Origin of the sequence: Pseudoalteromonas sp. McH1-42 (assembly GCF_022347845.1) — a bacterium.
GTDB lineage: Bacteria > Pseudomonadota > Gammaproteobacteria > Enterobacterales > Alteromonadaceae > Pseudoalteromonas > Pseudoalteromonas rubra_D.
In genome coordinates this window covers 403,700-519,042 of record NZ_JAKRFU010000001.1, presented here as the reverse complement: position 1 = coordinate 519,042, position 115,343 = coordinate 403,700, and the positions used below count along the sequence as shown (strand labels likewise).

Annotated in this window: 104 protein-coding genes (1 of these 104 cut by a window edge); 59 read left to right on the top strand and 45 right to left on the bottom strand. The window is 46.3% G+C overall.

Features of this window, described 5'->3' with window-relative positions; all coding sequences use genetic code 11:
• Nucleotides 1-37: 37 nt before the first annotated feature.
• The gene (locus MHN31_RS01960) at nt 38-532 is read left to right on the top strand and encodes a GAF domain-containing protein (protein ID WP_239443324.1); all 495 of its coding nucleotides are present in this window, start codon (nt 38-40) and stop codon (nt 530-532) included.
• 22 nt (nt 533-554) lie between these two features.
• Here MHN31_RS01960 and MHN31_RS01955 read toward each other — a convergent pair whose 3' ends face one another.
• The 6 genes from MHN31_RS01955 to MHN31_RS01930 form a co-directional block, all read right to left on the bottom strand.
• A complete protein-coding gene (locus MHN31_RS01955; protein ID WP_239443323.1) occupies nt 555-1,277 on the bottom strand; it encodes a transporter substrate-binding domain-containing protein in 723 nt (240 codons plus the stop codon).
• Nucleotides 1,278-1,355: 78 nt separating this feature from the next.
• A complete protein-coding gene (locus tag MHN31_RS01950; RefSeq protein ID WP_125557559.1) occupies nt 1,356-2,093 on the bottom strand; it encodes a transporter substrate-binding domain-containing protein in 738 nt (245 codons plus the stop codon).
• 142 nt (nt 2,094-2,235) lie between these two features.
• Nucleotides 2,236-2,862, bottom strand: a complete 627-nt coding sequence (locus MHN31_RS01945) for a hypothetical protein (protein ID WP_239443322.1) — start codon at nt 2,860-2,862, stop codon at nt 2,236-2,238.
• 170 nt (nt 2,863-3,032) lie between these two features.
• Entirely contained in the window at nt 3,033-5,468 is a 2,436-nt protein-coding gene (locus MHN31_RS01940; RefSeq protein WP_239443321.1) for a TonB-dependent receptor, read from the bottom strand.
• Nucleotides 5,469-5,727: 259 nt separating this feature from the next.
• Nucleotides 5,728-6,438, bottom strand: a complete 711-nt coding sequence (locus tag MHN31_RS01935) for a YafY family protein (RefSeq protein ID WP_239443320.1) — start codon at nt 6,436-6,438, stop codon at nt 5,728-5,730.
• 57 nt (nt 6,439-6,495) lie between these two features.
• Nucleotides 6,496-6,813 (bottom strand): hypothetical protein, encoded by a 318-nt coding sequence (locus tag MHN31_RS01930; protein ID WP_138539075.1) that lies wholly within the window; start codon nt 6,811-6,813, stop codon nt 6,496-6,498.
• Nucleotides 6,814-7,899: 1,086 nt separating this feature from the next.
• On the opposite strand from MHN31_RS01930, the gene MHN31_RS01925 reads away from it, so the two are divergent.
• From MHN31_RS01925 to MHN31_RS01870, 13 genes are all read left to right on the top strand, one after another.
• Nucleotides 7,900-8,226, top strand: coding sequence for a hypothetical protein (locus tag MHN31_RS01925; protein WP_239443319.1), 327 nt, complete (start codon nt 7,900-7,902; stop codon nt 8,224-8,226).
• Between the two features lie 118 nt (nt 8,227-8,344).
• Nucleotides 8,345-8,827 carry a hypothetical protein gene (locus MHN31_RS01920; protein ID WP_125557547.1) on the top strand — a complete coding sequence of 161 codons (483 nt, stop codon included), beginning with the start codon at nt 8,345-8,347 and terminating at the stop codon, nt 8,825-8,827.
• Between the two features lie 158 nt (nt 8,828-8,985).
• Nucleotides 8,986-9,213 carry a hypothetical protein gene (locus tag MHN31_RS01915; protein WP_239443318.1) on the top strand — a complete coding sequence of 76 codons (228 nt, stop codon included), beginning with the start codon at nt 8,986-8,988 and terminating at the stop codon, nt 9,211-9,213.
• Nucleotides 9,210-9,536 carry a phosphotyrosine protein phosphatase gene (locus MHN31_RS01910; protein WP_239443317.1) on the top strand — a complete coding sequence of 109 codons (327 nt, stop codon included), beginning with the start codon at nt 9,210-9,212 and terminating at the stop codon, nt 9,534-9,536. The genes MHN31_RS01915 and MHN31_RS01910 overlap by 4 nt, the downstream gene beginning before the upstream one ends.
• A gap of 115 nt (nt 9,537-9,651) precedes the next feature.
• Complete coding sequence (locus MHN31_RS01905; protein ID WP_239443316.1) at nt 9,652-9,903, top strand: hypothetical protein; 252 nt, start codon at nt 9,652-9,654, stop codon at nt 9,901-9,903.
• A 101-nt stretch (nt 9,904-10,004) separates the two neighbouring features.
• Nucleotides 10,005-10,475: a hypothetical protein gene (locus MHN31_RS01900; protein WP_239443315.1), complete on the top strand. Its 471-nt coding sequence runs from the start codon at nt 10,005-10,007 to the stop codon at nt 10,473-10,475.
• A gap of 268 nt (nt 10,476-10,743) precedes the next feature.
• On the top strand, nt 10,744-11,046 hold the full coding sequence (locus tag MHN31_RS01895) for a hypothetical protein (RefSeq protein ID WP_239443314.1): 303 nt from the start codon (nt 10,744-10,746) through the stop codon (nt 11,044-11,046).
• 95 nt (nt 11,047-11,141) lie between these two features.
• Nucleotides 11,142-11,582 carry an SUKH-3 domain-containing protein gene (locus tag MHN31_RS01890; RefSeq protein ID WP_125557539.1) on the top strand — a complete coding sequence of 147 codons (441 nt, stop codon included), beginning with the start codon at nt 11,142-11,144 and terminating at the stop codon, nt 11,580-11,582.
• On the top strand, nt 11,569-12,459 hold the full coding sequence (locus MHN31_RS01885; RefSeq protein WP_239443313.1) for a hypothetical protein: 891 nt from the start codon (nt 11,569-11,571) through the stop codon (nt 12,457-12,459). Before MHN31_RS01890 ends, MHN31_RS01885 begins: the two co-directional genes overlap by 14 nt.
• 92 nt (nt 12,460-12,551) lie before the next feature.
• Entirely contained in the window at nt 12,552-12,833 is a 282-nt protein-coding gene (locus MHN31_RS01880) for a hypothetical protein (RefSeq protein WP_239443312.1), read from the top strand.
• Nucleotides 12,834-12,946: 113 nt separating this feature from the next.
• Nucleotides 12,947-13,402 carry a hypothetical protein gene (locus MHN31_RS01875; RefSeq protein WP_239443311.1) on the top strand — a complete coding sequence of 152 codons (456 nt, stop codon included), beginning with the start codon at nt 12,947-12,949 and terminating at the stop codon, nt 13,400-13,402.
• Nucleotides 13,403-13,659: 257 nt separating this feature from the next.
• Nucleotides 13,660-13,791 carry a hypothetical protein gene (locus tag MHN31_RS24145; protein WP_267251319.1) on the top strand — a complete coding sequence of 44 codons (132 nt, stop codon included), beginning with the start codon at nt 13,660-13,662 and terminating at the stop codon, nt 13,789-13,791.
• Nucleotides 13,792-13,923: 132 nt separating this feature from the next.
• Nucleotides 13,924-14,544, top strand: coding sequence for a LysE family translocator (locus MHN31_RS01870; protein WP_125557534.1), 621 nt, complete (start codon nt 13,924-13,926; stop codon nt 14,542-14,544).
• Nucleotides 14,545-14,547: 3 nt separating this feature from the next.
• Here MHN31_RS01870 and MHN31_RS01865 read toward each other — a convergent pair whose 3' ends face one another.
• Together MHN31_RS01865 and MHN31_RS01860 are read right to left on the bottom strand one after the other, a co-directional pair.
• Nucleotides 14,548-15,201: a hypothetical protein gene (locus tag MHN31_RS01865; RefSeq protein ID WP_239443310.1), complete on the bottom strand. Its 654-nt coding sequence runs from the start codon at nt 15,199-15,201 to the stop codon at nt 14,548-14,550.
• Nucleotides 15,202-15,235: 34 nt separating this feature from the next.
• Nucleotides 15,236-16,666 carry a PLP-dependent aminotransferase family protein gene (locus tag MHN31_RS01860; protein WP_239443309.1) on the bottom strand — a complete coding sequence of 477 codons (1,431 nt, stop codon included), beginning with the start codon at nt 16,664-16,666 and terminating at the stop codon, nt 15,236-15,238.
• Nucleotides 16,667-16,752: 86 nt separating this feature from the next.
• Between MHN31_RS01860 and MHN31_RS01855 the strand changes: the two genes are divergently transcribed.
• A complete protein-coding gene (locus tag MHN31_RS01855) occupies nt 16,753-18,132 on the top strand; it encodes an aminotransferase class I/II-fold pyridoxal phosphate-dependent enzyme (protein WP_239443308.1) in 1,380 nt (459 codons plus the stop codon).
• 50 nt (nt 18,133-18,182) lie between these two features.
• Here the strand turns inward: MHN31_RS01855 and MHN31_RS01850 are convergent, their stop codons facing one another.
• Nucleotides 18,183-21,671, bottom strand: coding sequence for a cadherin-like domain-containing protein (locus MHN31_RS01850; protein ID WP_239443307.1), 3,489 nt, complete (start codon nt 21,669-21,671; stop codon nt 18,183-18,185).
• A gap of 399 nt (nt 21,672-22,070) precedes the next feature.
• On the opposite strand from MHN31_RS01850, the gene MHN31_RS01845 reads away from it, so the two are divergent.
• Complete coding sequence (locus MHN31_RS01845) at nt 22,071-24,119, top strand: winged helix-turn-helix domain-containing protein (protein WP_239443306.1); 2,049 nt, start codon at nt 22,071-22,073, stop codon at nt 24,117-24,119.
• A 49-nt stretch (nt 24,120-24,168) separates the two neighbouring features.
• Here the strand turns inward: MHN31_RS01845 and MHN31_RS01840 are convergent, their stop codons facing one another.
• Nucleotides 24,169-26,355: a DUF5916 domain-containing protein gene (locus tag MHN31_RS01840; protein WP_239443305.1), complete on the bottom strand. Its 2,187-nt coding sequence runs from the start codon at nt 26,353-26,355 to the stop codon at nt 24,169-24,171.
• A 169-nt stretch (nt 26,356-26,524) separates the two neighbouring features.
• Here MHN31_RS01840 and MHN31_RS01835 point away from each other — a divergent pair, with 169 nt between their 5' ends.
• Entirely contained in the window at nt 26,525-27,565 is a 1,041-nt protein-coding gene (locus MHN31_RS01835) for a S66 peptidase family protein (protein WP_239443304.1), read from the top strand.
• 155 nt (nt 27,566-27,720) lie between these two features.
• On the top strand, nt 27,721-28,935 hold the full coding sequence (locus MHN31_RS01830) for an ectonucleotide pyrophosphatase/phosphodiesterase (RefSeq protein WP_239443303.1): 1,215 nt from the start codon (nt 27,721-27,723) through the stop codon (nt 28,933-28,935).
• A 130-nt stretch (nt 28,936-29,065) separates the two neighbouring features.
• On the opposite strand, the gene MHN31_RS01825 is transcribed toward MHN31_RS01830, so the two are convergent.
• Entirely contained in the window at nt 29,066-29,707 is a 642-nt protein-coding gene (locus MHN31_RS01825; protein WP_239443302.1) for an outer membrane beta-barrel protein, read from the bottom strand.
• Nucleotides 29,708-29,811: 104 nt separating this feature from the next.
• On the opposite strand from MHN31_RS01825, the gene MHN31_RS01820 reads away from it, so the two are divergent.
• Nucleotides 29,812-30,690: a LytTR family DNA-binding domain-containing protein gene (locus MHN31_RS01820; RefSeq protein ID WP_239443301.1), complete on the top strand. Its 879-nt coding sequence runs from the start codon at nt 29,812-29,814 to the stop codon at nt 30,688-30,690.
• A gap of 409 nt (nt 30,691-31,099) precedes the next feature.
• Here MHN31_RS01820 and MHN31_RS01815 read toward each other — a convergent pair whose 3' ends face one another.
• The 3 genes from MHN31_RS01815 to hutH all read right to left on the bottom strand — a co-directional run bounded on the left by MHN31_RS01815 (nt 31,100) and on the right by hutH (nt 35,193).
• The gene (locus tag MHN31_RS01815) at nt 31,100-31,360 is read right to left on the bottom strand and encodes a hypothetical protein (RefSeq protein WP_138539086.1); all 261 of its coding nucleotides are present in this window, start codon (nt 31,358-31,360) and stop codon (nt 31,100-31,102) included.
• A 313-nt stretch (nt 31,361-31,673) separates the two neighbouring features.
• On the bottom strand, nt 31,674-33,686 hold the full coding sequence (locus tag MHN31_RS01810) for a urocanate hydratase (RefSeq protein ID WP_138539087.1): 2,013 nt from the start codon (nt 33,684-33,686) through the stop codon (nt 31,674-31,676).
• Nucleotides 33,687-33,699: 13 nt separating this feature from the next.
• A complete protein-coding gene (gene hutH, locus MHN31_RS01805; protein WP_239443300.1) occupies nt 33,700-35,193 on the bottom strand; it encodes a histidine ammonia-lyase in 1,494 nt (497 codons plus the stop codon).
• A 153-nt stretch (nt 35,194-35,346) separates the two neighbouring features.
• Between hutH and MHN31_RS01800 the strand changes: the two genes are divergently transcribed.
• On the top strand, nt 35,347-36,273 hold the full coding sequence (locus MHN31_RS01800) for a LysR family transcriptional regulator (RefSeq protein WP_239443299.1): 927 nt from the start codon (nt 35,347-35,349) through the stop codon (nt 36,271-36,273).
• 71 nt (nt 36,274-36,344) lie between these two features.
• Here MHN31_RS01800 and MHN31_RS01795 read toward each other — a convergent pair whose 3' ends face one another.
• Genes MHN31_RS01795 through MHN31_RS01785 form a run of 3 tightly spaced genes read right to left on the bottom strand, consistent with a single transcriptional unit; the run spans nt 36,345 to nt 37,867 of the window.
• On the bottom strand, nt 36,345-36,944 hold the full coding sequence (locus MHN31_RS01795; RefSeq protein ID WP_239443298.1) for a hypothetical protein: 600 nt from the start codon (nt 36,942-36,944) through the stop codon (nt 36,345-36,347).
• A 3-nt stretch (nt 36,945-36,947) separates the two neighbouring features.
• Entirely contained in the window at nt 36,948-37,613 is a 666-nt protein-coding gene (locus tag MHN31_RS01790) for a hypothetical protein (protein ID WP_239443297.1), read from the bottom strand.
• On the bottom strand, nt 37,610-37,867 hold the full coding sequence (locus tag MHN31_RS01785; protein ID WP_138539091.1) for a helix-turn-helix transcriptional regulator: 258 nt from the start codon (nt 37,865-37,867) through the stop codon (nt 37,610-37,612). The genes MHN31_RS01790 and MHN31_RS01785 overlap by 4 nt, the downstream gene beginning before the upstream one ends.
• Nucleotides 37,868-38,218: 351 nt before the next feature.
• On the opposite strand from MHN31_RS01785, the gene MHN31_RS01780 reads away from it, so the two are divergent.
• Nucleotides 38,219-38,512 (top strand): helix-turn-helix transcriptional regulator, encoded by a 294-nt coding sequence (locus tag MHN31_RS01780; RefSeq protein ID WP_125557506.1) that lies wholly within the window; start codon nt 38,219-38,221, stop codon nt 38,510-38,512.
• 111 nt (nt 38,513-38,623) lie between these two features.
• Here MHN31_RS01780 and opgC read toward each other — a convergent pair whose 3' ends face one another.
• From opgC to MHN31_RS01765, 3 genes are all read right to left on the bottom strand, one after another.
• Nucleotides 38,624-39,730, bottom strand: coding sequence for an OpgC domain-containing protein (gene opgC, locus MHN31_RS01775; protein WP_239443296.1), 1,107 nt, complete (start codon nt 39,728-39,730; stop codon nt 38,624-38,626).
• A gap of 741 nt (nt 39,731-40,471) precedes the next feature.
• Nucleotides 40,472-41,047, bottom strand: a complete 576-nt coding sequence (locus MHN31_RS01770) for a hypothetical protein (protein ID WP_239443295.1) — start codon at nt 41,045-41,047, stop codon at nt 40,472-40,474.
• Between the two features lie 625 nt (nt 41,048-41,672).
• On the bottom strand, nt 41,673-43,184 hold the full coding sequence (locus MHN31_RS01765; protein WP_275446707.1) for a coniferyl aldehyde dehydrogenase: 1,512 nt from the start codon (nt 43,182-43,184) through the stop codon (nt 41,673-41,675).
• A gap of 146 nt (nt 43,185-43,330) precedes the next feature.
• On the opposite strand from MHN31_RS01765, the gene MHN31_RS01760 reads away from it, so the two are divergent.
• The 6 genes from MHN31_RS01760 (at nt 43,331) to MHN31_RS01735 (ending at nt 52,090) form a co-directional block, all read left to right on the top strand.
• On the top strand, nt 43,331-43,711 hold the full coding sequence (locus tag MHN31_RS01760; RefSeq protein WP_125557498.1) for a VOC family protein: 381 nt from the start codon (nt 43,331-43,333) through the stop codon (nt 43,709-43,711).
• Nucleotides 43,712-43,897: 186 nt separating this feature from the next.
• Nucleotides 43,898-45,118, top strand: a complete 1,221-nt coding sequence (locus tag MHN31_RS01755) for an AarF/ABC1/UbiB kinase family protein (RefSeq protein ID WP_239443339.1) — start codon at nt 43,898-43,900, stop codon at nt 45,116-45,118.
• 103 nt (nt 45,119-45,221) lie between these two features.
• Nucleotides 45,222-45,557: a hypothetical protein gene (locus MHN31_RS01750; protein WP_239443293.1), complete on the top strand. Its 336-nt coding sequence runs from the start codon at nt 45,222-45,224 to the stop codon at nt 45,555-45,557.
• A 520-nt stretch (nt 45,558-46,077) separates the two neighbouring features.
• Nucleotides 46,078-46,740, top strand: coding sequence for an ABC transporter ATP-binding protein (locus MHN31_RS01745; protein WP_239443292.1), 663 nt, complete (start codon nt 46,078-46,080; stop codon nt 46,738-46,740).
• Nucleotides 46,731-49,259 (top strand): FtsX-like permease family protein, encoded by a 2,529-nt coding sequence (locus MHN31_RS01740; RefSeq protein ID WP_239443291.1) that lies wholly within the window; start codon nt 46,731-46,733, stop codon nt 49,257-49,259. Before MHN31_RS01745 ends, MHN31_RS01740 begins: the two co-directional genes overlap by 10 nt.
• A 224-nt stretch (nt 49,260-49,483) precedes the next feature.
• Nucleotides 49,484-52,090: a serine hydrolase gene (locus MHN31_RS01735; RefSeq protein ID WP_239443290.1), complete on the top strand. Its 2,607-nt coding sequence runs from the start codon at nt 49,484-49,486 to the stop codon at nt 52,088-52,090.
• Nucleotides 52,091-52,172: 82 nt separating this feature from the next.
• Here the strand turns inward: MHN31_RS01735 and MHN31_RS01730 are convergent, their stop codons facing one another.
• From MHN31_RS01730 to MHN31_RS01720, 3 genes are read right to left on the bottom strand one after another with little or no spacing between them, the layout of a single operon-like run.
• Nucleotides 52,173-52,577 (bottom strand): hypothetical protein, encoded by a 405-nt coding sequence (locus MHN31_RS01730; RefSeq protein WP_125557486.1) that lies wholly within the window; start codon nt 52,575-52,577, stop codon nt 52,173-52,175.
• A complete protein-coding gene (locus tag MHN31_RS01725) occupies nt 52,574-53,098 on the bottom strand; it encodes a GNAT family N-acetyltransferase (RefSeq protein WP_239443289.1) in 525 nt (174 codons plus the stop codon). The genes MHN31_RS01730 and MHN31_RS01725 overlap by 4 nt, the downstream gene beginning before the upstream one ends.
• Entirely contained in the window at nt 53,098-53,502 is a 405-nt protein-coding gene (locus tag MHN31_RS01720; protein ID WP_239443288.1) for a DoxX-like family protein, read from the bottom strand. The genes MHN31_RS01725 and MHN31_RS01720 overlap by 1 nt, the downstream gene beginning before the upstream one ends.
• A gap of 82 nt (nt 53,503-53,584) precedes the next feature.
• Here MHN31_RS01720 and MHN31_RS01715 point away from each other — a divergent pair, with 82 nt between their 5' ends.
• Entirely contained in the window at nt 53,585-54,802 is a 1,218-nt protein-coding gene (locus tag MHN31_RS01715) for a serine hydrolase domain-containing protein (protein ID WP_239443287.1), read from the top strand.
• On the opposite strand, the gene MHN31_RS01710 is transcribed toward MHN31_RS01715, so the two are convergent.
• Together MHN31_RS01710 and MHN31_RS01705 are read right to left on the bottom strand one after the other, a co-directional pair.
• The gene (locus MHN31_RS01710) at nt 54,786-55,361 is read right to left on the bottom strand and encodes an FMN-binding negative transcriptional regulator (protein WP_125557479.1); all 576 of its coding nucleotides are present in this window, start codon (nt 55,359-55,361) and stop codon (nt 54,786-54,788) included. The genes MHN31_RS01715 and MHN31_RS01710 overlap by 17 nt on opposite strands.
• Complete coding sequence (locus tag MHN31_RS01705) at nt 55,358-55,933, bottom strand: GNAT family protein (protein WP_194868582.1); 576 nt, start codon at nt 55,931-55,933, stop codon at nt 55,358-55,360. The genes MHN31_RS01710 and MHN31_RS01705 overlap by 4 nt, the downstream gene beginning before the upstream one ends.
• Before the next feature lie 129 nt (nt 55,934-56,062).
• Between MHN31_RS01705 and MHN31_RS01700 the strand changes: the two genes are divergently transcribed.
• From MHN31_RS01700 to MHN31_RS01680, 5 genes are all read left to right on the top strand, one after another.
• Nucleotides 56,063-57,502: a PLP-dependent aminotransferase family protein gene (locus MHN31_RS01700; protein WP_239443286.1), complete on the top strand. Its 1,440-nt coding sequence runs from the start codon at nt 56,063-56,065 to the stop codon at nt 57,500-57,502.
• Nucleotides 57,503-57,830: 328 nt separating this feature from the next.
• Nucleotides 57,831-58,202, top strand: coding sequence for a hypothetical protein (locus MHN31_RS01695; protein ID WP_239443285.1), 372 nt, complete (start codon nt 57,831-57,833; stop codon nt 58,200-58,202).
• Between the two features lie 181 nt (nt 58,203-58,383).
• Entirely contained in the window at nt 58,384-58,755 is a 372-nt protein-coding gene (locus MHN31_RS01690) for a hypothetical protein (protein WP_239443284.1), read from the top strand.
• A 376-nt stretch (nt 58,756-59,131) separates the two neighbouring features.
• Nucleotides 59,132-60,259, top strand: a complete 1,128-nt coding sequence (locus tag MHN31_RS01685; protein WP_239443283.1) for a hypothetical protein — start codon at nt 59,132-59,134, stop codon at nt 60,257-60,259.
• A gap of 89 nt (nt 60,260-60,348) precedes the next feature.
• Nucleotides 60,349-61,455 (top strand): hypothetical protein, encoded by a 1,107-nt coding sequence (locus tag MHN31_RS01680; protein ID WP_239443282.1) that lies wholly within the window; start codon nt 60,349-60,351, stop codon nt 61,453-61,455.
• 576 nt (nt 61,456-62,031) lie between these two features.
• On the opposite strand, the gene MHN31_RS01675 is transcribed toward MHN31_RS01680, so the two are convergent.
• Nucleotides 62,032-62,508 carry a phosphoglycerate mutase family protein gene (locus tag MHN31_RS01675; RefSeq protein WP_239443281.1) on the bottom strand — a complete coding sequence of 159 codons (477 nt, stop codon included), beginning with the start codon at nt 62,506-62,508 and terminating at the stop codon, nt 62,032-62,034.
• 336 nt (nt 62,509-62,844) lie between these two features.
• Between MHN31_RS01675 and MHN31_RS01670 the strand changes: the two genes are divergently transcribed.
• The 6 genes from MHN31_RS01670 to MHN31_RS01645 all read left to right on the top strand — a co-directional run bounded on the left by MHN31_RS01670 (nt 62,845) and on the right by MHN31_RS01645 (nt 70,214).
• Nucleotides 62,845-64,101 (top strand): HlyD family efflux transporter periplasmic adaptor subunit, encoded by a 1,257-nt coding sequence (locus tag MHN31_RS01670; RefSeq protein ID WP_125557467.1) that lies wholly within the window; start codon nt 62,845-62,847, stop codon nt 64,099-64,101.
• Between the two features lie 15 nt (nt 64,102-64,116).
• A complete protein-coding gene (locus tag MHN31_RS01665) occupies nt 64,117-64,830 on the top strand; it encodes an ABC transporter ATP-binding protein (RefSeq protein ID WP_125557465.1) in 714 nt (237 codons plus the stop codon).
• A gap of 1 nt (nt 64,831) precedes the next feature.
• The gene (locus MHN31_RS01660; protein WP_239443280.1) at nt 64,832-66,145 is read left to right on the top strand and encodes an ABC transporter permease; all 1,314 of its coding nucleotides are present in this window, start codon (nt 64,832-64,834) and stop codon (nt 66,143-66,145) included.
• Between the two features lie 11 nt (nt 66,146-66,156).
• On the top strand, nt 66,157-67,362 hold the full coding sequence (locus tag MHN31_RS01655; protein ID WP_125557461.1) for an FtsX-like permease family protein: 1,206 nt from the start codon (nt 66,157-66,159) through the stop codon (nt 67,360-67,362).
• A 197-nt stretch (nt 67,363-67,559) separates the two neighbouring features.
• The gene (locus tag MHN31_RS01650; protein WP_125557903.1) at nt 67,560-68,897 is read left to right on the top strand and encodes a sigma-54 dependent transcriptional regulator; all 1,338 of its coding nucleotides are present in this window, start codon (nt 67,560-67,562) and stop codon (nt 68,895-68,897) included.
• The gene (locus MHN31_RS01645) at nt 68,898-70,214 is read left to right on the top strand and encodes an ATP-binding protein (protein ID WP_239443279.1); all 1,317 of its coding nucleotides are present in this window, start codon (nt 68,898-68,900) and stop codon (nt 70,212-70,214) included.
• Here the strand turns inward: MHN31_RS01645 and MHN31_RS01640 are convergent.
• Nucleotides 70,152-70,526 (bottom strand): hypothetical protein, encoded by a 375-nt coding sequence (locus tag MHN31_RS01640; protein WP_239443278.1) that lies wholly within the window; start codon nt 70,524-70,526, stop codon nt 70,152-70,154. The genes MHN31_RS01645 and MHN31_RS01640 overlap by 63 nt on opposite strands.
• Before the next feature lie 122 nt (nt 70,527-70,648).
• On the opposite strand from MHN31_RS01640, the gene MHN31_RS01635 reads away from it, so the two are divergent.
• Entirely contained in the window at nt 70,649-72,457 is a 1,809-nt protein-coding gene (locus tag MHN31_RS01635; protein WP_239443277.1) for an ATP-binding protein, read from the top strand.
• Between the two features lie 53 nt (nt 72,458-72,510).
• On the opposite strand, the gene MHN31_RS01630 is transcribed toward MHN31_RS01635, so the two are convergent.
• From MHN31_RS01630 to MHN31_RS01610, 5 genes are all read right to left on the bottom strand, one after another.
• Nucleotides 72,511-74,103 (bottom strand): hypothetical protein, encoded by a 1,593-nt coding sequence (locus MHN31_RS01630; RefSeq protein ID WP_239443276.1) that lies wholly within the window; start codon nt 74,101-74,103, stop codon nt 72,511-72,513.
• 246 nt (nt 74,104-74,349) lie between these two features.
• A complete protein-coding gene (locus tag MHN31_RS01625) occupies nt 74,350-74,838 on the bottom strand; it encodes a low molecular weight protein-tyrosine-phosphatase (RefSeq protein ID WP_239443275.1) in 489 nt (162 codons plus the stop codon).
• A gap of 96 nt (nt 74,839-74,934) precedes the next feature.
• Nucleotides 74,935-76,113 carry an NO-inducible flavohemoprotein gene (gene hmpA / locus MHN31_RS01620; protein ID WP_239443274.1) on the bottom strand — a complete coding sequence of 393 codons (1,179 nt, stop codon included), beginning with the start codon at nt 76,111-76,113 and terminating at the stop codon, nt 74,935-74,937.
• 60 nt (nt 76,114-76,173) lie between these two features.
• Entirely contained in the window at nt 76,174-77,391 is a 1,218-nt protein-coding gene (locus MHN31_RS01615; RefSeq protein ID WP_239443273.1) for an NnrS family protein, read from the bottom strand.
• Nucleotides 77,391-77,615 (bottom strand): hypothetical protein, encoded by a 225-nt coding sequence (locus MHN31_RS01610; RefSeq protein WP_125557445.1) that lies wholly within the window; start codon nt 77,613-77,615, stop codon nt 77,391-77,393. The genes MHN31_RS01615 and MHN31_RS01610 overlap by 1 nt, the downstream gene beginning before the upstream one ends.
• 168 nt (nt 77,616-77,783) lie before the next feature.
• On the opposite strand from MHN31_RS01610, the gene norR reads away from it, so the two are divergent.
• From norR to MHN31_RS01560, 10 genes are all read left to right on the top strand, one after another.
• The gene (gene norR, locus MHN31_RS01605) at nt 77,784-79,364 is read left to right on the top strand and encodes a nitric oxide reductase transcriptional regulator NorR (RefSeq protein WP_239443272.1); all 1,581 of its coding nucleotides are present in this window, start codon (nt 77,784-77,786) and stop codon (nt 79,362-79,364) included.
• Between the two features lie 198 nt (nt 79,365-79,562).
• Complete coding sequence (bfr, locus tag MHN31_RS01600; protein ID WP_010380638.1) at nt 79,563-80,033, top strand: bacterioferritin; 471 nt, start codon at nt 79,563-79,565, stop codon at nt 80,031-80,033.
• A 3-nt stretch (nt 80,034-80,036) separates the two neighbouring features.
• The gene (gene bfr, locus MHN31_RS01595) at nt 80,037-80,522 is read left to right on the top strand and encodes a bacterioferritin (RefSeq protein ID WP_010380639.1); all 486 of its coding nucleotides are present in this window, start codon (nt 80,037-80,039) and stop codon (nt 80,520-80,522) included.
• A 152-nt stretch (nt 80,523-80,674) separates the two neighbouring features.
• Nucleotides 80,675-81,511, top strand: coding sequence for an ATP-grasp domain-containing protein (locus MHN31_RS01590; RefSeq protein ID WP_125557443.1), 837 nt, complete (start codon nt 80,675-80,677; stop codon nt 81,509-81,511).
• A 42-nt stretch (nt 81,512-81,553) separates the two neighbouring features.
• Complete coding sequence (locus MHN31_RS01585; protein ID WP_138539116.1) at nt 81,554-82,810, top strand: adenylate/guanylate cyclase domain-containing protein; 1,257 nt, start codon at nt 81,554-81,556, stop codon at nt 82,808-82,810.
• An 83-nt stretch (nt 82,811-82,893) separates the two neighbouring features.
• The gene (locus MHN31_RS01580) at nt 82,894-84,108 is read left to right on the top strand and encodes an ABC transporter substrate-binding protein (RefSeq protein WP_275446706.1); all 1,215 of its coding nucleotides are present in this window, start codon (nt 82,894-82,896) and stop codon (nt 84,106-84,108) included.
• Nucleotides 84,105-87,428: a PAS domain-containing hybrid sensor histidine kinase/response regulator gene (locus MHN31_RS01575; RefSeq protein WP_194868594.1), complete on the top strand. Its 3,324-nt coding sequence runs from the start codon at nt 84,105-84,107 to the stop codon at nt 87,426-87,428. The genes MHN31_RS01580 and MHN31_RS01575 overlap by 4 nt, the downstream gene beginning before the upstream one ends.
• A gap of 148 nt (nt 87,429-87,576) precedes the next feature.
• Nucleotides 87,577-88,269: a hypothetical protein gene (locus MHN31_RS01570; RefSeq protein ID WP_239443271.1), complete on the top strand. Its 693-nt coding sequence runs from the start codon at nt 87,577-87,579 to the stop codon at nt 88,267-88,269.
• A gap of 75 nt (nt 88,270-88,344) precedes the next feature.
• Nucleotides 88,345-90,525 (top strand): exonuclease domain-containing protein, encoded by a 2,181-nt coding sequence (locus MHN31_RS01565; protein ID WP_239443270.1) that lies wholly within the window; start codon nt 88,345-88,347, stop codon nt 90,523-90,525.
• A 78-nt stretch (nt 90,526-90,603) separates the two neighbouring features.
• Complete coding sequence (locus MHN31_RS01560) at nt 90,604-90,984, top strand: DUF1294 domain-containing protein (protein WP_239443269.1); 381 nt, start codon at nt 90,604-90,606, stop codon at nt 90,982-90,984.
• 230 nt (nt 90,985-91,214) lie between these two features.
• Here the strand turns inward: MHN31_RS01560 and MHN31_RS01555 are convergent, their stop codons facing one another.
• The 3 genes from MHN31_RS01555 to MHN31_RS01545 form a co-directional block, all read right to left on the bottom strand.
• Complete coding sequence (locus MHN31_RS01555) at nt 91,215-93,389, bottom strand: cation:dicarboxylase symporter family transporter (RefSeq protein WP_239443268.1); 2,175 nt, start codon at nt 93,387-93,389, stop codon at nt 91,215-91,217.
• Nucleotides 93,386-93,604, bottom strand: coding sequence for a hypothetical protein (locus MHN31_RS01550; RefSeq protein WP_239443267.1), 219 nt, complete (start codon nt 93,602-93,604; stop codon nt 93,386-93,388). Before MHN31_RS01550 ends, MHN31_RS01555 begins: the two co-directional genes overlap by 4 nt.
• A gap of 222 nt (nt 93,605-93,826) precedes the next feature.
• Nucleotides 93,827-94,318, bottom strand: a complete 492-nt coding sequence (locus tag MHN31_RS01545) for a malate synthase (protein ID WP_239443266.1) — start codon at nt 94,316-94,318, stop codon at nt 93,827-93,829.
• 308 nt (nt 94,319-94,626) lie between these two features.
• Here MHN31_RS01545 and MHN31_RS01540 point away from each other — a divergent pair, with 308 nt between their 5' ends.
• Complete coding sequence (locus MHN31_RS01540; RefSeq protein ID WP_239443265.1) at nt 94,627-96,120, top strand: DUF3612 domain-containing protein; 1,494 nt, start codon at nt 94,627-94,629, stop codon at nt 96,118-96,120.
• On the opposite strand, the gene MHN31_RS01535 is transcribed toward MHN31_RS01540, so the two are convergent.
• The 4 genes from MHN31_RS01535 to soxR form a co-directional block, all read right to left on the bottom strand.
• A complete protein-coding gene (locus MHN31_RS01535) occupies nt 96,117-96,578 on the bottom strand; it encodes a GyrI-like domain-containing protein (protein ID WP_194868599.1) in 462 nt (153 codons plus the stop codon). The two genes, MHN31_RS01540 and MHN31_RS01535, sit on opposite strands and share 4 nt — an antisense overlap.
• Nucleotides 96,579-97,037: 459 nt before the next feature.
• Complete coding sequence (locus tag MHN31_RS01530) at nt 97,038-98,012, bottom strand: hypothetical protein (RefSeq protein ID WP_239443264.1); 975 nt, start codon at nt 98,010-98,012, stop codon at nt 97,038-97,040.
• 172 nt (nt 98,013-98,184) lie between these two features.
• The gene (locus MHN31_RS01525; RefSeq protein ID WP_239443263.1) at nt 98,185-99,972 is read right to left on the bottom strand and encodes a DUF885 domain-containing protein; all 1,788 of its coding nucleotides are present in this window, start codon (nt 99,970-99,972) and stop codon (nt 98,185-98,187) included.
• Nucleotides 99,969-100,496 (bottom strand): redox-sensitive transcriptional activator SoxR, encoded by a 528-nt coding sequence (gene soxR, locus MHN31_RS01520; protein ID WP_010380658.1) that lies wholly within the window; start codon nt 100,494-100,496, stop codon nt 99,969-99,971. The genes MHN31_RS01525 and soxR overlap by 4 nt, the downstream gene beginning before the upstream one ends.
• Nucleotides 100,497-100,564: 68 nt before the next feature.
• Between soxR and MHN31_RS01515 the strand changes: the two genes are divergently transcribed.
• Nucleotides 100,565-101,026 (top strand): flavodoxin family protein, encoded by a 462-nt coding sequence (locus MHN31_RS01515; protein WP_239443262.1) that lies wholly within the window; start codon nt 100,565-100,567, stop codon nt 101,024-101,026.
• 134 nt (nt 101,027-101,160) lie between these two features.
• Nucleotides 101,161-103,131: a hypothetical protein gene (locus MHN31_RS01510; protein ID WP_239443261.1), complete on the top strand. Its 1,971-nt coding sequence runs from the start codon at nt 101,161-101,163 to the stop codon at nt 103,129-103,131.
• 298 nt (nt 103,132-103,429) lie between these two features.
• Here the strand turns inward: MHN31_RS01510 and MHN31_RS01505 are convergent, their stop codons facing one another.
• Nucleotides 103,430-103,948, bottom strand: coding sequence for a hypothetical protein (locus tag MHN31_RS01505; RefSeq protein WP_138539698.1), 519 nt, complete (start codon nt 103,946-103,948; stop codon nt 103,430-103,432).
• A 226-nt stretch (nt 103,949-104,174) separates the two neighbouring features.
• Here MHN31_RS01505 and MHN31_RS01500 point away from each other — a divergent pair, with 226 nt between their 5' ends.
• The 5 genes from MHN31_RS01500 to MHN31_RS01480 all read left to right on the top strand — a co-directional run bounded on the left by MHN31_RS01500 (nt 104,175) and on the right by MHN31_RS01480 (nt 108,566).
• Nucleotides 104,175-104,633, top strand: coding sequence for a DUF4920 domain-containing protein (locus MHN31_RS01500; protein ID WP_239443260.1), 459 nt, complete (start codon nt 104,175-104,177; stop codon nt 104,631-104,633).
• A gap of 85 nt (nt 104,634-104,718) precedes the next feature.
• Nucleotides 104,719-105,930 carry a cytosine permease gene (gene codB, locus MHN31_RS01495; RefSeq protein WP_125557894.1) on the top strand — a complete coding sequence of 404 codons (1,212 nt, stop codon included), beginning with the start codon at nt 104,719-104,721 and terminating at the stop codon, nt 105,928-105,930.
• An 89-nt stretch (nt 105,931-106,019) separates the two neighbouring features.
• Nucleotides 106,020-107,228 carry a Bcr/CflA family efflux MFS transporter gene (locus tag MHN31_RS01490; protein WP_239443259.1) on the top strand — a complete coding sequence of 403 codons (1,209 nt, stop codon included), beginning with the start codon at nt 106,020-106,022 and terminating at the stop codon, nt 107,226-107,228.
• Between the two features lie 115 nt (nt 107,229-107,343).
• Nucleotides 107,344-108,312 (top strand): sterol desaturase family protein, encoded by a 969-nt coding sequence (locus MHN31_RS01485; RefSeq protein WP_239443258.1) that lies wholly within the window; start codon nt 107,344-107,346, stop codon nt 108,310-108,312.
• The gene (locus MHN31_RS01480; RefSeq protein WP_125557407.1) at nt 108,309-108,566 is read left to right on the top strand and encodes a hypothetical protein; all 258 of its coding nucleotides are present in this window, start codon (nt 108,309-108,311) and stop codon (nt 108,564-108,566) included. The genes MHN31_RS01485 and MHN31_RS01480 overlap by 4 nt, the downstream gene beginning before the upstream one ends.
• Nucleotides 108,567-108,669: 103 nt before the next feature.
• On the opposite strand, the gene MHN31_RS01475 is transcribed toward MHN31_RS01480, so the two are convergent.
• Together MHN31_RS01475 and MHN31_RS01470 are read right to left on the bottom strand one after the other, a co-directional pair.
• Nucleotides 108,670-109,356: a LipL32 family surface lipoprotein gene (locus MHN31_RS01475; RefSeq protein WP_049866543.1), complete on the bottom strand. Its 687-nt coding sequence runs from the start codon at nt 109,354-109,356 to the stop codon at nt 108,670-108,672.
• A gap of 290 nt (nt 109,357-109,646) precedes the next feature.
• Nucleotides 109,647-111,710, bottom strand: a complete 2,064-nt coding sequence (locus tag MHN31_RS01470) for a S9 family peptidase (protein WP_239443257.1) — start codon at nt 111,708-111,710, stop codon at nt 109,647-109,649.
• A gap of 184 nt (nt 111,711-111,894) precedes the next feature.
• Between MHN31_RS01470 and MHN31_RS01465 the strand changes: the two genes are divergently transcribed.
• Entirely contained in the window at nt 111,895-112,371 is a 477-nt protein-coding gene (locus tag MHN31_RS01465) for an isoprenylcysteine carboxylmethyltransferase family protein (protein ID WP_239443256.1), read from the top strand.
• 99 nt (nt 112,372-112,470) lie between these two features.
• Here MHN31_RS01465 and MHN31_RS01460 read toward each other — a convergent pair whose 3' ends face one another.
• The 3 genes from MHN31_RS01460 to MHN31_RS01450 form a co-directional block, all read right to left on the bottom strand.
• The gene (locus MHN31_RS01460) at nt 112,471-113,103 is read right to left on the bottom strand and encodes a hypothetical protein (protein WP_239443255.1); all 633 of its coding nucleotides are present in this window, start codon (nt 113,101-113,103) and stop codon (nt 112,471-112,473) included.
• 143 nt (nt 113,104-113,246) lie between these two features.
• On the bottom strand, nt 113,247-114,473 hold the full coding sequence (locus MHN31_RS01455; RefSeq protein ID WP_125557397.1) for a threonine/serine exporter family protein: 1,227 nt from the start codon (nt 114,471-114,473) through the stop codon (nt 113,247-113,249).
• 135 nt (nt 114,474-114,608) lie between these two features.
• A protein-coding gene (locus MHN31_RS01450; RefSeq protein ID WP_239443254.1) for a glycosyltransferase crosses the window boundary here: on the bottom strand, nt 114,609-115,343 show its 3' portion. 501 nt of this gene lie beyond the right edge of the window; only the last 735 of its 1,236 coding nucleotides appear in the window; its start codon lies off the right edge, out of view; its stop codon occupies nt 114,609-114,611.

Genomic DNA, 115,343 nt, shown 5'->3' with positions numbered 1-115,343 from the left:
CTATAGTTTAGAAACCACATGTAAATTGGTTAATTGGATGAAAAGTCCACCACTTCCGGAAAACGAAACACTGCGACTGCAAACCCTACATGACTTAAAGGCGCTTGATACCCTCCCAGATTCAGAGCTGGACAGACTCACCGAATTTGTTGCCCACGTATTTAATGTACCAATTGCTTTGATCAGTCTGGTTGATAGCAACAGGCAGTGGTTCAAATCCAAAGTTGGGCTGGACGCTGAGCAAACACACCGGGATATCTCATTTTGTGGCCACGCAATCTGTCAGGAAGGTGTATTTGTGGTCGATAATGCACTACAGGACGAGCGATTTTTTGATAACCCTTTGGTAACAGGGGAATTGAGTATCCGCTTTTATGCGGGTTGTCCGCTCAAACATCCCAATGGCGCTCAGATCGGGACTTTGTGTCTGATTGATTTTGAGCCCAGGGAGTTTAACGAGCATGATGCCTCAATTTTGGAGCAGATTGCTGCTGATGTGGTTGAGCGACTGATCAAATTAAGCCGCGAATAGAGTATACAAGGATTCGTTTTTGTTAATATTGATATTGCCCCTTAATAGACTGGATAAGGGTATCGGGCAACGCTGCTATGGCTGCTTCAAGCTGGCTGGCAAGACGAGCATTACTATGCCGGTATCCAATGTACTGGGGCTCTGAATGAAAGTCCTGCACCAGTATCAATACTGGTAAGTTAAACTTTTTAATCATATGCAGCGCCCATTGCTTGTCGACCAATATGGCGTCGACGCGTGCTGTTGCCAGTATGCTAAAAAAGGTTTTTGCATGTTCGTCGTTTTCTTCATAATAAGAGCGTCTGACTAACCGGGCATTTAACGCTTCTAACTTTCGATACACAGCTTTGGGATAAGGGTATTCGGTTGCCAGCATGATCCTGGGCGTATCAATGCGATTGAAATCATCTGAACTTTTTAATCTGTCAGCAAAGACTGCCAGGCTCAGTTGCCATGATGTTGCGGAGTCCGAAAAAGTTTCCAGCCCGTCAGTCTTGTCGACATGCAGCGAAAAGTCTGTACTGCCATATTTTACATTGGCAATACAGCGTTTGAAGGGAAGCTCAGTGAACTCGACACGACGATTTATGGACTTAGCCGCAGCTTTGATCAGATCAACTTCCATACCACGGGCAACCCCACTTTGATCGATAAAGCTAAAGGGACGCCAGCGTTCAAAGCAGACTCTAATTGGTATTGGGTGGGTATCACGCTCAGGTTGCAATGTCCTGGCGGTGTTACTCATTGATGCCCCAAATAGCGTAAAGATAATTGATGTAATCAGTATTGATTTAAAGCGTGTCATTGGCTCCTCTGAAAAGCGCTAATAGGATTGTGGCAAAAACAGTGAAGGTGCATCTCGACGTAAGCGTCGCAGTGCCTGATTCATACTGTGAACCCACTGAGCATTTACTTGCTTGTTGCAGGCAAACCCCAGGTAGGAGCGAGCTAATGGGAGGACGACCCTGTAGTGTGACGGATCAATACCTGCCCGTTTAAACTGAAAGCGGGCGATAATATCGCCATAGGCAATTAAGTCAATACGTTTCAGTTTGAGCATTTGAACCAGCTCAAATCCAGAGGCCAGAAAAACAAGATTGTCATTATTGACACCAGACTGGCGTAGTAGCTGGTGGCCAATATCGTTTTTTACGACACCAATTTTATAGTTTTTTAGATCTGAGAGATTTGACACCTCGTAGTTGTTTTCTTTGTGCCCGATCATGGCCACCTGATTGTCGATCGATGGGCCGATAAACTGGAATAGTTTGGCCCGCTCCTGAGTGTAAGTAATAGAAAAAATACAGGTTTTAGGGGAGGTCATGGTCATTCGGTAGGCTCTGGGCCAGGGCACCAACATGATGTCTCTTTTGTCCAGAGTCCAACCAAGCTCCCGGTATATGCCATCCAGAATGCGGATTGATAAGCCTTCTATTTCACCGTTGATATGATAATTAAAAGGCGGGTAATCTTCAGTTACCCAGTCCAGATCGGGCGTATTATAGGTCGCACCGAAGCTTAACAGTGGAAATAGAGCCAGTAAACGTACTAACTGATGCATTGCAACTCACCTCATAGTCAGGCTGGTGCTGAATTTCAGCAGAGATCTGCAAATTCACATGATTTCAGTATAGTACGTTGAGCGTAATTGCACGGCTTGTTGGCCTCGTGTTGTACCAATTGACTGCAATATCACGCTTGATTTAAGTTGGTTGATATAACGAAAATACATCATCGGCCGTGCGGTTTGAGTTTGTTTCTAATGGTGCATCCTCGCTGTCGCCCAGCAGGGTGTCGATAGCCTCTTTCAGCCTGGCTTTGAGTTCATCCACTTTGTCTTTTAATTTGTCTTTTTCATAGTCAGGAAGTGCTTTGTCGTTATGTATTTCTTGCTCTGTGAGGTCAAGCATCTCTACTCTAATTTTTAACGCTTTATAGGCGAAAAAATCTATCCCCAGGTTGTTGAACAGTAAGGCTTCATTAACCTCGTGAGGTTCAACGTTCACCTCGATTGGCATTGCCATGATTTCACTCATGGTTTCCTGATAAAGCTGGATTTGCTGGTCTTTCTCTGGCTGGCCTAAATCGACGCGTTTGTAAGCGTTGTCTCTGGCGACCTGGTAATAATTCCTGGCCTGATCAGAAATACCTTGATAATCAACCCCAATGGACGCCGTAATATCTTTGTCCGGTTGTGTTCGCTCGGTTGCATCCAGGGCACTGTTTAGTTGCTGTGTGAAGTGCATCTGTTTATCCAGCTGTGCTTTATTGTGTGCAGTATACTGGTTAGCAGAAAAAGTGGTTTGAGGGGGAATCGTGTTGATTTTCATTCGGTAATTCCTTTGCAGAGTCGGGAATAACTAAGCAAAGATTGTACCTAAACTTATTCTTAGGCGGGGTTATCAAAATAGTAATAAAAAAGCGAAATAGGCAGGCCCACTTCGCTTTTGTGTGTTGCTAATGCGTTGGCAATCGGTAACCAGATACCGGAACCTTTGCTTTAGAACTGATAGTTTACAGACAACTTAACGTTACGCTCGTTACCCGGTAAGCCACCCAGGAACAGGGCTTTGCTGTAGTAGCGCTCGTCCGTCAGGTTCTCAATATTCAGCTGGATCTGATACTTGTCACCCTGATAGCGCGCCGCAGCATCCCAGCGTGTATAGCTGTCAATGATAGCGGTTGGCAGACCAAATGATGCTGAGTTTACAGTGCGCTCACCCATATAGCTGACACCCAGGCTGACAGTTAGGTTGTCTATCACAGTTGCAGGCAGCTGATAGTTTACCCACGCACTGGCCATTTTCTCAGGTACGCCTTTTTTCTGCTCAGAGCGTTCCTGTGCACGGATCTCGATAGCATCCTGCCAGGTGGCATTCAGGTTTAAGTCAACTGATTCTGCTAGTGCCAGATTCAAGTCGACTTCTACGCCTTTTGATTCATCTTCATCATCGTAGAAGTATTGCGTAACACTGACGTTATACTCAGGATCTTTCGGATCATCGTTATACAACGGGTTGGTGTAACGCAGGTTAGTACGACTGGTTTCAAACCACACAATTGAACCCAGCAGGTCTTCGTCCAGCGCGGTGAAACGGATACCTAAATCCAGCGATTCTGACTCAGAATCCGGGCGATTTGGTGAGGTCGTGTCATCAGACAAAGAGCCCAGAATGCTGAAGGCTGTGCGGCCTTTAGCAATATTTACAAATGCTGATAGTTGAGGATGAACCTGATAGTTCACGCCAAAGTTATAGGTCATGCCTGAGTCATCTGAGTCCAGCTCTTTGCTGGCCTCTGGTGCACGATCGCTGCCCTTGTGCTGATACGCCTGTTCAATTGCTGAATAGGCAAGACCCGCACGTACGGTTAGTTGCTCGTTAAGATAAAGTACTTCCTGGAAGCTTATCCCGTAAGCATCCAAGGACTTGTCATAGTTGCTGCGTAGTGATGGGTCGTAGTCCATGATATCGCCGGTCGCCCAGTTTGGGTTACGAATATCCAAAATATACGGGATAGCATTATCGCCTTTGGCGCTGTCGGCATCATAAATCGACCAGCTCTTCAGGGCCATTTCACGGTTTTCATAGTTTACGCTGAGCAGGTGTTCACCCATAATGCCACCCAGGCTCCAGCCCAGTTGTAAATCGGCAAAGTATTGCCAGGTTTTTTCCTCAGCAACTTGGCGGCGATATTCTTGTCGACGCGCGGCAAAAGGGTGCAGTTCGTCATCAATGACTAAAGGTGCACGAGGGTCGGCGTTAATGACACCACGACGGTCCCAGTAAACATAGTTATATGCGCCTGTCTGACGGGCAAACTCTGAATCATAGCTGCGCCACAAGACTTGTTGCGTTAGGGTTGAGTCGTTATTGATATGCCAGTCGTGACGAAGCTTGATTCTCAGCTCTTCACCTTCATTAGGTTTAGAAAGCGGAGAGATCAAGTTACCATCGCCCAGGTTGTAAGGCTTAAGGCCGTCTGTGGCAAGGATTGAAGTTGCAAGCTGCTCGCGTTGCTGTGCAGTCAGCTGAACGCCCAGGTAGTTTTTGCCTTCTTCATCCATTTGGGGATCGTTTGGCAAGTTTGCTGCGCTGAGCATACCCGGTGTGCCAGAGGTGCTGTCCCAGTTCATGATGCGAACAGGGTCACCAATTGAATCAATTTGTAATGCGTCATCAATATAAGCGGTTGAAAGTAGTAGCTTGTGACTGGCGTTTACGTCAAAGCTCAGGCTGGCATAAATTTCGTCTCTGTCTGATTGCAGGTCACGATAGCCATCACTGCGTTCATGGTTAGTGACAAGACGATATGCCCATTGATCGTTCAGGCCTCCAGTGGCGTCAAATCCAATACCATAGCTATTCCAGCTGCCTGCTTTGGCACTGACCTCGAAAGCATCCTGTTGTTGCGGCTTTTTCTCAACCAGATTGATTACACCACCTGCTGCGCCGATGCCGTATAAGCCAGTTGCCGGGCCCTTTAATACTTCAATACTTTCAACATTAGTCATTGAACGTGTAGGGTTAAAGCTGTTACCCAAATCAGCACCACCGTACATGCCATCATAAGTGTAATTCACACCCAGGCCACGTATGGTCAGGTTGTCGCCGATCCCATAGTTATTACCTGCCTGCCCCAGACCACTGACGTTACGTAAAGCTTCCTGTAAGGTGGTCGCATTTTGCGCTTTGAGCAACTCTTTATCAACAACCACAATGGCCGCCGGCGTTTGCATTAAGGCCATGTTGGACTTAGTGGCTGTGCCTGATTCTAGAATTAGTTTGTTGTGTTTACCGTACACACTAATTTTTTCGATATTCTCGTCAGCGCTTTGAGCGACAACGATCGTGCTGTTAACAGCGGCACCTAACAGGGCGACTTTAACGGCATTGGCCAATAGATTTGGTGAATTCTTTGAGCGAGAGAATTGCATTTTACACTCCATACAACTAAGGAACCCGGCTTCGGGACTGCAGAGGGAGCGCATACTAACAGTGATTTTAAATGATAACAACTCTCATTTGCGTTTAATAAATGTTGCTTGTGTGGCGAATTATTTGATCTGGTTGATTGACTGAGAATGAATTATTGATAATTTATTAAATAAAAACAATCGTATAAAAAAAGCACACAGATCAGATGAGTATTTACACTCAGTCGATAATTAGCAGTAACTGGGAGCACATCTGCAGTTAAGGGTTCGTCTGAGTGGTGTCTTCGGCGTATTTTGCTTTGACCAGGGCGATATAGTGCTGCAGGTTCTTTTCTTTAGTGAGTTCAAAGCGGTGCGTCAGCAAGGAGATGTCACAGACCCGGTCGAGTCGAAATTCGCGGTAATCGTTGCGCAGAAGGCAGTGGCCGATAATGGTCCATTTACCACCCCAGTAGACAAGTCCGAGCGGCTCTATATCTCGCTCGCTATATGCCTCTTTGGCATCTTTATAGTGTAACCTGACCTGGCGTTTCTGAACCACAGCTTCGCGCAATGTACTACTAAACCTTTGATGATCTTCGGTGTGGCCAAAGCTGGCGGCAACATAAGGAAAGTCATCAAGCTGTTGTTTAAGATGCTCAGGAAGCGCTGCCTCAATTTTAGCCATCGCGCTGCTGGCATGTTCTGATAAGACTGGATCAGTCCAGGCGCTGGCCATGCGGGTGCCCAACAATAAAGACTGTAACTCCGCAACGGTAAACATCATGGGAGGTAAGTCACACTGGGCTATCAGGTAACCAATGCCAGCTTCGCCCTCAATAGGCACGCCAGAGCTTTGAAGATGTTGGATGTCGCGGTATATAGTGCGCTCAGACACGTTCAGCCGTTCGGCAAGTTGCTTGGCCGTAATGGCCAGGCGTCGTCCTTTGAGCAGGTTAACCAGCTGAAATAAACGCTCAGATTTGTGCACTACATTACTCCGGGGAAAAGCCGGGGAATTATCCCGGCATTGATATGCTGAGTCAGGTTACTCACTGCAAGGGGTTTGCGCAACTACCTCAGTTAAGGTGAGTGACAGGCTCTCTTTGTCAATCACCGCCGCAAACTGCTGACATACTTGCTCATGCTCAAATGCCTGTTGAACGCGTTGGGCATCTTCCAATGTATTCCAGTATACAATGTCAGTGTAGACACCGGTTTCAGCATGCTTTGATACGGAGCGGTATAGCAGGCCCGGTTGTGTTTTAACGTAAGCCATAAAGTGTTCATTTTGAATCAGAAAGTCTGCTTCAGTGACACCGTTAGCCAGTTTGAAGGTGGCGATTTCTACGATATTTGTGCTCATGTTTTTATCTCCTTGTTTAAGTTGGTGACAGTAAAACACGCGGCTTTGTCAGGGAGTGTCAGTAGGTTTTTTTAGGCTAACTATTTTGCTATCGATCTTGTTGATTTAGCATGGGGAGTCCCGCAATTGGCTAGAAAAACGCGAAACTATATTATTAAAATTGTATATAAATCAGAATACTAAAGAACTATCCCTTCAAACATTGCACTGAATAATGTGGCGGATTTTTTGGATTGTTCTTATGGTTATGTTGAGGTGGCTGCCCTTAATGTGTCGTAGCCCATATTTGCTCTTACAGCTGAGCAGGAAAGGTTTAGACTTGACGGCCCGTGATGAGCGATCAACAGAAGGTCACGCTCTTACTAATCTGGGTAGTGCTTTTCTGATTCCCGCCAAAATATTGATCCACTCAATGCGCTCTTTCCTAGGTTTGCCATCGAAAAACTTTGTAGCTATCACTTCGATCAGTTTTATACAGTTCAAGCTTATGAGTAATGGGCTGTCCATTATCGTAATCAGTAATTTCGATCATTCTTCTAAAATTAGGTATATCCTGAGTTTCTACATAGTTTTCAGATTGTTGAAATCTAACATCATTTTTAATTAGCATATGATTTACGATAATTTTTGAAGTTTTATTGGTTTGTCTATACATTGGTTACCACTTACCTTCCAAGGCCTTACTAATTATCTGTTATAAGCCAAGGGTAGCATCATTAATAAACTCCTAAGAAGCTTGCTAATTCCACTTGTTGGAGTTTTGCTATTAGTCTGTTTTGTACTATTTCTTTCTTTAGATAAGGTTGGTTTGACTATTGTCACGGCATCGGTGTTTGTACTTTTCAGTGCTGAGCATGTTTTCAATTTTGTTGGTCGTTCTGATGTTTCGTTTTTAAAGAATATTGTTGGTTCAATAATTCAAAAAGTACTAGCGTTTTTGCTACCGGTGATGGTTTTGTTTGCTATTTTCGGTGTATTTGGCATATAACAAGTTAATAAATAAGAACATAAAATCATAGGCTTGCCGCGGGGCGGCAGTGTAGCCTATAATTTTTCTCTATTATCAAAGCGTTAAATTTTAGGTACATGCAGAAAGAGCTTACAGGTCGAGAAAACGACTTCCTTATCCTGCTCGAAGAGGAGTATGGCTATAAACATTGGTTTTGGTATCCAGAAATGGAGCCAAGAATTCTCATCCAATGGTGGAAAGCTCTTAAAACAGTAGAACCGTATTTCATGACACCAGAGCCACTTCCTGGAAGTGTGATCTTCGCAGAAGACATGGATCACTGGTACTCTCTGGAAATGACAGGACAATATTACGAAGCCCATATCCATTGTGATGATGACAGCTGGATAAAAATACCAAATCAAGGCTATATCTACCATGCTGGGTATATTGGCGAAAAGTGAATTTAACAATCCAACGAAGCTGACCCAGTAAGCGCCGCTGGGTTGGCACGAGGCCGCCACCAAGTATAGCTGCGCTCACTGGGCAGTTTATTGGGGCGTTAAGCAACAAGGAGAAGTCATGAAGTATTTAATTTACATAATGTTCTTGTTTTTTTGTTCTGGGTGCGCCAGTCCCTACATTCCGAAAACAGAAAAGGAATTACGTGAAAATCCCTATCAAATTATGGAAGTGTGTAGTCAACTTCCTCTGAAAAAAGCATTTAATATTATTGTCGTAAATACAATTAGATGTCATGCCGGGCAAGAAGAAGATGGAATATTAATGCCCGCAGGTGGTGTGTTTTTACCAATAACGACATCATCGGAAACAAATGTATATCACGAAATTTCTGATGATCTGGAAGATGCAAAAGTTTCCATTGAGTTTAAATCATCGACCAACGGGGGCTTTTTACAATTAATTGAAATAAGAAAGACAGGTGCATGCCCGGCATCTATTTCAATCTATAAACTAAATGAATCTAAAAAGTGGAAAACTGCTTCAGAAGCCGTTTTTAAGTGGCTTGAAGGTGACACTGAAACCTGCTTTGAGTCGTTTTGATGCCTAACAATACAAGTAAACACGAACACCGCATCGCAGGCTCTTTCGGTTTAGCCTGTTCTTCATTGTCAGTTATTTAAGAAGTTAGGGACCACAGGCTCAGAAAATATCCTCCATATTATCGCGGCTGCTGAACCCGATAATCTAAAGAGGAATGAATGATGAATATCTTAAGAAATAAAGCCTGGAGAAGGTTTAAGGCAAAGGTGAAGTCGAGAAAAAACAACGAGACTACTGAAAAGCAATGGATCGCTGAAAAAAATTGGAAGCTTATGTATACGCGCAGTGAAAAACTTCGTAGAGCAAAGCAGCTTGGTATCGAGTACCCAAAGAAGACTGTTCGGCAAACTTTGGATAGTGAACAGCCTTTGGATGACGATAAATGAAAAATTTACTATTTATATGCAGCCGTAATCAATGGCGTAGCCCTACGGCTGAAGCTATATGGCGAAAGCATGCCGATTTTAATGCCAAATCGGCTGGAACAAGTCCAAAAGCAAGGAAAACTGTCAGCTCAACGGATATCTGCTGGGCTGATGTGATTTTTGCTATGGAGTCTAAACATAAAAATCGGCTTAAAGCTGAGTTCGCTCGCTTGCTTGATCACAAGCCCATATATGTATTAGATATTCGAGACAATTATAAATATATGGACCCCGAACTGGTTCAGGAGCTAGAGAGTTTAGTGTCTGCGCATTTGGAGGAGTAAGCGCTTAAAAGGCTATCGACCTGACCTCCACTGCGTGGTTCAATTTTGTGCTTTAATAGCACAAAACCAATCCACTAAGTTTCGTCAGGTTATGGCAGCGTAAGCCAAGGTAAATATGAGTATATCGAAGGAACAATTTGCTAAAGTTAGAACTCCATTCAGAGTGCTGTCAGGCTTTATTTTTGTATTATCATTTTTGCTAGTTCCAATGATAATTTTTGTTGGTTTCACAGAGCCATATGACCATTTTATTTGGGTTGTCACGGCAGTGGTTTTTTTAATGGGTTATATATCTGGTCATGTAACAATCACAGGATATGCCCCAAAATTTTTACTGTTTGCACACGGTTCTAAAGATGGCTCATAGCGAGCCATGGCAAAGGGCAGCTAACAGCTTGCTTGGTTCCGCTGCGCTGCATAATTTTATCAGGCTATTGATCGGCCTCTCAATGGGGGGTAGAGAGCACAATGAAATCATTTTTAATTTTACTATTGAGTATTCCCGGGTGGGCTATAGGGAATCAGCTCCTCACAAACGAGGATATCTTAGAAGCTGAGCAGCCAATCTATTGGCATGTTAAAAAGTTGGTAACAGTCAACGAAGCGGTAACTCATCCTCTTTTATTCGAATTTACTTCAAAAGGAAACGGAAGTGTTAAAGTTAAACACGGACAATGGATCAAAATATATGACTGTCATGACAATGGTTATTTATATTCTCCGTGCTTAATGAATCAGGTGGTTAAAGATGTAAACTCTGATGGTTATAACGACGTTGTTTTTGAAAGTGAACTAATTTATACAGGCGAAAAAGAGTCTGACCCTAGGATAAAAATGGGAAGAGTTTTTGTTGAATTAGTTTACTCAAAAAAAGAAAACGGTTTTACGCTTGGGAATTATAGCACTTCAATTAAACCTTATGAGTATTACGAGGAATAGCTCCCTAACAAATTTTTAAATCGGAACAGAATTTATAGGGGTATGTGCCTGAGGTGATATGAACAAATCTATTACCACTTTATTTTTTCTATGTTGGCCGCGTTGCAAGGGCATCCGCTTCAATCCAGAACATAGGCACAACCGATTTTTGAATTTACCGGCGGGTATCACTTGAAAAAGGTCGACTGCTAAAAAGGTCATTTTTTAGCAAAAACCGCAGAAAAAGCGCCCATTTTGTTAGCAGCTGCAGTAGGTGTTATGTGTGATTATGAAAAAGTATGCGTTTATTTTAATGGCTTGGTACTTTTTGTTTATTAGCTTTTACATCTCATATTTTATCGGTGTTGAACAGCCATTCTTGACTAACTCACTTTTCTATTTTTTTGTAATACCATACTATGGCTTCGGTGCAATGGTTTGGTCTGTATTTTCTGGTGTAGGTATTTTTATTTTTCTTGCAAGTGTTGTATCCAGTGTCTTATGGCTTAAAAAGGGTAAATTAGTTTACTTATATTTGTTACCGATTATAGGCTTGATAAGCGGTGGTATCTTCCGTTACATTGCCACATAATAATCGTTTTATGGCGGAGCCAAAAGCTTGGCTTGGTTCGTGCCTCTCCAATTCTGCCAAGCATTTTGCTGCCATATGTGGGGCGCTGGGCTTCTATGAACTCTGAACAATATGTAGAAAATTTATTCATCAATGCTGGATGGCATAAAGGCCGAAAGATTAAGGTAAAGAAGCAAGTCTTGAACTCTTTCAAATCAGCTTATCAAAACGCAATTAAAGTCATTACTGAATTCGGCGGTCTCAATGTAGGCAAGGTGGGCGCAGGTCGTGAATGTTCGGCAAGTGATATTTGCTTCAGAACAGAAACCTTTGACTTTGGAGGCGAGTTTCACAACTACTGGGTAAATCTAAATACCTCATTGTTTTCTATCGCATCGGCACATCATGATCATATGATGTTATTAGTAGACGATAACAATGAATTTTACATTTTTACTGATCCAGATGAACAGCTATACAAAGTAGGTAGCTTCGACGAAACAGTAAAAAGAGTGTTGTTGGGTATAAATTATGGGAAGGCACTTGAAAAAGCCTAACAAACGCTTAAACCTTGGACACAAAACCGCTGGCTTGTGTTCCTTCTTCGCCAAGTTTCGCACATTATTTTTTGCCGTTTATGGCAAGCGTCAGGGGTCAAGTATGCTCATGAAATATTTTCTAATTTTGCTGTTGTTACCAGTTACTGTTTTAGCAGAGGACTGCTCTGGAATTAATAGTTGTAATTACACTTCTATGTGGTCACAGTACTCAAAATTTGAAGTGACGTATTCAAACTCTGAAAAAGAAAAAGGAACCACTTTCGAGTATTTTATTGACAATAATGAATCTTTAATGACCTTTGAGACAAAAAATGGACGTGCCTATGTCTATACAATTCCTAAAGTAGCAACGCTATGGAAAGGTGTTGGTGAAACAGGTATAAAAAGTGCAAAGGAATGTCGGGCTGTAGTAAAAGATACGTATGCAATTATTCAAAGTTACGCTGTTAGGCCTTTATTTTTTCTGGGCTATGGGACTAAGCTAAGCCCGGAACAGCTTGGAAAAGAAAACATAATTGAAATATCAAACAACGAGGATACAAGAGTTCAAATAAATCCAGGTGATCACATGGTCATCGGTGGACCATGGAAGCTGGAAGGGACCATATTAAAAGATAAGTATGTTAAATACAGTATTTCTCATGAATACAAAGGTAAAAATGGCAAAAATTCGAGCTTACATCTAAAAGGTGAATGGGTTAGTCAGCCACACTCTATACCAATAGATGCTAAAGAATCACTAGATGAATGGCTTGTGTGTATTTGGGGGAGTTACTCCTACAAAGATGGTAAAAGTATTTTTACTCCCAATTTCAGTGAAACGTCAAAATTAACGACGATTTCAGATATAAAAACCTTAGCAAGCGCATTGTGAGCGGAGTCAGGAAGCTTGCCTTGGTTCGTACCTCACCAATTTTAGCCAAGTATTTTTTCTGTATATGCGGACGTTATGTGCTTGGGTGAATTATGGATTTTATTGTTAAAGTTATTTGGGCTGCTACTCCTTTTGCTCTAATCGTTCCATTTCTATTAAAGCTTCAAATTTTGCAATGGGTTTCGCAAAAGTGGTTACTTGTATTTAGCTTTGTTCTAAGCTCACTTGGTGTAGTATTGTCGCCAGAAATGTTGTGTGCAGGTACGTGCAGTGTAATCACTGGAAGCATAATTACATCAGTGTCAATTAATGCTGTTTTCCTCTCAGCTTTTCTACTTTTCAGCTACAAAAAACATAAAGTAAAAAGCACTTAACAAAACAAATTAAATTGCGGACAAAAAACAGTTGGCTTTGCTCGTGCCTTACAAGTTATAGCCAACTGTTTTTAGTCGTTTATTTGCGGCGCTTAGAGGCAAAGATGGTTCGAATGATAATTTATATTTTCACCGTTTTTTATAGCAACATGAGTGTAGCAGAACGCTTGCTGTCGGCTGAGACAGATGCAAGCAAATTCTATGAAGGGTTTCGGGAGCTTGTGTTAGCCAACGAGCGAAACAAAGTGTCAGAGCTATTTGCCTATCCGCTCTCTAATCAAGTCAAAACTAAAGCAGATCTCCTCGAACAATACGAAACTGTTTTTACTGAGCATCTGGTTTCAATAATTAAGTGTACATACACTTTAGAACATGTTGGGTGGCGCGGTTATATGCTTGCGGCAGGAGCGCTTTGGATTGACGGCAAGTACTTCGGTGACATAGATCCGATTAAGGGATCACCATCCTATGTCGATGACATAAAGGCCAAGATGGCAGACACTCAAAACTGGTACATGCGAATTCAAGGAGTTAACCAAGGTGTTGGTAAGTGCGAAAATGCCTCTTAATAATTTAATTATGAGGGAGTTACACTATCAAGCTCTGGCACAAAGTGTGCGGTTCACTTTTCTTTGCCAGTTTCAATTTGACAAAATGAACAGGTAAATTTAGACCGCTACACAGTGGCTGGCAGTTACTGTGTTCATGGACTTTTATTTCTCTGCATAAAATGATTGGTACGAACTCTCGGTCACATTCTTGGGGTGGATTTAGGGAATGTCATGTCGCTAAAGTACTGAAATATATTCAGTCAAGGAGAGAGGACATGAAAACTGAAAAGAACAATAACCTCGTAGATGTGCTGGTAAAGTGGGTCGCTATTGCAGTTGCTACACTATTTTCCTTCAGTGGCATCATTTGGTTGGTTTATATTCTGGTTACAGGCCGCGATGACTGACTCAGGGCTGGATATAAGCGCTGCACAAAAGAGTGGGTAAGTGTAGAGCCTTGCTATTTAGGCGCATTAAAATATTGGCCCGCACTTTTAGCTCGGTTAGAATGAGCACTTTTTGTAATGCGGGAAAATGTGATGGAATTAACGGCTTGGTTGAGTTTGGCGTTTATATGTTGTGTGGGAGCTATGTCTCCGGGGCCAAGTTTGGCAGTTGTGTTGCGTTACAGCCTGTATCATAGCGCTCAACATGGTATTGTCGCGAGTTTGTCTCACGGTTTGGGGGTGGGGATCTACGCGAGCTTATCTTTACTGGGTTTAGCGAGTTTGATTGAGCAATTCCCGTTGGTCTATCAGGGCCTGGTATATGCCGGCGCCGCCTATCTTGCCTATATGGGTTACAAGATCCTTACCAGTAAAAGTAGCGGTATTGAGGTCGCCACTGAGCATGATGCTAAGAGCTATGTTGCAGCGGCAAAAGATGGCTTTGCTATTGCCTTTTTGAACCCAAAACTGGCTATTTTTTTCCTCGCATTATTCTCTCAGTTTATCGACCCTGAAGCGTTAACACTTCAAACGGCGGTGATTATGTGCATGACGGTGCTGGTGATTGACGCGCTGTGGTATTTCTTTGTGTCCGTCGTGACAGCATCAGCCCGGGACAGATTCGACCTGACAGCAAAGCAGGCCGTTATCGACAAGATACTTGGCTGCACGTTTTTACTACTGGCAGCCCGGGTTGTTTATCAGACTATCTAGCGCTTAGTGCCAGCCATGCAATCGGACATAATTGCTGACTACAAAGACTTTTAATGTTGGGCTTGCCACGGTGTAATGATCGAATTTCAATGCCAGTCGATGTGAACCCCGGCTGGCCACTGATGCGATATCTACATGAATACATTGTCCGTTTGGTAGCACCAGGCTGGCACCACGCACGGTAAACATGTCTTCATACTGCGAAGCGTTGAGCGGGAAAGTACAGATGCGGGCACCAGTGAGTGACAAAGAATCGACATGAAAGGACGCCCGGGGGAAGTTCAGCAATAACCGTACAGACGGGTAAGGGGTGAATCGCCAGCTGCGTGGCATGCCATGCCCTTCGACAATATGCGGCAGGTCATCAATAATGGAAAGCAGCGTCTGGTGATCTGGATGCCACTGACTGTTATTTTGGCTAAACGCAGGGCTCATTGGCTGAGCAGGGAAGTCAACAATATTGGCTGTACGCAGATGTGAATCGAGCATACGCTCAGTTTGGGCGTAACTGGCCTCATGCTGGGCCAGTTCTTCAAGCAGATCACTGGTAAACGCCTTTAACTCGTTGCACAAATTGGCGTGCGCTTGAAATAAATCGAGCTGAGAGGTTTCCACCACCAGGTGAATGTAGTCCAGCTCATCCTGTGTCAGATCCATGATAGTCATTACCGCATAATTCGTAGTTTAAAAATTAAGCATGTTTTGTACCAGTTTTAGTTTCATCTTCGACTGATTTTTGACACCTATTTTGGATAACAAGCTGAGCAAAACGGATAAGCTGTGACTCAATTTCTAAACTTAAGCATTGACCAAAGTTCAGCCGAACATAGTTATGATAGAGTTCAGTCGTCGAAAACGCATCGCCACAGAGTATATAAATCCGCTCATCACGCAGTTGTGCCTGAAGTTGCTGAGTATCGACCTGTGGTAACTCAAACCACAATACCAGCCCACCCTGCGGACGGTTGAGTTTGATGTTAGCTGGCAGCAATTGTGTCAAAATCTGGATGTATCGGTTGCATTGTAAGGCTAGCGTCTGATTGAGTTTTCTCAGATAACGGGCGTAGTGTCCCCGGTTGATGTAATCTGCCAGTGCCAGTTGGAGTGGCCGATTACATCCTAAAGAGCGAACTCGGATCAGATCGTTATAGGTTTGGTGAAAACGTCCAGGTGCACACCAGCCAAGCCGGAACCCCGGTGCCAGTGTCTTGGAAATACTGCTGCACCATATTACCCAGCCGTCTTCATCAAAATGCTTTACAGGCAAAGGCGTCGTGCCTGTGTGGCTGAGTTCTCGATATACATCGTCTTCGATCACTGGAATTTGATATTGCTTTGCCATGCGGGCGAGCATCTGTTTTTGCTGCGTGCTCAGGCTATGTCCCGTTGGGTTCTGAAAGTTAGCGCTGATCAGACAGGCCGCAATTTCTTGCCTGGCCATGGCACTTTCTAACTGGGCCAGATCTATACCATCCTGATTACTTGGGATTTCCAGCACTTGTCTGCCCATTACGCTCAGTGTATCCAGTAAGCCGGTATAGCATGGCGAAGGGATTGCTATCACATCCTGTTCTTTGGTTGTGATCTCCAGCGCTGTTTTGACCGCATCCAGACAGCCCTGTGTGATGATCAACGCCTGTTCCTGCAACACAAAGCCTTGCGCTTGGAGGTGCTCTGACAGGGCTCGCCTCAGTGTTGGCTCACCGAGTGGATCGCCATAATTAAACATGCTGAGGTTGCCTCGCATCGTCCGGTTCAGTGAGGCACGTAGTTGTTGCGTATCTATCAGGTTGGCGTCGAGTTGTGCGGTGGCAAACCCCGACCTGAGTCGCCGTGGTGGGCTTTTTGGTAACGTACTGATCTGGGCATTAAATTGTGCGTGTTCAGTGAGTGGGACTGGATTATGTTCTGAGCAGGGAAAAAAGCCGCGTTTGGGATCTGCGCGAATGTAGCCGAGAGACTCAAGATATCTATAACAGGCCAGTGCCGTGGTCATACTGACCTGATGCAGGGCGCTGAGTTGACGTAATGATGGTAAAGGCTGATCTTGTGGATATTCCCCGCCGTCCATGGCACAGATAAACTGCTCTGCTAATACTTTATACTTTGCCTGTTTACCCATCTGTTATCTAAAAAATTATATTTTTTGTATCTGTTACCTTTTTTCTATCACGTTACAGTGAGAGCGTAAAGTCAAAAGGAGCCATCATGCATTCATTATTATCTCAGTCGTTACCAACCTACGCTCAGCTACTGGCTGCACTGGAGCTAGCCTGCAATGAGTTTCGGGACTCGCTCGATACCCGCAGGGTCAGCAATTCGAACGTTAGTCTGGAAGCAAGAACGCTCGGCGACCAGCCTGCGGGATTTGAGGCATTCAGCCAGATCTTTAACGATGAAATTGCACCACAACTTTCAGCCAGTAACGGCGGGCGTTACTGGGGCTTTGTCACTGGTGGTGCCAATCCCGTGGCTACTTATGCCGACTGGCTGGTGACCTTGTACAACCAAAATGTATCGAAAGGCGGAGATTCGGTTGCCAGTCAGGTAGAACGTCAGGCTATCAAATGGTTAACTGAGCTATTTGAGCTTCCCGCGGTGTTTGAGGGGGTGATGACTACAGGTGCCACAGCCGCCAATGTGTTGGGCGCAATGACCGCCAGGCAGAACGCCGGACTGAGTCAGGGGATAGACGTTGCAAAAGTCGGGAGCAAAGGTTTGGACTGCACTGTGTTTGCTGCGACGCCTCATGCCAGTATGGTTAAAGCACTCGGATTGGCAGGCTTAGGTCAGGAAACCTGGATCCAGATTGCCCGAGAGCCGGGCACCGAAGCCATGGATATTCACGATCTGGCCCGCAAGCTAAGTGAGTGTGATAGCCGGGGAAAAATCGTGATTGCCAGTGCAGCAACGGTGACCGGAACAGATTATGACGACCTTATTCGGATAGCGCAGTTATGTCGCCGACATAAGGCCTGGTTACATGTGGATGGCGCATTTGGTATTTTCGAGCGATTGCTGAATGGTCCAAATGGCAAAACTCAGGGGATTGAACTGGCAGACAGTATCACCCTGGATTGTCACAAGTGGCTCAATGTACCCTATGACTGTGGCGTATTTCTGACTCGTCATCCGCATACTTTGTTTGCAACCTGCAATGTGGATGCACCTTATTTGGCAAATAGTGAAGAGGCGTTTCCTTTTATGTCTTTAGGGATTGAAAACTCGCGACGTTTCAGAGCGCTGCCTGTCTGGGCAACCTTGCTCGCTTATGGTAAACAAGGTATTAAAGTGGAGATCCAGCGTAATGTGGCGCAGGCGGCAACTTTGGCTAACTGGATCAACGCCTCACCAGCGTATGAATTGGTGAAAGCCTGTGAGCTGAATGTGGTTGTGTTCTCGGCCAGCGCTGCCAATACGTATGATACGGAGGTGCTGTTAGCCCAGTTAAATGAAGCTGGTCAGGTGTTTATGACGCCGGGTAGGTGGCAGGGGAGCCCTGTAATAAGGTGCGCTTTTAGCAACTGGCGTACTGAACAACGGGATGTCGAACTGGCCATTGCGGAACTATCCAGGCTAGCAAATTAAGGGGAAATGGCGATCCCTTCAGGGAAGAAGGGATCGCGCATGGCTACTACTTATCGGCGCATATCTGCATCAAATCGCATATATGAGCTGGTTGGGTCGTTTTCAGTGGCTGGATCTGGCTCCATCATTTTCAGCACAGACACTTTCCAGCCATCATCGAGCATAGAGCTTGGTGAAATGACATAACCTTCAGCACCAAGCCCGGAAGCTGGGGTGTTTGCCATCAGCATCAATTGTCCCTGATTAACTGACCAGGTAAAGGCGCGTGTTTTACCCTCTGTGACCATCTCCGCTAAGTTCCCGCTGTGGAACTCCACATACATAGTCTGATCGCCATTGATAAGTGCATAGCGTTCATACATCAGAGTGTGGCTATCAAACAGGGGCTGACCAGACATAGGTTTAACACGCTGTACTATGCCCAGGTCATTGCCGTCTTTCCACTGGATCACATCACCGTTCAGGAACATGGCGAATCGCGTGCCGCTGTCTGCGAGCTGGTTCAGTTCAAACGTTAACTCAGTTTGGCCTGTGCTGGCATCATAGCTAAAACTACCGTAGTTGATACCGGCCATGGCAGAGTCGGCGCTTTCATAGTCTGCTTCAAAAAACTTATTACCGGGCATAAATGCTGTTACCCAGATCCGGCCGCTATCCAGTGGATACTCCACATAAGCACCCACCAAGGGGTTATTTGCGTCTACCAGTCGGGTGAAGGTGAACGAGGGCTCACCCTCAACATCAACGGTTAGGGTATTACCATCGATCATCATGGTGTGTTTGAGCGCAGAATCAAAGCCATACGAGCCATTGGCGTCAAAAACCTTATCGACCATAAATTCGCCAGTGCTGTCATTCCAGCTGGCATAACCGACCTCCAGTCCTGCCATCGCATCAGGTGTATCATCCGATTTAAGTTCCATATGCACCCATTTACCGTCGCGGATCACCACCACAAAGTCGGGCTCGTTGGGGTCATACCAGGCGCCGTTAAGTGGGTCGGTTGAGTAAACTGGCACAGGGGGGGTGACCATATTTGCTTTACTCGCTGCCTGACCATTAAGGTAGTAGGTCATTTCCTCACCCTGATCGCAGTTGGTATCCAACGGATAATTACAGACCTTAATGTAGTCCCGATCAAAGCCTTTCAGGTCACTCACTGTGACCGACCCAGACTCGTCCGAATGCAGCTTGCCTGACTTAACAGAGTAAGTGCCAATTTCGCTAAAGTTACTGTCACGAATTACCCGGGTAAAGGTGTCATCGTCGCTGTAATTCAGGAAGTAGTATTTTAACTCGGCCTGAAAACCGCCGTTTAGGATGTGGAAAATACGGTTATCCATCCACATATAGTCGAATTGGGTAAAGGTCGTACCGGTTTTCATGTACTTGAGCATGTAGCTGGAACCCGGGCCCGGGTCAAATGAGTTAGTAAAGCTATGGCGTACGTACCAGCTAGTGTTATCCATAGAGATAACCTCATAGTGATTGCTGGCATTGACTGAGCAGCTCTCAGGCGTTGCGCCCTCAGGGCACTGATGTACATTACGTTGATTCATGCTGTCATAGTAGGTATTGAGCGACAAGGTACGGCCATCAATTTCCCAAACCTGAGTGTACTTGTTTAGTTGTGTATAGCTGACACCATTGACAAAATTGTCGAAGAAATAGTTTTGCGGCAGGTTTGCCCCATAGTAAGGAGCAAAGCGCCCTTGAGCCATCGCATTGTTCAGGGTGACATTTTGTTCAGGCATCATGATGCCAGTGCGGTGACGGTGCGTCATTGACGCCATTTTGTCTGGTTCAGTGGCCACGGCATCATTGGTGATTGCCCAGAACTGAAAACCACTTTGCAGTGATTTTAATAACCAGTAGGTGAGCGTTTGTGCTTCCATAGTGTCAGTTTTGGCAAGCATAACAACCAGATTATTCGCACTAACTTCCCAGCTGAAATCACGCTCGGTGCCATCTGGTAAGGTCGATTTACCGGTGCCATCCTGGTTGAACATCATTTTACTGGTTTGCGGAAGATAGTACTCGTTGCCGGTTTCACCCGCCATCAGGTAGTACATTTGGTCAAAGTGCCACACTCCCTGCATTTGCGCCGCAGTGGGAGTAATGGTGTTGCCACGCACAACCATAGTAAAGTCTTCCGTGTCAGATACATCCGCATTTAAAACAGTATCATCATCGGCTTTGATCTCATCTCGCACGCCAGTCAGGCTGATTGCTTTGGCAAAGTCATTGTCATCGTAAATGCTAAAAGTGGCGGTTTTGTACCGTGAGTAGCAGGTATAATTCATGCCTTCGGCATTTTTACAACTGTGCCTGGGTGAGAAAATACCGTCACCAAAAACGATACTCACTGCTCCGTCAGTCGCCTGTGTCCAGGTGATGGTACCGCTGGTGTGGTCGGTGAAGGTACCAGTTCCGTCTTCATTTAATGTCATTTCCGTAAAGTGACTGCGGAACCAACGTGTTGAACCAATCAGATATGAGCCAACAATGGAACCTTCACCATTATCAACGAGTTTGTCGTCGTTTTTGATGGATTCTTTGGTGGTATCAATCAAAGTCGGATCCGTGTCGTTGATTGTATTCGTGAGTTCATCAATGGCGCTTTGGTTTGAAACCAGTTCAAAGGTGTTGTTTACACCCGCAGGTAAAGAGAATTTGGTATCGCCGCTGCCATCGACAACCAGTTTTATTAGTGCCGATAAAGTCAGTTTCTCATTGGCATCAACACCGACCAACGCGTTGTTCAGCTCATCCGTTGTTTGCGGCACACCACCCACAGAGCGTGTGACTAGCGCATACTCCGCAGTGGTGACATTGGTGATGTTTACCCCAAAGTTCTCGCTGCTATTGACTATGCCGTCATCACCAGCCTGAGTGGCGACCGTTTCAAAGCTTTCTAGCTGCGAATAGAACTCGACATTCTCCTGGTTAGTTCCACCATTAGCCTGGATACGAATGAGCCGGTTTACGGCTGAATCATCTACATCAAGTTGAATCGTGTAAATACCATCGTTATCGGCGGTCGCCGGGAAGGACTCATCGCCTACATATGCCATTAAAGAGGCATTTGCGACTGGCGCATCGGTCACTATACCGTTAAGTGTAACTGACCTTACCAAACGTTTAACTGTGAAGTTTTTCGTGGCTGTGCTGGTTGCGCCGTCGTCATCGGTCACGGTTACTGCGATGGTCATAACAGTGTCCGTGGTTACCTCGGGCGTTGTGAAGCTGACATCACTGGTTGTACTGTTGTTTAATGTGGTAGCAGGGCCTGATGTCACACTCCAGCTGTAGCTGGCGATTTCGCCATCGCTGTCTGTCGCATTGGCTTTAAGCGACACAGCGGTTTTCTCCTGCGCTTCGTTATCACCAGTAATACTGACTGAGGGCGCTTGGTTTTCTACGCCAGGGTCAGGATTTGGATTTGGGTTGGGTGACGGTCCACTATCGGATGACCCGCCGCATCCAGCCAGTATGGCTGTCAGGCCAGAGGCTGCCAATAATAATTTGAGACTTTTCATAAACACACCTGTTCTATTTAGCGAAATAAAATCGCCCTTCCTTTGGTTATTTAGTGAGCAGGGTAAGCATAGTTTATAAGTCGAAAAAGTGAATTTTAAATAGCCGGAAATCTCAGCAGCACTAGGGATACAGACTATTGTATGCAATTCCTTTCGATAGGATTGAGTTTTGACTGTATTTTGTTCGGGTATGGTGGGTTTTTGCAATGATTCTTCACTGGCGGGTTGCAAAGCAATGAGATGATCATAGACTAAACCCTAACGTGTTTCGTCACGGTTTCCCTCGCTGCCTGCGAGCACAAAGACGTAATAGCAAAAGAATAATAATGAGCCTAAATTTGCCAGCTTTAAGCTACTTGTCGGGTAGTAATAACATGGCTGAGGGTTGACGAGAAATCCATGGATTTTATACAAATTGGCGAGTTTCGCCTCTATCAACAAACCAATGAGCTGATTAACGGTGAGCACAGCATCACACTGGATCCACGGCAGCTCTCATTACTGACATTTTTTATCAACAACCCCAACCGTATTATCGGGCGGGATGAATTGCAAAGCGCAATCTGGCAAGGCGCTATCGTGACGGATAATGCCATAAACAAGCTGGTGGCCAATCTGAGAAAGGTGTTTTGTGATGACCCTAAGGCGCCTCAATATATCCAAACCGTGCCTAAACAAGGTTATCGCTTTATTGCGCCGATCAACTCAGGAGTGGAAGAAATCTCAGCTTCGTCAGTTCAATCGGCAAAACAAAAGCCTGCCTTCTCGCGCTATCTGTTGTTGGGCGTGCTGATTCTGGCCGGCTTGCTGAGCAGTCTCGTATGGCACTATAGTCGCGCACCTTCATTACAATATGGGGAGAGTCAGGCGCTGAGTCGGGTGAGTGGCGGCAAGATGTTTCCTATTGTGCTGGCATCCCAGTCTCATGTTGCTTTTTTAAATGTGACCGCGGACCAAGGGCGTAGTTTGTGGATGGCTGACTATGATAGTGATAATCGTGCTTTACCACGGTCCGTTGACGCACCTGGTTATCATTTACAACAATTGCTCGGTAGTCAGGGCGAGTATTTGGTTTTTAAAGGCTACTATCAGCAGCGATGTGGCTGGTTTAAAGCCAGGCTGGACCTGGCAGCGCAGCAACTTGCACCGCCCTCAGAAGCATTGTATAACTGTGATCTGATTTATCATGACAGCATTTACGTTGCAGGCGAAGACCGCATATATTCATTGGCACATGAACGCCGTTTCGAACATAAAAACGACTTATATACTTTTGATTTTTCTGGCGATATCAGGAAATTACCAACTGAGCTTGAATCCTCATGGCGGTTGGCTTATTTGGATGCACATCCAGGCACTCGCGAGCTGCTGCTGACGGCACACACAATTGACGGAAACAGCAGTGTGATCACCTATGAGCCTGAGTCTGCACAGCAAGCATTACAGATTTCCCGAACCGGTCTGATCCACGGCGCGATTTGGGACCACGACCATAAGGGCATTGTATTTTCCTCTTCCAGCCCGCGAACTCAGATGTATCATCAGTCTTTTACCGATAGCCAGCCGACTTTGCTCAGTAGCCTGAGTGATAAAATTTGCTGCAATATTGCTCGCCATAGCAATGGTAAGGACTACATCTTCACAACTTATGACAAAGACATTGAGCTGCAGTGGCTGGAAACGGGCTTTGTGCTGGATAACAGCAATGGACTGGACCGCTCCCCTCGATTAGCGCATACCGACACCGGGGTGTATTTTATTTCTGACCGTTCCGGTAGCTCACAGGTGTATTATCAGCAGCCAGAAGAGCAGGCCAGGCCGCTTCCCAGATTGCCGGATCATGCACGTCTGAGGGATATGGCTTTGTCACCTGATGATGAGTTTTTGCTGATCAATCACGATAATCATGCCATGTGGCTGATCCCCACCAATGAGGCACAGCAAGGTAATACCTTATTTTTTGATGGCTATATTTATCAGCAAAGCTGGCTGAGTAATAGCTTGTTTACGTTGTCTGTGAAGCAAAATGAGCTAAAACGAGTGCAAATTTACAATCGTCAGATGCAGCAGGTTGCGCAGCTGCCTGAAGGCTGGATAACCGCATTATCGGATCCTGCAACGCCCGAGTATGTGTATCTGACAGACATGGAACATGTGCTTTATCGCTTTCCTTTTGCCAGTATTTTGAATGGCATAGATCGGACGCAGGGAGAAAAAATAGGGGCGCTGGAGCCATTCTCCAATCTGGAGATAGAGAATGGCATAGTGTATCTGATGACCAAAGAGTGGCACGAACTGGCCCGCTATAAACTGAGCGATGAAGGGTTACACCCTTTGTCTCGCCAGGACATAGGTTCCTATATGGGGTTTGATGTTCGTGATGGGCAAGTGATCTATGGTCGTAAAGCGGCTTTTAGAAGCGATGTATACAAGACGATAGCACGTTAACAAGAAAGCGCGTTGCCAGAAGTTGTGCAACGCGCTTTGCGACCAAAGTTTACCATCTATAGGTGTAGTTAAGTTTCACGGCGGTTTCAGAAAATACGGCCTTTTTATCGTGCCAGCCATCCTCTAAGTCATAGCCTTTGTTAATACTCAACTGGTACAATTCATCTGGCGCTGGTTCATAGCGTAGTCGGCTAAAGAGTGAGAAACTGTCTGACTGGGTATTATGCTGTAATAGTGAATTCCAGGACCACTCGCTGTTAAAGGCTATATTCACTTTTAGCCGAGTATTGTACATGTTGCTCTTCTCGCCAGCCCGTTCGTAGTAGTACATATGACGGCCAAGTTGCACATATAAGTGTTTATTGGGGCGCGCGTTCAGTGTCATGCTATAGCGTGTCAGATCCGCATCAAAAAAGTCGCCTTTGACAATTCGGCCACTGGCAAAGATAGGCCGATCGCTGGCTGTTTCATAAAACACCGTCCATTGATTGTAATCATACTCACCCTCTGCAAACTGAATGTTGTCACGAAACTTGAACGGGTCTTTGAGCACTTTATTGTACATATCGTAGCTGATGTGAAAATAGTCATGAGATTTGGTTTGTATTATCAAAGGCTGTAAGAACAACTGCTGACCTTTCTTTTCACCATCAGTGTTTTCCCAGCGCTTATAATAGGTTCTGAACTGATAAAGGTTGAGGTTGTCACCCAGCCAGCCTGTTTGTGGGCGTACCCGGTAGTGACTGGTAAGGTGATAGTATTTCAGGTCTGTGCGATTCACAAACCCCATTGCCGGGTTAAAGTCCTTGCCGATATAGCGATACTTGGTGTCCAGATAAAATCGATCATTCGGCATTTTGAACGCCAAGCCATACGCTTTACTGTCACTGTCAGACAGGTCACCTGGCAGGTCGATAGACTGGTAAAAGGCGTTGGCAATCAATTGTTCTTCACCAAATACAATATCGTCAAAGCGGTAATCTATCCCACTGAGTGTTTGACTGGCACTGTCATCGGCAGTGCCATGGGTGAAGATTGCACCCAATTGATGGCGCTCGCCAATGTGTTGTTTGGCTCTGGCGACACTGAGTTGAGTGGTTTCAGCTATGTTTCCGTCGCGTTCCTGGTTGACGCTCAATACACCCAGATCGGTATTGCCAATTCGGCCTGTGAGTTTCGTGCCCCAGTTAACATCCAGCACGCCCGACTGTGGGCCCTGACCAATACGGCGCGAATAAAATGGCATGCCGTTAAAATCGTTGTCGTCCATTCCACCAAAACGAAATATCTGACTGTCCTGTAAAAAGAAGTCGCGCTTTTCACTGTAGTACTGACCAAAGCGGGTCATGTTCATTTCTATTTCGTCGACATCTGTGCCGGAAAAGTCGGTATTGAGCGTCAACTGACCGGTCAGGCTGGGGGTAAACCGGTAAGTGGCATCCAGCGAAGGCTCAAAGCTGCTCTCCTCCAGTGAGTCTTTGTATGCCAGACCGGGTTTCACTTCAATGCCTTTGCCCTGATTTAACTCGCGTAGTCCGGAAATTGGCGCGGTTTGTGACGCATGCCAGCCTGATGAGTTGGGGTTATTAAGGTTCCAGTATGATTGCACATAGGGACTGGAGAGTTTATGGCGCAATTGTAACCCCCAGTTTGCAGCGTCCGGGTCGAAGGACAACGACTGCATGGGAATGGCAATTTCTACCGTCCAGCCATCGTTCTGTTGTTGGGTTTTGGCGTACCACAGTGTTTTCCATTCTGCGATATATTCAGTGCCATTTACCAGGCCATCTTCTCTTACGCCCGAAGGGGTAACGTGAAACAAGTAGCCATCGGATTTGTCATGGTTAGTATCAAGGATCAGGCCAAAATAGTCTTCGTTCCAGACTCGTTCCCCCTGGGTGAGTACTCTGTCCGTGATCGTGTCGAAGGGCTGCGTAATTTTAGCTGCAACGTAAAAGAAGTGTTCATCATAGGCAACATACGCCGTGATCGGGTACCTTGGGGTGTCACCCACTGTGGGTCGGAATTCAACAAAATCTGTGACCACTCGCGCATTTTGCCATTCTGTAGGAGTCAGTTCACCGTCTATATCAGGTGCCACACTGAGACGTGGGATTGTGGTGTCGTTTTGCGTAAATTGCTGCCAGGGACGAATGGTCTCCGATGATTGTTGTGCGTTACCGCAAGCTGCGTATAGAGAGCAAAGGGCTAAGCTTAGTGCGTTCAACTTGTTCATTGTTTTATCCGTTTCGTAAAAAGCTGGCTCCATTGTTGTTGAGGCGAAAACAAAAAGCGTGAGAAAGGCGCGAAATAAGGTGACAAAGTGAGGAAATTGTGTGACAAATACCTGCCTAACGTTATGAATTAAATGGTTTTAAATTTTCAGTAAGTAAAAAGGACAGCTTATGCACTATCCAGCCCCTCTTATCTCAGGAAGTGCCATTGCGGTTACCGCATTTTCCAGCGGCGTTGCGGCACCTTTGCATCCCCGACTTGACCTTGTCTTGGGTGATCTGGCGCTGCGTGGCTTCAAGGTACTCGAAGGGTGCTGCTTACGTGAGGATAAGTTACATGTGAGCGCATCGGTGGACAGGCGCGTGGATGAGCTGATGCGGTTTTTACTGGACGACCAGGTGGATGCAGTTATGGCGCCCTGGGGTGGAGAGATTGCGATGGATCTCTTGCCCTTGCTGGACTGGCAGGCTCTGAAGCAGGCACGACCAAAGTGGTTGATGGGGTTTTCAGATATCAGCACCGTACTCAGCGCGTTTTCCAGCAAACTGGGCTGGGCAACCTGTCATTGTACTAACCTGATGCAGTTGTCTTTGGCACAAACCGATGCACTGACGGCCGATACTTTCACCCATTTAAAAACGCCAACGGGTAAGGCGTTCACGCAGTACAGCGCGCCTTTGTATGAACAAGGTTATAGCAATTATGCGCAAGACAGTCAGGCTGTTTTTAATCTGACCGAGCCAAGTCGCTGGGAAGTATTGAATGGCGATGTACAGCATACTAAGCCGGTATCGTTTCAGGGACGCTTGATAGGAGGCTGTCTGGACACACATATGCTGATGTTTGGCTCAGAGTACTTTGATCCTCAGGCGCTGCTTGACAGACATCCGCAAGATAAACTGATCTTTTATTTTGAAAATGCGGAACAGTCTCCGACTGCTTACTATCGCGCTTTGCAGAGTCTGAGGTTACGTGGGGCGTTCGAAAATGCAGCCGGTATTCTCATTGGTCGTAACGCGGTATCTGGCAATGCCGGTAAGGCATTTGATGGGGATACTGCGGTGAAAATGGCGCTAGGTGATCTGGCGGTACCTGTTATTACTGGTGTTGATGTCTCTCATATTGCGCCTAACATGGTGCTGATCAATGGGGCACTGGCAGAGGTACGCCAGGATGATGAACACTGGACTCTGATGCAGCATCTGCGTTAAGTATTGAGTATTAGTTTGGGACGAGTGTGGCTCGTCCCGAAAATCTGTTGCTGGTCGAAAATACTGCGGTTTTCGGTAAAAGGTCCTTCATTTCATTCATATTTTAGTTTTATGGTGCCCACGCTGATTTATTGTTTCAGGAACAAAAGGGCATTATGATCAAACATGCGTTACCGGTATTACTCCTCTTTATTACGCTGATTTCTATACAGGCCTCGGCAAAAGAGCAGAGCTCTGAACAAAGTGTGGTGATGATTTCATTGGATGGGTTCCGCTGGGATTACATTGAAAAACACAAAGCAAAGAACCTGGCGGCGATTGCTGCACAAGGCGTCAGAGCCGAGTATCTTGAGCCTGTTTATCCAACCAAGACCTTCCCCAATCACCTTTCTATTATTACTGGCTTGCTGCCATCTAACCATGGCATTGTCGGCAATCATTTTTGCGATAAAAATCGTAACCAGTGTTATAAAATGGGCTATGGTCAGGATGACAGTTCCTGGCTAAAAGGGATCCCGCTTTGGAACCTGGCTGAAATGCAAGGGCTAAAAGCTGCTACCTATTTCTGGCCTGAATCAGATGCCCGCATCAATGGCATGACGCCCAGTTACTTTTACCATTACTCACAGCACAGTGATTACCAGCAGCGTATTGATCAGATAGTGCAATGGCTTAAGTTGCCAGCGCAGAAACGCCCACGCTTTGTTGCAGGTTATTTCTCGCTGGTGGATACCATGGGACATGATTTTGGTCCGGATGCGCAACAAACTTATCAGGCTGTCCAGAAGGTTGATAAGCTGGTTGGCCAGCTTGCAAGGCGCATTCAGCGCGAGGTTGAACAAGATGTAAACCTGATCATTGTATCGGATCATGGTATGGCACAGCTGGATCCGGACATGAGTTTGCAACTGTCGGATTTAGGTGTAGAACTGAGTGACTTTATCGTTAAAAACAGTGGCACTCAGGTGTGGTTATATAAAAAGCCCGAAGCCAGTGTAAACCTGGATGAGGTACGCGCTCAGCTGATGCGCAATGCTTGCGGTCGTTATGACATTATCACTGAAGAGACACTCACGAGCCGTGGTGTGACAATCAATGCAACGACTGCCGATATTGTGGTTGAAACTCAGGCTCCGCGCTATTTTGCTTATGATGAAAAAGATAAACACTATGGTACTCATGGTTTTGCCATCACCGAGGATATGCACGCAACCTTTGTTGCTGTGGGTCCCGCGTTCAAGCAGGGTACAAAGGTAGGCCCGGTGAAAAACCTTGATATCTATCCTGTCGTGGCGCAGATCCTGGGTCTTGAATTATTGTCTGATATAGATGGGACAGGTGCGTCTTTACTCCCCGCATTGCGTCATTAAAAACACCCTTCAAATAAGGTGTATACGCCAAGCGAATGTAGGTTGCTAGAAATGAGAGCTACCTTAATAAGGTACTGAATAACAGATGACTTTTCATGCTCTCACCCTGCCAAACTATTCTTTCGTTTACTTAAAACTCATAGCGCAGTCCAACTTGCACAGTAGTTGTTGTATAATCAAGGTCCATAAGCGTTCCTGGCACACCCTCACCATCTAAGTCGATACCTGAGACTCTTCCATACCGTAACTCTGCCTGAAAAGACAAATTTTCAGCAATGTCTTTTTCAGTACCTAAAAAAAGCTGCCAGGCAACACTACCGTCGCCTGAATAGGACTGTTCGACACCACCGCGCTCTAGATCTATGTCCACTTCTTGCACCCAACCTAGTCCAGCTCCCAGATAAGTTTTCCAGTTGGATTCGGGCGTCAAAATGTAATGGGTATTAATATAAAATATATTGGAAGCATAGTTACCGTCATTAAAGTTAGATTGTCCGGCCAAATCTACCGTAGAGTCATTTGTGCGGTATTCCCAATAGAATTCAGATGCCCAGTTTTTGTTATATCGATAGCCAATCCCTAATCCTGCGTTGAATCCGGTGTTAAGATCAACATCGACGCTTCCTGTGACGCTATCCACATTCAGAGAAGTACCTGAAGTATCAGACATGAAGCTTGTCCCAATAACAGGCCTTACAAACCAGCCATCGGCGTATACATTTGAGCAAAAAAATGCTGCACACGTTAGCAAACCTAAGCGATATTTATTCATAGCTATGTTCCAAATGATTGTTGAATTCGTCTATAACTTACTCAGAAACTTTTGCTATAGTTCTGCCAATACACGAGTTTTGTAGCAATGGGCAGAATATATTCATGAATGGGCGTTTGGTATCGGGTGATGTCAATTCATTGATCTATTACTTTGGAATTGCATCTTGTCTAGGGTTGCTATTTGCACTTATTTTGCCTGATTCAGACACTCCATTTTTAGTCGTTCTCCTTCAATGGCAGTTGCAGACAAATATTCCTATGGCCTTGATGTTAGCGTTCCTGGTTTTTATGAATCGTTTTGCGCTGCTAGGGAATGACAAAGGGTGGCATAAGATTTTGATATCGGGGCTTGTTGGTGCCACTTTGTTTGTTCCTATCGCCTTCACTATCGATATTTTGCTCGGGGAACGATTTGATGGGCCATTCTGGTCTGAGTTAGCCGACGAATGGACCGGCGTGGTTCCACCTGTAGTGATATGCTGGGTTGCAATGAATGTACCTTGGGTGGTGGGACTATCGTTAAACAAAACTACAGACATAAAATCAATTACGAATACTGAGGAAGCCCAAAGCAGCGATTTCAATACACCGCATCATAAAGAACAAAAAGCAACAGAAAATGGTGTTAATAAATTATTGTTGAAGTCCCGCAAAGGTAACGTGCTTTATATTAAAGCCGAGCTGCACTATGTTTCGATTGTTCGAGAGGAGGGTCAAGATTTGGTGCTTTATAGCTTAAAAGATATTTCTGAAGAAATACCCGGTAGTATAGGTATGCAAGTTCACCGCTCTTATTGGGTGATGCTTAGAGGTATTGATTTTTATCAATCAAAAGGACGGCAAGCGGAATTGCATATGTTAAACGGCGATATCATCCCTGTAAGCCGCACTTATAAGGCGCAAGTAGAATCCACATGGATTACACTATCATCAAGAAAACAAGAGGCTTCAGTGTCGGGCAGCGATGCTCAACAACCTTAGTGAGTAAAGAGCCTCATGGAGCCTATGACCGATTCCATAGCTCTATGACCTCAACTGGATTTTGCTAATGGACAAAAGATATGCCCAAAGACTCCATCACTGGCCCTGCTGTACGAACTAGCGTAATTAGGTAGTCAGAGTGATTCGAGAGTTGCTCTGCTATGCTGTGCTTGTTAAGCGTTGACTAAACTGTTTAAAGCGCACCGTTTAGCAGACAACATTTATTCACAGGTTGTGCACTCGGATATCCAACGATTCTGTTAATAAACCCAGCTAGGTAGGCCTGAGTCGTTTGTACACGGTACACTTACATAGCCTGCACGTGCTCTAACTCTCACACAGCATGCTACTATTTACTCAATCCTAAAAATCCATAGTATTTATCATGCACTGGTTTTCGACAGGTATGCTAGTCAATGTTAGCTAAATCAAAAGGATAATAGCCTTCAGTTGGTGTGTTCAGGTCGCTTCTTGGCGCTAGTCTTATCTCGCCTGAAGGAGATACGGAGATCACTTGCTGCTCAGTCATCAGGTCTATTACGGCTTGAAGGGTTACATTGTCTGTTTTGATCCCCTGGAGTCTGAGCGCCGATACGGGCAAAGGAGCTGGATGGCAGCTTAACAGGTCTGCGAGGATTAAGCGGTACAAAAGCTTTTCTGCGCGAGTCATAGCGAATAGCCCATCAATATCATAACACAGCTATGTTAGTTCATACTGTCAGGTTCTACCATCTGGATTGTATGAAAAAGAGCCAGAACCTGGCTCATGGTCTGATAATACATGACATAATTGGATAATGTCGTTGTACATATTGCTTGTGCGATGTGGCAGTAAGATGCGTAAACCGTGACAGTTAAAAGTCGTTATAAGGCAAGCTCTACGCTGAGTGTTGATTGAAACGCATGTACAGTGCTGGTTAAGTGCAGCGGATATGAAAATGGCCACCCCAGGGTAGCCATTTTTTCTTGCTGATTGTCAGCAGTTAAAGCGACAGATTATTTAAAATTTCATCGTCTACGCCATTTGGCAGTGTCACTTTAAGCTTAGGCGTGCGCGCCATTTCGCGTTTAATGGCGAAGTTGGCTTCTTCGTTACGAGCCCAGCTACGACGTGCAATACCATTGTTCACATCGAACAGTAGCATAGACTTAAGGCGACGCTCAGCATCGCTGCTGCCGTCCAGCACCATGCCAAACCCACCGTTGATCACTTCACCCCAGCCTACGCCACCGCCGTTGTGGATAGAGACCCAGGTCGCACCACGGAAACTGTCACCAATGACATTGTGAATGGCCATGTCTGCTGTGAAGCGACTTCCGTCATAAATGTTCGAGGTTTCGCGGAATGGTGAATCAGTGCCACTCACATCGTGGTGGTCACGACCCAATACAACTGGACCAATTTCGCCGCGCTCGATGGCATCGTTAAAGGCTTTGGCAATTTCCATACGACCTTGTGCGTCAGCGTACAGAATACGCGCTTGAGAGCCAACAACCAGTTTGTTTTGCTTAGCATCTTGGATCCAGGTGATGTTGTCCTGCATCTGCTGTTGGATCTCTTCAGGCGATTCCGCCATGATCTTGTTCAGCACTTCAGCTGCGATGGCATCGGTTTTATCAAGATCTGCCGGATTGCCAGAGGCACAAACCCAACGGAATGGACCGAAGCCGTAGTCAAAACACATTGGGCCAAGAATGTCCTGTACATAAGACGGATATTTGAAGTCGATGCCGTTTTCGGCCATCACGTCGCCACCGGCACGAGATGATTCGAGTAAGAAGGCATTGCCGTAGTCAAAGAAATACGTACCACGGGCAGTATGCTTGTTTACCGCATCAGCATGACGCTTAAGCGTTGCCTGTACTTTTTCTTTAAAGACTTCAGGCTCTTCACGGATCAGTCTGTTTGACTCTTCAAAGCTGATGTCTGCCGGGTAGTAGCCGCCTGACCAGGGGTTATGCAGCGACGTCTGATCTGAACCCAGGTGAATGAAAATATCCTGCTCATAGAAGGTTTCCCAGACATCGACAATGTTGCCGATGTAGGCAATTGACACCACTTCTTCGTTTGCCTGTGCTGTTTTAACACGGGCAACCAGCTCATCCATGTTGTCGATGAGTTCATCTACCCAGCCTTGCTGATGACGTTTAGTCGCAGCAGCCGGGTTCACTTCGGCACATACTGTAATACAGTTTGCAATGTTACCCGCTTTTGGCTGTGCGCCACTCATGCCGCCAAGACCAGCTGTCAGGAAGATCTTACCTTTCGGGCTGTCGCCTTTTTCAAGGACTTTACGGAACGCGTTCATCACCGTGATGGTGGTGCCATGAACAATACCCTGTGGGCCAATGTACATGAATGAACCTGCCGTCATCTGGCCATACTGAGTGACACCCAGTGCATTGAACTTTTCCCAGTCATCAGGCTTTGAATAGTTCGGGATCATCATACCATTGGTAACGACCACGCGTGGTGCGTCTTCGCTTGACGGGAACAAGCCCATAGGGTGACCAGAGTAAATGTGCAGTGTCTGGTCGCTTTCCATCTCGCTCAGGTATTTCATGGCTAGCAGGTATTGAGCCCAGTTTTGGAATACCGCGCCGTTACCACCGTATGTGATCAGCTCTTCCGGGTGCTGAGCAACTGCCGGATCTAGGTTATTGTCGATCATCAGCATGATGGCAGCGGCTTGCTGACACTTGGCCGGGTAATCGCTTACCGAGCGCGCTTTAAGATCATAGTTAGGCTTAAAGCGGTACATGTAGATACGGCCAAAGCTTTTCAGTTCTTCGGCAAACTCAGCCGCCAGTTCCTGATGCCACTCTTTCGGGAAGTAGCGTAGCGCATTGCGCAGCGCCAGTTGCTTTTCGTCGGCTGATAAAATGTCTTTACGCTTCGGGGCGCGGTTGGCGTCAGCCGGGTAAGGCTTAGGCGCAGGTAGCTCGCTGGGGATCCCTTGCTTAATTTGGTCCTGAAAACTCAGTGTGGTGGTCATTGTTATTTTCCCCTTAGTTAACCGTAAATGCTTGTGACTTAACCAATATTACCATGTGATCAATGTCTGGCTTAAGCAGTCTGTCTTCTTCAAGTTTGGCGACTTTGCTGCGGATCAACGCAAAGTTTTCTTCGATCAGGTCTGAGCAGGTGTTAGGGCGTCTGAACTCAATGGCCTGGGCTGCATACATTAGCTCAATGGCAAAGATTTTATCCAGGTTACCCAGGATCTGGTTCAGTTTACGACCTGAAATACTACCCATAGATACGTGGTCTTCCTGGCCCATAGAGGTCGGTACACTGTCTGCCGATGGTGGGAAGCACAGTGATTTGTTCTCGGTAACCAGGGCTGCGGTGGTGTACTGCGGGATCATCATGCCCGAGTTGAGGCCGCCAGAGGTTGTTAATAAGCGCGGCAGACCGTGCAAGCCTTCAAGTAGCAAATAACAACGACGATCTGAGATGTTGCCCAGTTCCGCAGCGGCGATTGATGCGTAATCCAGTACCATGGCCAGAGGTTGACCGTGGAAGCTACCACCTGAGATAGCTTCTTCGCTGCTGATCACAATGGGGTTGTCCGTGACTGAGTTCATTTCAATTTCAGCCAGCTCTTTCAGGTGGTTGTAGGCGTTACGAGACGCACCATGTACCTGTGGAATACAGCGCAGTGAGTACGGGTCTTGTACGCGGTCACATTCTTCGTGGTCAGCCATATTTTGAGAATCTTTAAAGAAACGGCGCATGCGCTTGGCCACTTCCAGGTTACCGGCGAAAGCACGGATCTGGTGCAGCTCTTCACGAAATGGTGATTGGCTGCCCTGCATGCCTTCAATACTCATGGCTCCGGCCAGATCCGCCAGGTCCAGCAGGTAGCGCATTTTCGTAAGCGCGGTAATGGCGTGAGACAGGATAAACTGAGTACCATTGATCAGGGCCAGACCTTCTTTCGCGTGCAGCTCCATTGGTTCAAGGCCGTGTTCTTTTAGCGCTTCGGCAGCCGGTACGATTTTGTCTCCCTGCCAGAATTCACCTTCGCCCAGTAAAGGCAGGAATAAGTGAGACAGAGGCGCGAGGTCGCCTGATGCGCCTACGGAGCCTTGCTCTGGTACGACTGGGATCAGGTCCAGCTCAATGAACTTTAGCATCCGCTCAACGGTTTCCAGGCGGATACCTGAGAAACCCTGACTCAGCGCATGGACCTTGGTGATCAGCATGAGTTTAGAGATAGGCTTAGCAATTGGCTCGCCAACCCCAACGGCATGGGTGATAAGCAGGTTTTTTTGCAGCAGATTGGTCTCTTCTGGTGAGATTTGCGTGTCGCACAGTGGGCCAAAGCCTGTGTTAATACCGTACACAGCCTCGTCGGATGCGGCCATCACGTCAACATTGCTACGGCTGGTGTTGATTTTATCCAGCGCTTCCTGACACAGCTCGGCTTTAATGCTGCCATCGGCAATGCCGTTGACTGTGTCCAGGTCCAGACGATCGATACCATATCTAAACGTCATTTTATTCTCCTAAATATCATCTTGTTACATGCAGATGTTGTTTTTATCCCGCAATCCTATCTTGCTGTGGTAGTTTTATAAATGCATAATTATCGTAATTCATTCCGGTATTATCGAACTAAAAAGTATCGAACTCAATGAGGTGGGTATTTAATGCAGGTACAAGACGTTGATTTAAGGTTGCTGCGGATCTTTGTCGCCATTGTGGAATGCGGTGGCTTGTCGGCTGCGGAGTCGCGTCTGAACATCGGCCGTTCAACCATTAGCTCGCACCTGTCGGACCTGGAAGTACGGCTGGGTCTGAAATTATGTAAACGCGGGCGCAGTGGATTTGAGCTGACCGAACCGGGCAGGGTAACCTATCAGGCATCTTTAGAGCTATTACAGCAATGCGAAGCGTTTGCCAGTACCGTGGCCAGCTCTAAAAACGAACTCTCTGGGCGGGTAACCATTGCCACCATAGATACTATGGTCAGCGATCCCCGTTGCGGTGTGGCAAGGGCCATTTCGGCACTCAAAGCGCGCGGTGGCAATATTCAGTTTGATATCCATGTGTGTGAAGCTCGCGAAGTCGAAACATCGGTGGTGAACGGCCGCTCTCTGGTGGGGCTGGGCGTGAGCCGCCATCAACTACGTGGTTTAGACTATTACCCGCTGCACAATGAGTACAACTATTTATATTGTGCGCAGGGGCATCCCTTGTTTCATTTGGTGGAAAGTGAGCAGAGTAAATCCGGGAGGAATAACGCCGAGTTGGAAGCATTACTTGCCGAAGCTGAGGTGATCACCAGTAACTATCTGCGCGATAAAGAAGTGCGTAATGACGGCCTTAACTACCAAAACAGCGCCATAGCCTATCATGACGAAGGCATTGCCCACCTAATTCTCTCCGGCGAGTTTATCGGTTACCTGCCCGAGCACTACGCCAGCTACTGGGTTGATAAAGGCATGTTCAGAGCTATACAACCAGAAAAATACGCCTATCAGATCCCGGTGATGCTGATCACGTCAAAAAGCAATACGGCATCGCCGTTAGCCGAGGCGCTAATTGAAGAGATAAAGCGGGTGCATGCAAATTAGCATGCTGCATAAAAAATAATGCCAGTCAGTTTTGCTGACTGGCATCTGATTATTGAATGTTTTAGTTTGATTTAAGATGCGCGGGAAGCCTGAGTGCCATCCTCTCTTGCGGACAGGATCATCATGGTCAGCAGTGCGCCACAGCAGATTGCATATGCAATATAAATGAACACTTCGAAATTATCATAAATGACTGTCCAAGATTTCATTTCAAAATAGGACCAGGCAATGTTCTCAAGTAATGCAAGCAAGTTAATCAAGCACATATAGAGAAAGATCCAATGAAAAATACCGTCAAAGTGGGTTAACTCTATTTGCTTGGATTTTGAAAGTACTCGAGAAATCTGCACTCTAAAAATTAAGGCTGTTGCCGTTAATAAATTAAGTAAAAATTGGACACCGTAAACAATAGTGCCCTGTAGTAACTTGTTTTCTGAAGGGGTAATTACGTCTACTACACCCGCTTCAAAAATAACATAGCTGATACCCGTTCCAGCTAAAATAAAACCGGAAATATGAGTTACATTGACTTCCTGTTTAAGGACGCCATACATTGTGCTTAGTAATAATAAGGTCACATACAATGTGGTTGCAATGCTGATGTCCCATATATAAATGTATAAAAAAGCCAGTGAAGCAATGCTTAGTAAGATCAAATTTGAGAGTTTCATTTCCTAACCTTGATTAATCTTTTTTGGAGGGGTAGGTTCATCATCAATTTCATATCGAGCTGCTCTTGGCGGTTTATAGCCTGTTGTGCCTCCGCATATGTAAGTGCAAATACCAGTCTCTATTCTATTTGAACTTAGGTCTTTTTTTGAAAAGCAGGGCTTGTTATCGCTCAACAGGTTTGTACTTTCGAATCTGGGGGGCTTATATGCACCTGTTCCAGCACTTATCATATGGTATTTACTAGGCTCGATTAACTGGACCTTTTTTGTGTTGAGTTTATGTAAAGGCTGCTTTTCTGTTTTATTGAGTCTCGGGGGCTTGTAAGGCGTATTACCTCCTGAGACTAGTACGCTGTTATCATTATTTAGCTCTCTTCGCCTTCTCTGTCCTAGTGTTGTTTTTATAAATGGGTTAGCTGGCCTGATAGGTTTGAATGCGGTACCACCACCGCATATCGAGCTACTGTTCTCATTATTAATACAGGGCTGACCATTTACTTTTGTTAAAGTTGGTTTGTGAGAATTCCATGGTCCGCAGCCCGTGACCAACAGTCCTTGCCCACCAGATAAACTCTTATCATTACTCAGGTCTCGACTCATTTTCCGGTCAGTTAGTTTTACCAGAGAAGCCAATTTAGTTAGAAGTGTGAGTGGGCGTATCTTTTTCATTTTTCGTCATCCTGTAACTTTGACGCATCGTGACGGTTTAAACTGTCACTAATTTGCCTGATTTCATTGAGTAAAGAGCGTGTATCTATTTTGCACAGCATCAGCCAGCGAAACAGCTGCTTGGATTTGATGTCACTGACACCCTGCTCATAGTTACTGATTGTCTTACGGTCGCACTCTAACTTTTTGGCCATCAGCTCCTGGGATATGCCGGCGTTTTTCCTCATTGCCTTTAAATCATCGCCATCAATCACGTCCTTTTTTCCTTTTTTATTGTAATGCGGAGACTTTTCCACATTCGAACGAACATAATCTTAACAAGAAGGTCGCAATGTTAATACAAAAAGGGAACATGTCAAACTGACGCAAGTTAGAGATATCAAGTTATCTCGTTGCAATAGCAACACTAACAGCCGTGCGGGACTGTGAGTTACACGATATTTCTTAACGTTAAAAAGGTCAACAGGGCGTTTACATTAGTTGCGATTTTTCTGACAGTTGAAACCAAGGATACATCTGAAACGGTATTTTTCAGGTGTACTCTTTTAATAAATCAGGTCAGCACTTGGGCAAGCTGACCCTAAAGCGTATAAAAGGATTCGGCGATGAAAAATGATGCGTTTGCCAGAAAACAGCGGATTGATAAATTGATGGGGCGATTGCAATGTAACCTGCGACAATTAAGGTATAAAAATAAGCTCTCACAGGCACAGCTGGCTGCCAAACTGAATGTTGACCAATCCACCATCAGCAATTTTGAATCGGGCCGCTCTGTCATGACTATAGAGCAGGTATACGAGCTATATCTGATGTTTGGAGAAGATTTTTCCTGTCCGGATATGCTGTTCGCACAAGCCAAACCGGCAGAAAAAAATGAGGCGGAGTGGCTTCAGGATTAGAGGTGATACCAGAGCTCCTCTTTAAGCGAGTCATCTCAGCCTTGCTTTTATATGCCTTATATTGGGTGTGTTAAGTATTGGGCTATGTAAACGTCAACGATGTGCGCGATATTACCCGGTTTTCACACTTCGCCTTGCTTCTGGCTTGGTACTCTTACTGCGTGCTCGCCAAAGCTGATCAAGTTTAGCCGGAAGTGCGAGCAAGGCTACAAAGCTGGCGCATACCAACAGATCCCAGTACCAATGTGCAGTGGTGTATTCATGGCTCCATGGCAACAGAAAGTAAATGACTACGCAGTGAAAGGCGAATACGGGCAGGGCGTGCTGCCCGATAAATACCGGGTATTTTAGTGTAAAGAGCCAGGAAAAACGACGCATTAAGTGCATTATCAGATAGACGCTCAACAGTAGATTGAACTGATAGAGTAAGGAGGCGCTGCCGTGGCCACCATAATAGGGCCGCATTAATTGTGGATAGCCATGCTTCAGCAGTAAAAAAAAGCCTATACCGCTCAACAGCAACACCCGTACTGCAGGTGTAAACGTAAAGGTGTGGCCTTTATCAAACTTCAGATAGCTCAGCACAACCCCCATAAAAAAGTAAATCTGCCAGGCGAAAGGATCAAAGTGACTGACGTTTAGCTTGATATCGCTAAACACCAGGCTAAATGGTGTCGTTAAAAATTCTGCCGTGACGAACTGGGCCAGCAACCAGACCAACAAGGAAGCCGTCACGACATACATCAGTTTACCTCGCTTTAGGGCCTCAATCGTAAAAGGCAGAAATATCATGGGCACCAGATAGAGGATCAGGATATCGTGAAAGCCCGGGTGTTCGAGCAGTAACATGGCGGATAAGGCGCTGTGTATTGGATTACTAAACCAGTTAGCTGCATTAAAAAAACCCGACCAGTGCGTGACATACAAAGGAAATAAGAGGACCAGTGAAAAGCAAATCAGGATAGCACTCAAATGAAATCCATAAATCACCAGACAACGCCGCCACACTTTACGTCGCAACTCGGTGCGATTGTTTGCCAGCCGACCATACACCAGATAAGCAACAAACCCGGATAAAAACACAAACCCCTCGGCCGCCGAGACAAATCCCAGCGGAGTGCGGGTAAATTGCGTGACAAAACTGCCAAACAAGTGGTTGCAGGCAATGATGATAAGCAACCAGCCTCTCAGGCCATCATAGCTTAAATCTCGGCTCATGTTCTCTCCTTAAACCTCAATGACGCCATAGGTAAATGGGGAGCTTAATTTGCCGATTTACAGGTTGGATATCATTGGCTAGCGATATATTTATTTTTAGGTACAAAACTTATCGTATGGGCCAGCAAAGCACAATTGAGATTCTTTAATATGCCTGCCAGTATTGGGTGAAAATGCGTTGCTATGCTGCAAACATAATCTCGATACACAATTTGAGAACCTATGTTTTACATTGCAGTGATTTGCCTGGGTAGGCATGATCTCCAATTCAAAGAATAGCTATTTGAGGTGTCCTCAATAGCCTATACCAATTTCACTTAATACCTGTTTAATTTGAAGGAGCAAATATGACGCTAACGGTGTTAGAAATTTCTCATTTAGAACCTAATACCTTAGCCATAGGCTCACAAATTTTTGCCGTGCCTACATATATGTAGGTGCCTCAGCGAGAGCGGTGTTATCGACGATATTTTCTCGCCTTAAAATGGAACACTTAATTAAGCAATTTGGTATTAGGTTTACTGCATTGAGCCGAAAATGGAAAGTATGTATGCAATATAGTGTTGCTCGTCACTGAGTGGCTATTTATTGGATTGGTGGATGGTAATTAGCCTGTTTTTCCAACAGCCAGGGCAACAGTCGTAAGCCAGTCTTGGTTATCAATAAATGATTTAGTGGAATACAGGCGTGGAAGCACTTCAAAGCAGGGAAGCCACAAATTGTAGCTCCCGTTGTTGTTGATTAGTTTTTACATGGCTTTGTTGTTAGTTCGTAGTTTTCATTTTCTGTTTTTACGTACTCGCCATTTTCCTGCTTGATATCGTAAAGTGTGATTGTACATTGTTTTTTGCCATCTATTTTGTCCACATAATATTGTGCTTCATAGTTATGGCCAGCAAGTGGCGTAAAGCTGACTTCTTTCACACAGTATCTGTAGCCATCGATACGTGTATTCGCACCAGTAACCCAGACGCCCGCAAAATAAAATGAAATAGGTACATTTGCTTCAACTTTTAACTCGGTTTGTTGCTTTTCGTGAACCTCTGAGCGGTACATCGGCATGCCAATCACACGGCCAGCCTGGCGGTCTGCTAGTAAGTTGGCCTTTACTCCCAGAACGGCTATCTCCCCACCATAGATAAAGTTGTGATTAATACACCCCTCCGTTTCATCAATCCATACCGACACGTTGCCGCTATCAAGAGAAACTACGCGAAGTGATGCGGTTTCTTTGTCTGGGGCAACTGTATATCCGACTGTTGTGCAGCCTGATAATGCTGCAGCAATTAGCATACTGGCGGCTATTTTTCTTTTCATTTGTTTATTCCTGTAGCTTTAAAGGGACGTTCATCGAGTGAATAATTTTTGTTAACGGAGCCTGCGAAGTATATATTAATTATTGCAATTAAGCATAGTTATCCAGTACTGAGTTCTATCAGTGTGCTGCTACACTGTTTGGCTAATATCTTTGCTATCCTCAACGTTTTTTTCTGCAGGCAGTGGGTGAGTTGAGGAGGCTGATAGTGGTTGGGTGTAAGTCTGTAATGCCTTCCAGACCATCTATAGAGCCAATATCATAAGTCGCGCAGCTGAGATTTTTGATGCGATTAATATCGCAGACCGTACCGCCGGGTGAATAGAGGTAAGTCAGTGAGATCCAAGTGTGTAAATTAGAATCGCTCTAGCTCGAGGCGTGTACATCTGGTGTAGCGTGAGCCGTGAAGTTAGCGCGAAAACCACTAATAGATCTGGTCGCATTTCTTAGCTGAGCCGTTTTCACCGCAGCCAACATCGACTATATCCAGGTCTGAAAACATAGCAACAGAGAGTGTTTCGTCGCGCCGACTCCAGTATCGCAAGTAGCTCCTTACCAAAATGGTACCGAATTCAACACTATCGAATACTTGGTCTTTTTCTGAGTCACCGACGGACGTCAGGGAGATTATCTCAATAAGTACTTACGGAGCACTTTTAACACCCAGTCCCGATGCTTGAGTACAAAGCGGTTTTTAGGTAACCAGCTGCTAGAATACAGAACCGTTTTGGCTTTTGAAAAGGTTAAAAAGCCTTCGTAACCATGGTAATGGCCCATACCCGAGTGGCCTATGCCACCAAAGGGGGCATCGTCGGCAACTACATGCATTGTGGTATCATTAATACTCACTCCGCCACTGTGGGTGTGGGTGATCAGGCGCTCAATCAGTGCTGAATTATTTGACATAATGTACAGTGCCAGCGGACGATGCCGTGCCGTGATGTAGGATATTACCTCATCCAATGTGTCATAGATCATAACAGGTAACAAGGAGCCGAAAATCTCTTCTTTTAAAACTGCCATGTCGTCAGAAAGGTTGGTCAGCAGATGAGGGTAAACGCGTTTGCCATCCCCCGGCTCGGGCTGTTTAACGGCGTGCACTACGGCCCCTTTGGCTTTAGCGTCATCCAGCAGTTGTAATAAGCGAGTATGTTGGCGCTGTGAAATGATATGACTTTGCTGATTCTTGTTAGCGCTTTGCAGGTGGTACTCGGTATAGCGGGCGATAAAAGTATCAATGAATGAATCGAGGCGTGAGGTGGGTACAAAAACGTAATCCGGGGCCACGCAGATCTGTCCGGAGTTTATTGACTTGCCCATAATCACCGCATCTACGGCGACTTTCATATCTATGTCCTGATCGATAATGGTTGGCGACTTTCCGCCAAGCTCGAGCGTGATCGGGGTCAGGTTGTCTGCGGCAGCTTTAGCGACCAACTTGCCCACCGAGGTTGAACCGGTAAAGATCAGGTGATCGAATGGCAGGGCGGTGAAAGCAGCGCCAATGTCTGCGTCGCCTTCCACCAGGTGAACGTGATCGCTAATGTCGTCCAGTACAGTGCGCAGCACCTGATTTGCAGCGGGCGTAAACTCACTCATTTTGATCATCACACGGTTCCCTGCGGCCAGAGCTTGAACTGTGGGGCCCAGCGCAAGGTAAAATGGGAAGTTCCAGGGGGTGACAACCCCCACCACGCCCAAAGGCTGATAATGCACTTTCACTTTGGAAGGAGCAAGCATGAGCCCGGCATGACGCTTTGCTGGTTGCATCCATTTTTTCAGATGTTTAATGGCATAATTAATGGTTGCTATGGTTGGCATTATGTCAGCAAAAAACGTATCGAACTCACTGCGATAGCCATAATCCTCGGATAAAGCCTGGTAAATCTGTTGTTCATGATTGACGAGTGCTCGTTTGAGCTTTTTGAGCACAGCAATGCGCTGCGCATAGTCGGGTGCCGGATCACGGCTGTAAGCCGACCGCATTGCCTGAAAATTCATCTCCAGTAATGTGTGCTCAGATACTGTGCTCATATTCGTCATGGTTGTAGGCCTTGTTTTGGCGATTTTTGCAAAGTGATTTACATGATAATAACGCTGATACGAAGATGTGGGAATAAAAGTGCTAAAATGGGCCAAAATAAATCATTCCGGTTTTTAGGGTAACTGTATTCCTAAAGAGACAAGCCAGCTCGCGCCTTGGTGGGTTTAATATAGCGCTCACGAATTGGTGCTAGTTTATGTGTGACAGGCACGTCTGCAAACCATGCACTGAGTGAGGGAAAATGATTATAAATCGACTATTTACTAACGTTTGTACAACCAACCTGACTGAATCCCGTGATTTTTACACGTCGTTGTTCGCGTTTGATATCAGGTATGATAGTGATTGGTTTATTCATCTGGTATCACAGGAATCGGGCCTTGAACTCGGGATCATTTTAAAGTCTCACCCCATCGTGCCGGAGCAAGCACAACAAAGCTCGTCTGGCATGTACCTGACTTTTGTCGTGGACAAGGTTAACTCCATCTATGATAGAGCAAAAGTGCTTGGTTATGAGGTAGTTCAGACTCCTGAGGCAACAGAGTATGGGCAAATGCGGTTGTTACTTTTAGCTCCTGAAGGAACGCTCTGTGATATCTCATCGCCAATTGAAGCGTACTAGGTATGTCAACAAATAGGCCGATTTTGTCTGCTACCCTGAACGAAATGGTTAAACAGTGCGTATTGTAGGGGTGAATACAAATACAGGAGTAGAGTGTTGAACAACAAATCGCGACGAGTTCCATCCAGTCGCCTGAGCAGGCTGGCACACTTTGGCGGGCTGGCAGGAAAAGTGGCATCCAATGTCATGATTGCCGGTGCCAAACAAGCCTTGAGTGGGCAAAAAACAAGCCGTTCGGAATTATTACTCCAGCCAGGCAACATACAGGCCGTTGCTGACAAATTGTCCCACTTGCGCGGTGCGGCAATGAAGCTGGGTCAACTGCTATCTATGGACGCTGGTGAATTGTTACCTGCCGAGTTATCTGCGTTACTTGAGCGACTGAGAGCGGATGCCGCGCCTATGCCCCATAAACAATTGGTTGCGACGTTTGAAAAAGAACTCGGCCCTGATTGGTTGGATAAATTCAGCCATGTAGACCTGAACAGTTTTGCCCGTGCGTCAATAGGGCAGGTACACAAGGCGACCTCTGAGCAGGGTCAGGCACTGGCCATCAAAGTGCAGTATCCAGGTGTTGCCGACAGCATTCACAGTGATGTAGATAATGTTGTGAGCCTGATTAAACTGTCTGGTTTGTTGCCAAAAACCCTAAACATAGCGCCTCTCGTTGAAGAAGCTAAAATACAACTACTGGCTGAGACTGACTATCTGCAAGAAGCCAAGTCACTCGCAGCGTTTGCAAAGGCGCTGGCACATAATCCACACTTTAAAGTACCAAACAACTATCCCGCCCTGAGTACTCAGCATTTACTGACCATGGAGTTTGTTGAGGGGCAACCTCTGGAAGACATGGCATCTTTGCCGCAGAAAAGCCGGGATGAACTGGCTTTTCGCTTAATTGAGTTGTTTTTCACTGAGATGTTTGAGCTGGGTATGATCCAGACTGATCCGAATCTGGCAAATTATCAATACAATCCAGGCACAGGGCAGATTATTCTGCTCGATTTCGGTGCAACCAGAGCTATTTCGCCGGCACTGAGTCAGGGTTATAAAGCATTGCTTTTGGCTGGTGCTGAAGGCGACTTCCAGGCCTTAAAAGAGGCGGCCTGTGATATCGGATATTTTTCTCAGGATATAGACCCGAATTATCAACAAGCGGTGTTGTCATTGTTTGATCTGGCAATTTCGCCGTTGCGCGCCGAAGCGCCGTTTGATTTTGCCGCCAGTGGGCTCGCAAAGCAGATCAGTGAACAGGGCAGACAATTGAGTATGCAGTCAAGACAGTGGCACACGCCACCGGTGGATGCCCTGTTTATCCATAGGAAATTGGCTGGATTGTATCTGATTGCTGCCAGGCTGAAGGCTCGGGTTGATCTTCGACCTTTGCTGAGCGAGTTGAACCGCTAACTCAGTTAGGCTTATTGTTTGCAGGTTGTTTTTAATAAAGAAACAATTGAGTCTGCTGTATGGATATTTTATAGTGCGCACTTTTACAATATAGAGAACTATTATGATCAAACGGATGATGGGAGCGACCCTGTTGGTGGCCTCTTTTGCTTCTTCGGCGATAACAGATATTGGGCTTGGCACGCTGAAAGGCGTTAAAGTATACGACTTTACCAGTAATAAAGAGATTCGATTGTATTTTGGCAATGATGTACAGTATGAGATGACGGGTTGTAACAAAACAGCAACCATAACGTATAGCAAACACAGCGCTGACAAAATAAACCACTTTTTGAGTATGGCATTAGCTGCGTATATGTCTGGTAAAAAAGTACGTCTGACATCTGCTTCAGATACCTGCGAAGTGAGCCTGATGTCACTTCAGGAAACGCGTTTCTAGTTTTTTGTTTAAAATGACAAGTGTGCAGTTTTTCGTAAATAGGAGTTTGACAGATGAGAATAATGAATATAGGCGCTGCGGTTGCAGGTATGCTGGCGTTTTTGTCTCTGGGGCTCAGGCTACAGTGACAAGTGGTGGCTATTATAAAATTGATAAGCTTTACACGTGGGCGGATTACACTGACAACGTTTTTTTAATCACACTAGAGTCGCAAAGTGCCTCTGCACAAGAGAATTGCCCGTTTGGGTACTGGCTGGACAAATCGTCCACGACCAATGGTAATATTTTCAGCGCTGCACTTTCGGCTTATCACGCAAATACAAAAGTACTTATTTATGCGGATGAAACCGCTGACTGGAGCGGATTGCGTTCTAAGGAGTGTAAAATAAAGTCCATTGTCAGCGAGTAGACGGGGTTCATAGCAGCATGGGTGCAAAACAAAGTGCTGTTACTATTTCACGTTCCTTTCACACCGATGAGTTCAAGCTGGATCCCATGTTAAATCATCAGGGATCCAGATATGGCTCTGTCACTCGAGGTTAGTGACCTTAATCACACTATAAATCTTCACAATGGCACATCGTTGGCATTATTAGATGGTCTGTCGTTGCGCATTGAAGCCGGTGAGCACATTGCAATTGTGGGGGCTTCAGGGTGTGGCAAGTCAACCTTGCTATCCTTATTAGCTGGCCTGACACCCGTTCAGTCCGGACAAGTATCTTACCACGCTAAAAATCAGGCGCTGAATACCACCGAAATACTCGCGCACAGCGGCTTTGTATTTCAACAGTTTCATCTATTACCAGAGCTCAATGCCCTTGAGAATGTGGCACTGCCTTTGCAGCTCAGAGGTCATCGTGATGCTGCTCAGCAAGCAACACACTGGCTGACGCAAATGGGGCTGGAGCAGCGGCTTACGCATAACGTGACTCAGTTAAGTGGCGGTGAGCAACAAAGAGTGGCCATTGCCCGTGCCTTGTGTGTCAGACCACAGGTGCTGTTTGCGGATGAACCCACCGGCAATCTGGATGAAACCACCGCAGAGCAAGTGATTGATTTGATGCTGAGCGGCGCCAGGCAAAGCGGCACCTCTTTGCTGCTGGTAACGCACGATATGGCTCTAGCAAAGCGGGTAGATAAGGCATTTCGCCTCAGTCACGGGAGGCTGGTGTTATGTCATTAGAGCGGGCAGCAGCAAGTTACTCAGCAGGTCAGCAAAAAGTCGCGCCCGGATATGCTGTGTTTACATTTGCCCTGGTGCTTTGGCGGCAGGTTATGCAAGGCAAATACTGGCTCACGTTAGGGGCCCTGAGTATTTTGTTTTTCTATTTGTTGCTCAGCAGTTTATTGGGTCAAGGGGTAGAGCGGTTTTTGGCTCACAATCTTCAGGCTACCTTAGGTGCTGATACACAAGTGACGGTACGACGAGCCTGGCAGGAGTCAGAGTTGGCCTGGGTGCGGGCTCATAGTGAAGCTTACAGTTTACAGTCTCAATACCGCGTTACTCTGAGTCATCAGTCGCATCATCAGCCTGTGCTCCTTAAAGCCGTTGATAGCCATTATCCGCCTCAGGGCGACATTCATATTAGTCTGAGCAAAGGGCTCAATGCACAGCGTGTTCAGCAGGGGCCATCACATGGAGAAATCTGGCTGGAACCCAGGCTGGCAGTGGCACTGGCGGTTGAATTGGGTGATACCATCATGCTGGGTGGCAGGCAATTACGTGTCTCTGCACTGTTGCAGCTTGAGCCAGACCGAATATTGGAAGGTTTTGGTAGCGATATGCGCGCCATGGTATCTGACGCCAGTTTACAGATTGAACAACTCACTCCATATTTAAGCAGAGCATTGATGTTGCACTCTCGCTTGCCTGAAGCGGAAATTGTCCGATTTCAATCAGGCTCTCCTACCGCGCAGATAATTAGCAAGTCTCTCAATAACTACCCACTCGCAAAGGTCTGGGAGCGGGTGCAGAATTTTCTCGGGCTACTGAGTTTGATCATCGTATTATTGAGTGTATTGATCCTGTGGTTGTGTAGCCAGGTACAAATTCAGCCACTTAAGAGAAGCGTATCTGTTTTACTGGCCTGCGGCATGTCACGGCGCATGTTACCAGTGCTGGCAGTTATGGCGGGCGCGATGATCTTAATGCTGAGTTTGTTACCAGCGCTCATCTTGTCGTTACTGGCAAGCTATGGGGTCAGCCATATCGCGCAGGCATATATTGACGGGTTTAGCCTGCAATGGCAGTGGCAAGATTTACTGGCTGCCTGCGCCTTGGCCACGGTTGTGTATGTTTTCATCGCGTTACCTGTGTGGCTGTCTTTGCTGCAGGGGGACATTCGTTTGCTTCTGGAGCAACGTACCGAGCCTAAGCGCTGGCGTTGGCTGGCCATGCTAAGTCCTGTGGGTCTGCTGGCGGCCCTGGTGGTTAATTATACCGACAACTGGTTGCTTAGTGGCATGTTGCTAAGTGGACTAGGAGTGTGTGTTTTGCTGGTGCTTTTCGTCACCTGGCTGGTGCTCAGGTTTGGTGGTTATTTGTTGCCAAATTCCTGGGTGTTGTCCAGGTTTAGTCTGTTGCTGTTACGCAAGCGCATGTCGGTTAAGCTAGTACAGATCACTGCACTGGGTCTGAGCGTCACCTTATTGCTGTTGTGCATCAACATGGGGAGAGATGTGACCAACATGCTGTCACAGTATCTCTATCAGAATCAGGGTAATGTGTTTGTCAGCCGCGCAAATGATGAGCAAAAAGCGGCGCTAGAATCTTTTGTAGGTCGTTATCAGGGCCACATTAAAGAGATGAAGCCCTTTCAGTTGGCGCAAGTAACGCATATCAACGGTATAGCAATATTAAATCGGGATGTTCAGCCTAGTGACACGCTGCGTCGTTTGGAGCAGCCTGTAAACCTACACTGGCAAGCGCAAACGCCCGACAATGTTCGGATCACACAGGGAGGATGGCCCGCTGTATCTGCCCAGACTGGCGTATCTGTCGACCAGGAGGTATTTGAAGATTTAGCGCTCTCAATGGGTGATACGGTTCAGCTCGTCGTTGGTAGTGAACCTGTTGAAGTCACTGTCGCTGCCGTTCATCGGCATAAACCAGGTAGCAGCTCAGTGACATTCTGGTTTGTGTTACAGCAAAGCAGCCCCCCCAGTTCCGCAGAGCCCGTTTATCATATGGGCAGTATTGAGCTGAATGCGCAGGGCGTAGCGGCAATCGGCGAGTTGTGGCGTGCACACCCTCAATTGCGCCTCGTCACTGTGGATGCGTTGTTAGAGAAAATCCGTGCACAGGTACAGGCATTAATCACACTGGTGATGAGTTACGCTGCTTTTATTGTGTTGCTCAGCAATTTGCTGATGGTAGCAGCTATCCAGACCCATATGAAAAAAGACCAGATCCGCAATGGACTGCTGCTGAGCTTTGGGTTGTCACCAATACAAGGTCTGAAGATCCTCTTGTTTGAGTGGCTAACGGTGACCTTGATCCCCGCTTTATGCGCCGTTGGTGCAATCTACAGCTTTATAGATGCATTTTATAAACAGAATTTGGCCATGTCTTACCAGGGCAGCCTGATACTAATGCTTGCCGAGGCGCTCGCTATTGCGCTGGTGGTCGCAATCAGTGGTATTTTACTCAGTCGTAAACAATTGCGCAGCAGCGCTATGAAACTGCTGAATGAAGGGGGCTAACCGCGGCTATGACAAAAAGGTGAACGAAGGGTGAAAAAGTGCAAGCAAACCAGGGGAAGCCCCACATTTAGGTACACATATTGACAGTTCGCTACAGGGTTAAACAACCTTGAATAAGCATTCTACAGAATCGACCAAGGCATTCATCTAGCCTTAAGTCTCCTCATAAGGACCAGCCCGGGTTGTCTGGGCTGGAAGACAATCAAATGGAAAAGGACGAAGGTATGCTTGACTTGATGGGTAAGAGAATGACGGGGTGGAAGCCTCTGAGCGTAGTGAGTGCAGCTTTACTCATGGCTGGTTGCGGTAATAGTAATGATGACCATGTGCTTGCTAAGCATCGGGGTGTGTGGGTGCAACAGGGCACGGGTAATCTGTGGCAGTTTGATACAGATAATTTACGGCGTTTTCAGTACAACAACCATGGATGTGTACTGATTGAGACGCACCCATACAAAGATCTGGATAACCTGGATGAATATCTTAAAAGCGACAAAAGTACCCTGACGCTGACCACGCATGCGACGAATGACTGGGTGTTCACAAAACAATCAGAAATGCGTGAGCAGTGCAAACCGAAGCAACGCCTCAGCGGTGACGACCCCATAACCAACTTTGAGTACTTCTGGCACACATTTAATGACTATTATGCGTTTTTTGAACTCAGGGAAATAGACTGGCAAGCGGCATATTCCGCATATCGGCCACATATAAATGCTGATACGACGCCAGAGCAACTTGCCAAGGTGTTTGAAGCTATGCTTGAAGACTTCGATGATACACATGTATCACTGACTGATGACAAGCGCTTTGAGATCTCAGGAGAAGGCGCGACAGAGTTGTATGAAGATTTAGCCTGGCTTATGCAGCAACGCCATGGAGACGACTGGGAGGCGCACATGGATCAGGCCTACAATAACCAATTAAGTACATTCGCTGAAATAACGAATTTGTATGTGTTGGATAAAAAACTAACCCGATATGAAAACAGCAATGCGCTAGGCTGGGGCAGGCTGGATGGTAATCTGGGCTATATTCGTATAGATCGTGAGGCCGCGATGCTGGCCAGTGAAGAAACTGAAGTAGACAATTTCTTTGACGTCATTCCACAGGCAAAGCAAGATATCGAAGACACCCAAACGTTAATGCGCGAAGTGATGAAAGACCTGGCTGACAGCGATGGCATCATCATTGACCTGCGGGTTAACGATGGCGGATTCGATGGTGTGTCATTAGAAATCGCACGGTTTTTTAATGATAAAGAGCGGACGGTGGCATACAAGCAAATCCTCAATGGCGATTATCAGCAGGAGAAGCAGACTTTAACGCTTAAAGCTGCGCCGGACCAGGCTTATACTAAACCCGTTTATGTGCTGACCGGTGAGTTGGCTTACAGCGCAGGCGAAGTATTAACTCAAACCCTCAAATCTTTAGAGCATGTAACGCTAGTCGGCGGGGCAACAAACGGCGCTGTATCTGATGCATTGGATTTTACACTGCCAAATGGATGGACCGGCTCGTTGAGCCACCAAACCTATTCCGATCTCAATAATCAGGTGCTTGAAGTCGCCGGAGTGGCGCCTGATCTCGCAGTACCCGTTTACACGACAAAAGAAGTTGAATGGTCGTCTGATAACGTGCTCGATTATGCCATTCAGGCATTGGGGGCAACGCCCAGCCGGGGTTTCGATTTAACCTCAGTTGACCAGGCGTTTACGCAGGAAATAGCGGACATGGACATTCCAGGGGTTGCTGTGGCGGTCATTAAAGATGGTCAGATCATTTTCGAAAAAGGCTACGGGATCGCAAATTTAGAGACCAATCAGCCTATGACAGTTCATGCGCCAATGAATGTAGGCTCAACCAGTAAAGCGGTGATGGGAACAGGTTTCATGCAGTTAATAGAGCAAGGTCTGCTTAGCTTGGATACGCCGCTGGCGCAAATGAACTTGCCGTTTGAGCTGACGCACCCGAATGCAGAACGTGATATCACTCTACGCCACTTAGTAACGCATACTTCAGGTATCAGTGATACACAGCTATACAATTGCAGCTACTACATCCACGGCACCAACCTGTCTTTGTATGCGCAGGGCGGACATGAGTTATGTGAAGAAACTACACTGACGGATGCTACTGAGTTCTATCAGGCATATTTACTGCCAGGTGGGGAGTACTTCACGGACGATGTCTATATTGGTGAAGGGAGTGTGCCTGCGGGCAGCATTCATAGTTACAGCAATGTCGGTGCTGGTCTGGCGGGGTATGCTGTCGAACATCTGCTCGATATCAGTCTGGTGGAGCAGATGAAGCAAAACTTATTTGCGCCTTTGGGGATGAGCAATACCCATTGGGATCACACTCAGTTGTCAGAAGACAACCCGAAAACGCCGCAATATACCATAGACAGTGAAGGGGTCGCACGATACGTGCCTGAGTTCAGCTATCCGACTTTCTTTGACGGAGATCTGAATTCGTCTGCTCATGACCTGGCTCGTTTGTTAATTGCTATCAGTCAGGGCGGTACACTGGATAATGTCAGGGTGTTGAGTGAGCAAAGTGTTGCAACTATGCTGTCTGTACAAACAGACGTACCAACCTACTGGATGGATACACAAGGGCTCTTTTGGTTTTGGCAAGGTCCATTTGTGGGCCATGACGGGGGAGATCCGGGCACCCATACTATCATGACCTACAACCCCTATACCAAAACGGGGATTGTGGCACTGTCGAATGCTGAAGACGGTCACTATGGAGATGGCTCAAACATGCTGCGTTTACAGACCCACCTGGCAGCGTTTTATCGTGCCGGTGTTGCACATGAGGAGTAGTAACCGTTTTACTTAATTAAGTAAATTGGTATAACGCACAATAGTGATACACGAATAAGGAGGGCCTATGCCTTCCTTATTGCTACAACAGGGTAAACCCTTGCGGTGCTTTTGGCGCTTCAAACTGATACAGGTTGACATAAATGATCACCGGTTTTTTCTGACCCGGATAACTGAGCTGATACTTATCCAACATACCACCGCCAAATGGCATAGACTGATCTTCAAACGGACAGCAGCTGCCAAGTCGTTTTACCTGCACAGGCTCACCATTGGGGCCAGTCAGGCTCTGAAAATACTCTATATGACTGCCTTCATACTTAGAACCACGTAAAAAGCCCCCAAGTTTGACAGGCTTATGGGTGGTATAGCCATATTCAGGATCGTTTGCAGTAAATGCAGCCTCTCCTTGAATACCGGGCTCGGGTGTGGTGCTCTGACAACCGCTTAACAGTGCGAAAAAGATAATGAGGAGTGTGTATTTCATAACAAGTTTCCTGTGGTGATTTTATAGACGTTGTTATTGATTGTATTGCCAAATGCTTCAAAACTGAGTGTACCAATTTGTTTTGCACCAAGCCGTCGGTAAAACTGGTTTGCTGCGTTTTCAGTCCAGGTGTAAAGCCACATAGGCGTGCCAAATTGCCTTGCTGTGTGCTGTAGCAAGGCACGTCCTACACCTGTGCCCTGACAAGACTTATGCACATAGAGCTTGTCGATTTCGTAGCCATTGTGTGGTGTCTGATAGCTGCTGGCCAGGTTAAGCAGGACAAAGCCTTGTAACAAACCGCCTTTTGTACCAATAAGTAGCCGGTGATCTGGCTGTCTGAGCAATGACTGAAAATAAGACACAGTGAAAGTGCTGTTCACGTATTCAAGGTACTCTGTTTGGAGCCCGTCCGTGGCGTAAGTGTCCAGCCAAACCTCAGCAGACAGCTGGGCCAAATTCTGACAGTCCTGTGCTGTTGCACTGCGGATAAGCAGGGGGAGTTCGTTATTTTTATTCATCAGCGCTTATCCCGCTTTAACTGATTGTTGGGTAATAACAACACGCTTAGCACAATCAGGGACAGGTTGGTGGTTACCGGGTTAAATGCTTCAAAAAGAATTACAGGTTGCAGAACAGCAACTGCCAGTAGTAAACCAATTAATGCGATTATATTCAGATAGATAATAGTAGGTATTTGATACCAGATAAAAAACACAAAGGCCCAGATTATTTCTCCGATGCCTGCAGAGTGTATCAGCAGGTGTGTTAAATCGCCTTCCAGGCCCAGACTGGAAGATATTTGCCACTCCAGTGGTGCAATGTGAAGTAATTTTGGAACTAAACCGTGATAAAACCAGGCGAAAGTGATTGCTAAACGCGCTAACTGAGTAATCGGCATTGGTAGTAACGTTATAAGATTCATATAGATATATTACCCAGTGTATGTATTTGTAACGAAATTTAAAGTAGTTTGTACCAACATTACTGCGCAGGAAGCGATTCAAGTGGATATTAAAAAGTTACAAATCGGCGTCTGGCTTGTCTTTTTTCTTCTGTTAGCCAGTGGTTGTAGCAGGGGTCAGCCGGCGGAGCCTGTCAAAGTAGAGGATACTGGCAGTGACTTACAGCAATACGTGGATCATTTGCTTGTGGGTTTAGTATCGGACTTTATTCCTGGCGTGAGCGTTTATGTTGAAACGCCGAATGGGGGGTATGCTGCCAGCGCAGGGTATGCAGATCTGGATACATTGAGTACGATGACGGGCGAGAGCCGGATCCCTAATGGGAGTGCAGGAAAAAAGCTGGTTGGTTTGCTGGCGGCCATACTGGACGATAAACAGTTACTTAGTCTCGATGAGCCCGTATTGCCCTGGGTACCCGAAGATATGGCAGGTCGCATTCAGCATCTTGAATTCATGACATTGCGTCAGCTGCTTAATCACAGCGCAGGGATAGTTGAATACAATGATGTGGGAGAGCTGGATTTTATTCGGGCGCAACTTGCAGACAAAGTGCATCGTAAAGGCAACCGGTTTGCACTGCAGTTTGTTCTGGATCAGTCACCTTATTTTGAACCGGGTGAGGGTTTTGCCTATTCAAATTCCGGCTATGTACTGGCAGGTATGGTGATCGAAAACAAGTTAAAACAGCCTCTTGGTCGGCTACTGCACGAGCATGTGCTTGAGCCGCTAGGTTTAACTGAAACCTTTGTTAAAGGGCATGACAGTGCGGCTGATGACGTTGCATCTGGCTATTTTTTCAATATGGATGAGCCTGATTTTGTGCTGCCATACCGGCAGCGATACAACACTAAACAGCTGATTGTGAATACGGCATTAGCAGATGCGCCGATTGCAGCAAGTGCAAGGGACATGGCCAAGCTACTTAAAGCCATCCTTGTTAAAACGCAGCCTGTTAATGAACGCATTTATCGTAATATGGTCGGCGAAGAGTCTCTGCATACGGCCCGTTGGTTGCCGAGCTTTATGGATGGGGCGTTGTATTATGGTTTAGGGGTGATGGTTGAAAAGCATAAAGACGGCGTTTTATATCATCATGGCGGCAATGAGTTTGGTTATATTACACAAAGTGTTTATCTGGCTGAGCAAGACGTGGCGATCGGGTTGATCGCCAATTGCGGTGCTCAGGATGAGTGTGATGAACCGGTTATTGCGCTGACTCAGGCACTGATCGCACGTTTTACCGCTAATAATAGCGACTAAGTGGATTCCCCTGGGTTTCCAGCAGGTGCGCTATGCGCTGCCGGGTTTCGTCACTTTTATTCTGGCTTAGCTTAAATGTGCCTGTGATTGACTCAATTTTAATTTTGAAAAAAAACAGCTGCGAAAATAATTTTGTGATTTGATTGTCACTAAGCACTGACATATCCCAGGGGTTAACGGGCGACTCAAATTGTTTTAGCTGCTGGTGCAATGCTGAGCGCTTCTCCTCTGGATTTGTGATTTGTGTGAGTTGTCCTCGAATATGCGCTGTGGCGTAATCCCAGGTTGGTAGCGGCAGGCCTTTTACCTCACTGGGAGATAAATATGCATCCGGCCCTCTGAACAACACCTGTAGATGGGCTTTATCCAGTTGCGTAAGCGGGTTCGCTGGATTTGCATGCCCTAACAAGTGGGTTTTTTCATGGTTCAAACTCAAAGACATGTGGACAAAAGGGGTGTCAGAGTTTGGGATAACCAAGGTTGCCAGAGGGTGTTCATCTATCAATTGCCAAAGACGTTCGGTATTTTGCTCTGAAAAGGCGTTGCGTGGATAACTCATAGCCAGCCCTCCAGTTTACTTTTTACGTCAGGCCACATGTCATCTGTGATCGCAAACTGGGCGGTGTTACGAAAGGCATCAGGTGCGACACGCTGATCTTTGAGTATTATTCCTTCAAACTGTGCACCCAGACGGGTAATCGCCGAGCGCGATGTCTGATTGTGTTCGTGCGTACGTAGTTGTACACGTACCAGACCCAGTGTTTCAAAAGCATGTTTTAGCAACAGATATTTTGCATGGGTATTAATGTGGCTACGTTGCCATTGCTCCCCAATAAAGGTATGGCCTATTTCAGCGCTAAGGTTAGCCTTGTGCAATCTGAATAAACGGGTACTGCCAGCCACCTCATTGCTGCGTGTGTCGATGATCACCAGCGGTAATTGAACATCGGGGTTAAACTGTGCGGTATGTTCAAACCAGTAAACGAGCTTTTCAGTTGATTGGCAGTAATTGTCCAGCACCCAGGTCCATAGTGCCTTTTGCTCTCCAAAGCGACGCAAATGTGGCAGATGTTCGCGAGAGAGTGGCTCTAGTCGTACTTTGTCTGATCCCAGCGTAATTTGATTCAACATAGGTCTTTACTCCAATAACAGTGTTCGAATTAGGATCAGCTTAGTGTTTTCTGGTAGGTTATAAACAACCAGAATGTTATTTTTGATTAGACCAGTGGCGTTACTTCGGAGCTGGTCGGGAGGGAAAACATGTTAACCGGCCACCCTTTGGATCAGGGTTCACCTAAACATATTCAGCTGGCGGAACAGATCTGTGTCGCAATTAAACAAGGACATTTACGACCAAACGATCCGCTGCCGTCAGCCAGAAAGCTTGCTGAGTTATATGGTATTAATCGTCATACTGTGATGACCGCATTGCAAAATCTGGTGGCTCAGGGCTGGCTGTGTTCAGAGCAAAGACGCGGATACAGGGTTAATCAGGCATTGCCGATTGAGTCCAGTCAACACACTATAAGGCCCAGTGCACCGGCCAGAGATATAAAAGCTGATTTTGCGTTATCCTTGTCTGAGGGGGAGCCCAGTGACAGAGAAAATACCCAGTATGAGTATAATTTTTCTGGCGGCCTGGCTGATCTTATGGAGTTCCCTTACGATGAGTTTCGTCGTAATTTGAGCCAGGCCTGTCGAGTAGTGAATGCCGCGCAATTACACTACGAACATTGTAGTGGTGAACCTGCTTTGAAGCTTCAGCTTCGGCATTACTTGCGTCGTGCTCGTGCTTTGGAGTGCGATGACCTACTGGTGTGCAATGGCTCTCAGGAGGCATTGTTTTTAATTGCCAAAGCCTTTATCAGAAGCAATGAGGGGGTGGCGGTGGAATCATTGGGTTACCCGCCAGCGCATCGGGCGTTTGAGGCATGCGGTGCGACACTGTATGGCATCGCTCAGGATAAAGAAGGGCTGAGTGTAGACAGCCTGCGTGCCTGCTTCGAACAGAATCGAATTAAGCTGCTGTACTTAACGCCATTGCACCAGTACCCAACCATGGTGACCTTATCCGTTGGACGTCGTATGGCGATATATCAGCTTTGCGCAGAATACGGTGTGTTTATTATTGAAGATGATTATGACCATGAATTTCATTATCGCTGTCCTCCTTTGCAGCCAATGGCTGCAAGTGATCCTCATGGGATTGTGATTTATGTCTCTACGTTTTCAAAAATCATGTTTGCCGGCGCCAGAATGGGCTACCTGGTTGCCAGAGAGGATGTACTGAATGAACTGATTACACTTAAGCAGCTGATGAATCACAAAAATGACATCCTATTACAATTGGCTTTAGCAAACTGGATGGCCACCGGCGAGTTTGAGCGTCATTTAAGGCGTATGACCAAGCGTTATCAGGCTCGATGTGATGCGTTGGCGTCTGAACTCAGACGCTATCAGCAGTCTGGGTATTCATTGACCTTTACCGTACCAGATGGAGGCATGGCATTTTGGGTCAATACGCACCAGGATGTATCTGGTTTGAGCGCCCGTGCTGCAGAGCTGGGGGTTTATGTTCAAACTGAAGCCGAATTCTGGCGATTTCCACAACAACATTACACTTATATTCGTCTTGGTTTTGCCGGGCAAAATGAAGAAAAAATGCGAGCAGGTCTGTTGCGCATCATCTCGTTACTTTGAATGCCGGATGATGTACGTTACATCGCTGGCATTTAGATTTCAGGTTCGGGTCACTGGCTGGGACGTTCGAGTATTCGTATTGTGACTAATATATTCATTCTAAACAGAGGTTTGAAGAAAAATAATTCCTGCAATCCTAAGCATTAGCACGTCTGCAATAGATGAGTAAAATTATAACCAAAGTGTAACTTTTTTGTTTTTATTGTGTCTTTTGTTTTTTCGAATGTTGACTTATGCGCGTTAAGGAGGCTAGCTTTATTAACGAATGTTGCACTTGGTGTTTCATTTGAATATCAACTGGTTCACAATAATGATAAGGATAATAACTATGAAGACAACAATAAAAGCTTTCGCGATCGTAGCCGGTACACTGTTTGCTGGTTCTGCCTTCTCTGCACAGGTTGTATGTGACGTTTACCCTAAATCCAATGGCAGCAGCTGGGGTAATGGCACGGCTAACTGTTCAGGCTTTGACTACTCATTCGGTAGAACAACCAATGGTCGTTATTATCTGAAAGACGTTACTAAGTCTATTCAGGAAGTACGTTGGGAAGGCGATGCGCAATGCACCGGTGGAACTAGCTGCAACGCAACGATTCGTGCGTACACCAGCAATAAAGCATCAGCACTGATCCTATACAAAGATGGCACCTGGGAAAGAACTAACACTGCAAGCGCGTTTTACGAAACAGGTCACTAGGGTATTGCCTGACATTGTCGCACTTATGCGGTTTGCACCGAAAATAGGACGCTAACAGTGTTAAAAATTTCTCATTTAGAACAACTAAATAGCAAAATTTTTGCCTTGTTATCGACCCTATTTTCTCGCCTCAAAATAGACCACTTAATTAAGCAAATTGGTATAAATAAGGAATATATCAATGAAAACAACAATAAAAGCGTTTGCCCTGGTAGCGGGAACATTCTTTGCGGGCTCTGCATTCTCTGCACAACTGGTGTGCGATGTATACCCTAAAAGTGGCGGCCACAGTTGGGGTAACGGCACAGCAAACTGCTCAGGTATTGATTTCTCGTTCGGCAGCTCTACGGGTGGACGTTTTTACCTGAAAAATGTCACTAAACCTATCGAAGAAGTGAGCTGGAGTGGAGATGCCCGTTGTTCTGGAGGCACTAGTTGTAATGTCACAATCCGTGCATACAGCAACACGTCCGCTTCGGCATTGATCCTGTACAAAGATGGTACCTGGGAGCGCACCAAGACTGCCAGTGCATACTACGAAACAGGTCATTAAATTCTACTCTAGAATCGGGGCCTCTGGCCCCGAATCATTTACTCACATTACAGCAGCCGTTTTACTCTTTAATGTTCACCTTGCTACCGTTTTTAGCCGATTTTTGCCCAAAGACGACTATTCAGTTTACCAACTTTCCCTATTCGTAAAATTGGCGCGTACGTAGGCGTAGAAGTTTCGTCACATTTATCTTTTCTCCTGCTCTGTGAATTTTCGTTATCCATCTCGATGTAAATGATTGATCTTGGTTAATGCTTGTGTTTATTTTGTTCTATATGTTCTTTTTTTGTTACTTTTTAGTGTTTGTGTTGTTATCTTTGTTTCCGGTGTAGGCCTGAGTAACAGGTTTACTTAACTAAAAAAGGAGGATTTAGAAATGGCGATACAGTATGAAAAAACCGACTTAGTTGCAGCGCAAGCTGCTGCGCGTGATTTTGTCAATGGTTTATCGGAAGGTTTGGCAGCGCGTCTGGTTGATGATATGTCGAAAGACAAGTTGAGTTTAGAGGGAGCAAGGCACCTACTTGCAGAGGCAATTACACGCAGAGTCCTTACAAACTACAATAAAGGTGGCGAAGGCCGAGATTCGTCTGATGATTGGGAAGGTCCGGTAGATATTGAAGCGGAAGTACGTGCTCTCAAATCAAATGGGGAAGCTAACCCAAATGAGTTATACGAGGGTCCGGATGCTCTGGCTCTGGCCGGTATGAGTGCTGGGGAGATGGGGTTTTATCTTGCTGATAAGCGTGAAACTTATGAGCGTTTGGTCAATACAGTGGGGGCATCCGTTGGTGATGCCGCGAATGCATTGTATAAGGTTGGTGTGATATCTGTTGGTGAGGCTGCTAGTAAAAAGGCATTCAGCGAGTTAGTTAAAACAAAGTCGGTCAGAAAAGCTATTGTGGCAGGTGTCAAAGCCGTTGGAACAAGAAGGGCGGTTGTAGCGATTGGCTTAGTACTCGCCGCAATTTTGATTTATTTCATTGTTACTAATGAAAAGAATTTTTATGGTGTGGTACTCAACTTAACTGAAACCAATTTAAATTGTGCTGACCATGACCGGTTTATGTATGCGGGTACTTTAGTTAGCTTTCCTCTAGATAAGGAAGATGGGGTCAATGCTGATGCGGTGAATATTAGGGGGGGCTCTATATCGTTTGATGATGAGGGTAATGATGTGGAAGCTTATTATGCAGGCACATACTTTGCCGAGAAAAAAATAGGTTTATTCGGTGCTGAAGGGATGTTTTCACTAACGCCGAAAGGGAAATCCAGTCCAAATTTAGCCATTCTGTTCTCATGTCCGTATTCCGCCAATAATGGTGTAAATTTGGAGACTAATATTCGTGGCAGTCAGTTGAGTGATAATTGGAGTCGTCTGCATCGTGCACGAGGCGCGCGTAAAGTTATAGAGCAAAATGGTATTCACGCCGAGTCAACAGTCGATAGCGTCAGAGGGTCAACACCAATTGGTTTGACGGTCATTCGCAAGTTTGACGCGTAATACTCAAATTGCCCGGCAACGGTTTCTTAATTAGTAGCTGGGCAATATCAACTTTCAGAAATGCCAGAAACACACAGGAGCGTACTCCCATGTATGATATTGACTCCCGACAACTTTTGAATGATATGGAAGCAGGTCTCGGCAATCGAATTTGTGATTGTTGTGAAGAAGATCTTGACGAGCAGCAGGCTATACAGGATATTGCCATCGCTTATGTCAGAAAGCTATCCAATAATTACAATCGACAAATTATCAGAAGCAAAGGTGCTGAGAGTGATTTAATTGACCTCAGCCAGCAGGAAGTTATGGTGAAAAATCTGGGGGATGCCTGTCCACCAGAAATGTACTCCAGACAACGTATGGAGTTTCTCAGAACATCTTCTGCTTATGAAGTTCACCACGGCTATGTTAAGCCCAAGCAATTTGCATTAGCCGCTCTGCAATATGAAGATAATCTCTCTGAAAATCATGTAGCCAATGCATTCCTTAGCATCAATTTGTTGGCTGTTGGTAGCCCTATGTCAGAAGAAGTAAAGCGAAACTTAGTACTCGGCGTCAGTATTGCGTCAGCCGTACTAACGGCCCTCACAGCAACAGGGGTAGGAGCTGTAATTGTGTTGGTCGCCGGTATTTTAGCACCTTTAATTTTGTGGTATGCACTTCGCACTAAGCGGGACTACTTGGGCATAATAGCCAACTATTCTACTACTAATTTGATATGCCGCGACTTTACAGCTAAGCAAGGCGATTTGCACATGCATGCTGGAAAAATGGAAACGTTTCCACGTACTACTCTCGATGGCGTAACTGCGAAAGAGGTCACTATCAGAGGAGTGGATGAAGGATTCAGTGATGACGGCGATATTATAGACCTGATATACATTGCACAGATATACGCCAGTAAGAAAGCAGGGTTTTTTGGCGCGGAAGGGGTGTTTGCGTTGCGGCCACTCGATAAAAATAGCCCCATATTAACTTCACTATTTGCCTCGCCCTATAAGTCCACACCGGGTGTTTACATCACAACTGGTATTTCAGGGTCTTCACTTAAGTCCAACTGGCACAATATGTGGGGTAAACGAGGCAGTAAGCATACGGTAAATTCGGGCGGCATAAGTGCTGAAATCAGTATGGACGCCAGTCAGGAGAAAAAAGTATTTGGCAAACTAATTATCAATGAGTTTGCTCCAGGGTAGTTTCTTTTTCAGATGGCAGGCAGAATTGCTTACCTGTCTGCTCATTTTAGAAGCGTTTTTATATGATTGGTTTTTACATCTTTTAGATGTATTTTTCACCGCAGACATTAGCTGAAAATATCGTAAATTCAAAACAACTCCCTATGCCAGACCAACTAGTTCAGTAAATTAAATATGTGGGATCGGTGAGAATGCCTAGCAAATTCTCTTTACTGTTGCACGATAAAAGGGCGTTAATTTAACGCTTGAAAGCGGGCCTGCATATCAAGGAGCTTATGATAATCTTATCGGGCAAAGTACTACATTTTATGCTAGAGCAAGCTTACATAGCATTACCAATAAAACGTGTCGTTCAGCCTGTAAGAGCGCAGGTGTATGCAGTTCGTCTTGTTCGGGCAATAATGCCGCAATCAGTGGCGGTCTGTACAAAAGGAGTGCTTATACTACTGACTGATTGCGCAGATTTGTAGTAGGCTTTGAATGATCCGATGTCATTTTTTGCACGCATTTTCAGCTTTGATGTGTTTAGTCATTGCCTTGCAACAGAGTATTTGTGGTGTTGTTGACTGTCACATGCTATTTCTTGTTGGAGTGATACTCTTCCAATACGGCTTTACCATCTTCCCAGCTAACGATAAACACCTTATGAAATTCATCCTCGCGAATACTGACAGTCTGTCCGCTCAGTAACTTTACCAGCTCCGGTGTGGTGTTACTGTGACCCGCAACCACAATGGTCCCCGAGTAGGTTTTGAGTTGCGTAGCAAAGTCAGCCAATGCCCGTGGGTCATACAATTGTACTGGTACTGAGGTCGCGGTGCTCAAAGGTGCTAGCGTCAGCCTTGTCCGGTTGTAATCTGTTGAAAATAAACGGTCCGGGTTCAAAGGGGCCAGCAAGGTGGCGAGTCTTTGTGCCCTTTGTTGGCCCTGTGGCGTGAGTTCAGGATCCTTCCCCTTCATTTTTTCTGCGTGGCGCATCAAAACAATTCGCTCTGGCTGCGCATAGACAGTAACCGAAGCGAGCGTTATCAGTATCAGGAGTAGGGTTTTCATTGTATTTCTTATCCTAAAAACGAAAGCCAACAGTGTGTCTAATTTTGTCCCTAATAGCAAATAACGCCAGCCAGGGTCGTCCTGTCCGCTTTCGGTGAACTGTCCGGTTTTGCTCAAAATAGCGGACACTTTTTCCGTCCGCGGACACTTTTCTTCATGTATAAAACTCACCAAGTCATTTAAAAACAATAAGTTAAAAGTTGGCATGACTCTGGTATTTATTTTACTAAACCGATGACAGGACACTTCGACATGCACAGGATAATGGCCTTGCCATTGAGCAATGTTGGAAGCCGAACCTGGCAGTAGCGAAGTGAATAAGACTAAGGAGTACCCATGATTAAAGACACCAGTCAACAGGATTTAGTGGTGAAACCCGCAAGAGTGAGCTGGAAAAAGGCAGTCGGTGCGATTGTACTGATTGGTGCTTTAGGCGCCACTGCTCGTGCCATCTCAATGGCTGATACAGCAGGTCGCTCATTTGAACTCAGTGCTTTGCAGGTCGCAACGGTGTCGCGAGGGGATTTTGTACGCGATATTTTGGCCAGTGGCAGAATTGTTGCTGCGAATGCACCTCAAGTTTATAGCCCGGAAGAAGGCTTTGTTGATTTGCTGGTAAAAGCGGGTGATACCGTGGCTGCTGGTGACGTCATTGCCAGGGTCGTCAGTCCGGCACTGACTAATGAGCTAAAACAACAGCAGGCTGAGCTGGCGCGTTTAAGCGATGGTCTGGCACGGGAGCAATTGGAGGTCAGACGTGAAACGTTGGCACTCAATCGCAGTCTGGAACTGGCTAAAGTGACACTGGATGCCGCTGAACGTGAAAATCGCCGGGCTCAGCTTTCCATTAAGAAAAACCTGATCAGCCAAATTGATCTTGAAGAAGCGGTAGACGAACTAGCGCGTGCCAGACTGAATTTCCGTCATGCCCAGCAGGAAGTTGCGCTGGGTAAAGATACTCTGGCGTTTGAGCTGGCTGCGGCGAGTAATCTGGTTGAACGACAGCAGCTGGTTGTGGAGGAACTTCAGCGTAAGGTAAATGCGCTGGATATCAATGCACCGGTGAGTGGATTAGTCGGTAATTTATTGGTACAGACCAAGGCAGCCGTCTCAGCCCAGCAGGCGCTGATGACCTTAGTTGATTTGTCTGCCTATGAAGCGCAACTGCAAGTGCCTGAAAGTTATGCTAATGAGCTCGGTCTTGGCATGAGTGTGGTACTGCAGGTTGGTGCCAGCGAAGTGTATGGTAAGCTCTCTGCGATTTCTCCTGAGGTCAGCAATCGGGAAGTGACGACCAGAGTACGTTTTGATCAAAGCGATATTGGCGGGATCCGGCAGAACCAACGTTTGTCCGCTCGCATCCTGTTGGATCACAAAGAAGATGTAATGAAAGTGCGCCGGGGTTCATTTATGAATGCAGGGGGACATGTCGTTTACCGCATTGAAGGTGAAGTGGCCACGCGTCTGGATGTGCGCACTGGGGCATCCAGTGTCAATGAAGTGGAAATATTGGATGGCCTGAAACCTGGCGATCAAATCATAGTGTCTAATTACGAACAATTTGAACAAGCACCTTTAGTGCAACTGAGATAAAAAAGGATAACAACAATGCTAGATATGAAAGCGATCAGTAAAGTTTATCAAACTGACATGGTACAGACTCATGCACTTCGGGATTTTAATCTGCATGTGGCTGAAGGAGAGTTCGTGGCTGTGACCGGCCCTTCCGGCTCAGGCAAAACCACTTTTTTAAATATTGCGGGCATGCTGGAGCCTTTTAGTGGCGGGCAGTATTGTCTGGACGGCGTCGATATTGGCAAGCTCAATGATAACGCCAGAGCCGATTTGCGAAACCAGAAAATTGGCTTTATTTTCCAGGGCTTTAACCTTATTCCAGATCTAAACCTGTACGAAAATGTTGAAGTTCCTTTGCGATACCGTGGTATTAAATCGGCAGAACGTAAACGTCGGGTAGAGGAGTGTCTTGAGCTGGTAGGCCTGGCAGGGCGCGCTAAACACTTACCTCAGCAATTATCCGGGGGCCAACAACAACGTGTTGCGATTGCCAGAGCGTTGGCCGGACGACCGCGCTTTTTGTTAGCGGATGAACCGACCGGTAATCTCGATAGTCTGATGGCACGTCAGGTAATGGAGTTACTGGAGCAAATCAACCGCGAGGGTGCAACCATTGTGATGGTAACCCATGATCCTGAACTGGCACGCCGGGCACCGCGCAATATTCAAATTGTAGATGGCCGGGTGACAGACTTTACCCTATATCAGGGCCGTTCATCTGAAGCGGCGATAGCAGCAGGAGGTTAATATGTTTGTCCATTATATTGATCTGGCCTGGCGCAGTTTGCGCCAAACACCCATGGTGACCTTCTTGATGATCTTAGCCATCGCAATTGGCATTGGCGTGACGATGACGACTTTGTCCGTATATCACATGATGTCTATGGATCCGATCCCACATAAGAGCGATCGTTTATTTGCGGTGCAATTACAAACGATGGATGACGGTGAAACTTGGCTAACAGATGACGACATTCCTTATCAGTTAACTTACCCGGATGCCATTAATCTTCAGGCGTTGCCTGGAGAGTTTGCGCGCGCGGCGATGATCCGCGCCGGGTTTTCCGTTCACCTTAATACACCAAGGAGTAAGCCCTTTATTGAAAATGCACGCGTAACCGGGCGCGACTTCTTTAGCATGTTTGACTTGACCTTCATTCATGGTGGAGCCTGGACAGAAGCACAATCACGTGATGCAGCACCTGTGGTCGTCATAGATGAGGAAATGGCGCAACAGTTATTTGGTAAGACAGACGTTGTGGGGGAATCGCTGTTTCTTGGTGAGCGTCGCCAGGAAATCGTGGGCGTGATACAAAAATGGCGACCAACCATTAAATTCTATGATCTGAACAATGGCAGCTTTGGTAAGGCAGAGCGACTGTTCGTCCCCTTCAGTCATGTGAAGGCCTATGACGTTGATACCTGGGGTAATACCAATGGCTGGAAATTTGAAGAAACCCGGGACTTTAATGACAAAATGAACTCAGAAATGCTGTGGATCCAGTTTTGGGTGCAGTTAGACACACCGCAGCAACGTCAGGCTTTTGGTGACATGCTGATGGCCTATATGCAACAGCAACAAAACCAGGGTCGTTTTAATCGTGATACGCTGGCGTATTCATTGCAGGACGTTAACGCCTGGATGAACTACAACGATGTTATCAGCGAAGACAATAAAATTCTGGTCGGATTAAGCTTTATGTTTCTCGCCGTGTGTGTGGCTAATATTTTGGGATTGTTATTGGCCAAGTTTATGCGCCGAGCCGCTGACGTGGGTGTCAGACGAGCGCTGGGCGCCAGTAAGCGACAGGTATTTTATCAACATCTGGTAGAAGTTGGCTTGCTAGGTCTGCTTGGTGGCACGCTGGGGGTATTGTTTGCACAGTTGGGCTTGCTGGGAGTTCGTCAGACCTATAACTATTACGAAGGCCTGGCCAATATGGATTGGGTGATGTTGCTCAGTGCACCCGCAATCGCGATTTCGGCCTGCATTGTGGCGGGGCTTTATCCGGCCTGGCTTGTGTGTCGAACTACACCTGCTACCCATCTGAAAGTGCAATAAAGGAGTGTCACATGTTTGAATTAAAACCGACCATTAACGCGCTGATGCGTTCTAAACTGGGGGCTGTGCTGTTAATCCTTCAGCTTGCAATCACACTGGCGATTGTTAGTAACGCGGTATCCATTATTCAGGACAGGATGACCTATCTCAATAAAGAGACGGGTTATCCGGAAGACGACATTTTTAAGTTCAATTCACTGAATTTTGACAAGCAATTAGACCTGCTGCAACAGGTGGAGCTGGATGAGCAAAGCTTGCGTGGTATCACCGGTGTTATCGATGCCGTTGCTATTAGCTCAGTCCCCTTGTCGGGCAGTGGTAGCTCAGGTGGCTTGCAGCTCAAACCCGAACCACAAGAGAGTAAAAGGTCTACTATGGGTTATGTCACAGGCGACGAGCACATCCTTAATACACTAGGTTTATCTGTCTCAGAGGGACGTGATTTTAACGAGGCTGATGTTGTCGTGATTGATGAAAGCGATGCCCGTCCTTCCGTCGTCATTGTCAGTCGCGCGCTGTCTGATGAGCTATTTGGAGCGGGTAAGGGACTGGGTGAAACTATCTATTGGGGCGCCGATCCACTAAGCATAATTGGTATTGTCGAAACCATGGCTAATCAGTGGCCTAAAAGTAGCTTTGGTGAGAAAGCGGCGATTATTCCTATGATCCGAGTGGGGAATTTCCAAAAGTACTTGGTTAGAACCGCGCCGGGAGCGCGCGCTCAGGTAATGCGTCAGATTGAAGAATTGATGTTGTCCAGTCACCGTGACCGAGTGGTGAGTGATATCACAGGATTAGATCAGAAAAAAGCACGTTACGATGCCAAGGATGTATTGATGATGCGCATGTTGATGACGCTGATTGTTGTGCTGGTGGTAGTCACCGCGTTAGGTATTTTCGGCTTGTCGACCTTTAATATCAGCAAAAGAACCAAGCAGATTGGCACACGTCGAGCGCTGGGCGCCAGAAAGTCAGCGATTGTGCGCTATTTTGTCGTAGAGAATGCGCTGATATGTACCGTGGGGCTCATGCTGGGAAGTGCTGCGGCAGTACTTCTTGGACAAAAGTTAATGCAGTGGTATTCCGTACCGGCGCTGGGTTACTCATTTATTGTCGTAACGGCAAGCTTACTATTAGTGATGAGCTTGCTGTCGGTGCTGATGCCTGCACTGCGTGCGGCGAATATTTCTCCAAGCATTGCGACACGGAGTGTTTGATTAAGGTCATATGATTTAAATCAGGCTGTCGGCGATAAGATATTTATTGTCGGAGCCTGAATAGATGATAAGTCAGATGGTTACTTGTCCCATGATTACTTGCTGATATTAAAGCGGAGCATGATACACTGGGAACAAGGAGTCATAATAATGGAAATGACAGACTCTACGGATACTATGCGAGCACAATAATAATGATGAATAAGATACTCGTCGTCGATGATAATCAGGCTGTGTTAGATGCACTTTCACTGCTGCTGGAACTCCATGACTATCAGGTCGAAACGGCCTTAACCCCCTTTGAAGCGCTTCAGATAGTGCGATACCAGCGTATTGCTTTGGTGATCCAGGATATGAACTTTACTGCCGACACAACGTCCGGAGAGGAAGGCAAAGCTTTGTTTCAGGAGTTACGGGCTATCAACCCGCATTTACCGGTGATCCTGATCACTGCCTGGACTGAGCTGGAAATGGCCATTGAGCTCGTTAAAGCTGGCGCTGCAGATTATCTGGCCAAACCCTGGGACGATCAGAAGCTCCTTACGTCGGTTGCCAATCTGATTGCTTTGGGTAGGGCAAAGGAGAAAAATGAGCAGCATGAGCGTATTGCGCAACAGCGTGAAGCGCTTAATGCTGATGCCGATCTGCGTGGCCTAATTTTTCGCAGTGGCGCAATGCAACGTGTTGTGGATATGGCGGTGCAAGTTGCGAGATCTGATGTGGCGGTCTTGATCACTGGAGATAATGGTAGTGGCAAAGAAAAAGTGGCGGAGATTATTCAGGCCAACTCAGCGCTAAAAACGGCGCCATTTATCAAAGTAAATGCCGGGGCTTTGCCACAAGAGCTTATAGAGGCTGAACTGTTTGGCGCAGAAGCGGGCGCATATACCGGCGCAAATAAACAACGTATCGGGCGCTTTGAAGCCGCCGATGGCGGTACTTTGTTCTTGGATGAAATTGGTAATTTACCGCTGTCGGGTCAGATGAAGTTGCTTAGAGTGCTTCAGACAGGGGAGTTTGAACGGTTGGGTTCAGTTGAAACCCGTCGCGTGAATGTCAGGGTTATCTCGGCCACAAATGCTGATTTGCTGGCTGACATCCAAAGTGGCCGATTTCGCCAGGATTTATATTATCGGCTCAATGTGATTGAGCTGAATTTGCCTCCGCTGAAGTCTCGTAGTGACGATATATTACCGCTTATCGCACATTTTTTACCTGATCGTGAACTGAGCCTGAGTGCAGAAAGCGCGCTGTTGAGTTATGACTGGCCTGGTAATGTCAGGGAGCTGGAAAACGCCTGTAAGCGTGCCGCTGTGCTTAACCCGCAGGGGGTATTGGAAGTCAGTGACTTCGGCTTGCAACAGGTAAGCTCGCCTGCCCAGACATCTGAACCGGGTAAGCAAGAGCCCGGAAAAGCTGAGCTTGAGGCGGCGATGCGGCAATTTCAAGGGGTGATAGCGAAAGTGGCGCGCCATTTTGGCATGAGTCGGCAGGCCTTGTATCGGCGGCTGCAAAAACATGGTATCGATTATTAAATGAAGATGCCTGGACTCTCTATCGCGCATAAACTTTATCTGGCGTTGGCTCTGACCCTGACAGTCGTTAGTTTACCCTTGTTGAGCTTGGTGGCATGGCAAACCTGGATAGCGGCTTTACTGACAGCAATTTTGCTGGGGCTCACCATACTTCGACTGCTAACCCGCAAGCTATTTGCTGGTTTGCAGGCACTGGAAAGTGGTTTACTGAACTTTAAAGACAGCGACTTTTCAACTTTACTGGCTTATCAGAATGACGATGAATTGGGCAGGTTGTGCCAGTTATATAATGAATCGGCTGCGCAACTCAGGGATGAAAAACAGTGGATTTATCAACGCGAGTTAATGCTGGATAAAGTGCTGCATAGCGCACCTCAGGTATTGTTGCTGACGGATGATAAGGGCATTGTGGTGTTTTCAAATCACAGTGCAAAGGCGCTGCTTAATTGCGAGCATAACCTTGAGGGTATGAAGCTGGAAGAGCTCGCTCAGCAAGCAAACCCGGCTTTGTATCATGCTTTGTCGGAAGCGGCGGATGGATTGTTTGAATTACAGCGTAATGAAGACGACAAGCAGACCTGGCATTTGTCAAATGGTGAGCTATTACTCAATAATCAGTTTCATCGGCTGTATATCTTTAAGCAGCTTACTCGCGAGTTGAATCGTCAGGAAGTTGCGGTGTGGAAGAAGGTGATCCGCATTATTAGTCACGAGTTAAATAACTCGCTGGGGCCAATTTCTTCGATGCTTCACAGTGGTAAAATACTGGCCAATAAGTTGCAGGATACACGGCTTGAACGGGTTTTCTCGACCATAGATGAGCGGATCCGTCATCTGACCGAATTCGTGCAAGGGTATGGAAAATTTGCCAAACTTCCTACCCCGAGACTGGCCCCTGTCGAATTGCCTGAGCTGCTGGCACAATTGCAAGCCCATTGGCAATTTAGTTATACGCAAACGGACACTCTGCCTCAGAGCCGGCAGCTGCGTGCTGATGCGGCTCAATTGGAACAGCTACTGATTAATTTACTCAAGAATGCCCATGAGTCTGGCGGTGCCCCGGATGCGGTCGGGATTGAGGTAGGCTTTTCGACCCAGCATGTTCAGATCCGTGTTGTTGATTCCGGGCAGGGAATGACAGAGCATATTATGGCCAATGCCTTAATTCCATTTTACTCTACTAAATCAAGTGGCACAGGTTTAGGCCTGGCATTATGTCGCGAAATCGTGGAAGCACACCACGGCCACATCCAGTTAAGAAACCGCGCTCAGGGCGGGCTGTGTGTTGAGATCCGTCTGCCGCTCACCACTATCTGATTGGGGGTCTGGGCGGTCCGGGCAGCCCTTTACCTTTTCCAGCCAGGAGATTGTGTTAGCGGCAATAACTATCGTACCAGATACCACTAGACTGGCTGCACTGACTAAGCCGAAACCAGCTAAAACCAGAGCGCAAGCATCGCCCCGGCACTGGTTGACGGCGTGCATTTGTGTGCTGGTCAGTGTTTTCTTTTGCAACATCATTTTGCATTTCGGGTCGTAATATTGCGTTTCTTGTGGGGCAAACATACAACTACCGACAAAGAATATACTCAGGAACCACAGGCCCGAAATGGATTTTAAACGTGTCATGTGGACCTCTATTGGGGGAAATTCATATTAAAGTGTGGCAGCAATCGTATCGGCCTGCTTGAACTAGATTGAAAAATGCACATACTCAAATAAGTAGAGTATGAATGATGTTTTGACAGATTATGGTTGATAAGCTCAAACAGGTAAAGCAGCTCAGAATCAAGCTACTGTTATTGTTAGCTGTTGTGTTTGTGGCACTGGCAGCCATAGTGCCGTTTGTGATCTCCAGTTTAAATGAACGCAATGACCTGAATTCACATATCGATTCAATCAAAAAAATAACCAGTGAAATCATCTACTATGATGAAGTCCTGACCATGTCATCGCGGATGTACACCTTTACCGGGGATGAAAAATGGTCACAGCGCTATCTCAATATCGCTAACACACTCGATAAAACCTTGTTAGAAGCCAAGGCGTTAGATCCGGCGATTGCTGACGCGATAGCGAAGACCGTGCAGATAAACACACAACTGATAGAAATTGAGACTCAGGCTTTTGCTTTAAGCCGTGCCGGTATGCAGCAGCAGGCTCAAAAAATACTGCTGGATGAAACTTACTTCGCACTCAAATCGCAATATCAGGCAACCGTTTTTGCTGCTCTGGATAAAACCAGGGCGCTTAGTGAGACTGAATTGGTAAAACAAAACGAAGTGAAAACCAGCATTTTACTCTCCTCCTTAATTGTATTGACCTTGCTATTTTTGGTTTTCATTGCTTATTTATACCGGCACAACAAACAAGCTGACGCAACGATGGAAGCTTTGCTTAGCTCACTTAACGGCTCGATAGCGCAGTTAAAGGCGACTTCGGAAGAGCTGACATTGGCAAATAAAGCCAAGTCGCAGCTATTGGCGAACATGTCGCACGAGTTCAGAACGCCAATCAACGGTTTGTATGGAGCCCTTCAGCTGTTGCGTAAAGAAAAACTTTCAGCTGAAAGTAGCTCTTTGCTGGATACGGCGACGATGTGCAGTGAAATGCTCTCGACCCTGGTAAATGACATTCTTGATTTCACTCAGATGGAAGCGGGCAAGTTGCAACTGGATATCGGTGAATTTGAACTGAACAAAGTCACCAGAGCTGTGGAGCATATATTTCGTCACGAATGTGAGCAGAAAAAACTGCGTTTTGAGTACAAGTTTGATGTAGCGCAAACACTAAGAGTGGGTGATGAACTGCGTCTTAAGCAGGTGCTGATAAACTTGCTCAGTAATGCGGTTAAGTTTACTGTGCAGGGCCGTATCTCTCTGTCTGTGGTCGCAGAGGCAAACTCAGAGTGGGTTGATATTGTGATCCGTGATACCGGGATTGGTATGAGCAAGAGCGAGATCACTAAACTCTTCGAGCAATTTGAACAAGGTGATGCATCACCTACCCGGCTTAACGGGGGGACTGGACTGGGCCTGGCAATCGTTAAGTCTCTGGTCGATGCCATGGAGGGAAAAATTGACATTACCAGCCAGACTGGGGTAGGTACCAGTATCAAAGTCTCTTTGCCACTGCAACTGGTTGATGCTCAGGAAGATGTGAGCGGTAATCATGGCCAGAATGTAAATGGAGAAGGCTTGTTGCAGGGCTTATCGGTGCTGATTGTTGAAGATAATGCGGTGAATCAAATTATCCTTCAGAAAATGCTGGTGAGCCAGGGTGCCAAAACGGCCGTGGCAAGTAATGGTCAGGATGCAATAGATAAAATGAATTCAGAAGTCCGTTTGGTTCTGATGGACATTCAGATGCCAGTGATGGGCGGCATAGAGGCATTTCAGGTCATCAGAAATCAGTGGCCAATCGTGCCTGTGATAGCGGTAACCGCCAACGTGTTTGATAGCGATATTTCACACTATGCGGATTTGGGCTTTGACGCCGTTGTGGCCAAACCCATATCTCAATCGGAACTGACTGATACCATTCTTACCAATTGTGTCTGAAAACAGAGCCGCTGTCGGACAGCGACTCATTTTGTTAATCGAATGGTTAGAGATTAATTTGCAGCAAATTCTACGCGAAGTGTCTGATTGGCACTCAATGCGCGGAAGGTATACTCACTGACAGGGCCAATATCAACTCCGTTGATGATGACTTTGCTGATGTGCGCACCGGTTGCCGGCGTAAAGTAGAAGGTCTTTCCTTCGTTTGGTGCGATGAGAACGTCGCCATAGGTGTCTCCGTGCGGTGACACTTCACCTAAGTGTTTAACTTTAGTTGCTTGTGCGCGTGTGATCAGTTTCCAGGGATCATAGTCAGGCTCCTGCGTGCCAGGTGCGCTGCTGGCGTACCATTTAGCTTCGAAATATTGTCCGTTGTGGTAAACCTGGTCGCCCTTGTAGTAAATGGTGCCTGCGCTGTATGTTGGGCTGGCGCCCACGCTTTGTACTGTTACCACCTTACCATCATTGAGTGGCGCGGGGTGTCGCATCCACTCAACAATGTCTTTAAATGGTACAATCCGCACAACAGGTTGGCCGTTTACTTTCAGGCTCAAGGCGTACTGAATAAACTCCTCGATCGCTTCCTGGCGTTCACGAAATAGCGTGGCGCGATCACCATTGTCATAGGCTGATGCATAAATGTCGGCGTGGGCACCAAACATTAATGGCGCCCGGTTGCCCTGCAGGCGCAAGTGCAAGTTATGTTTAAGTATAGCCAGCACCTCTTGTTTGCTCATGGCGCCACCGACCCACATATTGGTATCAAAGCCGACCATCTTACCGCCCTGTGGTTTTTCAAAGACATTGGATGGCAGTTGCCAGAGCCCGGCGAAGTGGCCAACATCGGGTTTGCCTACACGCTGGGTGGGTGTACCTTGATCCAGCGTGTAGGGCCAGGGGTTATTGGTGCCATTATAATGCTGCCCCCAACCTTCTTCTATGCTGGTATCATAGACAAACTGGTTAGCTTTTAGTGCAGTAAACAAGGCGTTATTGTGATTAAGGTATGGCGTTCTGAACCCGGTCATATCGCTGATGGGGATCCCGGGGCCAGCGTTGTCGTTTGGTGCGTCATCCTGCTCATTGGGATCAAAAGGTTTATTAAGCCAGGTTCGTGTCACGAGGATTTCTTCTTCCCACATTTGTTCTGAAAAGTTCCCCGTATCTGGCCCGCCATCATGATGACTCCAGGTATGGTTGCCAATCTCGTGGCCATCCAGCCAGGCATTACGCCAGGCGCGTTTTATACCCACAGGATCATTGGCAGAAGAGTGAATGTAGGCCGCGGTGTTAAAAAAGCTAAAGCGAACTGGCGCCCCATCATAGGTGGCGGCATTATTACTGCCCGGTGCATTTTGCAGGTGACGGGTATAGCCGGTTATCCAGTCCATCCCTTCCTTAGAGCCATTGTCATCAAAGCCGATAGACACAAACAAAGGAACCTGGACCGGGCGCAATGCCGCAGGTGGCATCTGGCTCCATGGTTGGTTATCTGAATAGTCATAATTTTGTGTCTCTGCGCTGTGGGCTATGTCTGTGTAGGGTAAAGGTGCAGCTTCAATGCCGGTGTTCTGGGCCATAGAAGGGTGGGAAAAAGACAAGCCTGATAAAATGCCAAACGTTAATGCTGAAAGTGTAAATTTCATGGCGATTTCCTTTTAATGAGTTAACGCTAAGAGTTGTATTCAGTGTACTCAAAAGGGGTATTTTGTGGAGTGATTTCGTCTTGATTCAGCGCTCTGTTTGATGTGCCACAAACTTACGATGAGAAATAATATAATCAAATTAATCATTGATTTAAGTCAATGCGGATGGGAAAGAAATTGCGCGTTGATTGGCAGCAAAGCCACCGGGCGGTGCACTTTGCTGATGGGGTAAATACGTGTGCTTGTTTAACCGAGCTTGCTTAACTTGGTGATAATATTATCACTGGCTTGTTCAACCAAATCGAGCACCAGTTCAAATCCGTCTCCGCCACCATAATAGGGGTCGGGCACTTCGTCATGAGGCTGCTCACCGTAGCGTAAAAACAACGCCAGTTTGTGCTGGTATTGCCCGGGGCATTTAGCGTGCAGATCGGCCAAGTTTTGCTCATCGGCGCACAGGATCAAATCAAAATACTCAAAGTCTTGTGGCTGAACTTGTCTGGCCCTGATTGATGACAGGTTATAGCCACGCTTATGCGCGGCTGCTGCACTGCGCCTGTCAGGTGGGTTACCCTGGTGATAAGCAATGGTACCCGCAGAATCGACCTCAAGATTGAGTCCCTGTTGCATTGCTGTGTGTTTTAATACCGCTTCCATCGTGGGAGAGCGGCAGATATTACCCATACAGACGACTAATACTCTGGCCGGCTTATTATTATGAAGGAAATCACTCATAGAAGGGTCCTTTTACGGTTAATCCAGGGCTGCCCTATCAAAGCAGCCCAAAGTACCCCTCATCATATCAGACTTTTATGGCAATACCTGGATCAATCACAGGCTCTCATGTGGGCCAAATACTTCGTACAAAATCCGTGAGTTATCAACGCCCAGCGTAATCAGCTGTTGTTTGATGTCAGCCATGAAAGGCGTTGGGCCACACAGATAAAACTCTCCATGTTCAAGGGGCAGTGAGCTACTCAGCGGCGCAAGGCGCATACGCCCTGCATGATTGTTTGTACAGACAAGGTCGTTCTGATTTTCTTCCAACCAGGTATGGACGGTGAGCATCGGCAGTGATTGAGCCGCGCTGGTCAGTTCAGTGTGAAAACTCTGTTGTGCCGGGTTGCGGCACGCATGAAGGAAGTACAGGGGCAGATTAAATGCCTGGTCTACCAGCGTATGTAACATTGACATCATGGGCGTAATACCAACCCCTGCGCTGATTAATACCTTAGGTGCACGTGTTTGCCTGAGTACGAAATCCCCCGCAGGCGGCATAACGTCAAGTTCATCACCTTCACGCAAACGATGTAAATAGCCTGAAACCAGATTGTCCCGTTTGACGGAAATGCGGTAAAACTGCGAATTGGAGGTATGAGATAAAGAGTACTGACGGATCTGCTGATGGCTTTCTCCCGGGATACGACATTGAATGGCAAGGAATTGTCCTGCCTGGTAGGGCATTACGGGTTGCGCATTAAGGGGCTTTAGATAAAAACTCTTCACCAGTTCAGATTCGCTGACAATTTTGCTGATGTAGAAACGACGTGTGCCTCGCCAGCCACCATTGAGCTGTTCAGCTTGTCGATAAATACTTTCTTCCTGAGTAATGAACAAATCGGCCAGGAATGAATAGGCTTCAGCCCATGCTTGTTCTATCTCTTTTGTAAATTGGTGCGGAAACATTTCACGTAAAGTGGCGAGCAAATGCTCTCCAACAATGGGATAGTGATGTGGTTGTATGCTGAGACTGGCATGTTTATGGTTGATCCGGGCAATAGCTTCAGTCAGGACCTCAGGTTGATCCAGGTAGGTTGCATAGGCGGCCAGGGCATTGAAAAGCGCAAACTGTTGTTTGCCTGAACGTTGGTTGCTGAGGTTAAAAATATCGAGCAACTCAGGGTTGTGAGCGAACATACGCTGATAAAAGTGTTCTGTAACCTCAACACCAGCGTTAGCCAGTAAGGGAATTGACTGTTTAACCAGGGTAATTGTTCGTTGAGAAAGCATAAAAACTCCTAATGAAATCACTTTGCAGTGAAGTGGTATAGATACATAAAAATGAGAAAATTAACCACGACGTCCATCTGCGCGCTTGCGCATCAGCATGGGGCCATAGATAAAGACAAACAGCGCAAAACCGGCAGACCAAATCAGAGCACTCAGTTGCCAGGCCATATGTGGGCCTATGTGTTCGCCAAGCAGGCTTCGGATCAGTGCACTGAGTGCAATAAGAAGGAACGCCACTGAGATCAGAGGATGCGGTGTTAAAGGGCGGGCCGTATGGCCCAGTGCTACCCGAGACATCATTGCCAGGATCATCATGCCCATACCGCCCACAGTGATCAGATGAAGGGCATCTTTGGCTTGCCAGACACTGCTAAAGTAGGCTGCGCCGAACCCAACCAGGCCTGCAGCCATCATCAGATAAGCCAGATACAGGGACCAGAGTAGGGGCACCGTGAATATGCGGTACTGAAACCACATGACAGCGCGAATGAGGTGTAACAGTCCAGCCAGGATAAGCAGATAACCAGGTACAACAGTGAGCTGTAGAAAATGGTGAGCAAAAAAACCGCCAAGACCAGTCAGTGACACGAGCATGAGTAGCTTATCGAGCTTTGGTGTGCGCTGCTGTTGCGGTAATCCCAAACCGCGAGAGATAAAAAATGGCACGACGCGACCACCCAGTATGCTGATCAGCAATGTAAAACCTAACACAGCCATTTGACTAAGCAGGCCCGCCAGTTCAAAAGCGTGCTGACTGAGCATCACAATAAACACCAGGTTCAGTGTTGCCAGCAATGCCAGTACAGGCACAAACAGGTAATTTTTGTTGTTATGTACCTGAAGCACTACCCAACTAAAATGGCAGATGGCAATCAGCCAGAATGCACCTTGTAAGATGAGCAGCCACAGTAGTGGCTGATCAGCGCTGAATGCGACAATTCTGGCGCTGATCCATATTATGCAAAGCCCCAGCAAAGGCCAGCCGTTCAGTGTACTGACGCCTGTCCAGTTCTTCGCTGCTGTAAATAAAAAGCCGATTGCAATGGCGCTGGCAAAACCAAACAGCATTTCGTGCGCGTGCCAAAGCGTAGCAGGGAAGGAATTAGACCAGCTAAGATTGCCAGTTAGTATGGCAAACCAAAGCAGCATAGCGATACAAGCCCACAGGCTGCCAAGTAAAAACAGCGGTCTAAATGCCAGCATAAGCAACGGAGTATGCTGAAGCTGGTACCATTTTGCAGAGTCTGACATTGGTTCTTCGAGGTTAAGCAGGGTCATTAGCGCACCTCCAGTCCAAGGTTGTACTGGCACAAACAGCGTATCACATAGCTGATTTTAAGCAGGGTTGCGAAGACAATTGTACTGACGTGAGCCGTAATTTGTGCCGACAAAGACAAGTAGTGGTCGAAGGCATAGCTGGCAAGTACTGCAAGTAAAAAACCAGTCAGGCTGAGCATCAGGCACTGGTTGGCATAGGGAAGTGTTTGGCGATAATGTTTCATAGGTACCTTTACATAGCAGAGTGAGTCAAACTGGTTATATAAAGGGCATGAAGCGTGCCAGATTTAATTTTCAATTAAAACAATAAGTTGTTGATTTATCATTTGCCTTGATGGGTCATAATGACCTACACTGTGTGGGTCTATAAAACTTTAATAGGTCATTTTGACTTGGATCAGAGAACGTTATCGCATTTGCTCGGTATCAGTACCGAGTTGGCACAGCAACTTCCCCGCCTGAATGAGGGAGATGTCAGCGTGTTTAGCCACGCTTTGGTACGCGCGGTACAGAGTGTGGTCACAGCCGATGCCATCGCAGTATTACGCTGCGAGCAGGGGATTGCTTTTCCGCTTGCATGCTCGGGGCTTGCGCCTGAGGCGATGGGGAGGCGTTTTGTGATCAATGACCACCCCAGATTGGCCGCCATAGCCAGCGCGACACAGCCCAAGGTTTTTGCTGCAGGTTGTGACTTACCAGATCCTTATGACGGACTTTTACTGGCCACCACCGGGGTTTTGCCAGTACATGCTTGTATGGGCTTTTCGCTTTATCAGGATGAACAGCTACTTGGTATGATCACCTTTGATAGTCTTACCCCCAGTGCTTTTAAAGAGGTGGCATTGCCTATGTTAGCGATGTTGCAGTCGCTGGTTGCGGCGCATTTTGCAACGGCGCTGAACCTGGCAACCCTCTCTGAGCGGGCCCGACTTGGTATGGCGATGCTCAGAGAGATAAGCCATCAGCGCTTTACTATGGTAGGAGAGAGTGAGGTGATGCAAAGGCTCAAGCAGGATATTGATTTGGTCGCTAATTCTGAATTGAGTGTGTTGATCCAGGGAGAAACTGGCACAGGCAAAGAGCTGGTGGCACGGCGTATTCATGAGCACTCATCGCGCTGTCAGGGTCCTTTTGTCCAGGTTAACTGCGCCTCTTTAAGTGAAAATCTGGCCGAGAGCGAATTTTTTGGTCACCGCAAAGGGTCGTTTACCGGTGCTGACAGACATCGCGAAGGTAAATTTCTGGTTGCTCATGGCGGCACTTTATTTCTCGATGAAATAGGAGAGCTGCCTCTGAGTATGCAAAGTAAATTGCTGCGGGCACTGCAAAGCGGCGAGATTCAACCCGTTGGCACGGACAAGCCCCAGTATGTTGATGTGCGGATCGTTGCTGCAACCAACCGGGACTTGCGTCAGGAAGTCGAGGAAGGCCGCTTTCGGGCCGATTTATATCATCGCCTTAGCGTCTATCCGTTGCAGGTTCCGCCTCTTAGAAGCAGAGCGCAGGACATCGAGCCCCTGGCGGGGTTTTTTATTGAGCAACTGCGCAAAAAACTGGGTGTCCGCCAGTTGGTGCTCTCTGCGCGCTTTCTTAAGCAACTAAGAGAACATGACTGGCCTGGCAATGTACGTGAGCTGGAACATGTCCTCAGCCGTGCTGCGCTGAAGGCAAAGCATCTTGCCCGCGAGGAGGATATTGTCGAGGTTGATGTCATGCATAGTGTTCAGTGGCGTGACAATGGCACGAATGCGTTAGCAGTTGATCAGGATAAGGGTGTTGCATCTGTGCAACTCTCCTCAGCACAAACGCTCAAGGCAGCCACAGAAGCGTTTCAGAAGAGCCTGATCAAGGCTCGTTTACAGGCTAATGCACTCAACTGGGCTGCAACGGCGCGTGAGCTGTCGGTTGATCGGACAAACCTGGTGCGTCTGGCAAAACGTCTGGGAATAGAAACAGTCAAAAAGCTGAATTAATCATCTACGGGTGTTTTTAAAAATGAAGTAACGAAATAAGGACTGTTATTCGCAATGAAAATTGTTCTTACTAAGTTTATAAGTTGTTTATTTTAAAAGAATATATTAAGTAATTTATTAGTTTTAATCGGTCTTGCTAAGTTGTGATTTTGTTCTAGTTTTATAAGGCGTCTAACTATTCCTTATTGAGGGGGCCCTATGCAGGGTAGCAAGCAAGTAATAGCAGCACTAAATCAGGTTTTAACACTCGAGCTGACATCTATTAACCAGTACTTTTTGCACGCACGCATGTGGAAAAACTGGGGCATTGAAGAGCTCAATGAGAAAGCCTATAAAAAATCCATCAAAGACATGAAGCAGGCCGATGATTTAATCGAGCGGATCTTGTTCCTGGAGGGCCTGCCAAACCTTCAACACCTGGAAAAACTCCGTATTGGTGAGCATACCGAAGAAATGCTCAGTTGTGATATGGCGTTTGAAATGGAGCAACTTCCGGTGTTACGCAGTGCCATTGAGTTGTGTGAAAAAGAGCAGGACTATGTCAGTCGCGAGCTGCTCGAAGATATCCTGGAATATGAGGAAGACTATGTCGATTGGCTGGAAACCCAGCAGTTCCTCATCAAAAACTGCGGCATAGAAAACTATCTGCAATCGCAAATTGAGGAGTAAGACATGCAAGGTTCTCAAAAAGTAATTGATTTACTCAATAAGCAGCTGACCCTGGAGTTGTCGTCAATGGACCAGTATTTGGCTCATTCTAAAATGTACGAAGACTGGGGGCTGTCCAGGTTGCACCACAAGCTGGCGCATGAGTACGAAGAAGAGTTGGATCATGCAAAACGTATTACTGAACGCATTTTATTCCTTGAAGGCACGCCTGATACTGCTTCAAGAGCACCGATCAAAGTCGGTGAAAATGTACAGGAAATGCTGGAAAACGATCTGGCCGCAGAGATTACAGTTAAAGATCACCTGAAAAAGGTGATTGCGGTGTGTGAAGAAGAGCAGGATTATGTGTCGCGCGAGATGCTCGAAGCACTGCTTGATGACACGGAAATGGATCATATTTACTGGCTGGAACAACATATTGGCCTGATTAAACTAATCGGCTTACCTAATTATATTCAGAGCCAGATGTCAGGTGGGGATCCTACCTGAGCATAAGGCAACAATGCTATCTATAAGGAGGCTTTGCCTCCTTTTTTCATGCCGATTTTAAACTCAGTCTTGGACTTGCCAAACGACGTATTCGCAGGGATACTTGCCGCCATGACAACAGGTGGCATAGTGCCCCGAAACGGAGAAGTAAATTGGAGAGACAGGTCGCCTGCCTGATTGAGGCATGTAAACAGCTGGGGTTAAGATATGAATGCATCGACCAGGAACAAAACCTGGTACGGGTATACTTTAACCACGGCGTCGAGTACTTTGAACTAAATAAAACCCCGTTTAACTCCGAATCCATCTATGGTATATGCAGGGATAAAATGCACTCATATCAGGCCTTTAATCAAGTTGTCGCTATGCCTGACACTCTTTCATTTCTCGATCCAAATGTACCGGATGAGTACAAGCACTATCTGCAATATCAAACCATGGATGAGATTGTTGTGGCCGTCGAGCGCCAGTTTGGTTACCCCGTGGTGGTGAAAAGTAACAGTGGTGCGCTGGGGATAAATGTCCATTTGTGCCACGATCAAACATCGCTTATTGCCGCCTTTACTGAGATATTTAACGGCCAGTCAAAACACTATGATTATCTTGCGTTGGCGCAGGCATATGTTGAGAACAAGGCTGAATATCGTCTGGTTTGCGGTTTTGGTGAACCTTTACTGGCATATAAAAGAGGGATGGCACAGACGTTTAATGTGCGCTACTGGGAAAAGAATGAAGTGGCTACGCTTGAGCAAGACGAGGCCTTGATCACTGCCTTGTTTGAGTTTGTTAAGCCGGTGTTTGAATTGGCAAATATCGGATTCGTTGGCTTTGATATTATTCTCGGCCAGGATGACCAATTTTATCTAATTGAGCTGAACTCCTCCCCTAAATTCAATCACTTGATTATAGATAATCCAGAGCTTGGTCCCTCGGCGGTCGCCAGCATGTACAAAAACATGCTGCTTAAGCTAAATAATCGCATCGCTTAAGGCTAAACTGTTGGTAATCCTGTCAACGTGCCGAGCTGATTGATGAAATGGTTAAAGGACATAGACAGCAGTTTTGACAAACTGCTGACCGATTGTTATCAAAGACGCGAAATGGAGATGGAACTCCATGTGAACAAACTGCGCTTTTACGGACTGATTGCTTTGTTTGTTACAGAGCTGGTGATTGGTTTATACAGTATTGGCTGGGACACAACGCTGGTTGTGGTCGACTTGCTCACTATCGCGGTGGTGATTGGCTGGTGTGCACTGGTCGTGCGCTGGGCCAGTTCTGAAGGATATAAACCCTGGCTAAAATATGTGTCTATTCTGTTTGATTACGCGATCATTCTCGTCGTTTCTCTGGAGGTTGAGTCGTTAGACGTTTTTAAGCACTTTTTGCAGGACCTGCACCAGACTGAATTCGAACTAATGCTGGTGAGTGCGCTACTTTTGTTCAATATTATGAGTGCGTTTCGCCAGGGTAAGCTGATTATCTATTACTCTACTTTGTGTTGTGTCGTGACTGGCACACTGGTGTTAGAGCACAGTCACACCGCCAGAGCGATTGAGATCCATGAACAAGTAATCATGATCTGCTCCGGATTTCTTGCCTGGTCTCTGTCTAGTTACATCACCGGAACCTATACTAAATTACGCCATCGTGAGCGGCTCCTGCGCTATCTGCCTGAGCAGCTGGTTAAAGCCGTTGAGCGTGGTGATATAGACATTGAACCCGGCGGAGAGAAGCGTAATGTCACAGTATTGATGGCGGATATTCGGGGCTTTACCCGGCTTTGCGAGCAGCACGACCCAGAAGTGATAACGCAGTTGCTAAATCGTTATTTTTCCCGAATGAGCAGCGTGATTTTCATCCACAGAGGTATGATAGATAAATTCATTGGTGACGCGATTATGGCCGTGTTCGGTACACCCCAAGAAGAAGAGAACAATGCCAAAAATGCCATTGAGGCCGCCAGGGAAATGCTTCAGGCACTGGAGCTGCTAAATCAGGAGTTTATTACAGAAGGGTTGCCTGCCATTAAGATTGGGATTGGTATACACAGTGGCGTTGCGATAGCGGGTAATGTCGGGAGTAGCAGTTGTATGGATTATACTGTGATTGGCGATACCGTTAATGTCGCTGCACGCATTGAGAGCAAAACTAAAGAACTGAAGCATCCACTGCTTATTAGTGAGCAAAGTGTGCTGCAGTCGCAGCTTACGCAACTCAAACGGGTTGCTAAGGTGGAGCTCAGTGGGCGCAGCCAGCCGATAGAGGTTTATCATTATCCCGACTAAAAAGATTGATAAGGTGTTGCACTAAGCAATCTTTTTGAAATAGTCTAACTTTAAATAATCAGTTACTTAACGCGCTAATTTATATGGAACGGATACTGTTAGCTATTCTACTTTGCATTTTGTCTGCCAGTACGTTTGTTTACGCGGCGGAACGGCCAGTGCTACGTATTTACCATGATTCTGACTATAGCAGCCATAGCGCGTCGGCAGAGGCCATGAAGATGGGCTTTAATAGCGCGCTCAGGGAGCGTGATTTTGAGGTTCAGGGGTTTAAGCTGCAGTTACTCGAAAAAGACCACCGGGGTAATAGTAATCGTAGTCTGCTGACTATGAGGCGCTTTTTGCAGGATGACAGTGCATTACTGGTCCTTGGCGGCTTACATTCACCTCCCTATATAAAGCATCGTGAATTCATTAATCAGCAGGGTATTTTGCTGTTGGTCCCCTGGGCTGCAGGCGGGCCGGTAACCCGTTATCCGCACGACAACAACTGGGTGTTTAGATTGTCGATTGACGACATCAAAGCCGGAGTGAGGCTGGTAGAGTTTGCTAAGCAAAAGCAGTGTCGCTCATCGCATATGTTGCTGGAGCGTACGCCCTGGGGGAAGTCAAATTATCAGACAATAACCCGCACATTGGGGCAATCGGAAGCCCCCGTGACCTGGTTTAACTGGAATATGAAAATGAATGCCACCAAGATCATGTTGCGAGAGATTGTCGCTGCAGGTCACGATTGTGTCATATTTGTGGGTAACGCACTGGAAGGCAAACAGTTGGTTAAAGCCGTTGCGCAAATACCACAAACACAGCGCCCAGCCATTATCAGCCACTGGGGTATAACAGGCGGTAACTTTTTTACGCAGGTCGCTGATGAGTTGCGCGCAGGGACCGACTTACATTTCTTACAAAGCTGTTTCTCTTTCCAGCAAAAACCACATTCTGAGTTTGCCGCTAAGGTCTGGCAGCAGTTAGTGGCTTCATATCCTGATAAAGTGATTAATGGCCAGTTTATTCAGTCACCCGCCGGGTTCATTCATGGCTATGATTTAGGTCGGGTGATGCTCAGTGCGCTTGACCAAATTGCCTTAAGCGGTGACGTTAAAAAAGATAGAGCGGCGTTGCGTGATGCACTGGAGGATTTGAAAAAGCCAGTTCAGGGTTTGATTAAAGTATACAAGCAGCCTTTTTCTCGCTGGACAAAGTCACAGCCCGACGCACATGAAGCTCTGGGTCTCGATGATATCTGTATGGCTAGCTATAACGCTGATGGTAGTATCAAGGTGCTAAACAACCAATGAATAACAATGCCGTGAAGTCGCTATTTAAAATGAGCTCCGACAAAGCATTCTATGCATTTTTGTTGTGCAGTCTGGTTTTGTCTGTGTCTTTAAGTCTGGTTATGCTCAGTAACCATGCTGATACCGCCATTAGGCAGGTGCAAACTGAGGTCCGTCAGACCGAAGCACGGTTAGGGGTTAGTAATCTGGGACAGTTTTTACGTACCCGCCTGGTACTCCTTAAAGATCTGGCGCAATATCCTATCCTTGCCAATGGCGTTATGGGGTCAGACATCTCTCGGGCTTCTTTGTCTGACTTTCTGGCTGAGTACCGTATCCTGGGTAAAAAGGAGCCTATCTCTTTATACAATGTCCTTGGCGAGCCTGTGTATCGTAGTAGTCAGGTGTTAACCGCAGAGAAAGAAGAGCGTGAATGGCTGGAGCAGTTACTTGATGGCCGGCTGTCTCACGCCGTGATTTTGCATCGCAATGAGCAATTATTTAGTTTTGTGATTGCTGTGCCCATTGAATATAACGGTTTCACGGAGGGGGTGCTGGTTGCTGAGTTTGATACAGATCTGGCCAATCTTCTTGCGCTGGATCTGAGTAATCAGGCGCTGGCAGTAGAGTTGTCTGGGCAATGGGTTGGCTACAGCAATGCGGCACCCGATGCTGAGTACGTTGAGCTGCACAATGCTCAAATACAGGGCACAGACATTCATGTCAGTCTGATGATCAGTCAGTCCACCATAGATGATAGCGTCTTTGATTTTATTGTTGAGCTGGGTCAGGCCATTTTTATTGGTTTGTCCCTGTCATTTTTGCTTTTACTCTTTTTTGGTCGTCAATTGCTACTTAATCCGTTTAAGCGACTTCAGACGTCAGAGCAAATGATCAAGAAAAGTGAAGAGCGCTTTAAGTTAGCGATTGAAGGTAGTCACGATGGGATCTGGGACTGGGACATTGAAAGTGGCGATGTATTTTATTCACCGCGCTACAGGGAGTTATTGGGTTACAGCGCATCAGACCACACTGGTTTTCCCGATCGTTTTGAAGTACTTGAGCAGCATTTACACCCAAAAGACAGAAGCACGACATTCTCTGCTTTGCAGGAGCATTTGAATGGCAATGGCGGCTTTGATGTTGAGTTTCGTTTGCGGACCAAACAGAACGATTACCGTTATTTTCGCTCGAAAGGGCTGGCACTGAGAAATGACTCCGGAAAAGCCATTCGTATGTCAGGTTCTTTGACTGACATCACAGATCAAAAAATGTATCAGGAGGCATTAAGTCAGGCAAAAGAGCACAATGATCTGCTTGCTTATGCCATAGAGTCTTGCGATGTGGGCATTATTATTTCAGATGCCAAAGTACCGGGTCTGCCACTGACCTTCATCAACAGCGCGTTTACCTCCATTACCGGCTATGGTGAGGAAGTACTGGGAACTAACTGCAAGTTTTTGCAAGGTGAAGAAACGGCGCCTGAAGTGGTTGCCAATATGGTAGAGGCGATTAAAGAGCGCAAAGCACACCGCACCGTTATTCTTAATTACACTAAACTGGGTAAGCCATTTTGGAACAATTTGCACATTGCTCCGGTGAGCAACGATCAGGAAGAGCTGGTGGCTTATGTGGGGATTATTCAGGATATTTCTGAGGAAATTGCACAGGAAAGGGCGCTCGCCGAGGCTAAGAGTCAGGCAGAGCAGGCTAGTCGGGCAAAAAGCGAGTTTCTTGCCTCTATGAGCCATGAGATCCGCACTCCAATGAATGGGGTGTTGGGTATGCTCAATTTACTGCTCAGTAATGAGCTCGACGAGCAACAAACACACAGAGTTAAACTGGCTATGAGCAGTGCTAACTCGCTGCTTAACCTGATTAACGACATACTCGATTTTTCTAAAGTGGATGCGGGTAAACTTGAGCTGGAAATGCTCGACTTTGATTTGCGGGGTATGTTTGAAGACTTTGCCGAAGCCGCTGCGTTACAGGCCCAGTGTAAAGGGCTTGAACTGGTTCTGGACACGCTAGACATCGAAGAAAGTATGGCTAAAGGCGATCCGAGCCGGATCCGCCAGATCCTCGCTAATCTGGTTGGTAATGCCATAAAATTCACTGAGCAAGGTGAAGTCATCATTCAGGGGAAACTGACGGAGCAGGATGATAATGTGCTGCGCCTGGACTGTGCCATTACGGATACTGGCATAGGGATCCCCAAAGCAAAAAGTGCTGCCTTGTTCGATTCATTTTCTCAGGTTGATTCGTCTACGACGAGAAAGTACGGTGGAACGGGGCTGGGCCTGGCAATTGTCAGAAAGCTTTGCCAGCTGATGGGCGGTGATGTCTCGGTTCGAAGTATTGAAGGTGAAGGGAGTACGTTTACCTTTACTGTGCTGCTGGAGAAAAGTGCTCAGTCAAAACAGGTGCTTCCAGACCTGGATATGTCTCAACTTGAGCTACTGGTCGTTGACGATAATCAGACCAACCGAACTGTTTTAGGTCAACAGCTCAGGCATTGGGGGGCTCAGGTATTTGAATCTTCCTCCGGGATTGCTGCGTTAGCCGAGTGTGAAAAGCGCCATCATGATGGTGAGCGTCGAATGTTTGATATTGCATTACTGGATATGCAGATGCCTAATATGGATGGTGCACAATTGGGTAAAACCATCAAAGAAGACAAACGCTTCCAGGGGATCAAACTTATTATGATGACCTCGATAGGCCATCAGGGAGATGCGTCCTTTTTTGCTGATTTGGGCTTTTCGGGGTATTTTCCCAAGCCAGCAACAACCGAAGATCTGTTTAATGCGCTATCAGTGGTTGCTGATGATGGTGAGGCGCTCGCTAATGCCAAGCCTTTGGTTACGACTCATTATCTAAAAAGCATGAAAGATCCGCATCAGGATACAACACCGGTAAAATGGGCACCAAAGCCACGAATCTTGTTAGCAGAGGATAATCAGGTTAATCAGATTGTGACGGTAAGTATGTTGCAAAAGCTCGACATTGAATCTGTCGATGTTGTTAGTGATGGTAATGAGGCACTGCGTAATCTAAGAGAATATCAATACTCAGAGGGGTATTCGCTGGTTCTGATGGACTGTCAGATGCCTGAAATGGATGGGTTTCATGCCACCAAAGCCATTCGCAAAGGGCAGGCGGGTAAGTCAAACATGGACATTACGATAGTGGCGCTCACCGCCAATGCGATGGTGGGTGATGAGAAGAAGTGCCTCGAAGCGGGTATGAATGATTATTTAAGTAAACCTGTATCAATAGAGGCTTTACTGACTTGTCTGAAAAAGCATCTGGACTATGAGCACATAGTAGTAGAAGAATAAAAAGCGCCATGCAATATACGTAATTAGTTTGTGCTTGGTGACCTGACCCGTGTACAACTGCATGAAAAGTAGATGGTTTAGACACTTTGGGCTGTCAGTGCAAGTTACTAAGCTGGTGAGTGCGGTGTAATCATGTGTTGGAAAATTAATGAAGATACTTAAGTTAGCTGCTGTTGTTTTGATCTCATTTTTTGTTGCCGCCTGTGGATTTTTTAAGAAAGAGGCAATTGCTTGTGAACTCATAGGCAGTACCTATTTCAACGAAGTATCACCCAATTTGTATATTGATCAAAGCATCGATAGCCAGCAACAAGTGAACCTGGCTCATGCTATTCAGACTGCTGTAGAAAGAGTGTCCCATGTTTATGGTGCACCTACTTCTGACCCAAGAATTATCGCGACCGCAGAAACCAAATATGCAAAATTTGGGTTTAACCCGACTGGCATGCAAAGTACTGGCTTTTTTAGAGAGTGTATTTTTCTGGGTCCAAAAGGGCTCAATGCAGATGTTGTCGCCCATGAGCTTGTCCATGCAGAAGTCAGACACAGAACAAACCTGTTTGTTGAGCTCACTCAGTTACCTGCCTGGTTTATTGAAGGGACAGGGATCCTGGTAGATTATCGTGCTCCGTTTTTAGCACAAAACATCGACCTGAAACATGATGAACTCACCGATATAAAATCGGTGTTTTATCTCAGTGATTTTCCAAACACTCAGGTTGAGTACTACCAGGCATCGTTAATGGCTGTTAAACCGATGAACCCAAAGGCTATGTACAGTGGCTTAGAAAGATTGAATAATGGAGAACAATTTGAGGACGTTTTTAACGAACTCTTTTAATAATTTAGCTTTGAAGCGCCACTTTCCTCAGTACCTAAATGGAATTGCGCCGAGGCCATTTAGAGTCGAGAGTTTATGTTAAAAGCGTTACCAGAAAAGTATTATCTTACCCACTTCTATGAATTGCAGGAATTTATCACAAAAACCAGTGTTCATTTGTTAACACCATCACAGCTGGCGCTGTTCTCAGAGCTGCGCGTTCTTGATGAGAATTGCCTGTGTTTGCTGCTGCGTATTATTAATCGTAAGCGGGTATTTGTCACCAGAGCTCAGCTGAACTACGCAGAAATTAAGGATACGGATGCAGCACTGAGAGACTTGCAGAACAAGGGGTTGATTAGTACAGCGCAAACGGGCGATACCAGTGTACTGCTGAATGAGCTGACGAAAGAGCAGTTGCAGAGCATTGTCGCCGAGCTGGCATCATCAGGAAATATAATGGGTGCTGCTCCGACTAAATCTGCAAAAAAAGCGCTATGGATAGAGTTCGTCCAGACACTGAGTTCAAGTTTTGATCTGACTGGTACATCGGTGTTTGAAGCGCACATGTGTGCACCAATCAAAGTGGATTTTGAATACTGGTTGTTTCTGTTTTTTGGCAAGCTCGGAGGCACTTTACAACAGTTTTCATTACGTGATCTGGGTGTTATGCAAACACGTGAAGGCATCTCGACGGGCAACGCACATTTCTCTGAACTGGCAGAGGCGCAAAGCGCTTATTTTTATCTAAGCCAATGTAAAGGCCTGAATAATTTAGACATAGAGGGTAAGGCGCTGTTGGCTGAGCAGATCTGCCAAGCGCAGGTGCCAGCTGCTGAGGGGCTAATGGCTCATGCCAGGCGAGATGATCTGACACACAAGCTGGCTTGTCAGCTGGAGCCAGATAAACCTGAGCTCGCAATGGCCATGCTTGCGCTTAGTAACCATCCAAAGTCTCAAGAAAAGTATATTCGTGCCTTATATGCCGCAGGGGAACATGATGCTTGCCGGACTCAGCTGGAAGCGGTGCTGTCCTGTCCTCAAAATGAAGAGTTGCTGTTATTTGCCGAAGATTTCTCGGCGCTGAAGTTTACCACCAAGCGTACCTCTGTACTGACAGATATGCTGCGCCAAAGTGGCCCACCTATCGCACTCGATGAGGCCTATGTCGGGTATCCTGAACAAGGGGCAATTGCCTGGTATCACCGCCAGGGCAGCAGAGCTTACCACGGTGAAAACCAATTCTGGCGCATGCTATTTGTTTTAGCCTTCTGGCCTGTGCTTTATGAATCTACAGCCAGTGCGGCAAGTAATGAATTTGATTTAACGCCGCGAAGTTTGAAATATAATCAGTTTTATGAGGTACATAGCGAGGAGATTGAGCAGATCCTAGGCACAATCTTGGATAACCAGAGTTTATTCGATTGGCTGCTGCGTCAGGCCACTGCGCACTTTGGCAAGCCGAACAGGTTGGTCTTTTGGCATCGCTCAACACTGGACCTCGTGTTGATGGTGGCCCAGATTATTCCTGTCACTGCACTCAAAACACATCTGCTCGCAATGTGTAAAGATTTTAAAATGCTCAGGGATGGTTATCCGGATCTGATCTGTATTAATGGCGATGATGTCTCATTTGTTGAGATCAAAGCACCTGGAGATAGTCTCAGGCGCAATCAGCTGGTGACAATAAGGCGGCTCATGGAGTCCGGGTTTAAGGTGGATATTCAGCAAGTTTGCTGGCAGATAGCACCACAACAGGCTTATGTCGTGATCGACGTTGAAACCACTGGAGGTAAGAAAGAGTTTGACCGTATTACCGAAATTGCGATGGTGAAGGTCGTTGATGGTCAGGTCGTTGATCAATGGCAGAGTCTGGTTAATCCAACACGTCGGATCCCTAAATACATCACTGAATTAACGGGTATTAGTAACGAGATGGTCGCAAATGCGCCCTATTTTTCTGACCTTGCTAAGCAGGTAGATGACTTTATGCAGGATGCGATATTTGTGGCGCACAATGTGAATTTTGATATGGGCTTTATTAAAGCGGAATTTGCCCGTCTTGAACAATCCTTTCAAAAGCCTAAGTTGTGCACTGTTCAGCAGGCCAGGAAGTGGTTGCCGGGATTGAAATCATACGCATTAAACAAAGTCTGTGCTGAACTGGGGATTTCGCTGACTCAACATCACAGAGCCATGGCCGACGCGCAGGCAACGGCAGAGTTATTTATTATGATTAACGCTCAACGGCTTGCTCAGCAACAGCAGTCTTCATAACTAAAGGCGTGGAGGGGATGCTTGTTTAAGATGTTTCGTGTACATTTCTCGCCATGTTCTGAGTGAGCTGTCGCTAGCATGTATAAAAAGTATTTTGTGTATTCTTTATTGCAGGTGTCCTGGGGGTTGTCTGCAATACTGATTGTATTCGCCATTACGCCCAGTTTGATTGCGCTGTCCTTACCAGCCTGGTCTATCCCTGTGTATCTGTTGCTCTCCAGTGCCATCGCATTTGCAGTGTATGGAAGAGACAAAGCGTTGTCTAAAAAAGGCACAGAGCGCATTTCGGAACGTGTGCTTTTAATCGTGTCTGCCAGCGCATTACACATGGCGACTTTGCAGATCATGTCGGTTTTAAGGCATAAAACCATCAAGCTTCCATTTTTACTAAAGTTACTGATTCTACATCTGCTTCAGGTGATTGTTTTTGTGTGTGTGCTGATCAGCTATTTGATGTAAAGACAAGCGCTGAATTGAATCTGTCTGGGGTCAGGAGAGTGACAGGGAAAGGCCTGTCACTAGTTGATTATAGCAATTTGCTTAATTAAGTGTGCTATTTTGAGGCGAGAAAATATAGTCGATAACCAGGCAAAAATTTTGCTATTTAGTTGTTCTAAATGAGAAATTTTTAACGCCGTTAGCGTCATATTTGCTCCTTCAAATAGAACAGGTATTAAGTGAAATTGGTATTAATTGAGTTTTAAGTCAAAGTCGTAGTCCAGCTCGTCCATTAAAGACCAGCGATGCTGTTTGTTTTGGGTTCCTTTTCCGAGGATCCAGTAGTCATAGCTTTTATCTATTTGTCCCTGGCTTTTCTGTATGGTCAGCCAGGCATCAACATAACTCAGGATATCCAGGTTGCGTTTCGCAACAGCAAAGCCCACCGGGTATTTCAGCTGAGCCCCTTTAGGCACGACCACACCAAATTCGGGGTAGAACATGCTCCAGGCAAATCCCGCCTCTGCGCTGATCACCATGGCATCGAACTGTTCGTCAGACTCGAAGAAGGCCTGGTGGTTAGATAGCGCAGATACCTGAATATGCGGATATTTTCTTGCTAAATCCTGCATTAATGGGGTGTACTCAACGTGTGCAAGACGCAGTCCATTGTAATTTATTACCTGCTCTCGGGTTGCCAGCTGTTTAAGCCGGTGGTCTTTGGCAATTAGGGCCAACTGCAGTTCCAGGACAGGATCACTAAATCTGATCTGGCTGAGATCCGCCACGTTGATTTCCAGCCCTGACATAGCAATGTCAAAGAATCCTTTGTTCAGATATTCTGCAAGCTGGGCTTTTTTAAAGGGAATAAACTCAACTTTGACATTCAGATCTGCCGCCAGTTTGTGTGCCAGACTGATATCAAATCCGACTAGTTCACCTTTTTGATTGAAGTAACTGAATGGAACGTTATCGACCAGGTAACCTACTCTCAGTAAATTCCGTTTTTTGATCACCTCTATGTTCGTCAAAGACAGTTCGCCGCTTTGATAGGCTTTAGGCACATGATTAAGTACTTCCGCGGGAACCCGATCAGAGACCACCATATTGGCAATGATCTCATCCGCTGCCTGCGTATCACGGGCCAGATGGTTATTGGCTGTGAAGCTCAGCAGCATAAAAGCGGGTAGCAGGGCGCTGAGCAAAGTTAGGTAATACAGGGAGCGTATCCGCTTTAAATGTAGCTGACGCTTAGTATAAAATATGCTCAGTAGCACAAACGAAAAGATGTAAATCACAGTTGTTGGCGACACTATTTTAGCCGTCAGCACTGACATCGACAGATAGAGCTGATAACTGTCTGCCGGAATTTTCAGGCTGTCCAGCAGGTAAGGAATGGCGATATGTACGTTTGCAAAATAGCTCAGCATGGCAGACAGCGTAACGTTGGGGATCTGTTCCAGGGTAACCGGGCTGCCGGTAAGCCAGGCTGCAAAGGTAACAAACATCAAGGTTGTGAGCTTGCCGAGACTCGGAAAAGTATAGGCAATGGGCACCAGCACCTCTGCAATGTGATCTGACTCTTCATCACTGCGCTTTATTTTTGCCAAGTGCGCTTTTATCCCTTCAGTGATCACCGGAAGGACAATAAATACATTGCCCGTACTGAATGCGGTGATCCAGGCATTGCGCATCACCATAATGAGGTCGCGATACTTTACCGGGGTTAGCGCCGCGACTAGCATAGGCAGCAAGGCAAACATCAGATAAACACCCAGACAAGTGACCAGGACCAGATAAATTTGCAAGTTGTTTAACTCTTCCATGCTGATTGTGCCGGCAGTGCTGGCGGTCATCGCAAAGATCCCGATAGGAAAGAGTTTGATGATTTTCTTTGAGATTAAGGACAGCCCTTGCCCAACAACTTCTAACACATCCAGTAGGTTGTTCTTTTTCCCGTTGGAAATTAATGACAGCCCCAGTGCAATACAGAATATGACCAGTGCTGGCACATTGCCTTCAGCCATAGAAGCAAAAGGGTTAGCAGGAATGTACTGGCTGACAAAGTCAACGTCGGGGGCACTGGCGACCAATGCAGGAGAGAAAAAAGTGCCCGCATCATGGCTGGGTAAGGTAAGCGAAAACGCCCAGATAGCAGCCAGACCAACCAGCCAAAGGCTGATCATGACTGTGGTCGCCTTAATTAAAATAGACTTAACCTGATCCGGGTTAAATTTGCCCAGGCCGACCACCAGGCTGACGACGATGTAAGGGAAAATGGTGATCTGCATGAGTTTGACAAACCCTTCGCCGAGTGGCTTTAAAAATGCCACCCGTTCACCAAAAATAAGGCCACACACAATACCTAATAACAATGCCCAGAGCATCCAGTTAATGCTCCTTAACCAATCGATAATGAGTTTCATAATCCCCATGTGCGCAATAAAAAGAGCGAGATTATATTGAGGTTAGCTGAAATTAATCTGAATGCTTCACTGACATCTGGGGATTTTGCAATTGTAATACCAATTTGCTTAATTAAGTGTTCTATTTTGAGGCGAGAAAATATAGTCGATAACCAGGCAAAAATTTTGCTATTTAGTTGTTCTAAATGAGAAATTTTTAACGCTGTTAGCGTCATATTTGCTCCTTCAAATAGACCAGGTATTAAGTGAAATTGGTATAACTGGCTGAGGAGCACAATGCTTTAGGCTGGACCTCTGTGACCTCGTCTTTGAGGAGAGGGCTAAAAAAGCATGTTGTATAAGTCCAAACTTCGATAAACAAAGGCTTCGGCTGTGTGCTCGCATGATTACGAGCACTTTCTTACATCTGCTCTCGCAGAAAATGTAACTTCATTGGATTACAGCTGATAATCCTCGCCATTTTTGGCGCGATAGCATTTACGGTCTTGCTGTGTGACTAAGGCATATTGCACGCCGGAAACAAAGCTCATCCACATACGGCTGCCTGCTTCACCTTCTCCGGTTACGGCACTGAGGGGGGTTTCGTACTGAACATCATTCAGATGAGCACGGTCATGGTGGCGAGGCTCACAGCCAGTGTCAAAACTCAGCTCTATATGCATGCCGTCTGATTTTTTCAGCAACAGTGCACTGGGAGATTCACGATGACCGCATAAAGCAACGAATTGCTTAGAGTTTTTGAGACCACAATGTTGGCCATCGGCAAAGAACACCATTAAATGGTTGTAGTAAACGACGTAAGAGCTTACTTCTTTATGAGAGCCGAATTCTAAAGGACAATGCTGATCCAGATACTGTTTTGCAACGGTCAGCTTTTGACATTCTGTGCTGATGTTTTCTAATTCTGTTTGCTGAATTTGTGCTTTCATGTGTGTATTCCCAGTTACCAATGTTACCCGATATAAGCTTGCCTGTGTGCGGTGACGGCTTAATTGCCGGTCAAATCACCTGTTGTCGTCACAAGGCAAAATATCGCTACTATTATTAATTACCTGCTTAGTCCCGGTGGGGCGCAGAAGCTTCTGTTGACAAATTCAGTGTATGAAAAAAAATCGATAAATTTCACAAAAAGAATTTTACAGTGTAAATTTTACAAAAACTGGTCTGACCATACGCTGTGGCATAGTAGTGAGGTATAGCGTTCAGACACTTTACAGACGTAAACAGGAATGAAGCGGTGAAAAAAAATTCAGAACTCATGAGAAAGTCACACTTTCTGGGCACCAAAATTCGTAATTTACGCAAGCGAAATCATTTAACCCTGGAGGATTTATCTGCCCGATGTGTCCGCTTTGATCCACAATCAGCGCCATCGGTATCCTATCTGTCCATGATCGAGCGAGGTAAACGCACGCCCAGCAGTGATATGCTTGAGAATCTGGCTGAAGTGTTTCAGAAACCGGTAGAGTGGTTTTTGGACAATGAGCCGGAAGTAAATGAAATTACTCCACAAAAAGGTCGCCATGGTGGGATCAGTGGCATGGCATTAGAGCCTAACTTTTTATTCGACAATGAAATCTTGCAAATAGCTATTCCAGAAATGTTGTCTCAGACAGGGATCAGTGGACGTCAATTTGCTCATCTGTTGATCCGGGCTCATCAGGAACACCACCAGAATCATTTTCCGGACCTTGAACGTGCCGCAGAAGAAGTCGGCGGCAAAGATCTCTATCTGAATGCAGAAACCCTGCTGAGCATGCTCAAAGCACAAGGGCTCGTGGTGCACTGGTTTGATGAAGCGCCAGGAGAGGTTATCGATGAAAGTGGACACTTGTTTCAGCGTGTCATTACCTCATATTTTGCGCCGCCGAATGAGGTGCATGTCAATCGTATGTTGCTGCAAAATCAGCCCAGACTTAAATACGATTTGGCCGTGCACCTAGGGCATGCGGTGTTGCACAACAGGGACGGGCTACAATGTGTACTTGGCTCTGGGGGAGTCGGTGGCGGGACCAATGCGGACGAGTCTGCGCCAAATGCGCAAGATATCCTCTCTGCATGGCATGATTTTGAGTCCAGCTTTTTTGCCGGTGCGTTGCTGTGTCCAAAAGTAGCTTATCGACAGTTGTTAGATTCTTATGGTTATGAGACGCACATACATCAGGCGCTGGGGATCTCTCCCTCGGTAGCAATGCGCAGGATGACCGTTGCTTCGCCTTACCCACATTGGCATTATTTTGATGCCTATTTACCTGGCAAACTGAAAGCGGTATATCGCGGCAATGGTATCCCTTTGCCCTGGGGAAATATGCGTAGCGTCGCAGATCCATGTCAACACTGGGCTGTGTTTCGTAAATTTCAGGAGCAAGCTATGCAAGCCAGCGCGCAACTGTCGGTGCTCAATGTAAACAATCAACCCCGGCTTTATTGCTGTGAGTCTATCAAGGTAAATGATGTGGCGGATAATCCACATGTGCTTTGCGCCGGAATAGACTTAAATCCGGCGATCGCAGCACAGGGGCTGGATGCGAATGAAGTGGTACAAGAGTTACAGGCACTGTGTATTAAGCAGGGTGGTGCGAGTGTTGTACCCTGGCATTTGAAAAAACAATTACAAAGTGTAGCTAAAATATTAAATATCAACTGGATAGAGCGGGGAATAGCGAATGATGTACGTGTGATTTGTACACGCGGTAAAGCTTGCCCCCGACAACCTGGTTGCTATGACTAGCGGATAGAGATAGCAATCTCTACTTCATCACTTTGGTGATAGATTTCTATATCTTGGTGGTAGGCGCGTTGATATGGGCAGTCACTTTGCTCAAAGTAGCGCCAGACAAGCTCCCACAGGCGAATGACTGTTTGCGGCATGTCGCCCTGGGCCGCAAAACTCAGGTATCGTCCGCCATCTAGTTGCTGGATTTGCAGTGTTTTATCTGTATCTGCATGTGCCATCAATACAGATGCATCGCAGGCAACCATAGCGTCGAAGTCTCCATGATGATCTGACTCATAGCCTGAATAGATGCCATAGAGTGTGCTGCCTTCTTGTAATAAAGGGGTATATTTTTGACTAAATGTTTGCCAAAGCTGGGCTATTTGACCTTCTCCTTCGGTCTGCTCGTGATGATTATTGGTGCGGGTGCTGATCCCCACTATTTGGCGTGAATTGAACGTTTTAACTTCCATTAGATTCCCTGGTTACTCGTCGTATGTCGCGAAAATTGCTTTACTCCGAATATCTGTCCCTGTCTTCTGATACAGTCACCCATTTAGCATGACTATTAGCCTTTCCCAAGAGAGGCGGAGAGTGCAATTTAAACCAATCCACATAATGAGATAACCAATTTTGACAAAGGTGCTCGTTGTGATAACCGGGTAAAAAAGTGGCGAATCCAGGCTTGTATGACAAGTTAAAACTGAGACGCTTTTACACAGTGACCAGCAGATTTAATCCCTCATATTGGTCGCACATTAAGATAGATTAGTATTATATGTATATTTAATAGTCACTTAGACTATTAATAAGGCGGTCGAATAGTAACATAGTGTGGGTTTTAGGCAAGCCACTGGGAAATAAAATATCCATAATGATAATTTGACCAGGGACCGCAAGGGTCCCCATAGTGATGATTTTGTCACTCAATACTATTGACCACGCCAATCCCAGTCCGGATAAAAAACGCCGTTCACCGTTGCATTGTGACCCGAGATGATAGAGTTCGGCTTGTCAACGGGCTGCCACCCGGTCGCTGAAGAGTGCTCCAGCTCGAACACCACATTACCCCACAGTCTGTAGGGTCCTGTGATGTTCGATTGTCTATATGCGGCGAACAAAGTTTGACCACCCATCATGATTTCTTTAACCGAGCTTTGGTTGTTCACTTCAGCCACGCCTTTGCTCCAGATTTTAAGAAGGGTAATACTGGATTGGTTGTCACCCAGAAAATAGCCGTTACCTGACACTTCGACATCATCAAATTGATTACTGCTGGTTGAGCGGGCCATGGAGGTATCGGTGACGTTCAATGCTACCTGACGATTGCCCTCCATGAGGTTTGCCGCTGAACTTCCGGATACCTTCAACTGTAACCCTTTGTGGTTTTTCACATAAAGCGTGCTGTTTTCATCTGCCAGGAAGGGGTAAAAAGGGGCTTTGGGGTCAAAAATATGCGGTGTTTTAAGGCCATCTATTGTGACGGTTGCATTGGCGTCAACGTGCAATGACAGCGCGTTTTCAGGTGTGTCGATAGCAAAATTACTGAGTGTGGATACCGCTGATTTGATGCGTATTGCGCTTTGCTGTTCATCGCTGTCGCTGAGCTTGACCGACGCTGTCTGCTGATCCAGACCTGTTAGTGTGATCCCATCACGTTCGATGAGAATTGGCCCCATGCACTGACCCGAAAATTCGACTGTCATGTCAAATGACAGGGCGTGAAGGTAATCGAACATACGGCTGAGTGCCAGCGGATCGTGTTCACACTTTACGGTGACGGTGTGATGGGTGCCACTGAGTGCCAGTTCTGGGGTATTTTCCGCGTTGATTGGATGTGCCGTAATGGTGCACGCGCTGAGAAATAACGGGATCATAGCTCGGGTAAGTGTATTTATAGGGGTCATTCCTGTGGCCTTACATGTTGTTTTAATGAAAATAAAATGTAGCGCCGGCGATGTGGTTGGTCAATTGTTTTGACTAATTTATTTGGCAAAGAGACATTGGTAACTAATAGTTAGGAAATCTTATTCATTAAATCAATAATCTATGCCGGGCCTTTTGACCCGGCATCAGGGCTTAGTTCATCAGTTGGCGGATGAACTTAACAGGCGCACTGCCGTAACTGAGAAATTCTTCATGGAAAGCTTTGAGATTAAAGTCCTTACCTAATTGTTTCTTTTGCTCATCGCGCAGGTCGTAAATTTCGCGGAATCCGCTGTAATAACTGGTAAGCTGAACCTGACTGAGCGTTGCCCGGCGCCATTTTCCCTCGGCTTCGGCTCGTTCCTGGAACGCACCGTTCATAAGCAGATCCAGACCTGCCTCTTTGCTGATCCCGTTAACCTGAATGCCATAGTCCAGGATAGTATTACAGATAACACGCAGGTTCCATTTGTAGTACATGAGCCACATTTCTGGCTCGAAATCACCGTACCCTTCTTCCAGCATCATGCGTTCTGTATACACAGCCCAGCCTTCAACCATGGCACCATTGCCAAAGATGCTTTTCACCAGTGATGGAGAAGTATTGGAGTAAACCAGCTGGGTGTAGTGACCTGGAACTGCTTCATGAATATTCAGAATTTGTAAAATCCAGTGATTGTACTCACGTAGCATAGAGCCAGCCTGCTCATCCGTCAGTCCATCCAGAGGCTCCACGTTATAGTAGGTGTTCTCTTTTTTCTCGTAAGGTCCCGGTGCAGAAATCGACGCCAGCGCAAAGCCGCGCATATAATCCGGTGTCTGGCGCACAACCAGCGGTTTTTCAGGATCTAATGTCAGTAAGTCTTTTTCCATCACAAAGCGTTCCAGTTCAGGGATCTGGCGTTTGATTTCGTTAACAAACTGAGACTTCTCGACATGGCGCTGAGACAGGTGTTTGATTAGCGTAGCTATGGCTTCGGCATCATTTTCGGGGCGTGTTGTATTCGGAAAATACTTGGGCCAAAGTTGCTCGGTTAACTTGATCATTTGTGCTGTTACGCGGGCTTTGTCTGCAAGTGCCTTTTGGTACATTTGCTTGGCGGTATAACCCGACTGAATATCAAACGCAAATTTCTCTTCGTAGAGTTCCTCACCGATCCGGAAGCTTCGGGCTTTGCCAGTTGATTGCATCTTTTTCTCAACCGCAGTCAGAAAATCGATGTAGCCATGGATGGCTGTTTTGGCATTCGCAAAGCGTTGTTTGAATTCTGCTTTTTCTGTTTCGCTAAAGGTGCTCAGCGCATCGACCCGGGTCAATAAGTCGTCTGTTAAAACACTAAATGCCCCATTATTTTGCTGGATACCGAGCTGGGTATATTCCAACGTCGGATCCTTGATATTTGCTTGTGCAGCGCGATAGTACCCAGGTACATAATTGAGTCGATTAAAGACCAGACGAAGTTTCTCATCTTCAGACTTAAAGCGGCTGTTCAGAATGGTCGCGAAGCCGTACGAGACATTGTAGCGACTGGGGTTCCATTGCCAGCTTTTGAACTTTTCGATTTCCCAGCGGGTACTTTTGAGTCTGTTTTCTATCAGGTGATAGTCAATTTTCAGGCTGGCACTGAGCTTTGTTACGTCAAAACCGTGTAGTTTTGCCAGCTGCGCATCTATAAAGGCCAGGCTGGCTGCGCGGCTCGCAGCATCCGGGATGGTGATGACATCATCATATTTGCCATAGCCATAGTACATGGATTGTTCGGGATACTGTTGCCAGAATTGTTCAATAAACTGCTCTGAGAATGTTTTGAAAGCGGTTTCATTGGTTTGTTGACTGGTTACTGAACTGGCTTGCTTGGCATCTGTTTGAGTCGTTGTCTGAGCACAACCAGCCAGTGCAAAAATGGCTGCCAGAGAAAGGCTGAGCGCCGTTTTTTTCATTCGCTTGTTCCTTTATTGTGATTTTCCATATCATAACAAGATTTCGCATTTTTTGCCTGCTCAGGGCTGTCTATGAGTACTGCCCCGTTGCCCGCCTGGGCTACCATATCGTCCGGGTTATATATTGGACAGCGGCTCATTGATAAGCAACCACAGCCAATACAGCCGTCAATCATGCTGCGAACTCGCTGCATATAAGCAATCTTTTCATCTAGTTGGGTGCGCCAAATGCTGGACATTCTGGTCCAGTCATCTTTACTAGGTGTGTCGCTGTGTGGTAGAGACATTAAGGTTTGTTTGATTTCAGCCAGTGTGATGCCCATTTTCTGGCCAGCTTTAATAATGGCGATACGTCGCAAAACATCTTTTTTGTAACGCCTTTGATTGCCGTTATTACGCCAGCTGCGGATCAGCCCTTTGTTTTCGTAAAAATGAAGTGCAGAGACGGCAACATCTGCACGCTTAGCGACTTGCCCAACGCTGAGTCTGGGCTCATCTCGTTCCGGTGTATCGATTACGCTCATTTGAGTGCTTTACCTCAATCTTAGTTGAGGTTTTAGACTAGCAGCAAATAACACAAAGGAGAACCGCGATGACGTCCATTATTCTTTATTCAAGCTCAAACAAGCAGGGCAATACTGCACAGTCGGTGCGAGCACTGGCGCAACAATTACAGGCCGATGCTTTGTACCTGGATGATTATGAAATACACGATTATTGCTATAATCACACCAATAAAGACGATGACTTTAGTTCATTGTTTCGCACATTGCTGAGCTATGATCATATTGTTTTTGCATCCCCTGTATATTGGTATGCCATTACACCGAGAATGAAGGCATTTTTCGATCGCATAACCGATTTTATGGATGATGAAACACTGCGGCCTGAGCTGAGAAAGTTGCGTACCAAAGAGTTCTCCATATTATCCAACTCGATTAATGACACCGCGCCTGTGTGTTTCACTGAGATGATCCAGAAAACCTGTGAGTATCTCGGGATGACCTGCCGTGACCGAATTCACCATCAGTACCCTTATGAGGGGGGCAAATAAAATAAGATTTTTTGGTTAAAAAATAGGCGTTAATTATTTCACTAAACTAAACTGTTGTTGCTGTGGCATGGTGATGGGGTCGACTCTTGCTGTGCCAGAGTAAATATCAGTAACCGTCTAAACCAGGAACTACCATGAAGATATACAAGCTGCGCAACTGGCTTGTCATATTGTCTGTTTTCATACTTGCCTCCTGCCTGGGAGATGATGACGACAATAACAACACGCCAGATCAAACTGCACAAACCACTGAAATCAAAGTGAGCCCGGCATTGGGATTAACCAAAAATGCAAATGTCAGGCTCATTTTACTCGCCACTAACACGCCCATTGAAGGGGCTACGGGCAATACCGGAGAGACAGGTGTTGCTACCATTACATTGGCTTCTGCCATTACCGAGCCGTTTATCGTTGAGGTATTGGGTGGAGGCGATGCTGAGTACTTCGATGAAGCCAAAGGGGTTTTTCTGACCCTTGGCGCCGATACGACGCTTCGCGCCGTACTAAGCTCTTTCCAGTCTGAGGTAGGGGTGACAGCACTCACCGAAATCGCCGCAACTGCTATATTGAATACCGGCGCGACCAGCGCTGAGGCCATTAATCTTGTAAATGAACAGGTTCGTGTGGCATTGGCCCCGGCACTGACAGATATTACAATGCCTCCTCAACTAATTGATGCCGCCAGCGGGGTCACGGCGAGTAGTGATCAGGCCGGTATATATGCGGTCTCTTTGGCTGCACTGGCACAATTGGGCAGCTCTGCGAGTTCACCAGCGCTGGCAATTATTGATGCATTGCGTGCTGACTTTTTAGATCTCACCATAGATGGCAAGGTAGGCGATCAGGCTTTTGAATCTCCTTTGTATAATGCCAGTAATTTTATCAGTGAGTACACCAGTGCAATTCAGGCGTATGCACAGCAAGTGGGTTTAACCGACGACCTGAGTGCGACGTTTTCCCTGGATAACATCAAAAAAACTCTGGAAGGGTTGAGTGACATTTTTGCCAGTTTGGATCTTGGGTCTCTCGAATTGGATTTTGTTCCCGGTGGGTTATCATCTGGTTCCGGCGGAGATTCTGATGACGACGACGACAATGATGATAACAACGGCAATGACGGAGAAGGTAATACTTTAATTATTACTGGCTCTACGACTGTGGCGGGTGTTACGACCGGAATCAAAGAGATTAAAATTCGCAACGTACCTGCGCCTGATCCCAACGATCTCGAAACCATTAGAAAACAGATTGAAGACTCATTAGCTGAGCTAGAGGTGAACGACCTGGCGTTTGAGCTGGTGAGTAGCTCGGATACTGAGATTGTCGTTTCTGTGCGTTACTCTGTTACCACTCAGGGAGTCACTGTGACATCAGACCTTACTTACACCTGGACGCTGACCGGAAAAGACGATGACGACGATGATATGGATGATGATGTCATGTTGCCTGAAGTGCTCAAAGGTAAGGTGTTTGATATGGTGTTTATGCTTTCGGAAAGCGGCAGCAGCTATGCCGATGGGCAAAAAGTACGGTTCACATTCTCCAGTTCAGGCATGATGTTTATAGATACAGATCCAGAAGCCGGTAATGGTGACGAAATGTCGCTTGATGATGTCATGATGGAAGGCAGCGAATACGTTTATAAAGATGACGGGTTTATCTACAAAGTGTCGGTGACTGAAACGGGGCTGAATGAAATCAATCTGTTTACCATGGAAAATATGTTTCTTGGTTCGTTCACTATTGATGGGGGCGACGAAATTGCTAACCTTGAATTAGTCACCGCAAGAGCCGGGGAGTATAGAGTTGTAGGTGAAGGTCATTCACGCGGCACTGTGGTGATTGGCTCAGATGGGTCTATCGACTTTGACACAGGTATCAGTTTTGCCCAAAGTGATATTGTGATTATTTATGATCGCACTAATCTTGAGGAAGAGAAGCGTATACAGGTCAGTTACGGTGCGGATAATAACGAACCGTTAATTAACTTGTTCTTATCAGCAGATGGTAGCACCATCACCAGTATTCAATATCGTATCCTAAAAGATGAGGTAGATATTATGGTGACGGTTGAAGGTACCGTTACTGGTGGAGGCGGTGGTTAATCAGGCTAACTGTGATAAAGCGGGTGAGGGCCCGCTTTATCTTTTTATGTGTTGGCCTGGTTCAATACCAATTTCACTTAATACTTGGTCTATTTGAAGTAGCAAATAGGACGCTAACAGCGTTAAAAATTTCTCATTTAGAACAACTAAATAGCAAAATTTTTGCCTCGCCTGCATGGACGTAGGTGCCTCAGCGATAGCAGGACGCGAGAGCGGTGTCTTCGACCCTGTTTTCTCGCCTCAAAATAGATCACTTAATTAAGTAAATTGGTATAAACAGGCCGACTGCCTGGTGTGATTACCACTTAAACAGCTTACATCTTTGCTGGGTATTGCCCTGATAATTGGAAACTACAATAGGCCCAACTTTTGACTCACGGATTGGATCAAAGCTAAATGTATTCATGTTAACGTCAATCGTCCCGTTGCTATCCAGCTTATAGGATACTTGCAACTTAGTGCTGCCGACTTCAAACAGGCTTAAAAACTCATTGTTCAGCAGGTACTGGTCAATGACTACGCCATTGTTTTCATCAATTGCATAATGGCCCAGGTTTTCGTTGAGTGTCAGCAAGCTGTAGTTGCGAACGTTTTTGCGTGCGCCTTCTCCGTAGGTCACAATCCAGTCTGCCTTGTTATCGACGGATGCGCCAACCTCAAGTGACATTGGAAATTGATAAAGCGTGCCGCGAGCCGGTGAGATCACTTCACACTGACCTTTGTAATACCCTTGCCATTGCTCAGCTGAAGCCTGGGCCGTTGTACTCAGCATTGCCAAAACCGAGAGTGCTAGAGAAGATTTAATCATCTTATTCATATTATTTTCCTTTTTGTTAGTGTGGTTTACCCATTCAAGGTAATTACATCTTTTTTAAGATGCAAGACGGTATGTAATGGATTGTAAATGGGTTGCATCTGGGGTGTTTTCATGTGTAATTAATTTGTGTATATTAAAGGGTTTTTTGCTTTTTTTTAGTAAGAGCTTGTTATGATTGAATTATCTGAACAGCGAATTACAAAAAATCTCTAACCTGGAGGAGTGTATGTTAATTAAATTCTGGCTGAGCTTGTTTGCTTTGCTGTGTGTGATGCCCAGTTTGGCGCAGCCGATAGAGTTTGGCGGTGGTGCTGACAAAACTAACATTATTGATGCCACACGTTTATTAGCTCAGGCGCAGCAATATCATCAAACTGATGTCACGGTGAAAGGGGTTGTGACAAAGGTGTGTAAAAAGCGCGGTTGCTGGATGACACTCAAGGTCGAAAAGGGGGAGCAGATCACGGTGAAAGTGCGTGATGGTGAGATGGTGTTTCCGATGGCGGCGATTGGTAAAACTGCGCTGGCAACAGGCCGGTTTGAGGTGTTTGAGTTGACGTTAGAAAAGTCGCGTCGCTATCTGGCTCATAAAGCAGAAGAAAACAGCGAAGTCTTTGATTCTAAAGCTTTGAAAAAACCAATCACGGTATACCGGTTGAAACCCAGTGCAGTGACAATTCTCTGATCAGGCGCTTGATTTACTCCATAATTTTTCCACTGTTGTGTGCTGTAATTAAGGGAATAGTTTGTTATACCAAAAAGGCCACAATGTGACTGAAGACAGTAATTATGGACTCAAGCCCGTTCCGGAATCCGCCAGAAAAGGTGGCATAGCATTATCCCTATTAATGCTGGGGCTGACGTTTTTCTCCGCCAGTATGTGGACAGGGGGAACCCTGGGGACGGGGCTCTCATTTAACGATTTTTTTCTCGCGGTTTTCATTGGTAACTTGTTACTCGGTTTATATACAGCCGCGCTTGGTTACATCGGGGCCTCGACCGGTCTGTCTACACATTTACTGGCGCGATTTTCATTCGGTATCAAAGGGTCATGGCTACCTTCTTTGCTTTTGGGTGGTACTCAGGTTGGCTGGTTTGGCGTTGGGGTAGCTATGTTTGCTATTCCTGTTCACAAAGCAACTGGCATAGATACCAATGTGCTGATCATAGTGGCGGGTCTTGCCATGACAACGACAGTGTATTTTGGTATCTCAGCGTTGATGGCGTTGTCTGTGATTGCTGTGCCGGCTATTGCGTTACTCGGGGGGTACTCTGTATGGCTGGCGGTGCAAGATGTTGGTGGGATCAGTCAATTGCAATCGCTTGTACCGACAACGCCACTGCCCATCAGCGCAGCAATTGCACTGGTGGTTGGGTCGTTTATCTCCGCGGGCACCTTAACCGCTGATTTTGTTCGCTTTGCCCGTAAGCCTGCGAGTGCCGTATTAATTACGCTGATTGCGTTTTTCCTTGGAAACAGTCTGATGTTTATTTTTGGTGCGGCGGGTAGCGCGGCAACCGGAGAGTCTGATATCGCACAGGTATTGATGTTACAAGGCCTGTTGTTGCCCGCAATTGTCGTGCTGGGCCTGAATATCTGGACCACCAATGATAATGCACTGTATGCATCTGGACTCGGATTCGCCAATATTACAGGCTGGTCAAGTCGTAATCTGGCAGTGCTTAACGGTATTATTGGTACGCTTAGCGCATTGTGGTTATACAACCACTTCGTTGGCTGGCTGACTTTTCTGTCTGCCGCGATCCCCCCAGTTGGGGGGGTGTTGATCGCAGATTATGTTCTTAACAGGAAGCGCTATCACGCGTTTGAGCACATGCAATGGCAAAGTGTGCGTTGGAGCGCCATTGCTGCGGTCGCTTTGGGTGTGCTGGCAGGTCATTTTTTGCCTGGGATTGTTCCGTTAAACGCAGTGTTAGGAGCTGCCGTGAGTTATGGCATTTTTTCTCGCTGGGAGAAGTAGTTAATGCGCTGAGTACAGCGGGAGGCGAGGTGCAGATTGATACGTAAACTGATACAATCCACGCCTCCTAACTTTGTATTTGGAAATTCATGGACGATTCTGCACGCGTTTTCAACACCCGAATTCTACTCCCTCTGCTTGCCAGTATTGTGGCAATTACGCCGCTGGCAATCGATATGTATCTACCAGCAATGCTGGTAATTGCAAACAGTTTGGGTACAAGCATGCCGCAAGTGCAGCTCTCGCTGAGTATCTATCTTGCAGGTTATGCGCTTGGCATGCTGGTATATGGTCCCTTGGCCGATCAGCTTGGAAGGCGTAAGCTAGCCTTATTTGGACTGGGTGGCTTTGCGCTGAGTTCATTTTTGTTGGCGTTCAGCAGTGATATTTTGCATCTTTGGGGGCTCAGAGCGACTCAAGCTTTTACCGGTGCTGCTGCGACGGTTGTGGTCCCTGGTATTATTCGTCATATTTATCAGGCTAATACAGCCAAAGGTATGTCTTATGTTTCTATGATCATGATGCTGGCGCCTTTGGTTGCGCCCAGTGTTGGGTCGGCTATTCTGGGCCTGGCCAGTTGGCAATGGATTTTTCTGACCCTGGCAAGTTACGCGCTTGTGGTTATGGTTCTGGCCTATCTCTATCTGGTGGAAGTACCCATCTATAAAAGTGATAAACGTGGGATCCATTTATTTTTTGACAGTTATGCCACGGTGCTTTCTAATCGGGCGGCACTACCAGATATTGCCAGCTCAATGCTGGTCTCGTTTGGCTTTTTTTGCTTTCTGACTTCTGCACCTTTTATCTATCTTGATTATTTTGATGTCTCAGAGCAGCTGTTTGGTGTGCTCTTTGCCTTTAATGTGGTTGCCCTGATGTTGGGGAGCTTTGCAAATACCCGCCTGGTGCCTAAGTTAGGTTCCAGAAAGATGCTCTATCTCGGATTAGGCCTTGGTGTTGCAAGTGCCACTGCGTTACTAGTATTCAGTCTGTTTGACTTATCCTTGTATTATATGGTGTTTAGTATAGCGCCGCTGATGATGAGTCTGGGGATCATTGCAGCAAATGCAGATGCCCTGATTTTACTGGAATTTGAAAAAAACAGCGGAACAGCAACGGCGGTTATCGGTACTTTACGTTTTGGCAGTGGAGCCTTGGTTGGACTCTTGCTTGCGCTTCTGCATGCAGATAACACATTGCCTTTTGCCGGAATAATGTTTGCGGCTATTTTGTTGACAGCAATGGTGCAATACGGGCGTTTTCGCCAATACAAGGGCTGTCCGGAGTTAGATAACTAAAGTTAGACAAAGCTAAGACTTAGCTTACCTGAAAATGATTATTGTGGACAAGTCAATGCTTTTTGTGTAACGTTTTCCTCATGTTTTTGCTAAAAAAACAATAATAATGCAATACATGGCGGAGCTGATATTTGAATTTATTCGGGCTATTGAATTACTACTTGTCTACCCTGTAGCCGAAATTCTTTCTAACGAGAGTGTGTTTGTCGCAACCAATTTATTGATTGCGATTGTGTTCTTGTATTACAAAAAGCGCAAACAAAACAGACGTGTTAACTGGAAAACTCTGAAGGGGGCCTTTCTTTCCACCCGGATCTGGTGGAGTCAATCCAGTCGCATTGATTATGTTTCTTTGATCGTCAATTCTTTTTGTCTGGCCAGTGCTGCGCTGCTGATTGACAGGTACCTGAGCGGGGGAGCGATAAACGACAGTCTGTTTGTATCTGCATGGCTGGAGTCACTTGTCGGTCCCAGTGAAATAAGCGTGTCACCACAAACCTCGGTGATCATGACCACCGTCATTGCCTTTGTGGTATTCGACTTCTTCAACTACTGGTATCACAGAATTTTGCACCAGTATCCATATTTATGGCGTATTCACAGCCGCCATCATAGTGCGACCAATCTTACGCCCTTTACCAATTTCCGGGCTCACCCTCTCGAAGCGATATTCCGCCTGCCAGTCACCTATTTTGCCAGCATGCTGGTGGCAGGGTTATGCAGTTATTCGTTGGGGCAAGATGCATCAGAAATGTTGATTCTGGGCACCAATTTATTCGCATTTAGCGTGTTACTGCTTGGCGGTACGTTAGTCCATTCACATATCTTTTTGCGATTTCCACGCTGGCTTAGCTATCTTATCGTGAGTCCGGCTATGCATCAGGTACACCATAGTTGTAAGCCGGCGCATCGCAACAAAAACTATGGCAGTAATCTGGCCATCTGGGATTGGATGTTTGGTACCTTATACCTGCCAGACAGTGCAGAGCCGGTGTTGTTTGGATTGTCACAACACAACCGAACGCAACAGAGTACTCACGCCTTTTTCTTTGGTAATAACATGAACAAACAGGAGGAAAGATGAAAAAAATAGTGCTAGGCACAGCCGTTGTCGCAGCGTTCGGGTTGATGTTAAGTGGTAAAATTGAACGCAGTGCAGACAGTTTTGTGAGTAAGCAAAATGTGGTTGAAAATTATGGAGTCGAAAACTTCAGTTCAGGCCGCTCTCGTGCAAATGGTAACCGTGCTGCGGGAAGTTCACTGGTTAAACAGGGGGGCTGCTCGGCAGTTTTACGTCATGTCGACAGCTGGTTCGGTCTGAGTAAATGTCAGGCCTGAGAATAAAGATAAAGTAGTACGAGTGATAAGTTAAAATGCCAGCCCTGACAAAACGAAACAGCGGCTGGCATAATTTAATTGGCTAGGGATGGATGTATCTGGATTACAGCTTTTTGTTTACCAGTGCATCCAGCTCGGACAGAGAAGCGGCAATCTTTACGCCCGGAACATTAGTACCGATTGTTGCTTCAAACGAGCCTTCAACAGAAGAGCGGAACGAGGTAAATCCGATACGATAGACACCACGGACCAGTGCTTCAGTTGGGTTATTCATAGAGGTTGTTTTACGCAGCAAAGAATTGTAGCTTGCGCCACTTGGGTTAGCTGGTAGCTCACTGCTGTCGTCATTACGGCCCAGGTTTTGTAACACTTTACCACCATCAGAGATGCTGTTGCTATCTATGATGTTCATGCGATCCAGTACGATATAAGTGTCGAAGAACTTATTGGCATCCTTCGCCATACCTGGTTTAAAGTTTGCGTGAACAAAGTCGTTGTCACCTGGTGTAGCAACCGCAGGTGAAATCATAGAAACACCAATTTCATCGACTGCCGCAGGGACCCAGACGTACAGGTAGTAGGTATCTTTACCTTTGTACTTGCCTTCCGGTACAACCGACTTATCAACGTAACCGAAGTAGTTACTGTAATTGGCGTAAGGCAGACGCGCTTCTATACCAGCTACACCCTCAGAGACAGAGCTCTTTAAATGTGGACCAGTGCTCATACAGCCTGCAAGAGTGGTTAGCGCAATTAGAGGGAGGATCTTTCCGGATAACTTCATTTTCATTTTGTTGACTCCATGTCACCATTTTTAATTTCGTTCGAATTATAGGCATGTACTGCAGAAAGTAAAACAATTTTTTACACATTTATCATGAAGTCAGTGTAATTTTGCGCTCGATCAATTGTGCCAGATAGGGAAGTAAGGTGTCGTGATAGATGGTTGATTAAGATGGCCGCTCTTAATTGTCATTGCGATGGTAACTAAAATTTAGGGCCTTTAATGGGGTTGATTTTGTTAGAAAGGCTTGCCAATCTGGCAAGCCTTTTGTCTTTTTAAATTGCAAAAACGGACGGTTACTTGTTTTGCTCTTTAACTGCTTTTAATTTAGCGGCATGGTCAATCTCATACGCCGGCATGTCTTTGTTACCGTGGATCAGGTAGTTGTCCATCCAGCGCATTAAGCGCAGGCTGTAGTCATACTGAGCGGCGACCTTGCGGTTACCATGGCCTTCGCCCGGGTAGTAAACCAGGCGTACGTCTTTGTCTTGTACCTTCATGTAGCGGTATAGCTCCATAGACTGAGCCGGGTGGACGCGTGGATCGTCTTTACCATGCATGATCAACAGTGGGGTTTTCGACTGGCCAGCCCAGTAAATCGGGCTGCGTTCAAGGTACCACTGCCATTTCTGCCATGGGTAAGAGCGGGCGTGAACCAGGAACATTTCGTTTGAGATGTCGGTCGTACCAAACTTAGACAGCTGGTTGGTTACACCCACAAACATCACACTGGCTGCAAAGTGCTCGGTGAGTTTAGTTGCGCCCCAGGCAGAAGCGTAACCACCGTAAGAGCCACCGGTGATACCAACACGTTTGCTGTCGACCAGACCCATTTCAACCAGGTGATCTTTCATGTCGACCAGATCGTCAAACTCTTTACCAGCATAGTCGCCCTGACCCAGTTTAGAGTAGTCAACGCCTTTACCTGTTGAGCCGCGGTAGTTAGGGTAGAAGACCGCGTAGCCGCGTGCTGCACCCATTTGACCCGGATCTGAATAGCTGGTCAGCCAGCCGTTTCTGTCATGGCTTTCCGGACCACCGTGCACCGCCATGATTAGAGGGTAACGTTTGCCTTCCTGGTAATCCAGTGGGTAGATAAGCACACCGCCAATTTCCACACCGTCGCGGGCTTTAAAGTTAATTGCTTCTTGCTTTGCCAGACGCTTGTTGTCTAACCAGGGGTTTGAGTTGGTTAAACGGGTTGGCTTTTTAGAGCGAACCATAAACACTTCACTTGGGTGTTTTGGGCTTTCTGCACGTACGCCGATGGTTTTGTCTGAGTCTGATACTGACAGGCTTTGAGCGATAAACTTGCCTTCTTTAACCAGCTTTTTGTACTTGCTTGATCCAACTTTCACTTGCGCAATGAAGGTTTCTGCGCCGACATCGGCAATAAAGTTCAGAACATTTTTGCGGTTTGACCATTCAAAATCTTTGAAATGGCCCATAAAGTTCGGGATCCATTCTTCTACTTTGCCGGTTTTCGCATTGGCCAGGAACAGGCGGCCTTTGGCTGGATCGTGCTTGTCTTCCGCGCCTAAAATGGCAATGTACTTACCGTCATGTGAGAATTCAGCTTCACCCAGTTTACCTTCGGTTTTGAACGAAGTGGTGATCTTCTGCGTCGCTACGTCCATTACGTGCCACTGAGACTTCATGTATTGGTCGTCGATCAATGCAGTTGGCTGTGTTTTCACCAATAATTTACTGGCATCATCAGACCAGTTGATGTCACTCACGTAACCTTCAACAGGGACCACGGCAGGAGTCAGAGGTTTGTTTGTCTGTGCCAGGTCGACCAAATGTAGCTGCTTGTTTTTCAGGCCAAGCTCATACACTTCAGCCATAAAACCAAGCTTTTTAAGCTCTTTTTCGCTTGCATCTTTGGCAGGCATAGCCAGAATAGCGACCTGCTTACCGTTGGGGCTCAGGCGATACTTGCTGATAGAGGTGCCTTTCAGAGACAGCACTTTTTGTGCTTCACCACCATCTACCGCAATGCGGTACAGAGAGGTAAATTTGTCTGCCTTTTTCTTGGCCGTAAAGTAAATGAATTTGCCATCTGCTGACCATTCAATTTTACCTACGTTGATTTTACCTGTGATGAAAGGTACTTCATTACCTTCGTCATCAACAACATACAGCTCGCTGTAGTTTTTACCGTTGCTGTCTACATACAGTTCACGAGGGACTGAGCGACGAAATGCAACAGACTCTCCATCAGGGCTAACGGCTGTTTGGATAACGCGTTGAATTGTAGGAATATCTTCAACTGTGATTGTGTCATTTGCCGATGAGGCAAAGGTGCTGGCACTGGCAAGACCAATGGCAAGCGCGAGCGAGGTTTTAATTAGTTTCATAAATGTTCTCTGGGATTACGCTTTCTTATAAACTAGACCGCGAAGTGTAGTGCTAGTGAGTAATATTTTACTTTAGCGCCGACTGAAAACCAGTGTTTGCGATTAACTGTCTGCTTTATGGGATAAATAATTGCGGTATATCAATCAAGTGACACATTTTGCTGATAAGGAGTACGAGACGAGTATGTCAGATATCAGGATTCACCCGTTAGATACCCGGATCCCGCCTTTAGTCGTACTCTTGTTGCATTTGATCCTTAGTTGGGGGCTGGTACAGCTATTCGGTGTTGTGGAGTTGAGTGAGACGATAAGGCTGTGTGGTGCTTTTCTACTGAGTTTTGTTGGCGTGGGAGTCGCACTGGCTGGCGTGATTGCATTTCGCCGCCACAAAACCAGCGTTGATCCGGTACATATAAGTAAAGCCTCTACCCTGGTGACCAGCGGCATATATCGCATTACCAGAAACCCCATGTATGTGGGCTTCCTGTGCTTACTATTGGCATTTAACTGGTATCTCGCTGCGCCAGTGGGGACGCTTGCAGCACTGAGTTTCATTGGTTATATAACTCGTTTTCAAATCAAACCAGAAGAGCGCTTCTTACTTAATCGTTATGGACAAGCATACAGAGACTTTCTGGCCACAACCCGGCGCTGGCTCTAGCGTGATACCAACTTCGCTTAATACCTGTTCAATTGGAAGGAGCAAGCATGGCGCTTTCTGGCCTCAAAATAGAGCCCTTAATTAAGCAAGTTGGCATGACTATTTTGTTGCGACTTGCCTGAATTGCGCTCTGATATCATCCGGCATTCCCCAAGAGTACTGCATCAAGATCGTATCAAACACAGCTTGCCAGGCGGTGCTTTGGCTATCATGTAATTGATTTTTCTGTTTGCTGAGTAAGCGCTTTATTTCTGACACATTATGATAATCGGGCCAAATGGCCTGTGCTGCGCTAAATTGAGAGAGTGCCTCGGAAATATCCCGTGCCAGGATAGCGTTAAATCCAGCCCGTTCATATTGGTCGACCTGTGCTTTTCTGTTCGGTACAGACTGCGTCTCTGTCAGTAATACGCTCTGTTTTACGTTAGACAGTTGCTTGGTCAGGTTAACCTGAATACCATCTACTTTTTTGAGTAATGTTGCTGGCTCCTGGCTGGCCTGAATGTCTTTTTTGAGCTGTGCTATCTGTGCCTCGTAGTTGCTGCTGATATCTTCAATTTGTTTACCCAGCTTTAATCCAAACGCATCTATCTCTCGTTGCTCTATTATTTTGAATAACTTATCGCCATAGACAGCAAAGGCGAGGATCAAGATAGCGGGCCACAAAAAGACTTTGATGTAATCGAGCACCAGCCGATAGACTGCCAGTTTTTGTTCTGTGTTGTCGTTCATGGTGAGCTCCTTTGCACCAGAGTGTGACTTTGATTGTCACCCAAATTGCGTTTGAAGCAAAGGGGAGATTGAGTGAACGGCCGCATCTACAGGCAAAGAAACCATTTGGCAACACCCCGACTGCTTAGGTGTTGCCAAACGATTTACAGGCTTTTCTTCGGTGGCAGTGCCACGTTGGCAAAGATAAGGCCGGCAATCAAAGACATGAAGATCAAAAAGGTCTGCTGGCCGATGTGGTCGGCTGCGACAAAGCTCTGTCCTTCAATTAGCGAGTTTAAACCAATATAGGTTTTTGATCCGGGTACCAACACTATCAGTCCCTGCATCGCGACAATCGAGGCGGGCGCGTTGACGGTGCGGTTAAACACATTACTGAACACGCCTACGGCAAATGCGCCGACAAAAGTCCCCAGTGAATAGTCGAGGTAGATTGCGGAGCCTATGCTGGCTGCATAGGCAATAAAACCTGACGCAATTGACCAGCTGGCGTGTTTCAGCTTAGTGCGGAAAATCACAATCAGGCTGCTACACAATAGCAATATTGCCATCCAGGCTGTCCATTTCGGGAGCGGATCGGGCTGCACATAATCGCTTTGTCCAAATAGGAAGAAGCCAATACTGATGCCTAAAAACGCACCAAAGTACAGTTTAAACAGCAACATAATGGCGTCCATGACCCGAGCTGTCCCCGATACTAAGTGGCGTGCGGACAGTTCTGCAAAGCCAAGTGCCAGTGCCAGACCAGGTATAAATACGATTATCGCCGAAAGTACGACCAGTCGGATATTAACCATAGGATCCAGGTACGACGAAATCGCACAGGCAGCCAGCGCAGAAGCGATTGCCACCACAGGCTCCAGCATGTGCGTAACGCGCTTTGAGCGAGTTGACCAGAGGACGAAGATAAAGACCAGAATCGACAACACCGCAGACCAAAGCACATCATTCCAGCTGGTGCCCATTAGCATTGCAAAGGCACCTCCTGACACTGCAAACGCGATACCCGTAAGTAGCCGTCCATAGGGATCTTTTGCCTGAGTTATGGCATCCAGATTCTGATCTGCTTGCTCGACACTGAGTTCGCCTGCCAGCATTCGATTTACGACATCATCTGTGTCGGCCAGTGAGCCAAGGTTGTGGTCACCGGGCTCTACGCGGGCAACATGGGTGTACTCATCCTCGTGTCCTTCAGTCCAGATCACAAAAGTGACGGACGTTGGAGACATAACAAAGGACGACTTAAGCCCCAGGTGGGTGGCAACTTCCATCAGGTGGGCTTCCAGGCGATAAGCCGGGGTTCCGTATTGATGAAGCATTTTGCCTAATTTAACAATAAACTTACGTTTTTGTGTAAAGGTGGCTGAGTTCAACGGCGTGTAACCTAATAATAAGTAAAAATCGACAGCGACTTAGTGAGTAAGGAAGCTAACAGCTTGTTTCGCCTCCCTACCCAGTTTAGGCAATAACCTAAGTTGCCGCGAATTCTAACCACTTCTCACGTAAATTCAACGCATTTTATTTGCATTTTTTGCTTCAATCCATTGGGACATATATTGGGTACTGCGAAGTGTGTGGTGTCGCAGCATACTGCCGGTGAAGTTTGCCTGCCTGTGTGGGCCCAAATTGGTCAGTAGATTGGTAATCTTTTGTTTTAGTTGAGACTCTAAAGGTCGCTTATCATAACGCGCCTGTAGCAGGGCCAGCCCGTTTTGTTGCGCCTGCTGATAGCGTGTTTCATCCTGGTATAAGGCCACCGCCTCGGCAGCAAAGGTTTGTGGGCAGTTGCTTATCGCACCGTGCCAGGGCAGGTCGCCATGCATGCCCTCTGCGCCAATTTCTGTGGTCACGCAAGGTGTTTGTGTGATCATTGCTTCGAGCAATTTACCTTTGATTCCGGCCCCAAAGCGCAGTGGAGCAAGGCACACTTTACTTTGTGCCATTACACTCAGTGCATCTTTTGCCCACCCTTTGATCAAAAAGCCGGTTTTAGGATTGTGTAATGCAGTTGCCTTGGGTGGCGGGTAGGAGCCATAAATGTGTAGCTCTGCATCTGGCAGTTGTTTGCGGATCATCGGCCAAATTTGCTGCAGGTAAAGTACCGCATCCCAGTTTGGGGCGTGGCGAAAATTACCTATGGTCATAAAGTGCTTGCGGGTTTGAAAGTCTGGCACTGTATTATCAAGTGCACTCAGGTCAACCATAAATGGTAAGTGATGTAATAGGTCGGCGGATACGCCAAA

Bases quoted from the DNA above. Each gene is read 5' to 3' on its own strand.
- MHN31_RS01960 (WP_239443324.1), top strand. From the start codon at position 38: ATGAAAAGTCCACCACTTCCGGAAAACGAAACACTGCGACTGCAAACC.
- MHN31_RS01955 (WP_239443323.1), bottom strand. From the start codon at position 1,277: ATGAGTAACACCGCCAGGACATTGCAACCTGAGCGTGATACCCACCCA.
- MHN31_RS01950 (WP_125557559.1), bottom strand. From the start codon at position 2,093: ATGCATCAGTTAGTACGTTTACTGGCTCTATTTCCACTGTTAAGCTTC.
- MHN31_RS01945 (WP_239443322.1), bottom strand. From the start codon at position 2,862: ATGAAAATCAACACGATTCCCCCTCAAACCACTTTTTCTGCTAACCAG.
- MHN31_RS01940 (WP_239443321.1), bottom strand. From the start codon at position 5,468: ATGCAATTCTCTCGCTCAAAGAATTCACCAAATCTATTGGCCAATGCC.
- MHN31_RS01930 (WP_138539075.1), bottom strand. From the start codon at position 6,813: ATGAGCACAAATATCGTAGAAATCGCCACCTTCAAACTGGCTAACGGT.
- MHN31_RS01925 (WP_239443319.1), top strand. From the start codon at position 7,900: ATGCAGAAAGAGCTTACAGGTCGAGAAAACGACTTCCTTATCCTGCTC.
- MHN31_RS01920 (WP_125557547.1), top strand. From the start codon at position 8,345: ATGAAGTATTTAATTTACATAATGTTCTTGTTTTTTTGTTCTGGGTGC.
- MHN31_RS01915 (WP_239443318.1), top strand. From the start codon at position 8,986: ATGATGAATATCTTAAGAAATAAAGCCTGGAGAAGGTTTAAGGCAAAG.
- MHN31_RS01910 (WP_239443317.1), top strand. From the start codon at position 9,210: ATGAAAAATTTACTATTTATATGCAGCCGTAATCAATGGCGTAGCCCT.
- MHN31_RS01905 (WP_239443316.1), top strand. From the start codon at position 9,652: ATGAGTATATCGAAGGAACAATTTGCTAAAGTTAGAACTCCATTCAGA.
- MHN31_RS01900 (WP_239443315.1), top strand. From the start codon at position 10,005: ATGAAATCATTTTTAATTTTACTATTGAGTATTCCCGGGTGGGCTATA.
- MHN31_RS01895 (WP_239443314.1), top strand. From the start codon at position 10,744: ATGAAAAAGTATGCGTTTATTTTAATGGCTTGGTACTTTTTGTTTATT.
- MHN31_RS01890 (WP_125557539.1), top strand. From the start codon at position 11,142: ATGAACTCTGAACAATATGTAGAAAATTTATTCATCAATGCTGGATGG.
- MHN31_RS01880 (WP_239443312.1), top strand. From the start codon at position 12,552: ATGGATTTTATTGTTAAAGTTATTTGGGCTGCTACTCCTTTTGCTCTA.
- MHN31_RS01875 (WP_239443311.1), top strand. From the start codon at position 12,947: ATGATAATTTATATTTTCACCGTTTTTTATAGCAACATGAGTGTAGCA.
- MHN31_RS24145 (WP_267251319.1), top strand. From the start codon at position 13,660: ATGAAAACTGAAAAGAACAATAACCTCGTAGATGTGCTGGTAAAGTGG.
- MHN31_RS01870 (WP_125557534.1), top strand. From the start codon at position 13,924: ATGGAATTAACGGCTTGGTTGAGTTTGGCGTTTATATGTTGTGTGGGA.
- MHN31_RS01865 (WP_239443310.1), bottom strand. From the start codon at position 15,201: ATGGATCTGACACAGGATGAGCTGGACTACATTCACCTGGTGGTGGAA.
- MHN31_RS01860 (WP_239443309.1), bottom strand. From the start codon at position 16,666: ATGGGTAAACAGGCAAAGTATAAAGTATTAGCAGAGCAGTTTATCTGT.
- MHN31_RS01855 (WP_239443308.1), top strand. From the start codon at position 16,753: ATGCATTCATTATTATCTCAGTCGTTACCAACCTACGCTCAGCTACTG.
- MHN31_RS01850 (WP_239443307.1), bottom strand. From the start codon at position 21,671: ATGAAAAGTCTCAAATTATTATTGGCAGCCTCTGGCCTGACAGCCATA.
- MHN31_RS01845 (WP_239443306.1), top strand. From the start codon at position 22,071: ATGGATTTTATACAAATTGGCGAGTTTCGCCTCTATCAACAAACCAAT.
- MHN31_RS01840 (WP_239443305.1), bottom strand. From the start codon at position 26,355: ATGAACAAGTTGAACGCACTAAGCTTAGCCCTTTGCTCTCTATACGCA.
- MHN31_RS01835 (WP_239443304.1), top strand. From the start codon at position 26,525: ATGCACTATCCAGCCCCTCTTATCTCAGGAAGTGCCATTGCGGTTACC.
- MHN31_RS01830 (WP_239443303.1), top strand. From the start codon at position 27,721: ATGATCAAACATGCGTTACCGGTATTACTCCTCTTTATTACGCTGATT.
- MHN31_RS01825 (WP_239443302.1), bottom strand. From the start codon at position 29,707: ATGAATAAATATCGCTTAGGTTTGCTAACGTGTGCAGCATTTTTTTGC.
- MHN31_RS01820 (WP_239443301.1), top strand. From the start codon at position 29,812: ATGAATGGGCGTTTGGTATCGGGTGATGTCAATTCATTGATCTATTAC.
- MHN31_RS01815 (WP_138539086.1), bottom strand. From the start codon at position 31,360: ATGACTCGCGCAGAAAAGCTTTTGTACCGCTTAATCCTCGCAGACCTG.
- MHN31_RS01810 (WP_138539087.1), bottom strand. From the start codon at position 33,686: ATGACCACCACACTGAGTTTTCAGGACCAAATTAAGCAAGGGATCCCC.
- hutH (WP_239443300.1), bottom strand. From the start codon at position 35,193: ATGACGTTTAGATATGGTATCGATCGTCTGGACCTGGACACAGTCAAC.
- MHN31_RS01800 (WP_239443299.1), top strand. From the start codon at position 35,347: ATGCAGGTACAAGACGTTGATTTAAGGTTGCTGCGGATCTTTGTCGCC.
- MHN31_RS01795 (WP_239443298.1), bottom strand. From the start codon at position 36,944: ATGAAACTCTCAAATTTGATCTTACTAAGCATTGCTTCACTGGCTTTT.
- MHN31_RS01790 (WP_239443297.1), bottom strand. From the start codon at position 37,613: ATGAAAAAGATACGCCCACTCACACTTCTAACTAAATTGGCTTCTCTG.
- MHN31_RS01780 (WP_125557506.1), top strand. From the start codon at position 38,219: ATGAAAAATGATGCGTTTGCCAGAAAACAGCGGATTGATAAATTGATG.
- opgC (WP_239443296.1), bottom strand. From the start codon at position 39,730: ATGAGCCGAGATTTAAGCTATGATGGCCTGAGAGGCTGGTTGCTTATC.
- MHN31_RS01770 (WP_239443295.1), bottom strand. From the start codon at position 41,047: ATGAAAAGAAAAATAGCCGCCAGTATGCTAATTGCTGCAGCATTATCA.
- MHN31_RS01760 (WP_125557498.1), top strand. From the start codon at position 43,331: ATGATTATAAATCGACTATTTACTAACGTTTGTACAACCAACCTGACT.
- MHN31_RS01755 (WP_239443339.1), top strand. From the start codon at position 43,898: ATGATTGCCGGTGCCAAACAAGCCTTGAGTGGGCAAAAAACAAGCCGT.
- MHN31_RS01750 (WP_239443293.1), top strand. From the start codon at position 45,222: ATGATCAAACGGATGATGGGAGCGACCCTGTTGGTGGCCTCTTTTGCT.
- MHN31_RS01745 (WP_239443292.1), top strand. From the start codon at position 46,078: ATGGCTCTGTCACTCGAGGTTAGTGACCTTAATCACACTATAAATCTT.
- MHN31_RS01740 (WP_239443291.1), top strand. From the start codon at position 46,731: ATGTCATTAGAGCGGGCAGCAGCAAGTTACTCAGCAGGTCAGCAAAAA.
- MHN31_RS01735 (WP_239443290.1), top strand. From the start codon at position 49,484: ATGCTTGACTTGATGGGTAAGAGAATGACGGGGTGGAAGCCTCTGAGC.
- MHN31_RS01730 (WP_125557486.1), bottom strand. From the start codon at position 52,577: ATGAAATACACACTCCTCATTATCTTTTTCGCACTGTTAAGCGGTTGT.
- MHN31_RS01725 (WP_239443289.1), bottom strand. From the start codon at position 53,098: ATGAATAAAAATAACGAACTCCCCCTGCTTATCCGCAGTGCAACAGCA.
- MHN31_RS01720 (WP_239443288.1), bottom strand. From the start codon at position 53,502: ATGAATCTTATAACGTTACTACCAATGCCGATTACTCAGTTAGCGCGT.
- MHN31_RS01710 (WP_125557479.1), bottom strand. From the start codon at position 55,361: ATGAGTTATCCACGCAACGCCTTTTCAGAGCAAAATACCGAACGTCTT.
- MHN31_RS01705 (WP_194868582.1), bottom strand. From the start codon at position 55,933: ATGTTGAATCAAATTACGCTGGGATCAGACAAAGTACGACTAGAGCCA.
- MHN31_RS01700 (WP_239443286.1), top strand. From the start codon at position 56,063: ATGTTAACCGGCCACCCTTTGGATCAGGGTTCACCTAAACATATTCAG.
- MHN31_RS01695 (WP_239443285.1), top strand. From the start codon at position 57,831: ATGAAGACAACAATAAAAGCTTTCGCGATCGTAGCCGGTACACTGTTT.
- MHN31_RS01690 (WP_239443284.1), top strand. From the start codon at position 58,384: ATGAAAACAACAATAAAAGCGTTTGCCCTGGTAGCGGGAACATTCTTT.
- MHN31_RS01685 (WP_239443283.1), top strand. From the start codon at position 59,132: ATGGCGATACAGTATGAAAAAACCGACTTAGTTGCAGCGCAAGCTGCT.
- MHN31_RS01680 (WP_239443282.1), top strand. From the start codon at position 60,349: ATGTATGATATTGACTCCCGACAACTTTTGAATGATATGGAAGCAGGT.
- MHN31_RS01675 (WP_239443281.1), bottom strand. From the start codon at position 62,508: ATGAAAACCCTACTCCTGATACTGATAACGCTCGCTTCGGTTACTGTC.
- MHN31_RS01670 (WP_125557467.1), top strand. From the start codon at position 62,845: ATGATTAAAGACACCAGTCAACAGGATTTAGTGGTGAAACCCGCAAGA.
- MHN31_RS01665 (WP_125557465.1), top strand. From the start codon at position 64,117: ATGCTAGATATGAAAGCGATCAGTAAAGTTTATCAAACTGACATGGTA.
- MHN31_RS01660 (WP_239443280.1), top strand. From the start codon at position 64,832: ATGTTTGTCCATTATATTGATCTGGCCTGGCGCAGTTTGCGCCAAACA.
- MHN31_RS01655 (WP_125557461.1), top strand. From the start codon at position 66,157: ATGTTTGAATTAAAACCGACCATTAACGCGCTGATGCGTTCTAAACTG.
- MHN31_RS01650 (WP_125557903.1), top strand. From the start codon at position 67,560: ATGAATAAGATACTCGTCGTCGATGATAATCAGGCTGTGTTAGATGCA.
- MHN31_RS01645 (WP_239443279.1), top strand. From the start codon at position 68,898: ATGAAGATGCCTGGACTCTCTATCGCGCATAAACTTTATCTGGCGTTG.
- MHN31_RS01640 (WP_239443278.1), bottom strand. From the start codon at position 70,526: ATGACACGTTTAAAATCCATTTCGGGCCTGTGGTTCCTGAGTATATTC.
- MHN31_RS01635 (WP_239443277.1), top strand. From the start codon at position 70,649: ATGGTTGATAAGCTCAAACAGGTAAAGCAGCTCAGAATCAAGCTACTG.
- MHN31_RS01630 (WP_239443276.1), bottom strand. From the start codon at position 74,103: ATGAAATTTACACTTTCAGCATTAACGTTTGGCATTTTATCAGGCTTG.
- MHN31_RS01625 (WP_239443275.1), bottom strand. From the start codon at position 74,838: ATGAGTGATTTCCTTCATAATAATAAGCCGGCCAGAGTATTAGTCGTC.
- hmpA (WP_239443274.1), bottom strand. From the start codon at position 76,113: ATGCTTTCTCAACGAACAATTACCCTGGTTAAACAGTCAATTCCCTTA.
- MHN31_RS01615 (WP_239443273.1), bottom strand. From the start codon at position 77,391: ATGACCCTGCTTAACCTCGAAGAACCAATGTCAGACTCTGCAAAATGG.
- MHN31_RS01610 (WP_125557445.1), bottom strand. From the start codon at position 77,615: ATGAAACATTATCGCCAAACACTTCCCTATGCCAACCAGTGCCTGATG.
- bfr (WP_010380638.1), top strand. From the start codon at position 79,563: ATGCAGGGTAGCAAGCAAGTAATAGCAGCACTAAATCAGGTTTTAACA.
- bfr (WP_010380639.1), top strand. From the start codon at position 80,037: ATGCAAGGTTCTCAAAAAGTAATTGATTTACTCAATAAGCAGCTGACC.
- MHN31_RS01585 (WP_138539116.1), top strand. From the start codon at position 81,554: ATGAAATGGTTAAAGGACATAGACAGCAGTTTTGACAAACTGCTGACC.
- MHN31_RS01580 (WP_275446706.1), top strand. From the start codon at position 82,894: ATGGAACGGATACTGTTAGCTATTCTACTTTGCATTTTGTCTGCCAGT.
- MHN31_RS01575 (WP_194868594.1), top strand. From the start codon at position 84,105: ATGAATAACAATGCCGTGAAGTCGCTATTTAAAATGAGCTCCGACAAA.
- MHN31_RS01570 (WP_239443271.1), top strand. From the start codon at position 87,577: ATGAAGATACTTAAGTTAGCTGCTGTTGTTTTGATCTCATTTTTTGTT.
- MHN31_RS01565 (WP_239443270.1), top strand. From the start codon at position 88,345: ATGTTAAAAGCGTTACCAGAAAAGTATTATCTTACCCACTTCTATGAA.
- MHN31_RS01560 (WP_239443269.1), top strand. From the start codon at position 90,604: ATGTATAAAAAGTATTTTGTGTATTCTTTATTGCAGGTGTCCTGGGGG.
- MHN31_RS01555 (WP_239443268.1), bottom strand. From the start codon at position 93,389: ATGAAACTCATTATCGATTGGTTAAGGAGCATTAACTGGATGCTCTGG.
- MHN31_RS01550 (WP_239443267.1), bottom strand. From the start codon at position 93,604: ATGACGCTAACAGCGTTAAAAATTTCTCATTTAGAACAACTAAATAGC.
- MHN31_RS01545 (WP_239443266.1), bottom strand. From the start codon at position 94,318: ATGAAAGCACAAATTCAGCAAACAGAATTAGAAAACATCAGCACAGAA.
- MHN31_RS01535 (WP_194868599.1), bottom strand. From the start codon at position 96,578: ATGGAAGTTAAAACGTTCAATTCACGCCAAATAGTGGGGATCAGCACC.
- MHN31_RS01530 (WP_239443264.1), bottom strand. From the start codon at position 98,012: ATGACCCCTATAAATACACTTACCCGAGCTATGATCCCGTTATTTCTC.
- MHN31_RS01525 (WP_239443263.1), bottom strand. From the start codon at position 99,972: ATGAAAAAAACGGCGCTCAGCCTTTCTCTGGCAGCCATTTTTGCACTG.
- soxR (WP_010380658.1), bottom strand. From the start codon at position 100,496: ATGAGCGTAATCGATACACCGGAACGAGATGAGCCCAGACTCAGCGTT.
- MHN31_RS01515 (WP_239443262.1), top strand. From the start codon at position 100,565: ATGACGTCCATTATTCTTTATTCAAGCTCAAACAAGCAGGGCAATACT.
- MHN31_RS01510 (WP_239443261.1), top strand. From the start codon at position 101,161: ATGAAGATATACAAGCTGCGCAACTGGCTTGTCATATTGTCTGTTTTC.
- MHN31_RS01505 (WP_138539698.1), bottom strand. From the start codon at position 103,948: ATGAATAAGATGATTAAATCTTCTCTAGCACTCTCGGTTTTGGCAATG.
- MHN31_RS01500 (WP_239443260.1), top strand. From the start codon at position 104,175: ATGTTAATTAAATTCTGGCTGAGCTTGTTTGCTTTGCTGTGTGTGATG.
- MHN31_RS01490 (WP_239443259.1), top strand. From the start codon at position 106,020: ATGGACGATTCTGCACGCGTTTTCAACACCCGAATTCTACTCCCTCTG.
- MHN31_RS01485 (WP_239443258.1), top strand. From the start codon at position 107,344: ATGGCGGAGCTGATATTTGAATTTATTCGGGCTATTGAATTACTACTT.
- MHN31_RS01480 (WP_125557407.1), top strand. From the start codon at position 108,309: ATGAAAAAAATAGTGCTAGGCACAGCCGTTGTCGCAGCGTTCGGGTTG.
- MHN31_RS01475 (WP_049866543.1), bottom strand. From the start codon at position 109,356: ATGAAAATGAAGTTATCCGGAAAGATCCTCCCTCTAATTGCGCTAACC.
- MHN31_RS01470 (WP_239443257.1), bottom strand. From the start codon at position 111,710: ATGAAACTAATTAAAACCTCGCTCGCGCTTGCCATTGGTCTTGCCAGT.
- MHN31_RS01465 (WP_239443256.1), top strand. From the start codon at position 111,895: ATGTCAGATATCAGGATTCACCCGTTAGATACCCGGATCCCGCCTTTA.
- MHN31_RS01460 (WP_239443255.1), bottom strand. From the start codon at position 113,103: ATGAACGACAACACAGAACAAAAACTGGCAGTCTATCGGCTGGTGCTC.